We start from the raw sequence: 115,343 nt of genomic DNA on the forward strand, positions 1-115,343 counted from the left end.
GATTCTGTGTAAGGAGTGTACTTCTTTTTTAATTCTTTCATGGGAATTTCGCATTGAAGAAGTGTCAACTTATTTAGTACACTACAAACTGGAGTTTAATGCATTTAATAAACTTTCGTACTCATAGGAAATAGGTTTATGTATAGATTATACAGTGTGGCAGATACTCTATCTGCAACGCATCTGCAACAGGTATCTGCAACGCTACAACTAGTTGTAAACTAATATATTATACGCGTTTCGTTGCAGGTGGCAGATACTTCTATGTTTTTTCAACTTTATGGAGGAAAGAATATATCACGATTATGCTCATAACTGTAAAACAGTTGGATGAAGCACTCTCCCATCCGTTATTGAGCTAAATAAATGCTCTCATTAAAGAGTAGTATTAATGAATATAAAGAATATTAGGCACCTTACGCTCCCCAGCATGGTCAAACCGCCCATTATCACAAGGATAATTAACAACTCCATCATCCGATGCACCGGACAGCCAAAGGGTAGTAGACCCGCCTCCATCCAAATTTAACGCATCCTCACCCCCTAAAATACGAATCAAATGTGCCAGTTCCGGAATATTCACTCCTTCGGCTTGCTCCGGGAAACGTCCGTCTACGGTTATCAACAATATTTTCCCCTCCTTAGTGGTGGCAACAGCACTACGAGGATGCTTGGTTCGGATAAAATTCGTGCCACATGAATTCCAATCGCAAATCTGCCCGTCTTTCAGCATCAGCGGACCGGAAGCAAGTACTATACCTGTTTCCCCTTCATATTCCTTTTCTATCTGTTTGCTCCAAGGGATTAACTTTATCTTCCCTTTGCGCACATTAATAGCTCCTGTAACACGCAGTTTAAACTCACTCTGCATCGTTGTATCAATAACCTGGCGATCCGCCTTCAGGAAGCAGACCGAGTTTCCCCGTTTCATGTCAAAATAGGAGCCATTAATGGCTGCAATGGCGTTACATTCAGAAGCAATCTTACTTGTTTCTTTCATTTTATCCGAAACGGCAACACCGACTTTCAAACCTGCAACAGGATCAATTTCTATCAGGCTGATAGATTGGGGACCTTGATATAATTGAGGGATAGAAGCATACTTATATACAATTCCTTTTTGAGGATTTTCTATCTTCCAACAAGCAGATACAATTGCCAATGAATCCGCTACTGTCTGCCCTTTTACCATTTCAATGGAGCATACAGCCAGGATAACGACGATTAACAAGTTTTTCTTCATAAACTAACGAATAAATGTGTTAAGTATAATATATATTAGTCTTAATGACCAGTAATGTCCGTATTATAATCTTCCCGATTATATTGCCATAACAGAATAGGATATCCTTTCGCATTTACCTTGTAATACCATGAGTTTCCCCATCCTGCATCAAGGTAGTTCTGCATATTCGATAAGAACTCCTTCGACTTAGTTTCCCCATCGTGGGGTTGCTTCACACCGACTAATTCACCGGAAAATTCGGTTTTAAGTACTCCGGCATTCAAAATCTTCATATCGTCTGTTGCCCAACAATCAACAACCGTCATATTAGCTGCTCCCATGAAGGCGGCAGTTCTGATATTCCTTATGGATGATGAAAGCAAGCATGGCAACGACCGCGGCTATCTTCATCGACATCCAGAGATACCGCATTACAGGCTTCTTCTTTTCTATATTCTTCGTATTCTGTCCGTCAACGTTTCCGTTCCAAAGGGTTGCGTTATAAATGCGATGTAACTGCATCAGTTGTTCACGATGTTCTTCGCTCTCTTTCATCCAACGTATCACTTCCTTTTTTTCTTCAGGAAGTACGTCACCGGCAATATATTTATTAAGTAGTCTTATGTCCATATAGCTATCTATTATACAAAGCATTTATCCGCCTTGTGCATAATAGACACACCAGGAAAGAAGCTCACTAGTCGAAAAGATGAAAAAGTGAATTTTTCTTCAGTCAACAGGTCATTAAAGGTAAAATTCATTATACCGAAAAAGGGAAATAGTACATGAACTATCTCCCTTTTAAACCACAAATTACTGTATATACCTATAAAGTATCATTCGTTACTTACATAAAACGACCTCTATATTTTTACATATTATTAAAGCAAATACCAATCTACATTTCTACTTTAATACTGGAATAAAATGCATTGCCGCTCCCCCGCTAGCTTTCAGACTCAATACAAGTTTATCACCTGCCTTTATTCTTTTATGAGTAGTACGTACTTTTGTACGTGTATTTAGACTATCATCATCTTCATACAAATTAAGCACATATTTCGTTCCTGATTTTAAGAAATCTGTCGTAACCGTTATGGTACGAGCTTCAGTATTTGTCATTGCCCCCACAAACCATTCATTTCCAGAACGACGAGCTTGAACAATATATTCACCAATTTCTCCATCCAACGCACGACTGTCGTCCCAAACTGTCGGAATAGCTTTCCAAAATTCCAACTCTTCTTCTCCCCTATAAAGCGTGGGATTATCATACCAGAACAAAAACTGCAAAGGACTATAATATACAGCTGCCATCGCTAATTGATGAGCTTTGGTGTTCTTTACCCGTCCATTAAAATAACAAGGTGTATAATCAGCAGCACCTGCCAAGAAACGAGTAAACGGCAAGATAGTATTATGAACGGCATCCGGCATTTCTTCATTTCCGCGAATACCCTCTTGTGTCAATAAATTGGGATAGGTACGGCTAAATCCTGTCGGACGATATTCATCATGAATATCCACCATCATTCCATACTCGGCACATTTACGTACTGCATCGTGCAACCAAATAGTCCAATGTTGACTGCCAACATTAACAAAACCAAATTTAATCCCCTTTATCCCCCATTTCTTATATAATGGCAATAATACATCCAACTGACGCAGTAAAGCACGTTGATTCACATAAACAAATATTCCAACTTTCTTCGTCTCCGCATATTTGCATAAAGCAGGAATATCTAAATCTTTATCTTCAGCAATTGTCGTAGCATCCGAATTATTATTCATTTCCGGTCCATACCATCCTGCATCCATATGCACATACTGAATACCTCGTTCTGCCGCAAAATCAATGGCAGCCATCACTTCAGCCTGTTTCAATCCGCAGCGGAAAGCTTTTCCCGGTTTAATCCAAGAAGTATTTCCCAATTGGCAAGGAGCGTTCAAGTTCAACAATATATCATTATGGTTAATCAAATCAACAGGCTTTTCTACAACCATAACAACCCGCCAGGGAGTACTGTAAGGAGAAGCAATTTTTACACTACTATGAATAGTCATCTCTAATGTAGAAGGTCTTGCTGTCGACAAACGAAATTTACCACGAGCATAATCTACCATCTCCGCTTCCAACAATGATACAAATAACCCACCCGGCAATTTCATAGTCAAAGGGCGTTCACTCTCCTCTTTTCCCCATCCTTCCAAAGGTCTAAGTTCATAAGCTGTTTGAGCACGCTTGGTATAATAAGCCATTGTACCATCAGGCATTGTAAAATCAGTCCGCTCCCCCACGATATGCAAAGTATCTCCCTTTTTTGTTTTTGGAAAATGATAGCGAAAAGCAACTCCTTCATTATATGCCCGAACAACAATATTCAAAAAGCGTTTTTTATGCTTATTATAAACATTGGTGTTTTTCCCTTCCTCTTCTTGATGAAATTTCAAAATCATTTCATTGTAGTAATCACGAACCTCATTACGTTCACCATATACAGGCTTCCATGCCTCATCAACTTTCCGGCGTTCCGTATCCAACAATTTCATATTATCACACCAAGAATAACAAGTATCACTCACTCCTCCCTGTGACGATTCGGATAATGGATTTTCTATCAAGAGTCCTAATTTACTATCTTCTACTACCGGACGGTCTTTATAAGTCAAAGAATAACACATTTGAGTATTTCCTTCAGTTAATGGACGCTGATAGAAAGTAAATCTATAAGCTCCGTCAGGAGATGTTAATACCTGACAAGTTCCTGTCACTACATTTTGTGCTCCAATCAATGCCGGCATCGCTAGCATTAACAACAAGATATTCTTTTTCATTTTACTTAAATTCATGTTTATTTGATTCTCATCCTTAATCATTATTTAATTCGCCACTTTCTACAACAGTCCTCTTATTTACTTATAGCCTATTCTTTTATCAGCACTTTCCTTTTCAAAGAAAGAATACAACTGTCATCAGTTACACCCTATACTAAAATGATACAAGGCAAATATTAATCAAGTCTTCTTTAGAAAGAAGTTCCCTCCTCTTTAAAGAAGACTTGATATAAATTACTCAATCAAATAAGCCCGTACTTCAGCCGCATGTACTGATTCCCCACGATTACTCTTCGTAAATACAAGTTTAAGATAACGTCCGGAAGTCAGTCCGAAGAATGAACGTCCCGTTATATCCGTATTATTCGCATCACCGAAAACGATTGTACCTACAAGCGGAGAGGCATTTGGGTCATTTCCGACATAAATATCCACAGTATTCACATCCGTTACATATTTATCTGTACGTCTGTCTATTTCAACCTGCGACAGTCTGGTCTCTTCTCCCATATCAATTAATAAAGTTTGAGGCAGACTTGTAACACTACCACTACCATTGCTCCACTTATTATGCCACCAGCTACCTCCGTTACCATCAAAAGCCTTTCTCGGTTCATTTCCATTTTGGTAGGAAGTCGCTTCAGCAGTCCATGCTGAACGGTCTAAAAGTTCATAAGTTCCAAACACCTTCACTTCACATGTCCCGGTAACTCCCGTACCATCTTTAGCAGTAGCTGTAATAATAACTGTTCCGGAAGAAACTGCCGAAACAGCTCCGTTTTCATCAACAGTAGCTATATTATTATCAGAAGACGTAAATATCACTTCTTTATTCACTGCCGTTTCTGGTAATACAGTCCATTTGAGTTGTAATGGTCCTTCACCTTTAATTATAAACAAATCGTTGGCATCAACAAATGTAATATCACTAACTGTTTCCGGACTTGTCACCTGCACTACAAATGTTTTAACAATATCAGTTCCATCCAATGAAGACACTTTTACTTTTCCGACACCCGGTTTGATACCTGTCACCGTACCGTCACTCGTGATTGTAAAGATGTCCGTATTCAATGATTCATAATCCAAAGCTGTATTATCAGCATAATAAGGCATTACCAAAACCGGAAGTTTAGCAGACTCGCCCATTGCTACACGGAATTGCGTTGCATCATCCTGCAATTTGATTGTCTCTATTTTATATGAATCACTACCATTATATCCATTACTTATCAACTGTCCCATCACGATTCCATCCGCATGGTTAGTTGTCGTAATCGCCAGATAAAATTCATTTTGCAATAAAGCCTGTTCTTCTTCAAGGGTAAGTCCTTGATAAGAAGAAAGCAAAAAGTTCATTCCGTTCTCATTCGTCGGATTATTATTGGACGATTTCAATGTACGGACAGGATTACTTCTTTGATTTCCCCGATATATCTTTATCCCCGTCACGGCATCTTCACCACTAACAAACAAATTCTTCCACGAAACAGATAAAGTAAGCATTTGAGTTCCTCTATCATAAAGCCCGTCCACAGTTCCCTTTGACTCCAAATCGGCTTTAATACGATAAGACTCACCCGCTCCGGAAAGCATCCCGTCGCCCTGAACACACCCATGCAATAGCAGTAGTGTTACAACACTTAGTATATAATTTATATATCTCATAATCTTAGTTTTTACCAATCAATTAATATCCGGGATTCTGCTCCAGAGCACCTGATTTTGAAATTTCAGATAGTGGTACAGGCCACCAATACAAGCGATCGTCCCATATATGATTCACGACTTCAATCCGACGATAAGTGAATGTTTCACTTCCATCCGTTTGTACTTTGCGGGTTATTTCCATCCCGTGACTCGGTCCATCCAATACTTGAGGAGCTATTTTCCAACGGCGTACATCCCAATAACGATGCTCTTCAAAAGCAAACTCAATTTGCCGTTCCGTATAAATCAACTCACGCATTTCCTCTTTTGTTATATTATCCGGCACGCCATATCTATTAGTCATACCTTCTTCAATATCAGCACGCTGACGAATAGCACGGATATATGCTTTAGATTCCTCCGGAGCAGGAGCACCGTCTGCCACCAATTCATTAGCCGCTTCTGCCGCAATCATCAATATTTCAGCATACCTCATCAACACAGTCGGACGATAAACAGATGTTTCTAATCCACCATTGTCATACAGTAATTTCATCCGATAATATCCGGTAGTCGTAGCATTTGGTTGGTAGATACCATCCTTAGAAGCACTCGTTTCATCAAAAGTTCCATTCGTAATAAAATCACCAGTATATGTTCTCATTGTAGCATCTCTATAGCCATCCATAAAACGATAAGCACCATTATATGAAACTGTCGCCTTCAAACGCGGATCTCGGTTGGCATACATGCCTTCTCCATCCTGATAGGTATATTTACTACGACTATCACCACGTGGAAAACCGTCCGCCATCGGAAATGCATCCACCAATTCTTGTGTAGGAAATCCTGTCAACTTATTCAAATCTGAAAAACGAGTGACACGTGAGTTAGGCATATAATATCCATCCAACGTAACACGATTCTTTCCATCACTTTGTTCATTCTTCAAGAAATCACAGAAAATCGATTCTTTGCTATTGACAGCATCATCTATCATAGCATGATAGAATTTGGGCCACCAGCTTTTTGCCGGAGAAGTATTATCAATAACCCCTTGTCTCAACTCATACCATATACCTGTTTCGGCTCCTGCCTGAGCATTATTCATATCCATAAACTTCTTCGCTGCATCATAGGCTAATTTCCAACGATTCTGGTCATAAGAGCCATAAGAAACCAATAAACCAGGATCGTCAGTACGCTGGCAGTTCACTAACGGACTTGCAGCATATAAATAAATACGTGCCTTTAACGCTAAAGCAGCCATACCACATGCGCGACCATCTGTACGTTCCAAGATTCCTCCGCCCATCGGGTCAACTCCTCCCAAATTATGGATATGCCCTGAACGTTCTAAATAAAGATACGCACTGTCGCACTGATCTACCGCATATTTAACACTTTCTTCATAAGTGCTACGTGGTACATCTATCTTCTCATCTTCCTCATATACCTTATCGCCAATCAGAGGAATACCACCATAATGCTTTATCATAGTAGCCACAAACCATGCACGTAGAAAAAAAGCTTGTCCTTTCCAATATTCTATGGTCGACTTTTGAAGAACAGCTGCCGGTTGGTCAGGATCCGGTAACACCGCATCTACTTGGTTGGAATTCGGACTCAGAATTTTGCCTATGGTTCCATCATTATAATTATTCATGAAAATATTAATGGCACGCCATTTTCGATAAGTATTCTTCCAAGCATCAGTCTCGGCATTACTTGCATTTACCGTATTCTGTGCCAGATACATCCCCATCTTCCCTTCAGCAGCCCTTGCCTCCGACTCTTTAGCAGGAAGATCCAGCCCACATTGCCCGAAACGGCTGTATTTATGCGAATAACCGATATTACTATAAAAGTCATTTACGACATTCGCAACCTTTGTACTATCGGAATAAATCTTTGCCTGCGTTTCGGACACATCCACTTTCTTATCCAGATATTCATCACTACAAGACGCTAATGCCCAAATACCGACAACGCCTGTAAAAATAGATTTTGTTAAATATTTCAGTTTCATAATTTAATACCTTAGAATGCGCATTGTAAACCAAACATATAGCTAGCTTGAGTAGGATAAGTAGAACTACTAGTTTGTTCCGGGTCCATACTCAGCTTATTAAGATTTGAGAAATTCAGTAGATTGTATCCTGTCACATAAAGACGGACAGCTTTTACTGTATTTTTAGTGACCCTCTGTAACCACGCTTGTGGTACTTGATATGCCAGTTCGGCACTCCTCAAACGAATATAAGAAGCATCGAGATACCAGAAATCTGATGTATGCGTACTATAATTATTATTTTCCCAAGTAGTAATTCCTAAACGTGGAAAACTTGCATTAGGATTCTGCGGAGTCCAACGGTCCAACATCAATTCCTGCATATTATTAACGAACGGCACCAAGTTCCCGCCCATATTGGCAATAGCATAATCAAATGCTCCCTGCCACAACATGTTAAATGAGAACCCTTTCCAGTTACCTCCTAAAGTAATACCATAAGTACATGTCGGAATATCCGGTTTGGAAATATAGGTACGGTCAGCTTCACTGATTACACCGTCTCCGCTTAAATCGGCATAACGTAAATCTCCCGGCTGAAGATTACTTGCCCAAGTTGGAGCAGGAATACCTTCTTTCAATTTACCATTCTCATCAAAGTCTGCCTGCTGATAAAACCCGATGCAATGTAATCCTAATCGAGTGCCGATACGCTGTCCTGTTTGAGCTTGATATGCATAATCAGGTGCTTCACTCTTATAAACAATCTTGTTCTTTGCATAAGAGAATGTACCTCCAACATTAAATCCGAAGCTGCCGATATTACCACGATAGTTGATTTCACCATCAAAACCCTTGTTGTCAGTCTTACCAATGTTACGTTTGGGTAAGTCCTGACCTATAATCACAGGTATATCCCCACTTGCTATCAACTGGTCATAACGCATATTATAAAAATAGTCGATAGTGAAACGTAGACGCCCATTCAACATATTCATATCAAGACCTATGTCTGTCTTTTTCTCTTTCTCCCAAGTTGCTCCGGAATTGACCAATGCACCTTCATAAGTAGTATTTCCCCAGGCATTACCCAACTCTTTGGTCGTCCAGATAACTTCAGTTGTATTCTTGTCTTTATTAAAGGAGTTATCACTACCTACCAAACCGTAAGAAGCACGCAATTTAAACAGGTCGAAGAATGGGAACAGTTTTTGGAAAAATTTCTCTTCCGAAACATTCCATCCAACCGAAATGGCAGGAAACCAACCGAATTTTTTATTTCCAACAAAACGGTCATTTCCATTATAGGCCGCGTTAAATTCTACCATATAACGATGTTTATAGTCGTAACCAACACGCCATGTCATACTCTGGTCATTATCCGAAAGCTCATGTTTATTCACATATGACTGCCGGCTGATTAAATACAAAGCATACAAGTGATGAGTAGCATTGAATGTACGGTCATAATTGACGCGTCCCTGATAAGTAACCGTATAATTAAAGCCTTTATCATCACCACCCAAAGTGTAAACTGGGAATTTTTGTGAACCTCCTCCACGAGCCACATAAGCATTCGTATTCGGATCATACGTGTAAGCGGGCAAGTCTCTGCTACGAGTCAATTCACGCGTTTCATTAAAATTACCGGCATAAGATACCAATCCCATCACAGAAAGTCCTTCAGTAATAAAATCCAGCTTTTGGTCACCGCTAAGCAATACATTGAAGTTATTTTTATAGTATCGCCTGTATCCGCAGTTAGCATAACGCGCTATAGGATTCACCGGATTTCCCGTATCCACTCCCGGATGAGTTGCATAAGAAGGTTTACCATTAGGCAAAGTAAGAGGCATTGCATAAGCCGTGAGCAAGCGATAATCTTTTATTTCATCAAATAATGTTTTATTAGTAGCTATTGCACCGGCAGGAGTATTCTGTGTTTCAAACCGTCCATTCAAATCTAAACGGATATGTGTTGTCTTTGTCGGAGTAAAATCCAGATTCGAGCGGAAATTATAACGACGATAATAATAATTATTATCTACGTCTTCACCCCGTTGAATCGGTTCATAATGTTTCATCATACCCCCCTGGCTATAATAAGCCAACGAAGTAAAATACTTAACTAATTTGTTACCTCCACGAATATCAATCGCAAAACGCATGGAAGGAGAGCGTTTTGCCAATATGGTATTTACCCAGTCTACATTAGGATGCCCGTACGGGTCTTTTCCATTACGATAAAGTGCCAGGTCTTCCGGCGAGAACTGTAAGACAGGCTGCTCACTCAATCCATAAGCATCATTCAATTGCGCCTCATTATACAAAGAAGCGGTAGTATATGCGTCCAACACAGTCGGCATCTTAATTGTCTGGTTAAAACCGCCTTCCGCTGTAAAGTTAATAGTCGGTTTCCCTTCCTGACCACGAGTTGTTTTCACCACCAAAACGCCATTAGCTCCTTTCAAACCATAAACAGCAGTAGTAGAAGCATCTTTCAAAATAGTAATACTCTCTATTTCATTCGCACTTAATTGAGCCAACTGATCATAGGAATATTCAATATCATCCACAATAATAAGCGGTTTATTATCATCATTTAAAGAATTGACTCCACGAATAAAGAAATCAGCAGCATCCGATCCCGGCTTTCCGCTACGCTGTACGGAGAAGAAACCTGGCAAACGGCCGGCCAGCACATTATTTACACTACCCACAGGCACACGCTTAATTTCATCCGCTTTGATACTGCTGGCTGCACCGGTCATTGTAATACGGCGCTGCTGCCCATAACCAACAATTACCACTTCATCCAGTCCTTTGGAATCAGGTTCCAGTGTAACCTTAATAACACTCCGCCCTTTCAAATCTATAATTTGTGTTCGATAGCCAACGTATGAAAAAGTCAACTGTCCGTTTATATTGCTAACTTTCAGTTGAAAGTTTCCATCCAAATCGGCAATAGAACCATTTTTATGATTATTTGTTTCCTGAACGGTAGCACCAATCAAAGGTTCACCCTTTTCATCCAGAATCTGCCCCTTTACTAGTTTTTCATTCTGAGCGTTTATTGTTGTTCCCAAAAAGAGAAACAACAAGAATAATATGATATTCTTTGCATTCATAAGTATTCTGTTTACTGATTAGTAACCCGGATTCTGTTTAAGATTCGGATTAAATAAAACTTCATTGTTATCAATCGGAAGCAGATACATCCGATTATCCCAATATGGATTGGCTACTACCATATCATAATCGTAATGGAAGCTTTCATCGGCATTTTTTGTAATCTTCACCCCATGCAACGGTTTAGAGAGAACCTCTTCCGCAATTTTCCATCTACGAATATCCCAAAAGCGACTTTCCTCAAAAGCAAACTCACAACGACGTTCATTACGAATGATCTTGATTAATTCTTCGTAACTCATATTTCTCTTCAAGGTATACGGATTTAATCCTGCACGTTCACGTACCTGTTCTATCGCTGTATACACCAATTCGTCAGTAATCGTCCCCTGTCCCTTCGCTTTATTCAAGTATTCAGTCTGCGCTTCTGCATACATCAACAGAATGTCAGCATAACGAACAATCATCCATGCTCCCGGCATCGTTGCGTGATAGTTTGTTTTACTAAATGTCGAAGACTCTTCATCCTGTGCCAGATGACGTTTCAGATAATATCCGGTTTTGGTCCGTCTGACTTCATTATTCGGATTATCCCTATTATTGTCAGTTCCACCTTCCGACATATCCAACGTGCGCTTCAACCATCTTCCACCATTATAAAATACAGTCTGACTCAGACGAGGATCGCGGTTTTCATAAGGGTTTTGAGGATCGTATTCTCCACTGGCTTTCGCTTCCTCAATTGTTTTTCCATTTTTCATAGGAAAAGCATCCACCAGTTCTTGTGTAGGACTAGTTTGTCCGTTACAGGCACCCAATTTCTTTGAGCCGGGATCTATTGTTCCCATAGGTGAATTCCGATATCCCCAGCTTTGAGCATAAGTACCATTTCCGGTCTGACCGTTTCTCAACCATAAAACCTCACCATTAATCGTAGTACGGCTTATGCGTGTACGATCTTTCTCCAGTTTAAATTGTCCGGAGTTTATAATTGTCCGGCAAAGGTCAGCGGCTTCTTTCCATCTTTCCATATCATTTTCCGGATATCCCAACCAGGGTTCTCCCGCATTTCCTGTACCATTAAACAAAGGGCTTGCCGCATATAGCATCATACGGGCTTCTACTCCCATCAATCCCCATTTACGAACATTGGAAAAATATTTATCGTATCCTTCAGCCTCACTATTCTTATCTTCATTCGGCGACTGGCGTTCTCCCAAGTCCGAATACGGACGAAGATTCTCTTTCACCGCAGAAAACTCATCCCTAATATATTGAACACACTCTGCGAAACTGCTTCTTTTCAGTTGTTTCAACTCCGGACTGTTCGCTTCAAACACCTGGTCACCAATTAAAGGTACTCCACCATACGTTCTGACCAACAACCAATAAAAATAAGCCCTCAAAGCACGAGCCTCATTACCATAATAATTTGCCTCCTCCAAGTCTGACCAGGGAACTTTCTTGTAATTATGCAGGAATATGTTGCAATAGCGTATCGCCTTATAAACAAGCTCCCAACTTTCACCATACCGGTCGGCAGCATCATTCATTTTGTTATTCAGTGAAAACATATTCGTTACAGAATAACCGGAATTAATCTGCGACCAAAGCTTGTTAGAAGCATCAGTTGGTATGGCATCATCAGTCAAAGCATCCAGCACTTGTCCGTTGACACGGTCATACCCGGTAGGAACGAATGAATAAATATAATTCAACCACTGTACGGCATACTCTCCGGTGTAGTCGTCTTCATCCCAAACATAAATATCTGTCTGCAACTCAAGCGGTTCGTTCTCCATATCCTCACAAGCTGAGAAAAATCCACCGCAAACAGCCAAAACGCACCAAACTAAATTCTTTATATATCGTTTCATCTCTTAAAGTTTTATACTTACACCAAAATTAATCGTACGTGTCAATGGATAATTAGAGCCCCATTCTTCCGGATCAATATCATCCCGCACATCAAAAATCTCAGAAGTTGTCAGCAGATTCATCCCATTGGCAAAGAAACGAATAGAAGGAATGCCAATCTTACGGGTCAGTGACGTAGGCAATGTATAGCCTATTTCCACATTCTTCAACCGGAAATAATCTGCATTATATAACCAGAAAGAAGATTTTACAGTATTATTATTATTTGCTCCGTACCAAACACGGGGTTGAGTATTCGTATGATTCGTAGGAGTCCATCTACCCAATACATAAGACGTAATAGCAGTATCACCACTCTTACCGGAACCATGCATAAAATCACCACTCAAATAAATCTGACGATTTAGCGTTCCCTGGAAAAACATGGAAAAATCAAATCCTTTATAATTAAATCCGGCTGTGATGCCATAATATCCTTTGGGTTTGGTATTCTCCAGATTAGTCTGGTCATTAATGTCGATAACCCCGTCATTATTCAAGTCTTTATAACGGATATCTCCTGGTTGGATAGTACTCTTTACTGCAGAAGTAAGAAATGCATTGCATTCATCAATTTCCTGTTGGCTTTGAAAAATTCCATCGGCAATATATCCATAATTCGAACTGAGGGGAGCCCCCACCGCAGTCATCCATGGATATGCTTTAGGCAGTTCCGGTATATAGTCAACTTTGGATTGTTCAAAACTTAGATTACCAGTAATATAGTAATTAAAGTTGCGGATGCGATCCTGCCAGCCAAGTGACAGTTCATAACCCTTATAAGAATACTCTGCACAATTTGTACGAGGATATGTATTTCCTACAATAGCAGTTTTAATTTCTGATGTTGCAACCACATCTGTAAATTTATTACGGTAATAATCAAAAGTCAGAGTCAAACGATCATCTAAAACTCCTAAATCAACTCCAACATTCAATTTCCGGGCCTTCTCCGGATCCAGTCTGGATGCCATTGCCTGCTCATACGAATACTTTAATCCGTAAGGTTCTCCACGTACATTTCCTGCATTGACACCGTATGCCTGAATGTATTCCGCATAATTACAAGTAGCTTGTCCTGTCAGCGCATAAGTGATACGAGGTTTCAATGTACTAAAAACATTCATCTCTTTTATAAAGTCTTCATTATGTCCATTCCAGGCAGCCCCAACTCCCCAATAATTAGCCCAACGGTTACCGGGGGCAAACCAGTTATATCCACCACGTGTAACAACAGCCTCAGCAAGATAACGATTGTCATAGTTGTAATTGACACGTGCCGAATAATTCGTGTAATTTTTCAGATACCCTTTGTTGAGAGTCTGATCCTGTATTTGGTTCAGGTCTCCAATAAGTACGGCAGAGACTTGATGCTTCCCAAAAGAACGATCATATCCAATCTGTCCTTTCAAATAAGTAATGCGATATCTTTGATCTTTATCACCCTCGTTTCCCTGGTCACCATCTAACCCCTTCTGTTCATAAACTCCATTTCCTTTATACCAATACGCTTTAAAGTTCTTTTTGCGCATAGTATAATAAGAAGTCGCACTATAATAGGAGCCTGTAGCTTCTACATATAGTCCTTTCAAAAGAAAATCCAAACGTTGATTAATAGTAAGGTCGAATGACATATGACGAGTATCCTTAAACTGATAACCCCGCCCTACCATTTGTCCATACAGGTTTTCATATGCATCATCTTTTGCGTCCTGATAAGAGCCATAACTTCCGTCCGGATTCAATATCGGGTATTTGTTTGGACGTGTAGATAACAACAAGCTGTAAATATTCCCCGTTCCACTTTGGTTTTTATTATATGCCGGCTCGTTGTAACGTTCTTGACGTCCTGCCAGATTTACTTGCATAAATGTAGATGGAGTGACCTGAACTCCTAAATTGGAACGCACAGAAAAGCGATTAGTCTGGGCATTTGTATTATAGTTATTAGCATCATCTGTTTTAAAGAACCCGTTCTCACGATACCAGTCCAAGTCGACAAAATAACGGAATGCTTTACTAGCCCCCTGTACATTAAAATTATAGCGGTGTACAGGAGCCGTTTCTTTCAGCACTTCTTTATACCAGTCTACATCGGGATAAAGATATGGATTTACATTATCACGATACTTTTGGATGAGCTCGGAGCTATAAATATAGCCATTCGGATCTTTTGTATCATTGATATTAGCTTCATTTACTAATGTCATAAAATCTACAGCACCCAGTTTGTCCGGCAATCTCAATGCTTTTTCAAATCCGGTTTCCACTGTAAATGAGAAACGGGGACGACCTTCATTCCCTTTCTTAGTAATCACGTTGATTACACCAGCAGCAGAACGTTGTCCCAACATTACAGTAGACAAACCATCTTTCAACACCTGAATACTCTCAATCTGTTCCGGATCCATCGTATAGAAATCACGTTCAACTCCATCTACCATAAACAGATTGGTACGAGAGTTACGAACCTTCCAGTTATAAGCCGCCTGCATACTGCCGCCCTGTTTAAAAGAAATATTTAACCCGGCCATACGCCCTTGAGCAGCTCCCAGAAAATTGTAGGTCGGCGAAGAAGCCAATGATGAATTGTCCACAAATCCAATCGTTTCTATCAGATTGTCTTTTTTCACAGTCCCCCGTAACAATTCAACATCCTTATTTTTACTTTCTAATCCCGGTAACACACGCGAGGCCAGTTGCACGATAAATCTGTTTTGACCTTTGTACGTAACTTCCTGAGTATAAAAATCAGGATGTACAAAATTGAGCGATGTACCTTTTTCCACAAGTAAGTCAAACTTTCCATCATCATCTGTCAGTACCTGGAGTTCACTTCCAGGAACCTGTACCAAAACCCCTGATAAGGGTTTCCCGTTTGCATCAGCCACTGTTCCTGTTATCTTTTGCCCGAATGCGGCATGAGTAACAGATACGAAGAACAGTGCGCAAACATAGCACTTAAAAAACCTTTTTTTGTTCATTGTACAAGATTAAAGTTTTACAATATGTTTTATTTTACCTTCTCTAAATAAAGCACTCTACTAGAGTAATCATTTTTCTTGTTCCTATCTACGAGATGATTGGCTGGTAACTCCAAGCCATTTGCCATAAGATATGCTCCACTAAAGATTTTTCCTTCAAAATCCAATGGTTGTTTGTCAATCCGGTTTAATTCGCAAATACGATATTCTGCATTGGGAGCTAAACCTGCCATTTTTACACGTGGTAAATGCTGATTGTAAAAGTGCTCTAATTTCCACCAATAGAATACGGCTTTATCTTTTTCCGGTGAAGTATACATTAAGGAAGCAACCCCTAGCTTATCATAAGGTGAAACCAATCGATAAATATCACCCAACTGAACAACCGGACGGATTTCCTTATATTCAGCAATAGCCTTACGACAAAGTTCTTTTTCTTCATCTGTCATGTCTTTAGGTTGGATTTCCATGCCCAAACGTCCGCTCATTGCCACATCAATACGATATTTTAAAGGAATAGTACGGAAAGTTTGATGATTGGGTGCAGCACTTATATGAGAAGCCATCGCAATCGCCGGAAAAAAGTAGGACGTTCCCCATTGCATATATATACGCTGCAAAGCATCTGTATTATCACTCACCCAAAACTCATCAAAATAGGGTAATACCCCATAATTGGCACGGCCACCACCTTGGGCACATGCTTGTATCGTCAAATCGGGATATTTCAGACGGATACGCTGACAAATACTTTCAAAACCACGATGATAAGCTATATACAGATCACTCTGATCCTCTTTATTCAAATAATTGGATCCATGATTCATAATAGACATATTAGCATCCCATTTGATATAATTGATGTCAGGGTGTTTAGCCATCAAATTATCTACTATATGAAAGATAAAATCTTGCACTTCCGGATTAGTCAAGTCGAGTACAACTTGTGTGCCTCCACGTCCCAAAACCAATTCGCGTTCCGGAGCCTTCAATACCCAATCCGGATGCTTTTCATATAATTCACTTCTTGTATTTGCCATTTCCGGTTCAATCCAAATTCCGAATTTTATTCCCCGTTGATGAGCAGCATCAATCAGTCCCTCAATGCCGGAAGGAAGTTTTCTTTTATCTACAACCCAATCTCCCAAGGACGTTTTATCAGTCCGACGGGGATATTTATCACCAAACCAACCGTCATCCATTACAAACAATTCGCCTCCCATAGACGCTATATCCGTCATCATTTGGTTCATCCGCTCCTCATTTATTCCAAAGTATACTCCTTCCCAACTATTCAGCAAAATCTTACGCAACTTTGTTCCATTAGCCAGCTTATGCAATCGGGCCCAACGATGAAAATTACGACTGGTTCCGCTTAATCCTTCATCACTATAAGTCAAAGCTAATTCAGGTGTGCGGAATAATTCGTTTTTTTTCAAACTATAAATTGAATTGTCTTCATTAATCCCTGCATAAAAATGGTGATAATCACTTTCATCTGTGTCAATACGTAATTTATAATTTCCACTATAGCACAAAGCAGCACCTATAACCCGTCCTGCGTTTTCCTGTGGTTGCCCGTCAAGTGAAAACATAACTTCAGCGTGGGCTGTGTGAGAATTACGTACTCCATCTTTATTCTTAATCACCTTCATACCCGGCTCCAATGGTTCCTGCACTAAACGTCCTTCATTTGCCCATGTCCCATATAAGTGTGACAGCCAGACATTTCCTCTACGAACCGGCAAATAGGCAGACGCAAACTGATTGAGTACTACCGCATTTTTTTCCTGATGGCTGATTTCGCTCCAGATCTCAATCATGTCGACATCCTGATAAGCTTTATAGCACATCTTTACATAAAATGGGTAGACTTTATCCTTCAATAAAATTGTAGTCAGCTCTGCTTTGTTCTGCTGTAAAACATCAACTTTTACAACTTTCAATTGAAGAGTCATATTACCATCACTATGCTTCACAGCTAAAGCAGCCTCCGACGGACAATTTAGTCCATAAACAGGATAAGCAAGAAGTTTACTCTTTTCTGTCTCTCCCATAGTATGGACGTCCACCTCCGACAGCTTAGCGCCATAATATACAAACTTCAATTCACCATCTACGGGTGCTGAAAGTAATAGTGAAGTCTTTGGCGTGGATATTAATATGCTCCGGGCAGATAAATAACAGGAAAAACAACACAAACAAATCAATAAAAATAAATTTCTCATTCTATATCAAATAATGAATTACAATTACTTCAGATAATTTTTCAGTTCATCCAGAGAAGAGAACGTTTTTATCCAGTCGACCGTATAAGCAGGAACAGATAATCCCGGCATTTTAAAACGGATTCGGGTAGACCACGGCTTATCAGTAGGCACCATAAAGTCTTTGCCAAACGGCTTCTCTCTTAAGTCATAATACTGTACATCGCCGATCTTCCCGGAACACACATAATAATTATTGCCAAAGTTTCCTTTCTCCGTTTCAAATGTGCAAGTATAAGGTACTCCTTTATCATTCAGCCCTAAATCACTACTGATTTTAATAGCTAATATAGGATATTTCCCCGCATGAAGAGTTGCGATATAACGAGCAAAATCACCTCTGTAAGCTCCGCTGCTCAATGACATGCTTATAACCATCTTGCCATCTTCCACAACAGCGGATGCACCGGCAGTTTCTGATGCCCATCCTTTCAAAGATTTGTCAAAAACATCATCAATCAACCCATTCTTATTTTCCGAAGGAGTAAGTACACCACCTTCATAAAAGAGTAACGAACCGTATCCCAAATGCTCACCACCATTATTTTTGTCACTTTCAGGACGCAATTCTTTCAAAACCTCTTCTGTATAAGGCATTTTTAACCCCTTGCGGATAACATAATGATTATAGACATTCTCAAATATGGGTTTTATTTGAGCACGATTAGCCGTTGATATTACATTCCAACTACAATATTTTCCGGTCACATCCGTCCATGTTTTAAAAGGTACTTCATAGCCCCAATTATATTGAGCCATATACTCAAACCCCTTCAAAAGCGCATTGTCAAATAGTTCATACAGGTCAATACCTTGTTTGTATGCCATTTCACAAGTAGCTGCCATACATCCTAATCCAAATGCCGGATGCGCCTGGTCTCTGCCGCTCTCTTGACATTGCCCTGTGGTGTGGTCTATGTAATTGGTTATTGTTCCATTGTCATGTCCGTTCAAGTAATAATCCAGAGCACGGTTGAATCGTTTTACATCATCAAGAAAAATAGCACATGCCATATATCCTTTATTCACACTCGCTCCCCAGTTTCCATTCGAATACGGCGCCACCGAATAAAAGGTCTTTTCCATTGTAGCAACAAAAACTTCAGACAGCATTTTTCCTATTTTCTGAATGTCCTCACCCGTAATACCGTTTGAATAAGAATACTTCAATATTTCAGCAGCATAGGCAGGGGAAAAGGCAAGGCTGGTATTCAGCGCACAGTCTTGTATATCAGGAATACTTTTAAGCGTTCCGGCATATGCAAGCAGTATTTCTTTGGCTTTTTCAGCATGTGCAACTTCACCTGTAAGTTTCCACATAATAGCATTTTGAACTGCAGCATTAAAATCATTCGTAACTTTAGATCTATTATCTGTCCAAACTCCTTCGTTTCGAGCAGATATATATTCGAACGGCCCATTCATCGTATAATTGGACGAAGCGAGAGCACTCTCCTTTAAACTCTCATAAGAACCATATCCAGGATATTCCCGAGCCTCTATCACTCTTTTCATCCGGGCAAAATCGTCATCAGTATGTACTATACCGGGATGCTTAAACGAAAAATTATTCGGATCGACAGCAATCTGAACCTTGTCATTCTTTTCCGGCACTAATTGAATTCCATTATCACTACATGATGATAAGGAAAACGACAAGCTGGTTAACGTAAATAATAAAAATCTTTTCATGGGTATAAATATTTTAGGGTTAATCATATTACATACTTTCTCATATATTCACGCACTTCCTTACGACTGGTAAGCAAATGGTTTTCAACCGTACGAGGTGAAATATTAAGTTTCTGAGAAATCTCGCGGGAAGACATTCCTTCAAAACGATTCATTACATAAACCGCTCTACGTTGAGGTGGCAACAAACTCAATTTATATTTTTCACGAGACAACAGGTCATCAGCTATCATACGGTTTTCCGCCTCTTCCGTATATCTCTCCATATACTCATACATATAAGAAGAAGCAGCTCTTTCTTTATATAAACGACGCAGATAATCAATAATCAGGTTATGGGAAATTGTGAATATAAATGACTTTATAGTATCTTCGCGGAGCATTTGATCATAATCCATCAAACGCAGAAACACATCTTGTGACAAATCCTCCGCATCTTCTTTATTACCTATCTTATAATAAATATAAAGATTAACTAACCGATGATACTTTACATAAAAATCAGCAATCAACTGGGTAGATGTAATTATTGTGTCTTTCATTCCTCTAATGTTTTTTTGGTGAACTTTATTCTGGAAATCAAATTATCAATATTCCGAACTAAAAAAGTTCAAATCCCATTGATCCATCCATTTTATTTTAAACTTGTTTTCCTCAAACTGAATAGGCAGCCAAATATATCTTCCATCTATCGGATTATTAGGTTTCCACCTATCACCCATATAGATAAATGCATTCTTTTTCCCTTGAACCGGGAGAATGTAGGTACTTTGAGAATAGAACGTTTTTTCCGAGTTCTCACCCACACATGGATTCCCTAATTCAGTCCATGGGCCCCAAATAGAAGGAGCCACTGCACTACGTGCTGCATTAGGGGCCCAGCCGGTACACCCGGAACCCATAAAATAATAAAGACCATCTTTTTTAAACAAAGCCGGTGCCTCCATATACCGTTCTTCAAACACTCTTACGTATTTTCCTGTATAATCCAAATAGTCATCAGTTAGCTCTGCGATATGCAAAGTACGGTTATCTTCTGAAGCAAATATATGATAAGCAACTCCATCATCGTCTACAAATAATTGCTGGTCACGCACCATCTGACCATTATTTAAATCACGCACATATATATGCTTTCCTCCTATTTCATTATTATCTACATTAACAGGAAAACATCCGGGAGTAGCCCGAGTACTACGAATAAAACGATAAGGACCGGTCACTTTATTTGCGATAGCAATACCTGCCCGTGCACTCCTATATCCATTCCCCTTCAGTTCCAGATGAAACCACATGACGAATTTCTTTGTTTTAGAATTATAAATAACTTTAGGGCGTTCAAGAATACATCCTTTTTGAATATCACTATTTATATCATCATCTACTTGCAATGCAATCCCTTCGTCAGTCCAGTTGTACAAGTCTTTAGAAGAATAACAATGTACACCAACCTGTGCCGTATTACCTGTTTTTCCTTCTATTTTATGTTCACCAAACCAATAATAAGTCTTTTTATAAATCAACATTCCACCACCATGTGCATTTATATGCACACCATTATTATCTTTCCACAATTGCCCGGGAGAAAAACATTGATAATTTTGTGCTTTCATTGAAAAGACACTGCATAGTAATATACAAAATACTAAAACCTTCATCTATTCTAAGTATTAAATGATTTTTCAATTCTGTTCCGTTTCTTTCTCCAGTACTCTGAATTCATTATCATTTCCAGAAAAAGAATTTGTTTTTATCTAAACTCCATGATGCAAATATAGAATCGAAAAAATTAAAAATACAGCCTTCCTATCTCACAAATATTTCACTCTATAAAGCAGAACACAAACCAGAGGCAATACACTGATAAACAATAAATTAGACATAGTAAACCCAGAGTCTCAAATTATTATATGAGACTCTATAAGAAGAGAAAAGTAAAAAAAAAGGAGAAAAAGGAGCTAAATCTTAGCATCTTCCTGCAGCTTAATATACTCTGCAGGAGTTATACCATTTGCTTTTTTAAAATAACGGAAAAAAGAAGTTCTCGAACTGAATCCACACGATTCCATTAAAGCATTCAGTGTATATTTGGCATGTTCGCCTTTGCTCACTAAACGTTTAAATTCTGCAATGCGATAATCATTAATATAGTTATAGTAATTTTGTTTCAAATACTGATTAAACAGATACGACAAAGTATTAGAAGAGACTCCCATAATAGAAGCCAAATCTGCAATTTTCAAATCCGGATTTGTATATGGCTTGTTTTCCCGCATTACCTTCTCCAATTTTTCAAACAAGTCCTTACACTCTTCAACAGAGAAATTACTAGTCTTATATTTTTCTTCTATCAGCAAGTCTGCATCTTCTTGCCTATTCAGCATTTCTACTCCTCCCGATATAGCAGTTTTCATTTTCTCTTTTTTCTTCATCCAAGCATAATAAGCAAATGAAAGTAACAGCATAATAGAGAGTAGGATAATCCCCACAGTTTTTAAAGAAACTGGTGAAGACAAATGAATATGCAAACATGTTTCAGAACCAGCATCTCCGGCACGACGCACTTTGAATGTATAGTTGCCCGAGGACAAATCATAAAAAGTCATTTCGGACTTTCCTGTAAGAACTTTCCAACTTTTATCTACACCTTCCATCCGGCATTCATAGGACATATAATCAGGATTCGTAAACACAAGTCCGGAAAAACAAATTGTCACATTATTCTGAGACGCATCTAATGAGACTTCATATATTCCATCTTTGTTTTTAATAATCGGAGCATCTATCTGTTCCCCATTCGCGCGAATAGCAGAGATGACTGTTGAATAATCCAACTTATATTTTTTATTTTCCCAATCAGCGGGCAAACTAATCAGCCCTCGTGCATTTCCAAACCATATACTGCCATCCTCATCTATCACCGGAGCACAAGCTAAAAAAACAGGACTAGGAATCCCGTCTGCAAAATTATAGGGAATGAAAGTATCTTCTTTGTCATATCGATACAACCCGTTATTTGTTCCTATCCACAGCCACCCTTGCTTATCTTCTATCACAAACATGGCATCTTTTCCTTCCAAAAGGGTATTAGGTTGTACCCTTCGAAAACGCTCCATAGATAAATCTGATATGAATATGTTCCCTTTGTATGGCAAAAAATAAAGTTCATGCTTCGAATCTTCATACATTCCGCAAATTTTCTCTTCATGTACAAATTCGTCAGGAAAAACACCTGTCCTTTTTATAGAATCAGAAAGAGGATCCCATATGCAAATTCCTTTTTCCGTGCATATCCATCCTTTATGAGTAGAATCAAAATAGATTACATAAATATTTCCTTCCGGCAAATGAGAGTTACTGCTGGAAAAATGCTTCATTTGCTTTCCATCTTTATAACGATAAATCCCTGCCGACGTTCCAATCCATAGGTTATCATCCTTATCAGCATTCATACAGAATATATGCCCGTTCACAAAAGGTATCGGCTGTTCCGGTGCAAAATCTCTTATTTCTTTCGTATGCAAATCAAACACGTACATTCCACCACCATACGTCCCAATATACACTTTACCTTGCAATACATAACTACAAGCTATTATACTGGAACGCAATTGCGGAGAGGTAAATCTTGTCACACAGTTTTCATTTTCATTTATATAAAACAGCCCGTTACGGGAACCTATTAATTTCTCGTCCTTACCTATATATATAGTACGGATCGGTATATCTTTTGAGGTAAAGTACGGAGTACTATAAACCGAGAATAATCCACTTTGGTAAACCGTATAGTCTAATCCTAATTGGCACAATCCGACCCATATTATCCCTTCACGGTCTACCAATAGTGAATAAACAGAGTTGGAACGTAATCCTTTTCCATTCTCCGGGTCATAACAGAAGGAACGGACAACCTTATTTTTTTTTGTAGAAACAAAATGCACGCCATTCCCATCAGTCCCCACATAAAGGATATCCTTCCCATCACAAGATAAAGCTCTAATCACATTACATCCCAAACTAAGGTAGTGCTGAAACTTACGTGTATGCATATCAAAACTCAAGAGCCCATGTTCCATTGTTCCCAAATACAATGTAGAATCTATACATGTAATATTCCGATATGAAAAGTCAGCTTCGCTTTCTACTAAATTATTTGCATAATGAGTAATTTGCCTGTTATCCAATCCCATAGAATACAGACCATTCTTGGTTATTAGCCACAATATTTCCCCTTTCAGATATAGTCCTATTATAAAGTTAGCGGAAGAGAAAATATTTGTATCTAACAAAATAGTTTCTATTTTTCCATCTTTCAGTATATGAAGACCGGTTTCACTACCAATATATAAAGTGTTCTGATTATCTTTTATAACAGAACGAACTCCATTTTTTATTATCTCCGGAGCCACTCGTTCTACCCTATCCTGCCCTATTTGCCAAAACCCGCCATCAGTTCCTACCCATAACTGATTTCCTGTTGTCTCAACAATAGCATTCACCCATTTCATTCTTTCACTGGAAGCATATATTGGATAATGTTTAAGATGTACTCCATCAAAACGCTCCACCGAAGTAGCCGTCCCTATCCACAGATACCCACAAGAATCTTTATAAAGGGCACCGATCACCAAATCCGAAAGTCCTTCTGCTCCTGATAGTCCACGAAACACATTGGACTGAGCATAAATCGAAATACTAAATATTGATACTAAAAGGTAACCTATCAATCTATTTTTCATAGTCTTTACTTTATAATCATTGCATCGGGAAAACAAAGATAGCAAAAAACAGATATTCAGTTATCTTATAATACTTGTTTTTGTTTTTCCAAGAGTATTATTATTGGGATTACCACACCTAATACTCAATTCTAGTACAGTTATAAATCAAAAGTACTGCTTCTTCTCCCCTTATCTATTAATAGAAAAGTTGCTGTCTATTAGATGCAAATTTCCTTTAGTCTAACAGCAAAGTTGTATTTGCCTAATTACAAACTATAAACGCAAGCTTTGATTATATAAATGCAAGTTCCGTTTTTATAATCAAAGCTTTCGTTTATAAAAACGGAACTTGCATTTATAGTTTAATATTAACCAAAAACAAGTTTGCCGCTAATGAAGAAGAAGTTTATTCTTAATGCAAAAGAAGTTATCTATTAACTAATTGGAAGTAAAGTGGTATTGGACAAGGAAGGAGTCAGGCAGGACAGGGATTCCGGAACAGCGATACCTTTCTAAAAGAGGAAGAAATAAAGATAGTCCTTCAAATTAGCGCGTAAAGCCTTCAATGCCTTACCGATATGATAATCGACACCTTTGACGCTGATATTCAACGTATCGGCTATTTCTTTTATAGATTTGTTCTCATAGCGGCTCATTCTGAAAACATTCCGGGTTTGTAGCGGCAATGTATCCAATGTTCTGTTGACAATCCTGTTAATCTCTTCCGAGAAAATATCCGTCGGATTGCAGGCGTCCAAAGAAGAGATGCGGAAGTCAAGCTCATAGAGTTCGTCATTCAGGATATTCTCACGAGCTTCCATCCGCAGATGTTCGTTTCGCAGATGATTCAACGATTGGTTCTTTACTACGGTCATCAAGAAAGCACGGATATTATCCACTTCTTCCGTTTTCATCGTAGTCCATAAGGTAATCATCGCTTCGGAAGCTATATCTTTCGACAGCATTTCATCATGGAGATAGGATTTGGCGAATAGAAAGCAACGTTGATAATACTCTGAATAGATATTATCAAATGTCATATTGGAGTCTGTGACGTTACCCGGCTTTCTCATTTATCAGATTCTTATTGGTGAAGCAAAGATAAACCAAAAAAGTTATCTTCCAAAAATCAACTATAAAAACTAAAAGACACCCCATATCAAACTTCCGGTTTTCCACTGCCCTTGAAATATTTTCGTCTTATCTACTATACACTTCCGCTTTTTTTCGTACTTTTACCCCTTGTTGGGAAGAAGTGCCTTTCCAACCCTTGAGAACAGAAAAAGAAAAAACAATATATAAAATGAATCACAAATGGAATTATCGACCCATTACACCCGAACAGGCAGAGATAAGCCAGACATTGGCCCAGGAATTAGGGATTAGCCCGATTCTTGGACAACTTTTGGTACAGCGGGGAATTACGAAGGCAGCAGATGCCAAGAAGTTTTTCCGCCCGCAGTTGCCCGACCTGCACGATCCGTTCCTGATGAAGGATATGGATATTGCAGTAGAACGTCTGAACAGGGCGATGGGAAAGAAAGAACGTATTCTAATTTATGGAGATTATGACGTAGACGGTACTACTGCCGTGGCATTGGTCTACAAGTTTATTCAACAGTTCTATTCGAACCTTGATTACTACATACCCGACCGATACAACGAAGGGTATGGCATTTCTAAAAAAGGAGTGGACTACGCCGCTGAAACCGGTGTAGGACTGATTATTGTACTCGATTGCGGAATAAAAGCAGTAGAGGAAATCACGTATGCCAAAGAAAAAGGGATTGACTTTATCATCTGCGACCATCACGTGCCGGATGATATTCTCCCGCCTGCCGTAGCTATATTGAACGCCAAACGCCTGGACAATACGTACCCGTACACCCACCTTTCCGGTTGTGGAGTCGGTTTCAAGTTTATGCAGGCGTTCGCCATTAGTAACGGTATCGAATTCCATCATCTGATTCCGTTGCTCGACATCGTAGCCGTGAGTATCGCATCGGACATCGTTCCGATTATGGGTGAAAACCGTATTCTCGCCTACCACGGTCTGAAACAACTGAACAGTAACCCGAGTATCGGTATGAAGGCCATTATCAATGTATGCGGACTTTCTGAAAAAGAAATCACTGTCAGCGATATTGTGTTTAAAATCGGACCGCGCATCAATGCGTCGGGACGTATCCAGAACGGAAAAGAAGCAGTAGACCTGCTGACGGAAAAAGACTTCTCGGTGGCACTTGAGAAAGCCGGACAAATCAACCAGTACAACGAAACCCGGAAAGACCTCGACAAGAGTATGACGGAGGAAGCAAACAACATCGTTGCCAATCTGGAAGGATTAGCCGACCGCCGCTCTATTGTGCTCTACAACGAAGAATGGCACAAAGGAGTAATCGGTATCGTAGCTTCCCGCCTGACGGAAGTGTACTACCGCCCTGCCGTGGTACTGACACGGACAGATGACATGGCGACAGGCTCCGCACGTTCTGTTTCCGGCTTCGATGTATATAAAGCAATCGAGCATTGCCGCGACCTGCTGGAAAACTTCGGAGGACATACATACGCCGCCGGACTATCAATGAAAGTGGAGAATGTGGATGCTTTTACCAAACGGTTCGAAGACTACGTTTCACAGCATATCCTGCCGGAACAAACCAGTGCCGTCATCGAGATTGATGCTGAAATCGACTTCAGGGATATTTCGTCCAAATTCTTCAACGACCTGAAGAAGTTTAATCCTTTCGGCCCCGACAACACGAAACCCATTTTCTGTACTCATCACGTCTATGATTATGGAACGAGTAAAGTAGTGGGACGCGACCAGGAACATATCAAGCTCGAACTGGTTGATAATAAATCGAATAATGTAATGAACGGTATTGCGTTCGGACAGAGTTCGCACGTGCGCTATATCAAAACGAAACGTTCGTTCGACATCTGTTACACCATTGAAGAAAACACGCATAAGCGTGGCGAAGTTCAACTTCAAATCGAGGATATAAAGCCGATTGAATAAGTATCAGGAGATATTAAAACAATATTGGGGATATGACTCCTTCCGCGACTTGCAGGAGGAGATCATCACCAGTATCGGCGAAGGCAAAGATACACTGGGGCTCATGCCTACCGGAGGCGGTAAGTCCATCACCTTTCAAGTGCCTGCTCTCGCCCAGGAAGGAATTTGCATTGTCATTACTCCGCTCATCGCCCTGATGAAAGACCAGGTGCAGAATCTCCGCAAACGTGGCATCAAAGCCCTTGCCGTATACTCCGGCATGACGCGGCAGGAAATTCTCACTGCACTTGAAAACTGCATCTTCGGTGATTACAAATTCCTTTATATTTCTCCGGAACGTCTGGACACGGACATATTCCGCACCAAACTGCGGTCGATGAAAGTCTCTATGATTACGGTTGACGAAAGTCACTGTATCTCACAATGGGGATATGACTTCCGCCCCGCTTACCTGAAAATTGCCGAAATACGGGCGCTGTTACCGGGAATTCCGGTATTGGCACTGACCGCCACCGCCACTCCGGAAGTGGTGAAAGATATTCAAGCTCGCTTGGATTTCCGTGAAGAGAATGTTTTCCGCATGAGTTTCGAGCGGAAAAACCTGGCGTATATGGTACGGCAAACGGATAACAAGACTCAAGAACTGTTGCATATCTTACGAAAGGTACCGGGCAGCGCCATTATCTATGTCCGCAACAGACGACGGACCAAAGAAATCACCGAATTACTGGTAAATGAAGATATCACCGCCGACTTTTATCACGCCGGACTGGATAATGCCGTAAAGGACCTCCGTCAAAAACGCTGGCAAAGCGGAGAAGTTCGCGTGATGGTAGCTACCAATGCCTTTGGCATGGGGATCGATAAGCCTGATGTGCGTATCGTATTACATCTTGACCTCCCTGATTCTCTCGAAGCCTACTTTCAGGAAGCCGGACGTGCAGGAAGAGACGGTGAGAAAGCGTATGCCGTAATCTTATATACTAAAACGGACAGAACGACGTTACACAGGCGTGTAGTGGATACTTTTCCCGATAAAGAATATATCCTCAATGTGTACGAGCATCTGCAATATTACTATCAGATGGCAATGGGCGACGGTTTCCAATGTGTACGTGAATTTAACCTGGAAGAGTTTTGCCGGAAGTTCAAATACTTCCCGGTTCCGGTAGACAGTGCGCTGAAGATACTGACTCAAGCAGGTTATCTGGAATATACGGACGAACAGGACAACGCTTCCCGTATTCTTTTTACGATTCGCCGGGACGAACTGTACAAACTGCGGGAAATGGGAACGGAAGCGGAAGCTCTGATACAGATGATTCTCCGTTCGTACACCGGAGTGTTTACCGATTATGCCTATATCAGCGAAGCCACCCTGTCCGTACGTACCGGACTGACCCGTGAACAGATTTATAACATATTGGTCACGCTTACCAAACGTCGCATCGTGGATTATATTCCGCACAAAAAGACTCCTTATATTATATATACGCGCGAACGGCAGGAACTTCGTTTTGTGCACATCCCCCCTGCTGTCTACGAAGAGCGTAAAGCTCGGTATGAAGCTCGCATCAAGGCGATGGAAGAATATGTCATTTCGGAGAATGTGTGCCGAAGCCGGATGCTGCTCCGCTACTTCGGAGAGAAAAACGAGCATAACTGCGGACAATGTGATGTTTGCCTTAGTCACCGTGCAACAGATACGCTGACCGGGGAGTCTCTTGAAGAACTGAAAAAGAAAATAGCAGAATTACTTGCCCAAAAACCGCATACGCCGGCAGAAATAGCCGAGAAAATAGAAGCGGAGAAAGAGAGAGTCAGTGAAGTCATCCAATATTTATTGGAGGAAGGTGAATGGAAGATGCAGGATGGAATGATACATATTTCAAAATAAGTTACTACCTTTGCAAGGTAACTCAAAAATAACACAGTCATGCCGAACTTTTTTAAATCTTTCTTCTCCGGTAAGTCGGAAACTCCGGAAAGTGAAAAACAGAAAAACGATCAGAAAAATTTCGAGATTTTCAAATATGACGGTTTACGTGCGCAACGCATGGGACGTCCGGATTATGCAGTAAAATGTTTTACAGAAGCTCTTGCCATCCAGAAAGAGTTTGAAACAATGGGTTATCTTAGCCAACTCTACATTCAAATGGGAGAAACGGCAAAAGCCCGCGAACTGTTGGAAAAAATGGCTGCCATGGAACCTCATCTCACGAGTACTTTCCTGACACTGGCAAATGTATGCTTTATCCAGGAAGATTATCAGGCCATGGAAGAGGCTGCCAATAAAGCAATTGCCATTGAGGAAGGAAATGCCGTAGCTCATTATCTGCTAGGAAAAGCCCGTAAGGGACAAAACGACGACCTAATGACCATTGCCCATCTCACCAAAGCGATCACTTTGAAAGACGATTTCATCGAAGCCCGCCTGCTACGTGCAGAAGCTTTGCTGAACCTGAAACAGTATAAAGAAATGATGGAGGATATAGACGCTGTACTTGCTCAAAATCCGGAGGAAGAAACTGCCATGCTCCTGCGTGGAAAAGTGAAAGAATCCAACGGTCAGGGCGAAGAAGCGGAAGAGGATTACAAACTGGTGACGGAAATAAACCCGTTCAACGAACAGGCTTACCTTTACTTAGGACAACTTTATATCAATCAGAAGAAGCTGACGGAAGCCATCGGACTGTTTGATGAAGCCATCGAACTGAATCCGAACTTTGCAGAGGCCTACAAAGAACGCGGACGTGCTAAATTGCTGAATGGTGATAAGGATGGTTCTGTAGAGGACATGAAGAAGTCTTTGGAACTGAATCCGAAGGAGGAAGCTGGTCTGAATGGAGAATTCAAAAACTTGGGACCGAAACCGGAGGCACTGCCGGGAATCTTTTAAAATAAGACCGAAAGCCTATCATTATATAGTGTAGGAACTATCAGAAACGACGGATTGATATCAGCTTGATAAGCTGAAAGTCTTCCATTATATAGTGTAGAAACTATCAGGACGGATTGACATCAACATTGATAAGGCTGAAAGCCTTCCATTATATAGCGTAGAAACTATCAGGACGGATTGATATCAGCATTGATAAGGCTGAAAGCCTTCCATTATATAGCGTAGAAACTATCAGGACGGATTGATATCAACATTGATAAGGCTGAAAGCCTTCCATTATATAGCGTAGAAACTATCAGGACAGATTGACATCAACATTGATAAGGCTGAAAGCCTTCCATTATATAGCGTAGGGCATCGCCCTACGTATTTATAAAACCCAAATACAAGCCCTGAAAGGGCGGAACATGAACTAACTATATGCCACAATCCCTATCAAAGAACTATATTCATCTGACTTTCAGCACTAAATACAGGAAGGACAGTATAAACGAGGATAAATTATCAGAAATATCCAAATACATCTCCGGCATTCTGAAAAACATAGACTGCCCACCTATCATAGTAGGCGGATTTACCAATCATATACATATCCTATGTATTCTCAACAAAAACATCGCATTATCCAAAATGGTAGAAGAAGTAAAACGTAGTTCGTCAAAATGGATAAAAAGTTTAGGACCCTCATATCATGATTTCTCCTGGCAAGAAGGATATGGAGCTTTCTCAGTCAGTCAATCAAAAGTTGAGACTGTAACTCGATATATTCTGGGACAAAAAGAGCATCACAAAAAAATGACCTTCCAAGATGAACTGAAAATGTTTCTAAAAGAATATCAGGTTGAATATAATGAAGAGTTTATATAGAATCATACTATGAAAGACGTAAACGTCCAAGTAGTCCCGCCCTTTCAGGGCTTATGTTAGGTGTATGCTTTTACGTAGGGCGATGCCCTACGCTATATAATAGAAGGCTTTCAGCCTTAATGAAAGAAAAGGCTACACGCAAACCAGAGAAAGACGACATGTAAAGCTCAAAACAGAATAACCTTTTCATTTGTTTTTGATGAAAAAACAAAAAAAATATCGTTTTTTGTTTGCATCTAACAGAAAATTATTACTTTTGCCCCAGAATTAGAAACCAAAGCAAAAAACAAAGATTCGAATGAAATCATTTACTTATGCATATTACTTCTTTTTTTACTTTTACTTTAGCAACAAAGTAGAGCGGGAGTTTGTATGTATCAAGTGACAGTGATGCTTAAGGACTGAATAGAGAAATCAATCATATGAATCCCGCTCCAATATGGACGCGGGATTTTTTTTATATAATACATTAGAACAATGAAAAAGATAGCAATTCAAGGAACACTCGGCTCATATCATGATATCGCCGCACACAAGTACTTCGAGGGAGAAGAAATAGAGTTAATCTGTTGTGCCAACTTCGAAGACGTGTTTACTTCGATACGAAAAGACAGCCAGGTTATCGGAATGCTAGCCATCGAGAATACGATTGCGGGAAGCTTGCTGCACAACAATGAGTTGCTGCGACAAAGCGGCACACAAATCATTGGTGAATACAAACTGCGTATCTCGCACAGCTTTGTCTGTCTCCCTGATGAGAGTTGGGAAGACCTGACTGAAGTCAACTCCCACCCTATCGCCCTGATGCAATGTCGCGAATTTCTGAATCAGCACCCACAGTTGAAAGTAGTGGAAGGTGAAGATACTGCCCGCAGCGCGGAAATCATCAAGAATGAAAGTCTGAAAGGCCATGCCGCTATCTGCTCCAAAGCAGCAGCCGAACGTTACGGCATGAAAATTCTTCAGGAAGGCATTGAAACGAACAAACACAACTTCACCCGTTTTCTGGTAGTTGCCGATCCCTGGCAAGTGGACGAACTCCGCCAACATCATGTCAACGCAACCAACAAAGCGAGTATGGTATTCACTCTTCCGCACACAGAAGGTAGTCTGTCACAGGTTTTGTCTATTCTATCGTTCTATAATATCAATCTGACAAAAATCCAATCGTTGCCAATCATCGGACGGGAATGGGAATACCAATTTTACGTAGATGTAGCTTTCAACGATTATCTAAGATACAAGCAATCTATTGCCGCAATCACTCCATTAACCAAAGAACTTAAATTATTAGGCGAATATGCAGAAGGAAAGTCAAACGTATAAAATCGCTCCTGCCGACAGATTGGCAAGTGTTAGCGAATACTACTTCTCAAAGAAACTTAAAGAGGTAGCACAGATGAATGCTGAAGGAAAAGATGTCATCAGCCTCGGTATCGGAAGCCCCGATATGCCTCCTTCAAGGGAAACCATCGAAACATTGTGCAACAATGCTCATGATCCCAACGGACACGGTTATCAACCGTATGTAGGTATCCCCGAACTGCGCAAAGGTTTCGCCAATTGGTATCAACGCTGGTACGGAGTGGAACTGAATCCGAATACGGAAATACAACCATTGATCGGTTCGAAAGAAGGAATCCTCCATGTTACGCTGGCATTTGTCAATCCGGGTGAGCAGGTGTTAGTCCCGAATCCGGGATACCCCACCTATACTTCTTTAAGTAAAATACTTGGCGCGGAAGTTATCAACTATGACCTGAAAGAAGAAGACGGTTGGATGCCCGACTTTGAGGCACTGGAAAAGATGGATCTTAGTCGTGTAAAACTGATGTGGACCAACTACCCGAATATGCCGACAGGAGCCAATGCTACTCCGGAAATCTATGAGCGTCTTGTTGATTTTGCCCGCCGAAAGAATATCGTGATTGTGAACGACAATCCGTACAGCTTTATCCTAAACGATAAGCCTATCAGTATTCTAAGTGTGCCGGGAGCCAAAGACTGTTGCATCGAGTTCAACTCTATGAGCAAGAGTCACAATATGCCCGGCTGGCGTATCGGTATGTTGGCATCGAACGCAGAATTCGTGCAATGGATATTGAAAGTGAAAAGTAATATCGACAGCGGTATGTTCCGTGCCATGCAACTGGCTGCAGCAACTGCTCTTGAAGCAGAAGCAGACTGGTATGAAGGCAATAACGAAAACTATCGCAACCGTCGTCACCTCGCCGGTGAGATTATGAAAACATTGGGATGCACCTACGACGAAAAGCAAGTAGGAATGTTCCTTTGGGGAAAGATTCCCGCTTCCTGCAAGGATGTAGAGGAACTGACGGAAAAGGTGCTGCATGAAGCAAGAGTGTTTATCACTCCGGGATTTATTTTCGGCAGTAACGGAGCAAGATATATTCGTATCTCTCTTTGTTGCAAAGACAATAAACTGGCGGAAGCACTGGAAAGAATAAAAAGAATATAGGTTTCTGTTGTTCTCTCTTCAAAGAAAAAGAGAAGAAAACAGCAGCATAATAAGACAGAATAATTTCAACGAAAACAAGTTATTAAAAGAATAAAAACAAATAAGAATATGGAACTCGAATCAATTTTATTACCGGGCATTGAAGCTAAAAGACCGATTGTCATTGCCGGCCCTTGTAGCGCAGAAACTGAAGAACAAGTAATGGATACAGCCAAACAACTGGCTGCAAAAGGACAGAAAATATATCGTGCCGGCATCTGGAAACCGCGTACCAAACCGGGAGGTTTCGAAGGTATCGGCGTAGAAGGTCTTGCCTGGTTGAAAGAGGTAAAGAAAGAAACAGGAATGTATGTTTCTACGGAAGTAGCAACAGCCAAACATGTTTACGAATGTCTGAAAGCGGGAATCGATATTCTTTGGGTAGGCGCACGTACCACTGCCAATCCTTTCGCCGTACAGGAAATCGCTGATGCGCTGAAAGGTGTTGATATCCCTGTATTGGTTAAGAACCCGGTGAACCCGGATCTCGAATTATGGATCGGAGCACTGGAACGTATCAACAACGCTGGTTTGAAACGTCTGGGTGCTATCCATCGTGGTTTCAGCAGCTATGACAAGAAAATCTACCGTAATCTTCCCCAATGGCATATTCCTATCGAACTGCGCCGCCGTATCCCTAATCTTCCGATTTTCTGTGATCCGAGCCATATCGGTGGAAAACGTGAATTAGTAGCTCCGCTTTGCCAACAGGCGATGGACTTGAACTTCGACGGTCTGATCGTAGAAAGCCACTGTAACCCTGACTGCGCTTGGAGCGATGCTTCCCAACAAGTTACTCCGGACGTACTCGACTATATCCTCAATCTGCTGGTGATCCGTACTGAAACGCAATCTACCGAAAGTCTGGCACAACTCCGTAAACAAATTGACGAATGTGACGACAATATCATTCAGGAACTATCAAAAAGAATGCGCGTAGCCCGCGAAATCGGTACTTACAAAAAAGAGCATGGAATCACCGTTCTTCAAGCCGGACGTTACAATGAAATCTTGGAAAAACGTGGCGCGCAGGGCGAACAGTGTGGTATGGACAGCGAGTTTATGAAGAAAATTTTCGAAGCCATCCACGAAGAATCGGTTCGTCAACAGATGGAAATTATTAATAAATAAAAAGCAGTCTCTCCACTAACCCTCTTCCAAAGAGAGGAAAGAAAGTAACCTCCTGTTCATATTGATAAGAGTAACTTTCAGTCTGTTCTCCTTGGGAGAGGGTTAGGGAAAGGATTTTTAAATAAACATTATGAGAATATTAATCCTTGGAGCCGGCAAAATGGGCTCTTTCTTTACTGATATATTAAGCTTTCAACATGAAACGGCCGTGTTCGACGTCAACCCGCACCAGTTGCGTTTTGTCTATAACACGTATCGTTTCACCACATTGGAGGAGATTAAGGACTTTGAACCGGAACTGGTTATTAACGCCGTTACAGTGAAGTACACGCTGGATGCCTTTCATAAAGTATTGCCTGTGTTACCGAAAGACTGTATCATTAGTGACATTGCCTCTGTAAAAACAGGACTGAAGAAGTTTTATGAAGAAAGCGGTTTCCGTTATGTCTCCAGCCACCCGATGTTTGGCCCTACTTTTGCTAGTCTTAGTAATCTAAGCAGCGAAAATGCCATCATCATCAGTGAAGGAGACCACCTGGGAAAAATATTCTTCAAAGATCTCTATCAGACATTGCGTTTGAACATCTTCGAATATACGTTCGACGAACACGACGAAACAGTAGCTTACTCGCTTTCTATTCCGTTCGTATCGACTTTTGTATTTGCTGCCGTAATGAAACATCAGGAAGCTCCGGGAACTACGTTCAAGAAGCACATGGCAATTGCCAAAGGCCTATTAAGCGAAGACGACTACCTGCTTCAGGAAATCCTGTTCAACCCACGCACTCCGGGACAGGTAGCCAATATCCGCACGGAGTTGAAAAATCTTCTCGAAATTATTGAGAACAAAGATGCAGAAGGAATGAAAAAGTATCTGACTAAGATTCGGGAGAAGATTAAATAATCCATTATATAGAGAGGGATCAGGGGAAATAATAATCTTCCGTGTGCCTCTCCGGTTACAGAACCATCCCTTATATAGGCAAGATTTTACGATCCTCTGCATACTTTTTTGTTTGCAGGGGATTTTTTTATGTGTACCTTTGTATCCGCAAAAACGGATTCACAGGAGAAAGAATGATAGATCAAGTTACCATAGACCGAATATTGGACGCGGCACAAATTATGGATGTCGTTTCAGATTTTGTCACCCTGCGCAAACGTGGTGTCAATTACGTCGGTTTGTGTCCGTTCCATAGTGATAAAACCCCTTCTTTTTATGTCTCTCCCGCCAAGGGATTATGCAAATGTTTTGCTTGTGGAAAAGGTGGAAACGCAGTGCATTTCATTATGGAGCACGAGCAGATGTCATATCCGGAAGCGCTGAAGTACCTTGCCAAGAAATACAATATTGAAATCAAGGAGCGGGAATTAAGCGATGAAGAGAAGTTTGTGCAAAGCGAACGTGAAAGTCTGTTTATCGTCAATAACTTTGCGCGCGATTATTTCCAAAACATACTAAAAAATCATATAGACGGGCGTAGCATCGGTATGGCTTATTTCCGCAACCGTGGATTTCGCGATGACATTATTGAGAAATTCCAACTAGGTTACTGTACTGAAAGTCACGATGCATTCGCCAAAGAGGCAATCCAAAAAGGATATAAGAAGGAGTATCTGGTAAAAACCGGACTTTGCTATGAAACGGATGACCACCGATTGCGGGATCGTTTTTGGGGACGTGTGATTTTCCCTGTCCATACGCTTTCCGGTAAAGTGGTGGCTTTTGGCGGACGTGTACTTGCCAGTGCAACGAAAGGGGTTAAAGTTAAATATGTCAATTCGCCCGAATCGGAAATCTATCATAAAAGTAACGAGTTATACGGTATATATTTTGCCAAACAGGCTATTGTAAAACAAGACCGTTGTTTTTTGGTTGAAGGTTACACGGATGTAATCTCCATGCATCAATCCGGTATAGAGAATGTGGTTGCTTCTTCGGGAACCGCCCTTACACCGGGACAAATCCGTATGATTCACCGGTTCACCAACAATATGACTGTGCTTTACGACGGTGACGCAGCGGGTATCAAGGCCTCTATCCGGGGAATTGACATGTTATTGGAGGAAGGTATGAATATCAAAGTCTGTCTTCTTCCCGATGGGGACGACCCGGACTCTTTTGCCCGCAAACATAACTCAACGGAATTCCAGGCTTTCATCTCTGAACATGAAACGGACTTTATCCGCTTCAAAACAAACTTGCTGCTGGAGGATGCAGGAAAAGATCCCATCAAGCGTGCGGAACTGATTGGTAACTTGGTGCAAAGTATTTCTGTTATCCCGGAAGCGATTGTCAGAGATGTCTATATCAAAGAATGTGCACAGCTACTTCATGTAGAAGATAAGCTGTTGGTATCGGAAGTTGCCAAAAGACGGGAAACTCAAGCAGAGAAACGAGCTGAACAAACGGAACGGGAACGCCGGATGGCTGAAAGAACAGCTACAATGTCTCAAGGGATACCGCCTGAAAATGCTCCGATGCCCAACGGAGATATTCCGTTGCCCCCTGAAATAGATAACGGATATACAGAGGTTCCTCCCGCTCTGCAGGAAGACAACTATGCATCTTTTATCCCCCAGGAAGGAAAGGAAGGACAAGAATTCTACAAATTCGAACGGCTGATATTACAAGCGGTAGTTCGTTATGGAGAAAAAATCATGTGTAACCTGACTGATGAAGAAGGAAACGAGATTCCGGTAACCGTTATAGAATATGTGATTAATGATTTGAAAGAAGATGAGTTAGCTTTTCATAATCCGTTGCACCGCCAAATGTTATCGGAAGCTGCTGCACACATGCATGATTCCAATTTCATTGCTGAACGTTATTTTCTGGCACATCCTGATCCGGTAATCAGTAAATTGAGTGTGGATTTGATTAATGTGCGGTATCAGCTTAGTAAATACCACTCCAAATCCCAAAAGATTGTAACAGATGAAGAGCGTCTCTATGAAATGGTTCCGATGTTAATGATTAACTTCAAATATGCAATTGTAACAGAGGAATTGAAGCACATGCTTTATGCCCTGCAAGATCCTGCTCTCGCCCATGATAATGAAAAATGTGACTCGCTTATGAAACGCTTTAATGAGTTGAAGACCGTACAAAGCATCATGGCAAAACGATTGGGTGACAGGGTTGTTCTGCGATGATTCCCCATCAGTGCCGAGAGATGTCTTCATCGGTGCCCCCCCCCTCTTCATCGGTACCGAAGTCTGCCTTCCCCGATACCGAAACCAAATAACGTCTCTTACCAGGTTTTCTCTACAAAGTCCCGTGTTGAATCAGATTCATAAACTCTTCACGAGTTTTTGCCTGATTGAAAGCCCCGGTAAAATCCGAAGTAGTAGTAATAGAGTTTTGTTTTTCTACACCACGCATCTGCATACACATGTGTTTGGCTTCCACTACCACCATTACACCCAATGGATTCAGTGTTTCCTGAATACACTCTTTGATTTGCAGTGTCATGCGTTCCTGCACTTGCAGGCGATGAGAGAATATATCGACTACACGGGCTATCTTGCTCAACCCGGTGATATAGCCGTTAGGAATATAAGCCACGTGTGCCTTCCCGTAGAACGGCAACATGTGATGTTCGCAAAGGGAGAAGAAATCGATATCTTTCACAATCACCATCTGACTGTATTCTTCCTGGAATTTAGCAGAGCGAAGCACTTCATGAGGATCCATGTGATACCCTTTCGTCAAGCTTAACATTGCTTTAGCCACCCGTTCCGGAGTTTTCAGCAACCCTTCCCGTTCGGCATCTTCACCCAACAAAGTTATAATACTACGATAATGACTCTTCAACTCCTCCAGATTCGGAGAAACAATTTCTTCTTTTTCTAACATGATACGATTATAAAGGAATATTGATCTGGTCTCTTACAATAGAAACCTCTTTGAACACACCGGTAGACTTCAACCGACGCATCATTGCGTCCGCCTCTTCAATGCTCCGGAAATCACCTACACGACAAAGCCAACGAGGTGGATTGAACGAAGTATATACTGTCAATTCAGGGAAATACTCTTTAACGCGTGATGCTACATGATAAGCATCATTCTTAGCCTGACGAGTATTATTACCGGCATACGCCTGTATTCTGAATCCGGAAGTCTTTATTACTTTCTGTTCACCTGTTGCAGGACGTTCCATCCCTATCAGAGCCTCAATACGGGGATCTTGATGAATAGTCACCTTTCCTTGTCCCGGAACGTTACGTTCCAGACTTTTGACAATGCCCTGTGCCTGTACACCGACAACTGCCAATACCAACAACAAAGTAAGTAAAGCTAGTTTTCTCATTCTATAAATAATATTTAGGCACGGATTACGCGGGTTACACAGTTTTCGAAATCTCTTGGACTAAACTATACCGTGTAATCCGTGAAATCCGTGCCTGAAAGAAGTTTTAATTATGCGTTAAAAGCATCAATGATACCTTTGAAATCAGATACTTTCAGAGCAGCACCACCAATCAAACCACCATCAACGTCCGGGTTAGCGAACAATTCTTTAGCGTTAGAAGGTTTGCAGCTACCACCGTAAAGGATAGAAGTATTGTCTGCGATTTCTTTGCCATACTTGTCAGCTACGATAGAACGGATGAAAGCATGGATTTCCTGTGCTTGTTCAGGAGAAGCAGTTTTACCTGTACCGATAGCCCAAACCGGTTCGTAAGCCAATACAATCTTAGAGAAGTCTTCAGCCGACAGAGAGAATACAGATTCCATTTGTGCAGCTACTACTTCGTTTTGCTTGTTAGCTTCGCGTTCTTCCAACACTTCACCGATACAGAAAATCGGAGTCAGACCGTTAGCCAAAGCCAATTTTACTTTTTCTTCAAGGATAGCAACTGTTTCACCGTAGTATGCACGACGTTCAGAGTGTCCCAGAATTACATATTTTGCACCAGTAGAAGCAACCATTTCAGCAGAAACTTCACCTGTATAAGCACCTGATGCTTTGTCTGCACAGTTTTCAGCACCTACACCAATCTTAGCAGCGTCTACCAACGGAGTAACAGAAGCCAGGTGGATGAACGGAGTACAGATGATTACATCACAGTTAGGCTTTTCGTTAGCCAATGCTTCGTTCAGTTCTTTAGCCAAAGCGATACCCTCTTGAAGGGTTTTGTTCATTTTCCAGTTTCCTGCAACAATGTTCTTTCTCATTTTGTTTTTTATTTTAAAGGGTTAATAAATTTACGATTGGACGATTGACGATTGAACGATTCAGGTTAGTGTTCGTTACAGAGGGTCGCTCGTTATCATTTTTTCTTATTCTTGTTCTTCTATTCCTTGATTCTTTGTTTCCGGTTCTTTGCTTTTTATCTCTTCTTCTTGTTGCTTCCGCTTCGCGGTTTTCCGTTCCCGGCGGCGAACGACCAACACATCCACCCCAAGCACTAACAACAACGGAATAACAAACCACAGAAAAACATATCCTACCGTATGAGCGTCACTGCTCACTTTCTGCTTTCCTAGCGGCAGATTCTCCAGTTTGTCCGTCAGTACGTATTCATCCGGTATATCCTCATCGCTCCATTTATTCAGAATGGTTCCGTTCTTAATCAACATCAATCCCGGGTTAGAGCGAACCATCGTCTTCAATGTTATATCATCCATTTGGCAGAAAGGATATTCGGCTCCTGTCTTGTCCTTCCACAATTCTATCTGTTCCTCCGGTGAAGAAGTGAGGCAATAGAATTTGTAGCCATGCTCCACCGAATAGTCATATATCTCATTAATCAAATCAATGTTACTATCATCCGCCTCTTCAATGCGATGGGCAACCAATAGGAAAGTATATCCTATATCCGTCAATACATCGTCTGTTATATCTTCCCCCGTATTCAGATCTATCATAGAGAAATCGTGAATAGCCGGTTCATATCCTTTTTCCTTAAGGATGGTACGCGTATCGACAAATGTCCAGGTACTATCCGGATAGTTATCCAACGTAAATTCTTTCTGCTCTCCGTTCTTCTCCAGGATAAAAATGCTTTCATATACGCTTGGTTTGGCTCCTTCGGGCATTGTCATTCCTTCCAGGATATTCTTTCCGATCTTGTAAGGACGAAAGTCTAAAACAGGCAAACGGTCCAGACAATAGAACGATAAAGTAAACACAAAAAACAGCGTATAAAGAGAAACCAGCCACTCCATCTTCACACTGATAAAACGAATCAGCATCCTCCTGTGACGGAAAGCCATTATTGCCGCAAATAGCAGAATGATATTCTTTCCAAATGTTTCCCAATTTGTCAACACCCAGGCATCACCAAAACAACCGCAGTCCGAAACCGGATCAAAGATGGCAAGATACAAGGTCAGTGGCGTCATGAAAATCATCAGCATCAAAGCCAATGAGGTAGCCAATGTTCTTCTTGTTGCAAAGAACAAAGAGATACCTATAAAAAACTCAACGGCAGATAAAACGATACCTCCCAATAAAGGGAAGAATGAAGGGAACCAGGAAGCCATTCCGAATGCAGTCAGATAATCCTGTATCTTATACTGGAAACCCAGCGGATCAACTGCCTTTACAAATCCGGAAAAGATGAACGATGCCGCCAAAAGAAAGCGACACATATTCGCCACTACCTCCTGAATGATATGTAAGTTCTTATCCTTCAAATTCTATCTTAATCAGTCCGAAAACAGAGTAATTAATCATATCCATATAATTGGCATCAATTCCTTCTGACACCAATGTATTACCGGCCAAGCTCTCAATCTGCTTGGTACGGTAGATTTTCATCAGAATCAAGTCTGTGTAAGAGCTGACACGCATGCTCCGCCAGGCTTCATCATAATCATGATTCTTGGCAAGCATCAGTTCTAATGCCTCTTTTGCATACTTATCGTACAAAGCCATCGCTTCTTCATTGCTGATGTCGGCAGACTCGGCATACCCCAGTTCCAACTGGATAAGTCCGATGATGCCATAATTGACAATCGCAATAAACTCGGCACGGATTCCCTCGTCAATCAGGGTTACTCCTTTGGTTTCAATACTACGAATCCGATTGGCTTTAATAAAAATCTGGTCAGTCACCGAAGCCGGACGCAGGATACGCCATGCAGGCCCGTAATCGTGCAGCTTCTTGGAAAATAAGTCACGGCACAAAGCGATGACATGTTCAAATTGTTGCTTGGTATCTTTCATCTTCTTCCAAATAGTGCGCAAAGGTAACAATAATTAAGTAAAAACAGAAAGAGGGCACTCTAAATTATATTAAAGTGCCCTCTTCTAAAGATATTGTATTACTGTTTTATAAGCTATATTTTTTATGAACAACGCAAAACCTGTCCGATACGCAAAGTAGTGGTCGGTTTGATACGGTTCAGTTTGCAAAGTGTACTGACTGATACGCCACGCAATTTAGCAATGCGGGACAATGTATCGCCACTCTTCACCTTGTGATAACGGATGGTACCGTCAGCCACTTGAGTATCATGAGAACCAGCACGCTTCACGCCTTTTGCTTTGCGGAACGTATAAGTATCGGCAACGATATCTTGTTTCGGGAAGTCGAACATATAAATCGGATTAATTGCAATCCCCAGGAAGCGGGTTTCGAAATGAAGATGCGAACCAGTAGAGCGTCCGGTGTTACCACCCAAACCGATTACTTCTCCGGCTTTCACTAATTGGTTTTCTTCAACCAATTGTTTTGATAAATGACCATACACTGTTTCCAATCCATTATCATGACGGATAACGACATATTTTCCATATCCTCTACGCTCATATTTTACGATACGTACTTTACCGTCAAAAGCAGCTACGATAGTATCACCTATATTCACTTTCAAGTCCAACCCATTATGCATTCTTCTCCAACGAGGACCGAAAGGCGAAGTAATTTTTGTACTTGGAGTTGGCATATGGAAACCTGTCAGGTCGATTGTATACGTATCAGGGATAATAGCATTTCCGTAAGCATGTACATACTGGTTGTTCCAGTTTGGATAAAGACTTAGGGCGGGATATTCGGACTGTTCGGCACGGATTTGCTTCTGCAAGGCCAAAGAGTCTACTGATTTTAATTTCTTGTCTATCGGTGCTTGGCGGGCAATCAGGTCTTGTGAGAAAGAGCTCAGACTGACCATAGCCGCAACAGCGACCAATCCTGTTTTAATAATGCTAAAATTCATTCCTTCTTTGTCAATTCAATTAATATTCGTCGTTTGCATACAGGTAATCAAATGTAGCCTGCTTGTAATCGAATATTTCTTCCGGTTTAAAAAATCTCGTTAATTCAATAGCTGCAGTCTCCGGAGAATCGGATGTATGAACGATATTCTCTTGAAAGCTCATACTATAATCCCCGCGAATGGTGCCTGGGGCAGCTAAACGTCCATTAGTCGGTCCCGCCAACGTACGGACTGTTTGAATAGCATCCACACCTTCGAAACAACAAACAATGACAGGAGTTGTCATCATCGAATCTTTCACACGCTGAAAGAAAGGTTTGCCGCTAAGGTGGGCATAATGTTCGCTTAACAATTCATCAGTCAGTTGCATCATCTTCATGCCGGCCAACCGTAATCCTTTACGTTCAAAGAGATGAGTAATCTCACCAACCAATCCCCGTTGAAGGGTACATGGTTTTAAAATGACCAGCGTTTTTTCAAGCATAATACTCGACTTTGCAAATGGTTAAACAATACATTTACTAAAAAAATTCCCCCAAAGGTAGTATTTTCCTATGAAAAGGCAAGAGAGTTATTAACTATTTTTCAGATGCTTAGTACAAAAAGAGGGAACAATTGAGCCGTTAAACTCCTATAAATAGGGAGGATAGGGACAAAATATGTTTTGCAACACATTTACGCAAATAAACTGCATGTTTAACCGTTTTTCAACTTATGGCAGCCCAGTTAACATTCGTTTTCCGCAAGGCTTTAAGTTGCCGCCACAAGATTTCATTCTCGGGATTCTGTGCCGCAGGGTCTTGTTCCACAATACTTTCAGCTATGGCACGAACGTATTGCAACAGTTGCCCGTCGCGTACAATATCCGCAATCTTCAAATCGAAAGCGATGCCGCTTTGCTGCGTACCTTCAAGATCACCGGGGCCACGCAATTTCAAATCGGCCTCGGCTATTTCGAAACCATCATTAGTGCGTACCATGATTTCCAATCGTTTCCGGGTGTCCTCCGTCAACTTATAATTCGTCACCAGAATACAATAAGACTGTTCCGCCCCACGTCCTACCCGACCACGCAACTGATGTAACTGCGAAAGCCCGAAACGTTCTGCATTTTCAATAATCATCACCGAAGCATTCGGAACGTTCACTCCGACTTCAATAACGGTAGTAGCCACCATGATCTGCGCTTTGCCCGAAACAAAAAGCTGCATTTGCTCATCCTTCTCGGCTGGTTTCATTTTGCCATGCACTTTACAAACCGTACATTTCGGAAACTCTTCCAGAATATGTTGATATCCTTCTTCAAGATTCTTCAAATCAATCTTTTCGCTTTCTTTAATCAGCGGATAAACAATATAGACCTGGCGTCCTTCTTCAATTTGTTTGCGCACCGAACGGTACATACTTTCCCGGCGGTTATCAAATTGGTGGATGGTAGTAATCGGTTTTCTTCCGGGTGGAAGCTCGTCGATAATAGATACGTCCAAATCACCATACAATGTCATTGCCAAAGTGCGTGGGATCGGGGTAGCAGTCATCACGAGCACATGCGGAGGTTGAACATTCTTACTCCAAAGACGGGCGCGTTGTGCCACGCCAAAGCGATGCTGTTCGTCGATAACAACGAAGCCTAAAGAAGAGAAATTGACAGTATCTTCAATAACGGCATGCGTTCCTATTAATATATTCACATCTCCGGTCAGCAATCCGGTCAGAATCGCTTCCCGCCTTTTGCCTTTAATAGAGCCTGTCAGCAGTTCGACACGGATATCCATGCCAAAGAGCAGTTCTTTGATCGTTTCATAATGCTGGTTCGCCAAGATTTCGGTGGGCGCCATCATGCAAGCCTGATAACCGTTATCCAACGCCAACAACATACTCATCAAGGCAACCAGTGTTTTCCCGCTTCCTACATCTCCCTGCAAGAGGCGATTCATCTGCCTGCCACTGCCGACATCGTTCCGTATTTCCTTCAATACCCGCTTCTGTGCACCTGTCAGTTGAAAAGGAAGATTCTTTGTATAAAATGTATTGAACACCTCTCCCACTTTCTCAAAGATATATCCACGATATCTTTTTTGTCTGTCTTTGGCATAGCGGAGGATATTCAGTTGAACATAAAACAGCTCTTCGAACTTAAGGCGATATTGCGCCCTGCGAAGCACATCGGGATTGGTCGGAAAGTGGATATTCCGGAGAGCTTCCGTCAAAGGCATCAGATGATATTCCGCCAGCAATTTGGAAGAAAGTGTTTCAGGCAGAGGCTCCTGTATTTGTTGAATCACCGTTGCCATCATCTTCTCAATCGCGTGAGAGTTGAGGAAACTGCGCTTCATCTTCTCCGTCGTATTATAATAAGGTTGCAATCCCACCGAAGAAAGTTTCAAATCTTCCGGCTTGTCTACATCGGGATGCGCCACATTGATACGTCCGTTGAAAACAGTCGGTTTACCGAAGATGATATATTCTTCGTGCAACTTATACTTGCCTAAGATATACTTAATGCCTTGAAACCACACCAAATCCACGACTCCCGTACCATCCGAAAAGTGCGCCGTCAAACGACGTTGACGTCCTTCGCCAATGGTTTCGAAACCGAGAATTTCTCCTTTCAACTGGATATACGGCATATTGCCATCTATTTCGTGAATGTAATAGATGCGGCTCCGGTCAATATATTTATAAGGGAAATAATAAATTAAATCGTGCAAGGAGTAGATTTCCAACTCCTTATTTAATACAGCGGCTTTTTGAGGGCCTACACCGGAGATGAATTTTATGTCGCGTGTGGCTAAATCGAACATTTATAAAAGAGCACTCCCTACTTTTAAATCGAAAGGAGTCGTTATTTTTATATTTTCACGGTTACCTTCCGCCAGATACACAGGTATTCCCATTGCTTCAACAACGGAAGCGTCATCTGTAAAGAAGGAAGTAAATTCTTGTGCATAGGCTTGTTTCAACAACTCTACATCGAAAACCTGCGGTGTTTGCACCAGCTTGTAATCATTCCGGCTGACCGTTTCACTTCCGGCATCTGTCAGATGGCGAAGTGTCTCTACCACATCCACCACAGGAATCACTGCTTTCTGCACTTTTGCCAAGTCATAACAACGGCGAATCACCTCTACCGACACAAACGGACGTACTCCATCATGCACCCCTACCAGTCCCGGCTCCTGCACCAGTGCCAGACCGTTCTTTACAGAGTGAAAACGTGTTTCGCCTCCATCGGCAAGGGTATGTTCCACCGCAAAGCTGTGTTTTTGGCAAAGTTGCTTCCAAAAGTCCTGCTGTTCCCGTGGAAGCACTACTATGATTTGAAGTGTTTCGTCATATCTCCTGAATACTTCCAGGGTATGCATCAACACAGGTTTATCACCCATGGGAAGGAATTGTTTCGGGAGGTCACTTCCCATTCGCAAGCCCTTTCCACCGGCGACAATGATTACATATTTCTTCATGGACGGTTTAGCGTTTAACACACATCGCTTCTACCAGTTCGTCTACTTTTTCTTTACCTACCAACAGGTCAACGATTGTCAAAGCAAATTCCATGGCAGCACCCGGTCCCATACCGGTAATGATGTTTCCATCACGTACGACAGGTTCATTTACACATTCTGCACCATCCAGATATTGTTCAAAACTCGGATAACAGGTAGCCTTCTTTCCTTTCAGCAGCCCCAGCTTACCCAACACCATCGGAGCAGCACAAATGGCCGCAATAGGTTTACCTTTTGCGGCAAAATCAAGAATCAATTTACGCAACCCTTCGTGCTTGTCAAGTGTGGCAGCTCCCGGCATTCCTCCCGGTAACAACAACAGTTCAGCATCGAAGAAATCGCAATTCTCGAAGTTGATATCGCAAAGGACGGATACGTCATGTGCTCCCACTACAATTTCATCCGGTGTAACGGATACGATTTCTACATTAAGTCCGGCACGTCTCAACGTGTCAATAGCAGTAAAGGCTTCAATTTCTTCAAAACCATCTGCAAAAAAAGCGTATACAGTTCCCATAATCCTTTATATATTTGGTTAATGATACTATCTCAAGTTAAAATAATAGGTGATTGTCCCTGTCTGGTTATTCACCCCATCTATCGTATTAAAACGGGCTTTCTTCGCTGCGTCCTCCGCTGCCTTACGCAAAGCGGAATTTACCGTATTCGTTTGAGGGCTAATACTGGTCGATATCACTTGCCCTGCAGGATTCACGGTGATATTCACCACTACACGTCCTTCTTCCTGCACATTATATACAGGCTTCGGCAAACTGCCCGTACCTAAAGAACGTCCGCCAAGGTCAAATGTTCCATAACCTCCGGTTCCGGTCTTCGCTCCGGTAGAAGAATTTCCCTCCTTGCTACCTTCGGTTCCCGTGCCACTAGCCGCTGTTCCTTTATTTCCTGTCATTTGCGCTCCCTTTCCAAACGCACCGGACACCCTCTTTCTGGCAGCTTCTTCGGCAGCCTTACGTTCACGTTCCGCTTTTTCTTCTGCCAGCCGTTTCGCTTCCGCAGCTTTTTCGGCTTCCGTTTTTTCGGGCTTCTTCACCGGTTCTTTCGGCTTGACCACCTCTTTAGGTTTCACCGTTTCTTTTTTCGGTTCTTCCGTCTTAGGTTTCAGGGTTACTGTTTCCTCTTCAGTCTGCGTCAATAAATCCTGTTCCGAAGGAAGTTCCGGTGCTGTTTCCGCGGGTGCTGCCGCATCTTCATCCATGATATCCACGTCTACCAGAGAGGGATCATCGAAGCCACTCGCTGCGTCTACATTTCCCATCATTACAGGCACTCCGCCTGCATCTTCATCCGGTTGAGGGACAGTAAAGCTCACCAGAATCAAAAGAGCAATCACTGCCACATGCACCAACAGTGCACCCAGCGCTCCTATGTATTCACCCTTTTTTCTTCTGTCCATTGTTTCTTATTTGTTTTCAGGCGGGCGTGTAGCCAGCACCATCTTAAAATGATTCTCGTTTGCAATGTTCAATACCCTTACGATCTCACGGTAAGGTACCGATTCATCCGCATACAATGCCACGTACATTTCCGGCTCCTTCTCTGCGCAACTCTGCAAGAATGAAGTCAGGTCGTTCAGCGCCACCGGCTGCTCTTTTTCATTGCCGAAAGCGGCATAGAAATTCAAGTCTTTATCGATAACCACTCTTGTCAGCGGTTTGGCCGAGGTCTGCTGCTTGCCTTGCGGCAACAAGACTTTGATAGCATTGGGCGACACCACCGTAGAGGTTATCATAAAGAATATCAGCAACAGGAAGATGACGTCCGTCATGGAAGCCATGCTGAAATTGGGCGATACTCTATTTCTTCTTTTTAATCCCACTTTGTTAGTGATTAAGGGTTAGTGATTAATAGGTTGGCATATCGATTCACTTTCCAGCCGGCTCGTTCAGCAAGTCCATGAACTCCATTGTACGAGATTCCATTTTATTTACCACACGGTCTACCAGCATCACCAGATAATTGTAGGCAAACATAGCAATGATACCGACAATCAGACCACCGACCGTTGTAATCATAGCTTCATAGATACCACCAGAAAGCAAAGTGATATCAATGTTTCCGCTTCCGGCATTCGCCATTTCGTAGAATGCACGTACCATACCGGTCACCGTACCGAGGAATCCGAGCATCGGAGCACCTCCGGAAATAGTTGCCATTACAGTCAATCCTTTTTCCAGCTTTGCCACTTCAATATTACCTACATTCTCAATAGCTACCTGTACATCGTTAATAGGACGTCCTAAACGGCTGATCCCTTTTTCTATCATACGTGCCGAAGGGGTGTTTATCGTACGGCAATAGTTAATAGCCGCTTTGATCTCACCGCTATGAATATAGTCTTTAATCCGCTCCATAAACATCGGGTCTTCTTTTCCTGCCTTGCGAATCATGTAGTTACGTTCAAACAGGATATAGAAACAGACAACCGACAATACACCCAGTACAATCATAATCCATCCACCCTTGATAGCCATATCAAGCATGTTCATTTCAGGAGCGTTCACCTCCGTCAATACGGGGTTGGCAGTAGCCAGCGAATCGGCCATATTCATAGCCCCTTGGGCTAACAAGATCATTGCATTCATGAGCGTAGACAGTTTTTATATTCCTGAATGGTACGTTCGAGTCCCAGATACAATGCATCGCTAATCAACGCATGTCCGATGGAGACTTCATCCACCCAAGGAATGTTTTTATAGAAATAATTTAAATTAACCAGACTCAAGTCGTGTCCGGCGTTCAATCCGATACCCAGTTTACGGGCAGTCTTCGCGGCTTCGATAAAAGGAGCGATGGCAGCTTCCGGATTCTTCGGATAGTTCGTTGCGTATGGTTCGGTATACAGTTCGACACGATCCGCTCCCGCTTTTGCCGCATATTCCACCATTTCGGGATCGGCTGCCACAAAAACGGAAGTACGAATACCGGCGCTGTTAAACTGATCGAGCACTTCAGTCAGGAATTCCAGATTTGCTTTGGTGTCCCAACCGGAATTAGAAGTAATCTGTGAAGGATCGTCGGGAACCAAAGTTACTTGATGAGGTTTGACTTTCAACACCAGATCAATAAATTCCGGAGCGGGATAACCTTCGATATTAAATTCCGTGCGCAACAAAGGGCGCAAATCATATACATCTGAACGACGAATGTGGCGTTCATCGGGACGAGGATGAACAGTGATACCGTCTGCACCAAAAGATTCACAATCAAGCGCTACCTTTACTACATCGGGAACATTTCCTCCGCGAGCATTCCTTAGCGTAGCAATCTTGTTTATGTTTACACTTAATTTAGTCATAGTTCTACGTTATATTTGCCGCAAAAATACAAATATTATTATTAGTTGCCTAATAATACGAAACGCATTATGGGTTCTTTTTTGGTTATTTAAAGTAGAAATCCAAGAAAAAATGCCAAATTTGCATCCTGAACTAATGATATTGCTTATGAAATTCGCCATTTTCGGAAATACTTATCAGGCTAAAAAGTCTTCTCATGCTGTCACCTTGTTTAAACTTTTAAAGAAACAGGGAGCAGAGATTGGTATGTGCAGGGAATTTTATCAATTCCTAGTTTCTGAAAATATGGATATTAAAGCAGATCAATTATTTGATGGTGATGATTTTACTGCCGATATGGTAATCAGCATCGGAGGCGACGGAACATTTCTGAAAGCTGCCCGCCGCGTAGGAAGAAAAGGGATTCCTATTTTGGGAATTAACACAGGACGTTTAGGATTTCTGGCAGATATTTCGCCGGAGGAAATGGAGGAAACATTTGATGAAATCCAAAACGGCAGATATAGTGTGGAGGAACGGAGTGTACTTCAGTTGATCTGCAACGACAAACATCTCCAAGATTCTCCTTATGCCCTCAATGAAATAGCTATTCTCAAACGAGACAGCTCCTCAATGATTAGTATCCGGACAGCTATTAATGGCGCGTATCTGAATACTTATCAAGCTGACGGGTTAGTAATTGCCACTCCAACAGGTTCCACAGCCTACTCTTTGAGTGTAGGAGGCCCGATCATCGTCCCTCATTCCAACACTATTGCCATCACTCCGGTGGCTCCACATAGTCTCAACGTCCGCCCTATCGTTATTCGGGATGACTGGGAGATTACATTAGATGTAGAAAGCAGAAGTCACAACTTCCTCGTCGCCATCGACGGGAGGAGCGAGACTTGCAAAGAAACGACTCAACTAACCATCCGTCGGGCAGATTACAGCATAAAGGTAGTGAAACGTTTTAATCACATTTTTTTCGATACACTCCGCAGCAAAATGATGTGGGGAGCTGACGGAAGACGGTAAGCAGTTCACATTATGCAACCGTTATTCCTCATCACCCGATTCAACTATACGGTACTTAAAAATAGAACTTCTAAAAAAAGGGACATTCAAGTTGTTGGGAATGCAACAAATTGGGCATAGATTCCAACTAAAGAGAAAAAGGGCCGGGATTTACTATCTTCAGAAATTAGATTAACATGATTTCCCCTTATATTTACTCAATAAGATTAAAATTATACTGATTGCATTTACAAATCATTCTTTTATAGACAACAGTCCTTCATTTTATCAATTTCTCCTTATCTTTATTCGCATACAAACTAGAGAGAAAAACTGCTTCCAATCATTCCCATATGAGTTCCTCACCGAGAAAAGAGTTGTCCCTCACCGAAGAACTTATCCTTCCTCGGTGAGGGACATCTCGTTGATTTTAATCCAACGAAGGCTTCTACGATTAAAAAGCCGCATATTGTATGCAAATTCATGCTACATTCACCCTATTTTCTGTATATTATTGCAATTATTTATGCAGTTCTTTCCCCAGTTCATCCATAAAAGAACAGCTGTTACCCGAAGAAATATTAAAAACAGACCATCGGGTTAGTTAATATAGAAGAAAATTAAAATATCGGTAGAGAAAAATAATACCCCGATATTAATTTAATGTAAACGACTGCGAACCAATCAGGTTCCCGCCTTCAAAAATATCTACCCGGTAATTTCCGGCATATAGAAACTCTTCTACATCCCAAAACACATTGATATTCTGTTCTTCTCCGTTATACTCAATATACTTCTTAATTGAATAAACCAATGTACGGTTTTCATAAGGGAAAGTATTGGATGCACTCTTGGTCAGTACATCATTATCGGGTTTGGTAATACGTATATAGATGGTACGTTCACCGTTTTCAGCAGTTATATTCTTCACGATTGTGAAACTGATAGCCAATTTCACCACATCTTTCACCTTCTTCGCCACTTTACCGCGTTTATTGCGTGGTTCGATACGAATATTAGTTGCATCGAGTTGTGCGGCTAACGTCACCTTCTTATCCAGATTTTTCTTTTCTTCGGAAAGGTTACTGATTTGTTGTGAAGCCTGATTATATTTTTGTGTTACTTCTGCAATGACCTGTTTCTGCTGTGCAGCCAGTTTATTTAGTGAATCAATCTGATTAATATAACCAACCATTACTTTACGTAAGGTAGCCAATTCTTTCTTTAAACGACGAATCTCTGTTGCATTCGAACTCTTCACAGTACGAAGTTCTTCTAATAGACGTTGGGTCTTTAACTGTTCCTGTTCTAACAATACTCCTAATGAGTCATTAGTAACCTTAAACTTCAATTCATCATATTCTTGCACAAAACGACTATATTCGTTTTCCAGATCTTCCTTATCCAATTGGAATTCCTGCACTAACTCCCGATTAGCTTTTTTTTCGGTAAACAATAAATAAGTAATACCAATAATAGCTATCACCAAGATAGCCACGGCCGCAATAAGAAGGCTTTTTTTACTCATAGTTTCAGTTGTGAATTGATAACGTGCGCAAAAGTAATCATTTCGCAACAGAAGTCAAGTATAAAAAGTGAGAGTTTTTGAAAAACTCCCGACTAATCTATGCAATTTTAATTTATTAACCAGTCAACCAGGCCGAACCGACAGACGCAAAGTACCCCGACTGATTCTCCTTTATGATCCTAAGCGGCCACTGACATTACCTGATCGAAGCATCCTTATTTGCGACTTTTACCTTGTTTACGTACTAGTTTTGAAGCAAATGGTACTTTAGCAAACAAGTATTGAAATTATTTTTTAATGAAGCGGTAGCCCGAGAAATAATATAGAATTCACCTAACGTACAAACGTATGTTATCTACCGTGTGAATGTCCGTTACCCACCGGGCGAGCATCAATAACCTACCAGACAAAAGGCGGTCATCTGCCGGACGAACAGTCCATGAGGGACACGAGAACAGAAACGACACCGACGAAGTGATCCAAACCGACAACGGCAGCAGCCAAAGCCATCTTCTCTGCCCAGTATTATTGCTATTGTTTATAACAGAAATAATACTTTTACTTACTCTTCTTTACTTTACTCTTCTCTACTCTACTGGTTTTCATTGGGTTTTTCCCCTTTACTGGCGGGTGTTTCAGCGCTTTGTAACACCCTCTCCGAACACCCTCGTTTTTGTATCGTTTTCGTTGTTTATTCTCCGCTTCTCTTCCACGCTTGCCAACGGCTTGTTCGACCACTTTTTTTTTATGATAGCTATCCATTCCGGAGAACTTAGACCTTTAACTAAAATTATTACGGAAAAATTTCTTTAATCAGGATTATCGTTGTAATTTTGTCGCGCTAAAAGATAAAACAAATTATCAACTTTTTAAATATATAGTATTATGTCAAAAGTAACCGTAGTAGGCGCAGGTAACGTAGGTGCTACATGTGCAAATGTACTTGCTTTTAATGAAGTAGCAGACGAAGTAGTAATGCTGGACGTTAAAGAAGGCGTTTCAGAAGGTAAAGCAATGGATATGATGCAGACAGCTCAATTGCTGGGTTTCGACACTACATTGGTAGGCTGCACTAACGACTATGCTCAGACTGCTAACTCTGACGTTGTTGTGATTACTTCAGGTATTCCTCGTAAACCGGGTATGACTCGTGAAGAACTGATCGGTGTAAACGCTGGTATCGTTAAATCGGTAGCAGAAAACCTGTTGAAATATTCTCCTAACGCTATCATCGTTGTTATCTCTAACCCGATGGATACAATGACTTATTTGGCATTGAAAGCTTTGGGCTTGCCGAAAAACCGTGTGATCGGTATGGGTGGCGCTTTGGATAGCTCTCGTTTCAAATATTTCTTGTCTCAAGCTATCGGTTGCAACGCTAACGAAGTAGAAGGTATGGTTATCGGTGGTCACGGTGATACTACTATGATTCCTTTGACTCGTTTCGCTACTTACAAAGGTATGCCTGTAGCAAATTTCATCTCTGCCGAAAAACTGGAAGAAGTAGCCGCTGCTACAATGGTAGGTGGTGCTACACTGACTAAATTGCTGGGTACTTCTGCATGGTATGCACCGGGTGCAGCAGGAGCATTCGTAGTTGAATCTATCCTTCATGACCAAAAGAAAATGGTTCCTTGTTCTGTATTATTGGAAGGTGAATATGGTGAATCAGATCTTTGCATCGGCGTTCCTGTAATCCTTGGCAAGAACGGTATCGAAAAGATCGTTGAACTGAACCTGAACGAAGACGAAAAAGCTAAGTTCGCAGCTAGCGCAAAAGCTGTTCACGGAACGAACGCTGCTTTGAAAGAAGTAGGTGCTCTGTAATTAATCCCCTTACTTTATATATCAAGAAAGGCTGTTCTTCACTACGAGGAACAGCCTTCTTTCTTTTCTACAGAATCCTACCCCACTATATTTTAAAAAAAGCTAATTCATTTTGCACTTTCAAGTAAAGCTCATACATTTGCATCGTTGTTTATGCAATTATTGTTTAAGTAAACAAGTTCAAAAAAACAGACTACTTCAATAAACAAATTACATAAGAACCGGGTTATTAAATATAGAAGTATCACCTTATTAATATGCAAGATGCGATGAAAAAAGTATTTCTTCTGACAATTCTGCTAAGTCTCACTTTCATAGGAAAAGCGCAGAACTTTCTAAGTCTGGATAGTTGCCGCGCATTAGCTCTTGCCAACAACAAAGATTTGTTGATAAGCAATGAGAAGATAAATGCTGCTCATTATCAACGGAAAGCTGCATTTACGAATTATCTTCCCAATTTCTCGGCAACCGGAGCTTACATGAGAAACCAGAAAGAGTTTTCATTATTAAACAACGACCAGAAAGCTGCGCTTTCAGGACTAGGAACTAATCTGGCAGGCCCTATCCAACAGGCTGCAACCGAGATTGCAACAGCACATCCTGAATTAAAACCACTTATTGCTTCCTTAAGCGGAAAACTAGGAGCGGCTCTGCCTGCTCTCGACCAAGCGGGAAACTCTTTAGTGGATGCGCTCCGCACAGACACCAGGAATGTCTATGCAGGTGCTCTTACATTGACACAGCCTTTATATATGGGTGGAAAAATCCGGGCGTACAACAAAATAACAAAGTATGCCGAAGAGTTGGCTCAAGAACAACACCACGGTGGCATGCAGGAAGTAATCATGAGTACAGACCAGGCTTATTGGCAAGTTATTTCGCTGGTTAATAAGAAGAAGTTGGCGGAAGGTTATTTAAAGCTCTTGCAACAGCTGGACGGTGATGTGGAAAAAATGATTAATGAAGGAGTAGCCACCAAAGCGGATGGCTTGTCTGTACGCGTCAAGGTGAATGAAGCAGAAATGACACTCACCAAAGTGGAAGATGGATTGAGCCTTGCCCGAATGTTGCTGTGCCAACTATGCGGTATTGATCTTAGCTCCCCCATCACGCTAGCAGATGAAAATATGGAAGATATTCCATTACTGACAACAGACCCTCATTTCGATTTATCTACCGCTTATGAGAATCGTCCGGAAATACGTAGTCTCGAATTAGCGACACAGATTTATAAACAGAAAGTAAACGTAACCCGTGCCGAACATCTTCCTTCTATCGCATTGATGGGGAATTATATGGTAACCAACCCTTCTGTCTTCAACAGCTTTGAAAACAAATTCAAAGGCATGTGGAATGTGGGAGTGATGGTACAGATACCTATATGGCACTGGGGAGAAGGTATTTATAAAACGAGAGCGGCAAAAGCCGAAGCCCGCATTGCACAATACCAGCTTCAGGACGCACGCGAAAAAATAGAGTTGCAAGTCAATCAAGCCGCTTTCAAGGTAAAAGAAGCAGGTAAGAAACTGGTTATGTCTTCCAAAAACATGGAAAAAGCGGAAGAGAATCTGCGCTATGCAACGCTTGGTTTTAAAGAGGGAGTGATTGCCACCAGTAATGTTCTTGAAGCACAAACGGCATGGCTGTCCGCTCATTCAGAAAAGATTGACGCACAAATAGATGTGAAGTTAACAGAAATCTATCTGAAGAAATCTCTGGGAACACTGAAATAAATAAAAAGCAGAAAAATAAAGTAAAGAACCCAATCAGAAACAACCCAATCCCTAACCAACTCACAATCCATAAAACATAAATCATAAATCATAATTCATAAATCATATGGCACCTATAAAATCACAAAACAGCAATATGCTGCTTGCATTCCTTACTCTACTGGGAGTTATTGCAATCGTTGCAGTCGTTGGCTTCTTCATGCTTCGCAAAGGTCCTGAAATCATACAGGGACAGGCTGAAGTTACCGAGTATCGCGTTTCGAGCAAAGTTCCGGGACGTATATTGGAATTTCGCGTGAAAGAAGGACAAAGTGTCAATGCCGGAGATACGCTGGCTATTTTGGAAGCTCCTGACGTAGTGGCAAAAATGGAACAGGCACGTGCTGCCGAAGCTGCCGCACAAGCACAAAACGCAAAAGCAATCAAAGGCGCACGTGAGGAACAAATCCAGGCGGCATACGAAATGTGGCAAAAAGCCCAAGCAGGCGTCACCATTGCCGAAAAATCATATCAACGTATAAAGAATCTCTATGAGCAGGGAGTAATGCCTGCACAGAAATTGGATGAAGTTACTGCGCAACGGGATGCAAGCATTGCTACAGAGAAAGCAGCCAAAGCGCAATATACTATGGCAAAGAACGGAGCAGAACGTGAAGATAAGATGGCCGCGGAAGCTTTGGTAAACCGAGCAAAAGGTGCTGTTGCCGAAGTAGAATCGTACATAAAGGAGACTTATCTCATAGCTCCGGCTGCCGGAGAAGTTTCAGAGATTTTCCCGAAGGTAGGCGAATTGGTAGGTACTGGTGCTCCCATCATGAATATCGCCGAGCTCAACGATATGTGGGTAACATTCAACGTACGCGAGGATCTGCTCAAAAATCTGACAATGGGTTCGGAATTCGAAGCAGTCATTCCTGCTCTGGATAACAAAAAGATCAAACTCAAAGTATATTATCTGAAAGACTTAGGGACTTATGCCGCTTGGAAAGCAACCAAAACAACCGGACAGTTCGACCTGAAAACATTCGAAGTGAAAGCTTCTCCGATAGAGAAAGTGGAAAACCTCCGTCCGGGTATGTCTGTCATCATTGACAAGTAATCATGAGAGAGAGAGAAAAGAAATATATAGCCCTGTGGCAGGTCATGCAAAGAGAGTGCCGGCGGTTGGTTTCACGCCCGCTCTACCTCTTCTGTATGGTCATTGCCCCACTGTTTTGCTATATATTCTTCACCACCTTAATGGATTCGGGACTTCCCAAGGATCTTCCTGCGGGAGTAGTAGATATGGATGATTCGTCTACTTCCCGTAATATTGTCCGCAACCTGGATGCTTTTTCACAGACAGGGGTTGTAGCTCATTACAGTAATGTGACAGATGCACGCATTGCCATGCAAGAAGGAAAAATCTACGGATTCTTCTACCTTCCCAAAGGTTTATCGGCAGAGGCACAGAGCCAACGACAACCGACAATCTCCTTCTACACCAATTACTCCTATCTGATCGCAGGTTCCCTATTGTTCAGAGATATGAAAATGATGGGAGAACTCACTTCGGGAGCTGCTGCAAGGACCATGTTGTACGCCAAAGGTGCAACAGAGGATCAAGCTATGGCATATCTGCAACCGATTGTTATCGATACACACCCACTGAATAATCCGTGGCTGAACTATTCGGTATACTTATGCAATACACTGATACCAGGAGTACTCATGCTATTAATATTTATGGTAACTGTCTATTCAATCGGTGTAGAAATCAAAGATCGTACGGCTCGCGAATGGTTACGAATGAGTAACAACTCCATTTATATTGCATTGGCCGGGAAGTTGCTTCCCCACACTGTAATCTTTTTCATCATGGGTATATTCTATAATGTATACCTGTATGGATTCCTGCATTTTCCTTGCAACAGCGGTATATTTCCGATGATATTTGCCACGCTCTGTCTTGTACTGGCATCCCAATGTTGTGGTATTGTTATGATAGGAACCCTGCCGACTCTACGACTCGGATTAAGTTTTGCTTCCCTGTGGGGAGTCATATCGTTCTCCATTTCCGGTTTTTCATTCCCGGTCATGGCTATGCATCCTGTTTTACAGGCTTTGAGCAATCTATTTCCTTTGCGTCACTATTTCCTTATTTACGTGGATCAGGCGCTCAACGGATATAGTATGGCTTACTCATGGACCAACTATATGGCACTATTAATATTTATGATGCTCCCCTTCTTCGTGGTTCACCGCCTGAAGGAAGCATTGGTTTACTATAAATATATACCCTAAATGAAAGATATAAAATTAAAAGATAAGATAGCTCAAGGCATCAATGACCTGTTTTATATCTGGAAACGGGAGTTTCAGACAACTTTCCGCGACCAGGGGGTACTGATATTCTTTATACTCGTCCCGTTAGGTTATCCGTTGCTATATAGTTTCATCTATGATAACGAAGTAGTGCGTGAAGTTCCTGCTGTTGTTGTAGATGATTCACATTCATCTCTTAGCCGCGAATATCTCCGCAAGGTAGATGCTACACCCGATATTCAAATCGTCTCCTACTGTGCCGATATGGAAGAAGCTAAACAAATGCTGAAAAACCGGCGTGCATACGGTATCATTTATATCCCTTCGGATTTTAGTGACAATATTGCCAAAGGAAAACAGACACAAGTGAGCATCTATTGCGACATGAGCGGATTGTTATACTATAAATCAATGCTTCTTGCCAACACTGCCGTTTCTCTGGATATGAACAGGGATATCAAAATTGCACGTAGCGGAAACACGACCGACCGTCAAGATGAAATCACCGCTTATCCGATCGAATATGAAGAGATTTCCATTTTCAACCCGACTGCCGGATTCGCCGCTTTCCTAATTCCTGCAGTATTGGTATTGATTATCCAACAAACATTATTACTCGGCATCGGTCTCGCTGCAGGTACAGCTCGTGAAAATAACAGGTTTAAGGATCTCGTGCCTATTAACCGCCATTACAACGGAACGCTGCGAATTGTATTAGGAAAAGGCTTGAGTTATTTCCTGGTTTATATATTGGTAGCTTTCTACGTACTTTATGTGGTACCAAGATTATTTAGCCTCAACCAAATTGGGCAACCCAGTTCATTAATATTATTCGTTGTCCCCTATCTTGCGGCTTGTATTTTCTTTGCGATGACAGCTTCTATTGCCATTCGCAACCGGGAAACGTGTATGCTGATTTTTGTATTCACGTCAGTCCCCTTGTTATTTATTTCCGGAATCTCTTGGCCGGGAGCAGCTATTCCCCCGTTTTGGAAGTATGTATCTTACATCTTCCCCTCTACCTTTGGAATTAACGGCTTTGTAAAAATCAATAATATGGGAGCTACTCTTAGTGAAGTAGCTTTTGAATATAAGGCTTTATGGTTGCAAGCCGGCATTTATTTCCTTACCACCTGTTGGGTATACCGCTGGCAAATACTAATGAGCCGCAAACATGCAATAGAGCGATACAAAGAATTAAAAGAGAAAGAAAACTTATCCAAGCAGCCTAGTAATTAATGAGCAAGAATTACAAGAGAGAGAGTTAACGGTGTATCCTTTCCATAAAGGGTATGCCGTTTTTCTTTTTTTCGAATAAAAACATAAAAAAAATCCCCCGTTCCAAGAGAGTATAGAACGAGGGATTTTAGAGATATTATAAAGAGAGTATAATAAGTTTAGAACTTGTAACCTACACCGATAGAGAAGTTCATGTTCTTCGGGTTACTTACATTATCTGATTTGAAATCAACCACATTAGTAAAGCCAAATTCGCCATCCAAACCTACAAAGAATTTACCAATTTCGTAAGCAACACCTACACCAATACCGCAATCAAATCTTTTGCCACCCAATTGATCATCACCGTCACCAAAGAAATCACCTTTTTCAGTCTCACCATCATATTCATATTTAGCCTTACCTGCAATCCCAAATGCAAAATAAGGACCAGCTTTCACTACTACATTTTGGTTATCAGCAACAGCGAATCTTGCAGCTGCTAGTACCGGAATTTCAAGATACATTGGATTATACTTTATTGATTCTCCATCTTTATCATACTTACCACCTTTTTGAGAAATCATCAAAGAAGGTTGAATTGACCACATATCAGAGAACTGATATTCCATGCCAACACCTACATTGAATCCAATCTTCATGTCAGTATCCATATCCCCAGTAAAATTACTCATATTCATACCTACTTTGGCATTCCAAGAAATCTGAGAATAAGAAACGATAGAAACAAGTGCAAATAGCACAAAAATCAAACCTTTTTTCATATCATTCATTTTTTAGTTGCCTTCCTCTTCCCTTTGGTCAGCATTGTTAGTTAATAGTTTTGTTTTAAGTGCGGGGAATTATTCGCAACCGGTTAAAGCATTGAAACGCACCTTCCATATTTAACGTATATTTTGTAACCGCAAATATATTTCATTTATTTTATATAAAAAAATCCTAGATACTATATTTATTACATAAATGTTATTAAAGTGTGACTATATAGATGAAAATTATGCTCATCCGGTCTTTTTTTATGCCTAAATATTTTCAGGATCATATCACAATTAAAATATTCTTGCAAGATTTATACATTTACAATTATTAACCGACTAACTATTGCGCATTTACGAAATATTCGTAGATTTGCGAAGTATTCGTAATTAAACAACATCTCCATGGAAAAGTTAACTATACAAGAAGAAGAAGTAATGATCTACATTTGGGAGTTACAATGCTGTTTCGTAAAAGACATTGTTGCAAAGTATACGCAACCGGCACCTCCTTATACCACAGTAGCATCTATTGTAAAGAACCTTGAGCGGAAAGGATATGTCACACCGAAACGTGTGGGTAATACCTACCAATATACTCCCGCCATTCGTGAAAATGAATATAAACGTCATTTCATGAGTAGCGTAGTTCGTAACTACTTTGAGAACTCTTACAAAGAAATGGTTTCTTTCTTTGCCAAAGACCAGAAGATTTCGACCGATGATCTCAAAGATATTATCGATCTTATTGAAAAAGGAAAAGAAGATTAATAGAAAACATTCATCATCATGACTCCGGAACTAGCTTATTTTCTAAAGATAAATGTAGCGATAGCTCTGTTCTATGCATTCTATCGGTTGTTTTTCCATAAAGACACCTTCTTCCATTGGCGTAGGATGGCTTTGCTATGTTTCTTTGCCATCTCCATGCTTTATCCCCTATTGAATATTCAGGGATGGATAAAAGCTCACGAACCGATGGTGGCAATGGCAGATCTTTATGCAACCATCCTGCTTCCGGAGCAAGTTGTGACTCCTACACAAGCGACTGTCATAAATTGGCAAGAGGTTATCACGCAGTTCGCTAAAATTATTTATTGGAGCGGAATGTTATTACTTACCGCACGTTTCTTCGTACAACTGGGTAGCATCATCCGATTGCATTTCCAATGCTCAAAAAGCAATATACAAGGAGTACGCGTACATCTATTAAAAAAAGAAACAGGTCCTTTTTCTTTCTTCCACTGGATATTCATACACCCGCAATCACATACGGAATCTGAAATCAGTGAAATCATTACGCATGAAGAGACCCATGCCCGACAATACCACTCGGTGGATGTGCTTTTCAGCGAAATAATGTGTATATTCTGCTGGTTCAACCCATTTATCTGGTTAATGAAACGGGAGGTCAGAGGAAACCTCGAATACATGGCAGACCATCGTGTATTAGAAACGGGACATGATAGTAAATCATACCAGTACCACTTATTGGGACTGGCACATCACAAGGCTGCAGCAAATTTATCAAATAGTTTCAATGTTTTACCACTCAAAAATCGTATTAAAATGATGAATAAACGAAGAACGAAAGAAATAGGAAGAACCAAATATCTGATGTTTCTTCCCTTAGCTGGCATCTTGATGATTGTCAGTAACATCGAAATGGTAGCACGTACTACTGAAAAATTTGCAAAAGAAATGATGGGACAAGTAACGGAAGAAGTTGCCATGCAAGCTGAAACCACAAATATTCCCGAACTTTCTACAAGAGAAATTCAAGAAATCAGCCTTCCGCAAGGTACAAAAGGAAAGGAAGTAACGGAAACACAAATCAAGAGTGTACCGGATTCAGTTGTCTTTCAGGTTGTAGAAGAAATGCCGGATTTTCCGGGAGGGATGAAGGCATTGATGGATTACTTGTCTAAAAATGTCAAATATCCGGCTGAAGCACATGCAATCGGTGCACAAGGACGTGTAATTGTAAGCTTTACTGTTAAAAAGGACGGAAGTATAGCTGACACAAAAGTAGAACGAAGTGTCAATCCGTATCTCGACAAAGAAGCCATGCGTGTCATTGCTGCCATGCCTAAATGGCAACCTGGCAAACAAAGAGGGGAAGCAGTAAATGTAAGATTTACAGTTCCCGTTGCTTTCAGACTATCCGATCCAGAACTACCCAAGGCGGAAGAGATCAAACAGTCTGATCTGGACGAAGTAGTTGTAGTGGGATACGGTCCACAGGAAGATTCAACTCCCGGTGCAGTAGGTGTGAAAGGAGAAAACGCAGATCAGGCTTTCACTGTAGTAGAAACAATGCCCAAATTCCCGGAGGGACAAGCCGGGTTGATGCGTTATCTTGCTAGAAGTATCAAATATCCTGTCATTGCTCAAAAAAACAAAGAACAAGGCAGGGTAATCATACAAATGATTATCGGAACAGACGGTAGTTTGTCAAACGTAAAAGTATTACGCAGCGTATCTCCGTCACTGGATGCAGAAGCCATCCGTGTAGTGGGAAACATGCCTAAATGGGAACCGGGAATGCAAAAAGGACAGGCTGTCCCTGTTAAGTATACCCTCCCTATCACGTTCCGGTTACAATAAATAACTTCCCCGATACCGCTCCCTTTCCTCATCGGTGAGGAACGGGGCGTTCATCGGTGGGGAACTCTCTCCTCCCGGTGCCGGACGTATCTTTCCCCGGTGCTGAAAAAAGTCATTTCTTTTTCAGCTTTTCGCAAGGATAGTTATAAAAAGATCCTTATATTTGTTCGTGTAATAAAACATTATTCACATGAAAAGATTCGCATGGATTATCGGTTTAATATTCTGCACAATCTGCACCATACAAGCCAAAGACAGAGTTATCGAGCGGCCTCCTTTTCTAGCATGGAGCTCCAATAGTATTGAGATTGATAAAATTGTCATGAGTGATACCGTGACAACAGTGTATATAAAAGCTTTTTATCGCCCGAAATACTGGATTAAAATAGCAACGGGCAGTTTTCTGAAAGATAATAACGGAATGCTTTATCCTATCCGAAAGGGAGTTGGAATCACATTGGATAAGGAATTCTGGATGCCGGAATCGGGAGAAGCGGAGTTTCAACTCTTATTTCCCCCAATACCTGAAAATGTAACCAGTCTGGATTTCTCGGAAGGGGACTTCGATGGGGCCTATAAGATATGGGGAATACAATTAGACAAAGAGACATCCTATAAACAAAAACTTCCCAAAGAAGCAGTCATACACAAAATAAATAAGAAAGCGATATTGCCTACTCCTCAGTTGGCTTTTGGAACCGCTACACTCAAAGGAAAAATACTGGACTATCAAAAAGAGATGATGCAACAAATGAAGATGCATATAGAAAGTCCTGCATTGAATATCCACAATGAACAGAATATCATAAAGATCAAAGAAGACGGCACTTTTCAGGCGGAGGTCAAAGTAGCGTCCGTTACAAGTGTAGCATTAGAACTTCCTTTTGGCTGGATCGAGTGTCTGATAGCTCCCAACGAAGAGACATCGCTCATCATCAATACAAAGGAACTATGCCGCAGACAGGCGCATCTGCAAAAAAAGGATAAAACGTATGGAGAACCTGTATACTTTAATGGTTATCTGGCTAGTCTGCAACAAGAACTAGCTTCCGTAGATATAGATATTGTGTTGAAAAGCGTTTATTACATGGATATGTATAACGACATTGCCGGAAAAAGCGCAGATGAATACAAGGCCTATGTATTGGAGCGTCTTCCATCCATTCGAAAAGAAATTGCACAATCCACATACAGCAATGCGTGTAAAGAGCTATTAAATATTCAGGTAGATCTGGCAGCGACTGGTAAAATCGCCATGACGGAGAGAGAACTAAAATCAGCATATATCGCTGTTAATAAACTGAATAAAGAACAGACTGACGACTATTTCTACAATACCCGCATTGACATTCCTACAGGATACTATGACATATTGAAAGAGTTCACTTCTATCAACACTCTGAAAGCGCTATACGGTAAATATTACGCATCAACAATATACTTGATAAGTTTTCTGCCAAATTCTTTAGATGTACTTAAAGAGACACTGGGAACGGGACAGGGCCCCTTATTCGATAACATTAAATTTAATAAACTGTATCAATCCATAAAGGATTTTACCCCGTTAACAGCAGAGCAGAATGCCAAACTAAAAACTTTTTCTTCCCCGGCATACGCAGAGATGCTTACTCAAACGAACAAAGAAATAATAAAGAAAATAGAATTAAACAAAAGAAAGACAGGCTTCACTGTAAACGAGACGGGACAAGTCTCCAATGAGGACTTATTCCCATCCATTATCTCTAAATTCCGCGGACACACGTTGTTAGTCGATTTTTGGGCAACTTGGTGTGGCCCTTGTCGCACAGCCAATAAAGCCATTACTCCAATGAAAGAGGAATTAAAAGACAAGGATATTATCTACCTCTACATCACAGGCGAAACTTCACCCAAAGGCACTTGGGAAAATATGATTACCGACATTCATGGTGAGCATTTCCGTGTGACAAATGAACAATGGAGTTTTCTGATGTCCAGCTTCAATATCCGGGGAGTTCCTACTTATTTTGTTGTTGATCCGGAGGGTAATATTACTTTCAAGCAAACTGGATTTCCCGGAGTAGACACCATGAAAAAAGAGCTTATGAAAGCTTTGAATAAGTAATTCGAACGTTAAAAAGATAGTGACGGTATATGTTTAGGATAGTGACGGTATCATTATCATATACCGTCACTATCCTAAACATATACCGTCACTATCTTGTAGAGGAAAATCCGCCAACAACAATTGCTATATAAGTATGTCATCATAATTAGTTTATATAATATATTTAGGCATGGATTACGCGGATTATAATATAAGATTATTTTGCAAGAATACGTAATCCTAAAAATCAATAAATAAACGAGCCTCCGTAGTCTTTTCAAAGACTACGGAGGCTCGTTTTATATCCTATGGATAACTTACTGCAAAGCTATCCAACTCTAGATTCCACTTATTTATGCATTTCCACGATTTGAGTCGGCGCCATCTCTACATTCCGTCGATCTACTTGACGAACGACACTGGCAGCCAGGGATAAGAAAGCACGTCCGGTTACGGAATCTTCATCCAACGCAACAGGTGTACCATTATCTCCCCCTTCGCAAATGCTTTGTACGATAGGTATCTGTCCCAACAAAGGAACATTCATCTCTTCAGCCAATTTCTTTGCGCCTTCTTTTCCGAAGATATAGTATTTATTTTCGGGAAGTTCGGCAGGAGTAAACCAAGTCATATTTTCAACCAAACCAAGGATAGGTACATTTACCTTATCATTGGTAAACATATTGATTCCCTTACGGGCATCTGCCAAAGCCACTGCCTGCGGAGTGCTGACAACAATCGCCCCTGTCATGGCCAGCGTTTGAACAACTGTCAAATGAATATCACTGGTTCCGGGAGGAAGGTCTATCAGAAAATAATCCAACTCTCCCCAAGCTGCATCAGCAATCAACTGTTTCAACGCATTACTAGCCATTCCACCACGCCACAAAGTTGCCTGATCCGGATCGACAAAGAAACCGATAGATAATAATTTCACTCCATATTTTTCTACCGGAATAATCATGTCACGACCGTCGATACGTTCAGCATAAGGGCGTGCATCTTCCACCTGAAACATCTTCGGCATAGAAGGACCAAAAATATCAGCATCAAGCAAACCTACTTTATAACCTAATTTAGCCAAAGCAACAGCCAGATTCGCAGACACCGTAGACTTGCCTACTCCACCTTTACCGGAAGATATGCCGACTATATTCTTCACTTGCGGAAGGAGCTTGCCAACTTCCGGACGGGCAGCTTGTTTACTTTCCGCTGTGATCGTTACCTGCACATCAGGAGAGACATACGTATGGATAGCTGTTTCCGCAGCCTTCAACATTGATTTCATAAACGGATCAGTCGGTTTCTCAAAGATCAATGAGAAGCTGACAGTCATGCCATCAATACGGAGATTATCGGCAACCATCTCCGCTTCCACCAGATTCTTTCCCGTACCGGGATAACGCACCGTTGCCAATGCATCTAATATCAATTTAGGATAGAGAGTCATTTTATTTACTATTTGACGATTTACTATTTACAATTTAAAATCACCATTCGATTAAGTGTCAGTTCACTTTAAGGGCGATTGTTACTGCACAAAACTATTTACTTGTACTTAATCCGCTACGTTTGCTACGATTGTAGCTACGATAAGGATCGAGCTCTATTTCTACATCCGGTTCTTGCAATTGACCTTCCTGCGGAAGCCGGAATTTGATATACTTAATAGCTAAACCACGATCGAGCCATTGTTGTTCATAATAAGTCTTGATACCGAGAATATCATCTACCAAATCGGAATGATATAAATCTTCGGTCATAAACTCAACGGGAAGACGGTTTGCTTCAATCATGTATTTTGTATAGGTAAACATGAAGTTGCTGTCCGTTTTCAGGTGGATAATACCATTCGGCTGCAAGAATTTACGGTACCGTTCCATAAAATAGGTGGAAGTCAATCGCTTGGTTGCTTTCTTCATTTGCGGGTCAGAGAAGGTAAGCCATATTTCACTTACTTCGCCTTCGGCAAAAAAACGTTCAATGATTTCAATATTGGTACGCAGAAAAGCGACATTCTTCATTCCGGCCTGTAATGATTCCGTTGCTCCCGTCCACATACGGGCACCTTTTATATCAACTGCTATAAAGTTCTTTTCGGGAAACATTTTACCCAAGCCGACGGTGTACTCACCACGTCCGCAGCCTAGTTCGAGCACAATCGGATGATCGTTTTTAAAAAACTCCTTATGCCATTTTCCCTTCATGTCAAAAGGCACGTTATCTACCGCCGAATAAGGATATTCGAACACGTGTGGATAACTCGCCATATCGGCAAACTTTTCTAATTTATTCTTTCCCATATCAATCCTGATTAGACCGCAAAGGTACTGATTTTGACGCAACCGACAAAAAGAAATGGAGCACAGATTTCTCTATGCTCCATTCTTCTATAATATTGAATGCTTCGTGTTATTAAATCTCAACATTCACCTCAACGTTTACTTCTACATTTCCACCTTGTTGTGCTTTCAAATCTTCATAGAAAGCTGCACGGGAAATAGCAACATACGGTTGCAGGAAAAGAAATCCGATACCAAAAGTAAAAATACAAAGGATAGCCCAACCAATGAAGCTTAAATCAAGCATGAACAACTTCATCTTGTTCCCTTCCATCATAGCCATACTTTTCTCAATAGCTGCATTGTTTTTCATTTCCGGTTCATCTTTCAAGATAAAAGATGTCATTGCATAAGAATAAGACTTAATGATACCCGGTATAACCAGCAATAATGACCACAAAACTGTATAGACAGTCTGAAGCAACATAGTTACAAAAATACGTCCATAATCCTGGAAACCTTCGAACAAAACACCAAAGTCAATGTCTTTGCCTCTACATACACCAAGCATTACAATAGTAAAGCCGTATGCAACCGGTAGTCCGACAAACAATGAACATAATCCGCCAATCACAGGAATAGCAGATAATCCACCGGCAATAACTGAATAAATAAGTGCAGCAACGGCTGCCATAGGCCACTTTCCTCGAAGTGCCTCACGCGCCTGAGCACGCAGTTCTGAGTTTAGTTTTAACATAGTGAATAATATTAATTGATAAATGTGTTATTTCATTATATACAGTTATTCCACAATTGTCACCCAGCCATGTGTATCCGGCTCGTCGCCATACTGAATTCCACGCAGCTTATTGTACAATTTTGTACAGATAGGTCCCGGCTTACCGTCTTTAGAGATAACGTATGATTTTCCGTTTTCCAAATCATCGATACGCTGAATCGGGCTGATTACTGCGGCAGTACCACAAGCACCTGCTTCTTCAAACGTTTCCAGTTCTTCTTCCGGTATCGGACGGCGTTCCACCTTGATACCCATATCTTCTGCCAACTGCATCAAACTCTTATTGGTAATAGAAGGCAGGATAGAAGATGATTTCGGAGTGATATAAGTATTATCTTTAATACCGAAGAAATTGGCAGCACCACATTCATCGATATATTTTTTTTCTTTCGCATCAAGATAGAACTCGCAGGAATAACCCAGATCGTGTGCTTTCTTGTTAGCACGAAGGCTGGCTGCATAGTTGCCACCTACTTTATAAATACCTGTTCCATGAGGAGCGGCACGATCGAACTCACGAATGATAACGTACGGATTGGTAGAGAAACCACCTTTGAAATATGGACCTACCGGAGTTACGAACACTACAAACATATACTCTTCAGCAGGATGTACACCTACTTGGGCACTTGTTCCGATCAACAGCGGACGAATGTAAAGAGAAGCACCGGTTTCATAAGGAGGGATAAAACGTTCATTCAGTTTTACGACTTTCAAAATTGCTTCTTTAAACCGTTCTGTCGGAAGTTCTGCCATCAGAATTCCCTGGCAAGTAGATTGCAGACGGGCAGCGTTTTCTTCCAAACGGAAAATACGTACTTTACCATCCTTTCCACGGAATGCTTTCAGCCCTTCAAAGGCTTCCTGACCATAGTGCAAACAGGTTGCCGCCATGTGCAAATTGAGGTGTTCGTCACTACTAACCTCTAATTCTCCCCATGCACCATTACGGAAGTTGATTCTCACATTGTAATCTGTCTTCATGTATCCGAATGACAGATTCGCCCAGTCTATTTCTTTCATATTGTTATGTATTAGTTTATTTTCTATTGCATTGAAACGCAAAAATAACTTTTATTCTTCAGATAGCCTCTTTTCTTGCAATAATTTTTCGACTTCCCGGTCGGCTTTTGTCAGTTTATCCTTGCAAAAAGCAATAATCTCATTGGCTTCTTTTATTTTCTCACTCAAAATGTCGATATCCAGTTCGTTATTATCTATCTGGCGAACGATCTTTTCGAGACGTTCCATTGCTTGGGAATATGTTTCTTTTTTTGCTGCCACGATGATTGATATTTAATGGTTAATGATGAATGTTCTTACAAATACACAGTCGACGGATAGTTACTTTTCCACCACAGATTGCACTTCTCCTTTCAGCAACCGGGTTGTCAAGCGATCTCCCGGTTTCAGCGAAGATGCATCCGTCACCGCTTTCCCGTCTTTGATTGTAATACTGTATCCCCGGCTCAAGAGTTTATCCGGAGAGGCGTCTGCTATTCGCTGTTGTAAAAGTTCCAACCGGTGAGACTGACGGGCCAACAATGCTTTCGCCACTTGTGACAAATCCTTCTTTGCTGCCAGCAAAGAAAAACGAGCATCCGCAAGTTTGCGGTGAACAAGATTGGGAATACGGATTTGGAGCGCCTCCAACCTTCGTTGTTCCTGCTCAAGAAGCATATAAGCTCCCTGTTGAAGACGTACAGATAATTCTTCCAGATGCTCTGCTACTTCCGTTACCTGATGAATCAGAAGTTCGGCAGCAGCCGTAGGAGTCTTTACCCGGGTATGAGCTACAGAGTCAAGCACTGTATCATCGCGTTCATGACCAATACCGGTAATGATAGGTAATGGAAATTGCGCACATGCAGCTGCTAGTAAATAAGTATCAAAACCGGATAAATCGGAAGTAGCCCCACCGCCACGAATAATGACCACTACGTCAAATTCATTGATGCGGGCATTGATACGGTCTAAAGCCACCAATACAGACTCTTCAACCTGATTGCCTTGCATTAAAGCCGGAAAAAGTTCTGTATAAAAATAGAATCCGCCCGGATTGTGCTGTAACTGATGGCAGAAATCTCCATATCCGGCTGCGGTAGCCGAAGAAATGACAGCAACACGTTGGGGAAGAACCGGCATTTCAAGTTCTTTATTCAACGTCAAGACTCCCTCCTCTTCCAACTGCAGTAATATTTCCCGACGACGGCGAGCCATATCTCCCAACGTGTAAGCAGGATCAATACCAAGCACCGTCAAACTGTAACCATATAACTCATGAAACTGAACAGTTACTTTCACCAGCACTTTAATACCGGAGGTAAATAGTTGTCCGGTGCTTTCCTCAAAATAGGGTTTCAGCAAGCGGTAGATATTATTCCAAATCATCCCCCGTGCTTTGGCTACGAGATTATTACTACGAGGATCTTTCTGCACAAATTCCAGATAACAATGCCCCGTCGTATTGGAACGGACATCGCTCAACTCTGCCTGTATCCAATATTCATCGGGCAGGCATTGCTCCAGACTACGGCGGACAAGTGAATTCAGTTCTAAAAGGGAAAGAGAATCCATAAAAAAGAACAGTTAACGTTGAGTTGATTGATATGCCTTCCACAAATCGGGAATACCATATCCATATATATTATCCGGGAAATCAGCTCTATCACCTGACTGACGCACCAAATCAATAATCTGCTTTGCCGTCAGCTTCGGACAAGCTTGCCACAAGCAAGCTACCATACCGCACATAATCGGAGAAGCAAAAGAGGTTCCATTGGCGCGACGAAGATTTCCATCCGTTCCCATCACATCCGAATTTAAACCGACAGCCACTACGTCCGGTTTCACACGTCCGTCAGCTGTATTTCCTACAGAAGAAAACGGCGCCAGTTCTCCTCTTTTTGTTACAGCTCCTACAGTTATGATATTCTCCGCATCTCCCGGAGGAGTAATCTTCTTCCACGAACCTGCACCCGAATTTCCGGCACTGCACACAACTACCATTCCTTTATCGGCAGCCTTCGCAGCTTCACGGGACATCAATGCATAATGACCATTCAAGTCACGGTATCTATAATTCTTCGCAGGATCGTCAAATGAGTAGTAACCAAGCGATGTATTCACTAAATCCACTCCTACACTATCGGCAAACTCGATAGCTGCCGCCCAATAATCCTGCTCTACCAAATTTTCCGAATATTCGTCTTCACTACGCAGCAACCAATAAGAAGCTTCAGGAGCAGTGCCAATCATCACATGCGGCTGGTTCATAGCCATACAGGACAATACAGACATTCCATGACTGCTTTCTGCATAAATATCTGCCTCCGGATTCACAAAGTCACGCACACCGAGGATACGGATATTTTTCATGGCATCAATCTTATCCACATTATGGAAGCCGGCATCAATCACGGCAATAGTCATTCCCTGTCCCTTAAAGCCGGCATCATGCAGGAGATCGACGCGGCTCATAGCCGCTTGCGTGATTGCAGGACCGTAAAGGCTATCGGTGCGCAACGGTTTATTTATCAATGAGTCTCTTTGAAATGCTCTTTGCGTGATACCTTTCCACACCCTTTCTGTAGAACGTACAAAAGGCAGTTGAGCTATTTCGCTGATTAAAGTACTGTCATTACAAGAAACAGTAACGAAATTATCCCATTTCCCGGTCACAAGTACATGAACACCAGTTTTTCGTATGGCATCTACATACGTCCTGCAAACCGGTAAATCGGTAGAATCAATGGGCAATCCCTGTTTTTTTCTCCGCTCAATAGATTTCTTAGACAAATACTTTTCCGGTTTCTGCAAAGAATAGTCCGTAGCCGCTTTGTCTTTCAGACTAATCCGGTATTTTAAGGTATCTCCCGGAGTAAATTGGGCAGATACCCCCAGATACATATTTAGAGCGAGAATCAATACTATAAACTTCTTCATAAGTTATCTTTCTATTTTAATCAATCATAATTCTTCATTTTCTATAATCACCAGCCCGATTCCTCTTTGGGAAGCGATAAAAGCTCCTCCCAGCACCCGTCTTCCATCATAAAACACAGCAGATTGTCCGGGAGCAATGGCTGAAGCCGTTTCGAGGAAACGGACCAACAAACGTCCGTCTTCCAGTCTTTTCACCCGACAGGGAATCGGACGACTGCGATAACGAATCCGCACTGTCAGATCCTCACACCCGAACAGTTCCCGTTCATCCACAATCTTATCCTGCTCCGCCAACATGTATTCAGTTTCCAATTGGTCGGCATCTCCAAGCATCACCGTATTTTTCTGCGGATTGATTTTCAACACATAAGCAGGCTTTCCTAAAGCGATCTCCAGTCCTTTTCGTTGGCCAATCGTATAATAAGGTGCTCCTTTATGTTTCCCCAGTTTTACTCCTTCAGAGTTAACAAACCATCCCGGTCCGATTTCACTATCCAGTTCGGGACACTGCTCACGAAGAAAATCACGATAATCTCCTTTAATAAAGCAGACTTCCATACTTTCTCCTTCTTTCGACTTTGCTTCATATCCTTTCTCCGCAAGATACTCACGGACCTTTACTTTCGTATAATCTCCCAACGGGAAAATGCAACGTTTCAGCACATCCTGCCCCAATCTCCAGAGAAAATACGACTGATCTTTCTTATCATCGTCTCCGGCTACTATATAAATGTTTCCGTTTTTCTCTTCCAATCGCGAATAATGTCCGGTAGCTACCCATGCACAATTCAACTTATCCGCCCACTCCGTCAGAACACGGAACTTAAACAACGGATTGCACATCACACACGGATTCGGTGTACGCCCCTGCTTATATTCATCTATGAAGTTTTTTACGATGGTCTCTTTAAAAGGAATACGCTCATCTGCCACATAATGTTCAATCCCCATTCGTTCAGCTAACTCCCTGGCGTCCTGCGGTTCATCTCCCCACACACGCATGGTAACTCCTACGATCTCATATCCTTGTTCTTGCAGCATCAAGCAAGTAGCGGTGCTGTCTATGCCACCGCTCATACCTACCAATACTCTCTTGTTTCGTTCTTCCATTCGAATTTTGAAAATTTACATGGTTACAAATGTACGAGATTTCAAAGAGAAAAGTTGCTTTTCTGAAAGAAAATCCTTATATTTGAAATATACCAAAAGCGAGAACAATTATGGCTAACCCTAGATTACCGGGCATTTCCGAAAACGAAGAAGCCTTATTGTATGCCAAATTGAATGAGTACAACCGAGGCAGAGCCTCTTTTAAAGAGGCAGGAGTCTACTTGGTGGTGTTGCCCCGACCGGGGAAACCAAACTATTCCCTTTGGCTGTACTCTCCCCTGCCCGAAAAGCAATCTATTCTTTATATACATGACCTGTCACCGGACATTAACGAATCCCTCCGAATGGCCAGTACAATGTTTTACTATTCAAGGCGTTGCCTTATTCTCATGGATTACAATGAGAAAAGAATGCAGAGTAACGGTGACGACCTTATCTTTTTCGGAAAATACCGGGGACATTTTCTTCATGAAATTTTGAAGATAGATCCTGCCTATTTAAGTTGGGTAGCTTACAAGTTCACCCCAAAAATACCTAAACAGGAACGCTTCGTCCAAATAGCACAGGCTTATCATTCCATACATTTGGATATCATGATCAGAAAGTCGAGAGAGAAACGTTCATCAAGCCGCTATTTGGGAGAATTAGGGGAAAAACTGACTGACTTAAAATTAAAAGTCACACGCGTACGACTGGAAGACGATCCATACAAAACAAGAGTGAACGGCACTACCCCACAGTTTTTTGTCAAGCAGATACTGACTTTAACCGATGCCAGTGGAAACCTGGTTATTATAAGTATTCCATCAAAAAATCCCAGTGCGGTTTCATGCACTCTATCAGGGATAGAACATGAATACCGACTGGGAGATATTATCTACATTGCATCGGCGAAAGTATCACGCCAATATGAAAGCTATGGTTCAAAGTACACGCGCCTTAGCCATGTGAAGTTCGCAAGCCTCAACGTTTAGTCCAATCGTCCTTGACAAAACTTGCCGGATAGGAAATTTTATCCACCACTCCGTCTTTCTGACGAATCCAGGACGTAAATGTACGAGCCCCCTCATCTAATACGATGATACGGGCCCCGTTAGGCAAATGATTATATTCCGTATTTCCACCGGTGAAGCGTCCATAAGCCAGAAGAATACCTTTCCACATCACTGCATAATCATTATCATGATCGTGTCCTACAAACATACCCATCACATCACCCGCTTCTTTCATTGCCGCAAACATTCCCGTATTCAATTTAGGTGCACAAGCTTCCTCCATACGAGTTCCGCGAAGAATCGCATTTTCGGTACGGGCAGCTTCATTGTATTCAGGAAGAGGAATATGGAAAAAGGCAAGAGCCGGCAAAGGCTGTCCACCATTTTGCGCTTTATAAGCTGCACTCTGCTGGCGATACCAATTTATCTGATCGAATGTAAGCCATGCATATCCCTTCACATCTTTCAAAGGAGAATAGGAATGAGAATCCATGCAATAAAGCAAAGCTGCATCCTTCTTTACATTAGAAGACGATTTCACAGTTAATACATAGTCCGGCGATAAGACTGTTCCCCGGTCAGGCAATAAATTGCCGGGAACTTTACGGATAATATCATATAACTGTTCCCGTGTCATTCCCTGTTCATTGTCATGATTACCAAAAGTGACCACGAAAGGCAGTTTGCGTTTAACTACCGGTTCCAATACCTGCAACATTCCGGAATCTGCCGGAGCAGAATAAACAACATCGCCGGTAAAAATCACCAAATCCGGGCGTTCATCATCAAGCACCTGATTTATGCGTTCCAAAGCGATATCAGAAGCCCGGTTGCCGTATTTAAAATGCACATCGGTAAATTGCACAATTTTGAATTTACCATCTTTACTAAATTTCAGTTCACTCTTTTGAGCCATACAAAAAGTTGTTACCAACAAAAAGGTAAGTGTTAAGTAAATTTTTAAGAGCCGAATCATATTTATTTGTTTTAGGGGTTAAGAAATCTTCTCTATCAATACGGTAGCATAGGCTGATATACCTTCTTCACGACCCGTAAAACCGAGTTTCTCGGTAGTAGTCGCCTTAATGGAAATATCATCCGCATCAATTCCCATGACAGTTGCCATCGTCTCTTGCATCAAAGGAATATGTGCCTTTAACTTCGGGCGTTCGGCACAAATGGTTGCATCGATATTACCCACTTTATATCCTTTGGTAGCAATCAATTCCACTGTTTTCTTCAGCAGAATTTTGCTATCTATGTTTTTAAATTCTCCAGCCGTATCGGGAAAGTGATAGCCGATATCACGCATATTCGCCGCCCCTAACAAAGCATCGCAAACCGCATGCAACAATACATCAGCATCCGAATGCCCCAACAATCCTTTTGTATGTTCCAAAAGAATACCACCCAGCCACAATTCACGCCCTTCGACCAGCTGATGTACGTCAAAGCCAAAGCCTACTCTTATCTTCATATTTTGTATAACAAATGAGTACTAATGAATAAAAAAGATCAACGGATATAGAAATCCAGCAGTTTTTCCTCTTCCAGATAACCTTGCAAACGCTGTCCGATACTAACAGGACCTACACCGACAGGAGTCCCCGTAAAGAGTAGATCTCCGATTTTCAACGTTACAAACCGACTGACATAAGCGATAATATCATCTATCTTGAAAAGCATATCTGCTGTACAGCCACGCTGTACTTCTTTACTGTCGATCAACAGATTGAAGTTCAAATTTTGAATATCTTTATAATGCTCTACCGGAACAAAAGTCCCAATAGCAGCCGATGAGTCAAAACCTTTACAAAGCTCCCAGGGATTCCCCTGTTCACGGAACTTTCGTTGAAGGTCACGGGCTGTAAAGTCGATACCGACTGTCACAGCATCATAATAGCGGTTAGCAAAACGGGGAGCGATATTTTTCCCCAATCGGTTGATACGGACTACCAATTCCGTTTCATAATGTATCTCGTTGGAAAAGTCGGGGATGAAAAACGGTTTGCCATCTTTCAGAATAGCAGAATCAGGCTTCATAAAAATCACCGGCTCCGTATTTACTTGTGTATGTCCCAGTTCTTTGTTATGCTGGGCGTAGTTCATGCCTACTGCAATAATCTTCATTATTTCTCGTTAAAATTCAATCGGTTAAACATAACAGCCAAATGAGCATATAAAGACGTATTCTGCACCACAATATTCTCGGGTACACGGATTCGGAAAGGAGTAAAGTTCCATACGGCTTTTATACCTCCGTCTACCATCTTATCTGTAATTTCCTGAGCAATATTAATAGGCACGGTCAACACACCGATATTTACATCGTATTCTTTCATCTTTGCCTCAAAATCATCGGAGTGAAAAATAGGAATACCATTCAGGTCTTTTCCCACCAATTCCGGATTCACATCAAAAGCTGCCACAATCTCCAGCCCGAAATGATGCAAACCTGAATCCCGAAGCAAAGCAGCCCCCAGGCTACCTACACCAAACAAGAAGGCTTTGTGCATATTGGTAAATCCAAGAAAACTCTCCAACACTTCAATCAGCGCATCAATGTTATACCCTACTCTCGTGCGCCCGGAGATATTGACGTAGGATAAATCCTTGGCGATTTGAGAAGCGTCAATATTTATTTCTTTAGAGATTTGTGTAGAAGAGACATACTGCTCTCCTTTTTCTTTCATTAGTTTTATGTTGGACAGATACCAGGGAAGTCTGCGCAAGGTAGGCTCCGGCACTTTATCCGCCTCTTTTCGTATAGATGTGCTCATACTTCTTACTTAATTTGGTATTTTGCAAAAGTACAATCTTTTTTGAGACTGACAACCCTATAACTGAAAACCTTAATAGAGATTAAACAAAACAATGAAAAGAGGTTCAAATTTTGCTCTTTTCCATAAGTTTAATACTTTTGAAAAGGATTAAAAATGACGAGTATGAAAAATAATGATTGGAAAGATAGATTAAACGTAGTGTATTCCACGAATCCGGACTTCGGCTATGAAATGGATAACGATGAAGAGCAAGTTACTCTCGACAAAAACAAACAAAACCTGCGAGTTTCCATTGACAAAAAGAACCGGGGCGGTAAAGTGGTCACATTAATTACCGGATTTATAGGTACGGAAAACGACTTGAAAGAGCTGGGTAAGCTACTGAAAAGCAAATGCGGAGTAGGCGGATCGGCTAAAGACGGAGAGATTATGGTACAAGGAGATTTCAAAACCAAAATCATAGAGCTGCTTATCAAAGAAGGATATGCCAAAACCAAAGGCATAGGAGGTTAAACTAAATAGTATTTATAACTAAATATTTTAAAGATATGAGAAAAGTAACATTATTCTTTGCAGCAGCACTATTCTCACTGTTGTCATTCGCACAAGACAACAATGCTGATATCGTCAAGGTAGGCGATAATATGCCTGTTTTCACCCTTCATTCAACAGTGAACGGTACCATAAACTCTGAAGACCTGAAAGGGAAAGTTGTATTAATCAATATTTTCGCCACTTGGTGTGGTCCTTGCCAAAACGAACTGGCTGAAATTCAGCAAACACTTTGGCCTAAGTATAAAGACAACAAGGATTTCCGTATATTAGTAATCGGGCGCGAACATACAGACAAGCAATTAACGAAATACAACAATCGTAAAGGGTTTACATTTCCTCTCTACCCGGACCCCAAACGGGAAGTCACAAAGAAATTCTCCAGCCAATACATTCCTAGAAGTTACTTAATCGACAAAGAAGGAAAAGTGATATCTGCCACTGTCGGTTACGAAAAAGGGGATACAGAAAAACTGATGAAGGAAATAGACAAAGCATTAAAATAATCCTCCTAAAGAATATGCTTCATGTTATACATGGCAAGCTCTTGAGAAAAGGAATGGATAAAATCAGATTAAGAGAAAAGATGGTGTATCAAAAGTAAAATCATCTATTAGATTGATATCTAGTAATGAAAGTTATATTAAAAAGGAACGGCAATTAACTCGTAACGAATTAATTGCCGTTCTTATATCTTCAAATAGGGAGTTTTAATGAATATCCCTTAATGTGTTCATTTTTAAGGACCACATCATAGAATTTGAATCTGATTGATTATTCAGCTTTCAAAGTGAAACGCTTGAAATCAACAATCTTCAGTTCAGGGTCAGCAGCAGCCAACACTTCTCTTACAGTTTTCTTACCGTCCATGATATCTTCCTGGTTCAATAAGCAAACTTCTTTCAAGAACTTGCCCAGACGACCTTTCGCGATGTTCTGAATCATTTGTTCAGGCAGATGTGCAGCCTTCTCTGCAGAAACAGTAGCAATGATTTCTTTTGCTTTAGCTACATCTTCAGCTGTAATCCATCCTTTAGCCATGTTGCTATCCATGTGTTCTTCGCTGTCCACATGAGCCGGGTTGATGTTAGCTTTCTTCAGAGCAGCTTCTACAGCTTTCTGTACCTGTTCTGCTTTTGTCTTCTCAATAGCAACTTCAATTTCTTTCTGTTTTACTTCTTCAGAAACGCCATCTTCATCAATAGCAATCGGGTTCATGGCAGCAATCTGCATAGCTATTTGCTTAGCCAACTGCTCGTTCACTTCCTTGTTGAAAGCAACAATCGTGCAAAGACCATTTCTGTTCATGTGATTATAAACAGCAGTGCATACACCTTCTACAGTCATGTAACCATCCAGTTCCATCTTCTCACCTGTGATACCGCTACGGTCAGTCACTGCATCCTGTACAGTACCGTTACCCATCGGCAATGCTTTTACTTCGTCCAAAGTAGCGCATTTATTAGCCACAGCAAGATCAAGAATATCCTGAGTCAGTTTCACGAAATCAGCATTCTGAGCCACAAAGTCAGTTTCACACTTCAAAGCAACGATAACAGCACGGTCACCGGTAGTTTTAGCCAAAACGCAACCTTCAGAAGCTTCACGTTCCGAACGCTTAGCAGCAACAGCTTGTCCTTTCTTACGGATAATTTCCATTGCCTTGTCGAAATCGCCTTCAGCTTCAGTCAACGCGTTTTTGCAATCCATCATACCAGCTCCGGTCATTTTGCGCAGCTTGGTAATATCAGCCATACTTACAGCCATAATAATTTCCTTTATTTAAATGAATAATAATTTTCGAAACAAAAAAATGTGCCAATCTGCCAATCAAGATACAAGCGTATAAATATACTCTTGCACATTAGCAAATTGGCACATTTTATATATTAAGCCTCTTCGTCTTCCTTGATGAAAGCAGCAGCTTTAGCTGCGTTAATAGCTTCTTCGTCAGACTTGTCGAGTCTAGCTTTCACTGATTTCTTCTTGCCTTTGTTAGCAGGAGCTTCACCAGCAGCTTCCATATCGATCTTTTCAGCTTTTCTTTCTTCCAAACCTTCGATCATTGCAGCGCAGCAAGCATCCAAGATAACTTCTACTGATTTAGTAGCGTCATCGTTAGCAGGAATTACGAAATCTACGTTTGAAGGATCAGAGTTAGTATCAACGATACCAAATACAGGGATACCCAAACGGTTAGCTTCGCGAACTGCGATGTTTTCTTTCATTACGTCGATAACGAACAATGCAGACGGCAGACGAGTCAGGTCAGCGATAGATCCCAAAGTCTTGTCTAATTTTGCACGTTGACGAGAAATCTGAAGAACTTCTCTCTTAGAAAGGTTAGAGTAAGTACCATCGTTAGTCAATTTATCGATAGTAGCCATTTTCTTCACAGCCTTACGGATAGTCGGGAAGTTAGTCAACATACCACCCGGCCAGCGTTCGATTACATAAGGCATATTAACAGATTGAGCTTTCTCAGCTACAACTTGTTTAGCTTGTTTTTTAGTAGCAACAAAAAGAACTTTTTTGCCAGATTTGGCAATCTGTTTCAAAGCTTCAGCAGCTTCGTCTACTTTTGCAACTGTTTTGTGGAGGTCAATGATATGAATACCATTGCGTTCCATGAAAATATAAGGAGCCATTGCAGGGTTCCACTTTCTCTTAAGGTGTCCGAAGTGGCAACCAGCCTCCAATAATGTATCAAAATTTGTTCTTGACATCTTGTTTTTTCTTTAAATCGTTTACTTTCTTTTTTGTTTTTTCTAAACCAACCGCTGGGTAGTCTATGAGCAGAGTCCCAGTAGTTTAGATACTAAACATATTCCTCTATCAGGCAGCACATTAACGCTTGCTGAACTGGAATCTTCTACGAGCTTTCGGCTGTCCCGGTTTCTTACGTTCAACAGAACGAGGGTCACGAGTCATGAAGCCTTCTGCACGAAGAGCGGCTTTATCTTCAGCGTTCATCTTAACCAGTGCACGAGCGATTGCCAAACGCAATGCCTGAGACTGACCAGTGAAACCACCACCACACAAGTTCACCTTGATGTCATACTTCTCAGCAGCACCCAGCTTGTTCAATGGTTGTTTTACAACATACTGAAGAATAGTTGATGGAAAGTACTCTGCAAGGTCTCTCTTGTTAATAGTAATCTTTCCTGTACCTTCGCTTACGAATATGCGTGCAATAGCACGTTTACGTCTGCCTAATGCATTTACTACTTCCATTATATCTTATTTATATGAATTAATATCAATCATTTTCGGGTTCTGAGCAGCCTGTTTGTGTTCGCTACCAGCGTAAACATACAAGTTATTCAGCAATTTAGCTCCCAGGATATTCTTAGGAAGCATGCCCTTCACTACTTTTTTCAGTAATCTCTCTTCACCGTTCGGTTTTGTGATCAAACGGGCAGGAGTCATTTCTCTCTGACCACCAGGATAACCTGTATATGACAAATAAACTCTGTCATTCCATTTGTTACCAGTCAGTTTTACTTTGTCTGCATTGATGATGATAACGTTATCACCGCAGTCTACGTGAGGAGTAAAGTTTGGTTTGTACTTTCCTCTCAGCAATTTTGCAACTTTTGCTCCCAGACGGCCTAATGTTTGGTCTGTAGCGTCAACGATAACCCATTCTTTGGTTACAGTCGCTTTGTTTGCAGAAATGGTCTTGTAACTTAAAGTATCCACTCTAATTTTGTTTTTTAAATGTTACTACTAAAAATTTCTTCACCACTCATTAGTCTTCCCCGGACAAAGGAATACTAACTTGCTATGAATTAATCTCTTATCATTTTGTGATAATAATCGGCTTGCAAAAGTACGGCTTTTCTTTGAATTGGCAAACTATTTTTGTATATTTTTCCAGTCGCCTATTCTATTGAGAGTCTTCTCAATACCCGTTATTATTCATTCCATTGAGTTTCGGATTACTTTGTATCTCTTTCAGAGGGATAGGGAAAAGTTCATGTTTACCCTCCGTAAAATTCCGGTAAGCCGGATATGGTTTGTTCTCTTTCTGATTGACGGAACTGATCTCACCAAACAGTTTCAGAGCCTTTCCCAACACTCCCCAACGTATCAGATCATATTTGCGCTGTCCTTCAAAAGCCAGTTCAAAGCCGCGTTCCCAGTAGAGAGCCGTCCGGAACTTTCCTTCCGGTGTAGAGTCGTCAATGAAAGTCAGGTTATGTGTCTTTTTCCGTATGCTCATCATTTCATCATAATTCGCTTCTGTAATAGAAGTCGCTTCAGCACGTGTACGTACGCTATTCAACAAATCCCATGCTTTCTGTCTGTCCGTTCCTGTTTCATTATACGCTTCGGCAGCCATCAATACCACATCAGCATAACGCAAAGGACAATAGTTTACATCCGCATAATTGATATTCTTGTTCCATGACTCTTTCGGCATCCATTCCCGGCGCCATTTTCCCACATACCAGCTACCTGCACTTCTTTCTTCTTTTACATGCTCTTTTTTAGTACCATTCCAGGTATAACGATAGGTGCAAATAGCGACATCACGACGTTTATCGCTCGCTTCGAAGAAGTTACGCCATTCGGGGACTACTATAAAGAAACCGTTGGCACGTCCCATATACTGATTTGATTCAGATGCAGAAACTCCGGTAGGTTCCGCCACCTGCGGACCATTATAAATTCCCCATGCTCCACCGTTACGACGTCCTTGCGAATGATAGAAAGCAATCTCCCAAAGGCTCTCCTTATTATTCAGTACCCCCTGCGAGTAGCTTTTAAAGAGTGCCTCATAACCACCGTCATAAAAATCATGGTATCCTTTCTTTTCAAAAGCCTCCCACTCTTTTATCACTGCATCGAAATATTCCATCCGCTTACTTTCCTCCGGACGTTTCAACTGTCCATTCGACTGAAGGCTGTATCCTGCACGCTGCAAATATACACGCATCAGCAATGCACGGGCAGCTCCCTGTGTCACCCGTTCGGGACTGGAAGAAGCTGTGGCCCAATCCAGATTGTTCTTAGCGAAAGTAAGGTCGGATATAATCACGTCATAAATCACATCCCTGTCCACACGTTCACCAAAAGCAGATTCGTAGGATGATGAATAAGATGTTTTGAAAGGCACATCTCCCCAATATCTCACCAAATCAAATGCGAGGAAAGCACGCAGAAAGCGAGCTTCCGCTTCCAATGCTTTCAGACGGGTATTTTCTGCGTATCCTATCATGCCACAAATTCCGTCAATGGTGAGGTTAGCCCGGTCGATTCCCTCATATTTCAGTTTCCAGATACTTTCAATCCACGTATTCGTGGAGTTTAGCTGATAATGTGCAATATCGTGAACCTGATTGTCAGACTGCGTACGAGCCGTATAATAGGTATCGTCTGATGCAGGAGAAGCCATTTCGTACCAACCATAATGATTAAAGTCCGACAATGAACTATATATTCCCATCACTGCCATTTCCGCTTTATCTTCCGAATCGAAATAGCGGTCCCGGTCATATTTTGAGTTAGGTTCTTCCGTTAGCAAATCCTCGCAAGAGGTAAGCCCTGTAAATAACAAGGCGAATACGGCATATAATAGATGTATCTTTTTCATGATTACTATGTATTTAAAGAATTAAAATGCTACGTTGAGACCAAAAATAAAAGAACGGCTAAGCGGATACGCTCCAAAGTCAACACCCGGTGTCAAACCGCTTTTCATCGTAGAGACTTCCGGATCGAAACCTGAATACTTGGTCCAAGTCAACAGATTATTACCGGTGGCATACAAACGCAAGTTCTTCAATCCCACCCTTGCAATCAGATTTTTAGGGAATGTATATCCCAAAGTCACATTACTTAGTTTCAAATAGGAAGCATCCTCCACTGCCCATGAATGAATATAATTGTCTCCTTGTTGAGCATCATGATAAGCGGCTACGGTTTTACCAGCATTCAAAGCAGCCAGTTCTCCGGGATCTGTCACTTTCTGTCCATCCGAATTGATAGTCATCCAGCGATTAGAGCTATTCATCACGTCCAATGCGTTGTAGTTCAGGCTACCCACCTTACTGGTAACCAGTTTGGTCGCATTCAGCACTTCGTTGCCATAGCTGAAAGTCAGGAATATACTTAAATCAAATCCTTTGTAAGTAAAAGAGTTGTTCAATCCTCCGTAGAATTTCGGTTGAGCGTTACCAATGACCGTTTTATCATTTTCATCAATCACATTATCATCTCCGGTCAAGTTCTTAAACTTCCACATACCCGGACGAATCCGGCTTTTATCACCATGATAAGGTATCCCATCTTTCAGGGTATAGGTCTGCGTAGAAGCATCATAATTGAAATCATCTACCTGATACAGCCCTTCGGTGATGTAACCATAGAACTGTCCTAATGGTTCTCCGACAGCAATACGATGAGTGTTTTGGTTAAAGCCGAACTTGGCCTCATAGAGTTGTACCGCCTCACCGGTCAATGCTTTCACGGAATTTTTATTGTGCGACAGCGTTAGTGTAGTATTCCAACTAAACTTCTTTGTAGAGAAATTCACTGTATTCACAGTCAGTTCCACACCTACATTCTTCGTTTCTCCGGCATTAATCAACATGGTCTGATAACCGGAAGAATAAGGCAGCTGGGCGTTAAGCAGCAAATTACTACTCCTATTTATATAGAATTCGGGCGAAACAGTGATGCGTTGATTCAGAAAACCTAAATCGACCCCCATATTAAAAGTCTTGTTCGCTTCCCACTTCAGGTCGGGATTCGGTATCTGCTTGGAAGCATAACCGGGAGTAAGCTGATCTCCCATAGCTGTGATGATGGAAGACATCAAAGCAAGGCTGTTATAGCTACCGATTCTGTTGTTACCCGCCAAACCGTATCCGATACGGAATTTCAAGTCGGAGAAAACATTCAGTTTCTTTATAAAATCCTCTTCACTCACACGCCAGGCTGCCGATACGGCAGGAAAATATCCCCATTTATTATTCTTTCCGAATTTAGAAGAGCCATCCGCACGGAACGTTGCGGAAAACAAATACTTATCGGTAAAGTCATAGTTGAGACGAGCGAAAAAAGAGAGCAGATTATCATCATAGTTTTCATCGGACGAAGCAACGGATGGAGTACCCAGACTCATATCTCCCAAAATGAACTCATCGGTAGGCAACCCACTGACACCGGATTCGAGCACACGAGTCCAGCGTTTTACAAATTCCTGTCCCAATTGTACTACCACTTTATGCTTCTTCTGAAAACGTTTATCATAAGTCAAGACGTTAGAGGTCTGAAAACTTCCGGTCTCCGTATTCCTGATAGAGCCGTAAATACCGCTGCGTCTTCCCATAATAGATTGGTCGCCATAGAAAAGCTCCCGGCGGTAAAGCTGATAACGCATACCCGTATTGTTGCGGAAAGTCAATCCTTTGATGATTTTGAAAGTCAGTCCGCCATTGGCTTGCAAAGTACGTGTTTCCTTATTATCTTTTTCTTCAGCGGCGGCAATCAACGGATTCTGCATCACGTTTCCGTCTGCATCGCTTAATACAGGGTCTTCTCCTGCCAACAAATCCGAGTCATTACCACGTATACCAATGGTAGGACGGTATTGCAAAATCTGAACCATTTTATTAAACTTTGCATCTACATTACTTCCGCCTTCATTCGTACCGTTTCCGGCAACACCTGCTCCATACACTTTCAGATAATCGAAGTTGATACGTCCTGTAACGGAAAGCCGCTTATTCACTTCGCTTTTCACGCTAAGCGCAATGTTATGTTTGTCGCCGCCGCTATATACCATCGCACCTTCATCCTTGAAGTAACCATAAGACATATTGTAGTTCAACTTATCATTGCCACCGTTGACACCTACCCGGTAATTTTGCGTAACGGTAGTGCGTCCCATCGTACGGTCCAGCCAGTCGATACCTTTACGATTACCATAGTTTTCATGAAGATCGACAAAACCACCATAACGGTTTTGCCATGACCGCATACTTTCCTCGGGATCAGTAGCATCTCCTAATGTTCTTTCATAATCCGCCAACACAAATTCCTCTACACTTAATACATCCAACCGCTTGGCAAGCGTACGCACACCTACATAAGAATCGAAAGTAAGAGTCGCTTTCCCTTCACTTTTCGCACCGCTTTTGGTGGTGATTACCACTACGCCATTCGCTCCCCGGGCGCCGTAGATGGCTGTTGCCGAAGCATCTTTCAACACGTCGATACTTTCAATATCGGCAGGATCAAGGCTGGCCATGCCATCTTCCGTCGGAAATCCGTCGATAATATAAAGCGGTTCGTTGCTTTGCGTAATTGATATACCGCCACGAACACGCACTGACATCGTAGCACCGGGCTGACCGTCTGTTTGTATAATCTGCACACCCGCCATACGTCCCGCTAAAGCCTGGGTTACATCAGACGAAGGAACTTTGAGCAAATCGTCGCTTCTCACAGAAGCCACGGAACCGGTCAGGTCTTTACGCTTTACTGTTGCATAACCGATAGCTACCACCTCATCCAACAATACCGACGCAGCCTTCATGGTCACATCAATCTGTTTTCTTCCTTTCACGGGTACTTCCATATTTTCCAATCCGATAAAAGAGAAAACCAAGACATCTTTCTGCGGATCACTAACGGTAATGGTGTATTTACCATTGATATCGGTAATGGTACCCGTGTTTTGTTTTCCTTTCACGGTTACATTTCCTCCAATCACTTCCAAGCCTTCGTTGTCCACCACCTTACCGGTAACGGTCAAACTCTGGGCATAAATGCCGGATGCACCGACAAGAAGCAACAAAATGCAAATAATTCTACTTTTCATCATATTCTGTTTGTTATTTATATTCACTATGTTTCATTGTTTATCATTGATTTACTACCCGGGTAGATATAGGACTCCGGTCGGTCATTTCAACCACCCGATAAGCCCCGTCTATCTCATCGTAAAGCAACGAGGAACCCGTATATTGTCGAGAGTAAAAATTGCCATTCAACGCAGGATTGTCTGTTCCATAACTAAATACCGCCTGTTCGGTGCGATGACTCACTGCAAGTTCGGGTGCTTTGGAAGCATCCAAAACCGCTTTGATCGTCCAGTCGCCTACGTTAAAGGTATCACCGTCACGGTTAATAATAGAAACAGCCTCATCTCCTACCTGAATAATAGCCAGGAAACGGGTGGCAGAACAACCGTCAACCCGTGCAGTCAAATGCCACTGGTTAGGATACTCCGCTCCGGTGATGGCGGGCGGCACTACGAAACGGTCCGTTTGAGACAGCGTAAAAACATGTCCTCCAAACAGTTGCGTCACTGCCACCCATCCTTGGGTTTTATTATTTGTAGACAACGTTTTCTTTGTTACATCCATCTTAAATTCCGTAGGACTATGCAACAGCCACTCCCAGCGGACAGCCTCCGATGCCTCCAATTCATCATACACTATTACTGTATGAGGATGAAGCATCAACACGTGCCGACGATATTTAGTCAACGGAGTGGCACCGAATCCATTTTCAGGCGTCTGCTCAATACCTGCCTGCTTAAAGTAGCCAACCCACATCGGGTCATTGCTGATCCCTCTGTAAGCATGTGAAGCATCTCCCAAACAGTAACTAATATGCTGTCCACCCATAGCACGCGTCACACTGCCATAACCTTCGGTAGAATAAGGTTGCCCGATGCCGTTTACCAACAGTGAATTATGCGCCCTCGTATGGCGATAGGACATCAGATTATGAGCATCGCTGAAATTCTGATAATAACCCGTACTGCGATACACATCGACACCTTTATACAACAGGTTAAAAGCATTCTGACTGGCAGTAGTGTGACTGCCGGACCCGAATGTACTGGAACGGAACGAGAGTGCAAGATCCTTTCCCGTATCTTCCGGGGCACTGTGCATGGCTACTTCACCAGCGTCTTTATACCACACCATTTTATCAGCCCCGGCAGGAAAAACAGTGTTGTAATCCTGCTCGGTGCACATCCGGTAAAGACGCAATTCATAATCCCGGCGCAACAGCTCCCGACATTCTCCGGCATACCATCCGGCATAGGAATCACCCGTTTCACACGCCAGATAATCAGCAAAGGCAGCAACCAAACGGTTGGGTTCGCTACCCTTTTCACTATTGTCACCAAAGCCATTGCTTTTCGATCCCGGCGGGCAAGTATAAACCAACGAACGTCCGGCATTCTGATACCACGGATGTGATAGAAAATCGTACCGACTGATGAATGAAAGAAGAGACGGCATATACGCCAAAGTCAAGATATTGGCACTGAAATAACCGGTACCATTGTGCCATATACCGTCGCGATTGAAACCGGAAGCAGGAGCACGGGCTGTCCACAATTCATAATAATACTCCATCATGGGCAGCACTTCGGAAGAATAGGCCGGTTTGTCGTAAAGCGACAAAGCCACTTGAAAGAGGATGCGCATATTCTGCTGCCAAAAATGATTATCAAAGAGATGGTTTTCCTGAAAACCGCAATTTACCTTGTAATAGTAACGTGCCACACGCATCATCAGTTCTTCGGCAGCAGTACGATCGGAAGCAGACAAGTTATTATAAAGCAGATCGTAGGCTGCAACAAGACACCATGCGATGTTGCTGGCAGTAAAGTTGGATGCAAAAAGCTGTCCATCAGCAGGGGGAGCGACAATCAACGCTTCGAGAAGCTGGCGTAACTTTTCGGCATAAATTTCTTTTTGGGTTAAATGATAGGCCTGATAAAGATAAGTGGCATGTTGCCGGAGCTCTTCTGCACGGCTATATAAATCAGTCATTCCGGTGTATTCGGCTTTCAATGCCTGTGAAGCACGACTTTGTAGTTCTGCATATTCAGGGTGTGAAGTGACACGGTTACGAGCCTCTCCGATACGGTCGTCTAAAAAACAGTAAATACGAGGATGCAGACGGGGAGCATTTGCTAAGAATGTCTGAAAAGGAGGTGTTACAAATTCCGGTGTATCATTCTTTACTTCGAAACGATAGATAGCACTCCATTCACCGGGCGTAGTTCCATTAAGATTGGTGGAACGAAAGCGCCAATACCATGTGCCGACCTCCAAACGACGATGAAGATTATACATACACCATTCCTGCGGTTCGGAAAGTAGCGTTTCGGAACTGCTGAAATCTTCAGTACGTGAAAGGGAAAATTGCAGTCTTTCGCCCGTCTTCATGGCTTGAGGAACAATAAGAGGAGCAGGATTCAGATACAATTCATTATCTGCTTTGGGATAAGGTTGCGTTCGTATTTTATCCTGATAGGCATCGGGAATTCCGGCAGGCGTCTCTGGCTGCGTACTGTCCGGTTCGGGCAGCGAGTCAGATGTACAGCTACAGAACAGCTGTACCATGAACAAAAGAAAAACCGATAGGCGAAATGTGGTGTGCATATTATCTTCTTTTCTAGGTATAAGATTAGAGGGCTATTTTCAAAAGTTTCAATGTAAGAAGAAGGTAAAGCGGGATGGGGGGATCCCACTTTCCTTGAATTTCTATTGAGTAAGGTCGAATATTCAGTGACTATTTAAAGATTGTAATCATTGGGCGGCAAAGAGCTTGTTGATTAAGAGCTGTCTTAACACTGATACCCGCCTCTTGTGCATTAGTAACAACACCATCAGCTACATTAATACGTACACCAGAAACATTACCTTGGTTATTGATAGTACTAGAAGCATAATTCACTGTAGCAATCGTTTCTCTATCAAACATTTTGCCATTGACAAATTCAAACTCCGGAATATTTTTGAAGTCCTCACTACCAGTAGCAGGCACATCTTTCATTGTAAACAATGTACCCATAAATGCGCTCAATTGCGACAATGTAGGAATATACCATGCACTCAAATTTTCACTAGCAGGAGCATGTTCTCCCACCCATTTCTCATAAGTTGTTTTAAACGCAACATCTCCAAGACCTGTTAATAAGACGCCCGTAGTCTGTGTGCCATTTGTCATACCTGCAACAGTTTCGGTCAAAGCAGTCAATAATTCAGTATTAAGAGTTTGACGACCAGTCGCCACATTTTCAATCGCTACTGCATATCCGGCTATTGTCTTGCCCTGAAGTGCTACAGGATAATTAGCCGGCACATCATCACCAATAGCTTCCATCTTGAAAACAATACCGACAGCATCCGCTGCATCACGTACCACTTTACCTTCTGCATTGATATAACTACCAACCTTCATTTCCAACGCTTCATAATCCGGATCCACTCCTACTTCAATGTCAAAGTTTCCATCTCCGATTTCAAATTTAGCCATAATCTGCATATTAGCGTCCAAAGGTAATGTATTTGCCGGTATTTTAATCTCTTTACTATATCCACCACTCAATGCCATGGTTATTTCTTCTGTAAATTTACTTACATTTGAAGGAGCAAAAAAGAAATTAGCGAACCAATTGCCATCCGCAGAAGCAAAACTTGCATTTGTATAAGTCACAGGAGTCGTAGCAGTACATTTACCCTCTAAAATATCATATCCACTCAAAGCGTTGTATGTTATTTCCAGTTTATTAGCTGCCGCAGCTACTTCCGGATTCTTCGGTTTTACGCTCACATTAGCAAACGGGCGCTTTAATGTCACACTGGCATTACCAATCGTTTCCAATTTTCCGCAGAAAGCGTCGCTGGCTGCCATCAACGCATCATTTGTCAGATCGAATGATGCAGTATTATATCCTACAGCTCTCAAATCAGCAGTGTTATATACTTTATTAGCGGCACCACTTTCCGGCACGTATTCAGCCCAAAACAATGCTTTCGACACTTCTTTTTGTTCATCTACAGAAATAGTGAAAGATACCTTACCGTCTGTAACCGGTTTAGTTACCTGATCGCCTATCTTATTGCCATCAGCATTCAGTAATTGCATGATACATTGCATCGTATAACCGTCAGGAATGGTAACCGCACGGCTAAAGACGTTATTTACAGGAGCCTGTACAGAGATAGTAACAGGAGCATTGATTTCTGTTCCGTTGTCCGAAACGATTTCTTCTTGTCCACAGGATGCAAAAAGCACTACGAACAAAGCCATTAGCGAATAAAATAAGTTCTTTTTCATGATCTTAATTGTTTTATGGTTAAGCAATTCTTAATTGATTTGTCTATTTTATAATTCTCCAAGGTCTACCTCCAGATCACCGTCATAATCGGGGTCGATCCCTATTCCTCCATTAGCATCGGAAGTTAGGAAATTGCCACGTACCGCTGTGTTTTTGCCCCGTTCACAAGGAATACGGAAAGCAGTACGTGCTAGCACTTCATTCTTCTCATTCAAGATTTCGAGCTCTACAGGGATGGAAACGGTTTCTCCGGCATCGGTCAACACATAGTCGAATCCCAGTATCAGTTCTTTCGTACCATCGGCAGGGCGTTCAAAGGCCACTTTATATTCCATGTACATGAGCGAGTTCTTGGGTACATCGTCCCACAAATTGTAGCCGGTAGGCAAATAATCACTGTACTTCACACGAGCGGTAAAACTTTCACCTTTCAGTCCGCCTGTGGACAGTTTATTGAGAAACGTCGCTACATCTTTAGCCACCAATTCATAGCATGCTACAGGACGATACAGTTCAACGTCAAGGCTTGTTTCAGCTCCCCAATGATTGCGGAAAGAAGTCAGGTCCGCTGTAGTAGAAGCTGCAAAAACATCTTTATAGCGGCTATTCCCTATATACTTTCCGGCAGGAAGGATAAAAGCCAGATTCTTGGCATCGTAAACAAGTCCCTGTTCCGGTGTCTCCGCATTCACATAATCGACCCACACCAGGATGCGGTAATTACGGGCGTGCAGCTTCATACTAACAGACAGACTGGCACGGTTAAAATCCTCTTCATATACCGTTTGCCGTGCCGCCACCTGTCTATCCAAATAGGCTTCTACGATGAAACGACGCAGATAGTTGGTTTCCGACGCACGGGTGATGGTCACCGGTGCTCTTTCTGCCAAACTTAGATTCATTGCCAGATTAAGGTTGAGTGTTACAGCTGTCGGATCCACTCCCAGTTCTCCTTCGGGAGTCATTTCCGGTTCTTCGTGCAGGCTGCATCCATTCACCAGCAGGGTGATGAACAACAAGAAAGTGCACTGTGCCAGTATATATAAATTTCTTCTCATATTGTTATCTTATTTATATGTATGTTCCTATCTAAGGTTAGAAGCGGTAGACTAACGATGCTCCCACACGGGTTATCCCCCAGTAATGACGGACACGCGTATCCAGCAGTGCGCCGTTGTCTACATTATAATAGGTGTTATACTTCATGTTGGCATATCCCACTCCCAGATTAAATTCCGCTCCCCAGTGTCTGGAAAGAGGGAGTTTGTAACCGTAGCTTATTCCGGCTCCCAACAGCGGACGATCCGTATCTTGATAACGGTCATCGTTCCACTTCACGTTAAACCATGCCACGTGGGCGTGCAGTCCGACAAAGTGTCCCCGTCCTGTTTCATTTCCTATCCACCAGCGGGCTTCAGGTTGCAATGCTACCGTACGCACGCCGTGCTTATCCCCCAAGTCCCACAAACTGCAAGTCAACGGCAACTCTACCGTGATCTTTTTATGCACCTGCATTTCCACGGCAAGGTTCAGCAAAGCACAAGCATCATATATTACATTCGTTTTCAATGCCAGATAGCGTTGACCATCAAAGGCAGTCGCTTTCTTTCCTGCATTCTCTTTGCCGGATTGGCGTTTATCCTCCTCCTTTTTTGAAGAAGTCGCAACTGCTATTTCCTGCTTTTTCCCGCCGGGCTTGTAGACCGTAGTTTCCTCCGGAGCTGCCGAAGTCTGTACACGGGGTTTACCGGGAGTCTGTGCCGACAAGACGGTTATGCCCGATAATGCAGCCAACAGACATATAGTTCTTATATTAAAAGTAGAGTGTCTCATATATTCGTATCTTTCATGTTCATTGATCAGATTTCCAGTTCGGGCACTGTATCCCTCATTACCGTTTCGTACCCATCCTCATTGATGACAGTAGCTTCACCTTTATAAGTGATATTCACCTTCTCTTGAGTGCTGCGGATAAAGAATGAAGGAGCACCGTCGGATTTCAGGTTAACACTGATTAGCCATCCGCCCACTTTGATACGTCCGTCGGACAAGATTTCGGGATCTTTGGCAGGATATTTCAGTGCATGTGTATTGATGACAGTGGCAAAACGATATACTTGTGCCTTTTCCGATGTAGCGGTGAAATGCCAGTGATTAGGATACTTCTTGAACACCCCTTTGTCATCAGCACGTAGCCAGTTGACTGCCGGATAGAAAAAACGGCTCGTCGTATCTGTCTGCAATGTTCCGGTGGAGAAAAGATAAGCGTCTGATGCTCCTCCGCGGTTCGTGGCTTGAATATGCACGAAGCGATGATTCGATTGATCCACTGTCATGGGATTTTCTGTGGTATGCAGCAAAAAACTCCAGTTTACAGGTTCGTCTGCCACGAGTTCGTCATAGATAAAGATGAGTCCTGTCTTTCCCAAATTGACAATATGACGGCGGAAAGTTTTCACATGGTTCTCATCCCAGCCATTTTCGGGCGTATAATGCACCTCCGACTGTTCGCCGCGTGTCAGCCAAAGCGGTGAAATCACTTTTCCGTAAGCATTGGAAGCATCACCCAGCACATACCCGATCTTCTCGCTGGCATAATAACGGGGAATCCATCCATATCCTTCCGTACCGATACGTTGTCCCATACCGTTCACCAGAATCGTATTGTGAGCACGCGTGGCACGATGGCACAACATACTATGTACGTCGGTAAACTCAATGTGGTGTCCGCTACTGTAAAATAATGGTTTTCCACCATAGAACGAATTGAAAGCATTCTGATTGGCAAGTGCATGAGAGGTAGAACCATAAGGGCTTGACCGGAAACTCCACATCGCATTTCCACCTACTCTGTCCCAGTTCGTCTGGAAAGAGGCAAGTCCTGTTGCGGGGAAGACGTATCCTGCAGGGAGTGCTGTCAATCCTTCACCTTCCGGCAGAAGTTTATCACATTGCAGGCGGAACCAGGCAAGATCACCGGGCTTACTCAATAAGGCTTTCTTCATATAATCCGGTTCCACTTTCAATGTGCGGCGTACGAAATCAGCGGCATACGTGTTTCCGGTAAGGCGTGCCAGCGCATCCAAATAGCCTATACGGATGCTGTTGGGACGTCCCACATTCTGATGCGAACTTCCGTTTCCTCCGGATTTGGAAAAAGGAGGTTGCTGGAAGATGGTATACATGATATTTCCCTGATACCAAGGATCGGAAAAGAAGTCGTAACCGGTCAGTTTGCTATAATAGTAAGGCACTTCTACTAATGTACGGGTGTTGACCGTAAAGTAAGAATCGCCATTGTGCCAGCCACCGTCTTTGTTCAATCCGGGGAAACGTGCCAACCATACGTTATAACAGTAATCCACCCATGTATCGGCTTCGGGCAGATCGCCATATACACTGAATGCCGCCATTGTAAGGATGCGAAGTGTCATCTGCCACACATGATTGTCGGCGATGTGGTTCTCCATCCGGTTATTAAAGTTCTCATACATTTCACCACCTTTATTTTTGATGGCTTCCAGTAATGCTTTCTTTTGTGATGTATTCAACCGGTCGTAGAAAGAATCATAAGCCATAGAGCAGAGAGACAATAAGCTAGAAGCATTAAAATCTCCTTTCACATTCTTATCTTTATCCCAGTCGGCCATGATAAATACCCGTTTGATGGCTTCGTCAGCATATTTAGTATCCTGCGTCAGCAACCAGGCCCGTATCAATGCTTCGGTATTGCCTTCTTCCGCATCGATGATGCGACGGCTTTCACGAGTGAGGTATGAATTTATCTGCATCTCGTTCTTCAGATTCTTCACCTGCGAGACATTAATATCTTTCACTGATTTCATTGGAGTCTGAAGTACCTGATCTGCACGCTCAAGATACCATTGTCTTTCTGCCTTTTGTTTGCTGTGATTTATAAAGTCCTTCCATTCGTTCTTCATGATCCACACACGCGGATGGTCGGCAGGTAGTTTTGCCAACACAGTTTTCAATGAAGGCGGACAGAATTTGCCCGGACGATCTTCTACGGTGACTTGCTGTGTGCTTCCCCAAGTCACTTGTCCGTTTTCTACGTAACCGAACTGCCAGTACCATACCCCCGGCGCAAGCGGTTGTTCCGGATTATAGAACGGCCAACGAGTTTCCACCTGAACAACTCCGGACTTCAATCTGGCATCCTGCGAATAACGTAACCGATAGGTAATCTTCGTTTTATCTACCTTCTTTACTTTGTGTTCGAATCCATCCAACGGACTGTCCTGCGAGTTCATGTCTGAACGGAGCGGCCACTGAAAAGAAACCGCGCGGTCATTAACCACCGCTTTATCAAGAGGATAAGGAGTGGCACGCATTTCGTGCATCAACGTTGTTTCCGTCAACTTGATGACTGCTTGTTTTTGCGCATGTGTCATCTGTGCAGCCACAGACAAGATTACGAATGAAATCAATAATACTTTTTTCATGATATCAAATGATTGGTTTTTCTGTAGGCAAATGTAGATAAACCGTCCGAAACGGAACTTTCAATTCATTTCTTCCTTCTCTGATACTGTCTAACAGGACTTTGTTTTCGTTCATTTCAACTTAAAATTCGTCCAAAACAAGCGTTACAGGAGGCTACAAAGAGGGTAAAAGGGTAAAATAGCCCCCAAAACGGAATGACTGGAATTGATAGAAAAATGAAGGTTATTAGTTCTTGTTTAGGTTTTCACCACAGAGGACGCGGAAGACACAGAGGTGAATTTGGTTTATGACTTACAGTGGTGACCCTAATTTTGATGCGTAATCCTCTACTATAAAGTTGAAAAAATATAAAAACATCTGCCACCTGCAACCAAACGCGTGTAATACACTAGTTGACAAACAGTTGTAGCGTTGCAGATACTGTTGCAGATAGGTTGCAGATAAAGTATCTGCAACACAGTATAAGCCTTGCATAAGCCAATTCTCCAGGAGGGCAAAAGTTTATTGTATACATTAACTTCCCGTTTCCAGGCGGGGAACTGTCGTTTCCGGCATTAGAAATTACAGTTTCCACGGCAGGAAACGAGAGTTTCTAAGGCAGGAAAACGACAGTTTCTAAGGCGGGACACTACAGTTTCTACGTAAGGATACTATCGTTTCCCCGTAGAGACACCACAAATTATCCATAGAGTCACCCCAATTATCCCATAGCTTTGCATAAAGGAATCAAGGCTTTTTCTTTGATTATATAACGCGTTGCAGATACTTTATCTGCAACCTATCTGCCACAGTATCTGCCACGTTCCAACTATTTGTCAATTAGTGCATTACACGCGTTTGGTTGCAGGTGGCAGATGTTTTTATGTTTTTCAACTTTATAGTAGACAAAAAACTCTCATTCATTTCTGTACCGGCATGAACAAGATTCACCTCTGTGTCCTCCGCGTCCTCTGTGGTGAACAAATGCATAACCGCAAAACAATTACTTAGTATGCTGCTTCACATACTCCGATGGCAGACAACCGACATACTTCTTGAAACTGGTAGAGAAATAAGAAGAAGATCCGAACCCTACCATTCCGCTAATCTCCGAAATGGAGTAACGCCCTTCAAGCAACAATTTACACGCTTTATTAAAACGGATGCGCCGGATAAAGTTGGCAGGCGGTTCACCGGATATGGAATTCATCTTGAGATACAGTGATGAACGGCTCATACAAAGCTGGCTTGCCAACTCATCAGAGGTGAAGTCTTCATTACTGATATTTTCTTCTACTACCTGAATAGCTTTGCTCATGAATTCCTCATCCAGATTATTCGAAGTCATTTTAGCAGTATCTATATCAATCGTATTCGAATAATAGTGTTTCAGCCGTTGGCGTGCTTTCAGTTGATTAGCTATTTTTCCTTTCAATAAATGAATCGAGAACGGTTTGGCAATGTAATCATCCGCCCCAGCCTGAATGCCTTCCGTCTGTGCATCGACACTTCCTTTGGCAGACAACAGCAGGACGGGAATATGGCAGGTTTGCAGATTTCGTTTAATAAGCTGGCAAAGTTTGATACCGTCAATACCCGGCATCATCACGTCGGAAAGGACAATGTCCACACGATGCTCTTTCATAATAGCCAATGCTTCTTCGCCGTTTCCGGCGGTCAGCGTCACATAGTTCTGCCGGAAATTATCTTTCAGGTAATCCACCATCTCTTTATTGTCATCTACCAACAAGATAGTAGGACGCTCTTCCTCACTGCCGGCTTCTATCTGATCACCGTCCGATAGTTCTTCTGCAACTATAACCGACGCATCACCAGAGAAATATTCATCAGCCACCGGAAGCTCCCGGAGAGAAGCAGATGTTTCGACTTCATGTGTCGGCAATTCACGTTCTTTCTCCGTGAAGGCAGCCATATCAGCAGGTAGCGTGACTTTAAATTCGGTATATTGAGCAGGTTCGCTTGCTACCATAATAGTGCCGTGATGCTTTTCTACAAGCATCTTCACCAATGACAGCCCGATACCCGTCCCCTTTCGCTGACCGTCTACCTGATAGAAACGTTCGAAAATGCGGGTTAGCTGTTCCGGAGACATACCGATTCCGCTATCTCTTACCGTGAAACCATAGGTATCTCCCTCTGTCCATAAGGAAAGCGAAATACTTCCGCCGTCCGGTGTAAACTTAAAGGCGTTAGACAACAGGTTCATCAAGATAGTCTCTACATACGTCCGGTCCGCCGGAAACAATCGTCCTTCCAGATCGGATTTTATATGAAAGCTGATAGCACGCTTCTGCGCATTTTCTTTAAACAGAGCAAAAGCATCTTGCAACAGTCCTTCTACATTCACCTGCGCAACATGAATGGGCATTGCACCTGCTTCGGCTTTACGGAAATCCAGCAACTGGTTGACAATGTGCAACAACTTACGACCGTTCTTATAAACGTAATCCAGTTTCTGCTGTACCGGAGTACCTTTCAGATTGCTCTGCCCCAAGAGTTCCTCCAACGGAGCCAGTATCAGACTCAACGGAGTACGCAACTCATGAGACATATTCATGTAAAAACGTACTTTCTCCTGACTGATTTCTTCTATCTTGTTTCGTTCTATCTGTTCGATCCGGACTTGCATCTTCATTTTGGCACGGGCAATAAAGAAATAGATCACAAAGACGAGAAGCCCTACAGAAAAGAAGATGAAAAGTGTCTTTGCCCACCAGGTCTGATACCACATCGGAATGATATGCACAAAAAATTCAGTGGTCGCCTCGCTCCACTTTCCATTGTTGTTACATGCCTTCACCTTAAACACATACTCACCGGGCGGGAGATTGGAATAACTTGCCCGTGCAAAGGAAACATGACGGGAGTAGTTCCACTCGGTTTCAAAGCCTTCCAATTTGTAAACGAACTGGTTCCGTTTGCCAGCCAAATAGTTGATAACGGCAAACCGGATATTAAAAAGTTTCTGATCGGAAGGGAACGACATACCCAGCATCCGCCCTTGCTCGTCCTGATAATAACGTACCCGTTCACTTTTCATATCCGTAATCACCTGATTTAAGACAACGGCTCCTGTTACCACCGCATCCGGGGAATATGGATTATCACCCAATTCGTATGGTTTGAAATAGGCAACACCCCCAAGAGATCCCAGGAAGAATGTACCATCGTGCGCTTTGCAAGCTCCGAAATAGTTAAACTGATCGTGAGGCAATCCGTCCTGCTTCGTATAGTTGAGGAAAGTACCCTCCTCCGTATTGAAGCAAGCCAGTCCCTTGTTAGTTGTCAACCATAAACGCCCCCGTTCATCTTCCAGTATATTATAAATAAAGTCGTTCGGCAAACCGTCTTTCATCGTATAGTGTTTCCAGGCAGTCGGTGCTCCTTCCTTATAGCAATATAATCCAGTAGAAGAACCGATCCAGATTTCATGACGGCTATCCTCTTGTACACAGAAAGCCTGTATCAACCCATGCAGATAAGCCGAAGAGGAAAGATGCAGTTCTTCCAGTTTCCCGCCGGCATACAAAAACAGGCTCTCTTCCGTTCCAATCCAGATTCTTCCTTTTGAATCGCGAAACAAGGTATATATCAATACATTCTCCAACTTTTTATGCTTTTTAGCCAACGGATGCTGTGAAAGTTCGCCGGTCTGTTTGTCGAAAAGGTAAAGTCCGCTCATGCCGCCTACCCAAAGCGTTCCATCCGTTCCGTCTAATAAGGAGTAACAACTGTTAGTCAGGGAAGTAGAATGGGGAAAGGAATATGTTTCTATCCTGCCACTCCGGTGATGCAGACGACTCATTCCCCCTCCATGAGTGCCGATATAGACACTTCCATCCTTGTCCGTCCATATACATTTTATATTGTCCGACTTTAAAGCATTGGCGGAAGTACCCGTCCGGTAATATGAAAAGACTCCGGTTTTCCGGTTATAATAATTTAATCCGCCGTCGTTCGTGCCGATCCAGAGATTGCCATTATCCGGGTCTTCGGCAATACAGCTCACCGTGTTATCACTTAACGAATTCCGCCAGGCGGAATGTTGCAAGCGTCCGAATGCCGGAGCAAGGGGATGATAATAATTAAGCCCGCCATAAAATGTACCGATCCACATTCCCCCTTGATTATCTTTCAAGATAGAGCGGATGGAATTATGCCCCAAGGTAGTCGGATCTTCAGGAGAAAAACGGCAGATACGGAAAGTTCCCGTCTCCGGTTCAAGGATAAGCAAACCTTCCATGGTTCCTATCCAAACCCTTCCTTTATCATCTCCGGACAATGTCCTGACCGAGTTCGTAAGGAAATAAGCAGGAGTATTTTGCTTGTTATAATGATGTTTTATTTGAAAGTTGTTATCCACACAATACACCCCGTTTGTCAATGAAGCCAACCAACAGTTGCCGGTTTTGTCGTCATAGAGCATATCGGAGATGGTTTCTCCTTTCAACTGGAGAAGAAGCCGGGTCACGTTTTCGTTGCGTACATAATAGAAATAGACACCTTCCGAAGTTCCCAACAGGAAACCGTCATTCATCCGGCAAACAGAATAGATCGTTTTTCCGGCAAGTTCCGGCTGCACTTTCATCCGCCCGGTCTTTTTATCAAAAATCACCAGACCGATATTGGTAGCAAGCAAAAGCCGGTCGCCTTCCTCCGGTTCTCCGATAGCCAATACTTGCATCGGCTGATTGTCCGGTGAAGAATAATTGGTGAAATTATTCCCTACTATATTATAACGGGATAAACCGACCTGTGTGCCTACCCATACCGTACCTTTCGAATCAGTATGAAGTGAATAGACATGATTGTTTGCCAGACTGGTCGTATCATCCGGCGCTTTATAATATGAAACGAAACGGGAACCTTCATACCAGTTCAACCCGTCTATGGTTCCTACCCAAATCTTATTATTATGATCTTGTGTCAGAGCGAGCACAGTATTTTGCGACAACCCGTCATCCACGGATAATCGCTTAAAATGAATGAAGCTGTCGGCGGCCGATACAGCCAAAGGAAAAAATAAGATGCAGACGGTTAATCCGAATAGGTACTTAAATAGCAAATGCCGGTCTTTCATGAGCTAATATTGAAGAATTTATCGTAAAGATAAGTATTTTCAATTCAATCTGATAAATGAATCCCGTTTTTTAACTCATATAAAGGACCGGTATCGACTCAAAACAGGACAACCGCGCCAAAGTCCGACAGTTATGAATTCATATTTTAGACGCGGTTGCCCTGAACTTTAATTTTTTTTACGGTTTCTCTTCAAGTTAGTAAGACGGATTTTCTGATTTTTCTTTCAGATCTTTATAACGTTTCAAGGCTTCCAGATAATAATAATCGGCATAATTGAGCGGAGTATCAATTTCACTGTCGTGCGGGAAACTGCCAACCGAATGTAACAGGATGAAGCCATGATTTTCTCCTTCCTTGGCCAAATAATCATCAGAGGATAACTGTTTCAGGATATGCTCCGCATAACGGAAATATTCTTCCCCTTGTTTCTTGTCGCCATAACCACTCAACTCCAGCAATGCAGAAGCTGTTACGGCAGCTGCAGAAGCATCCCGCGGTTCATTCGGAATATTGGGAGCATCATAATCCCAATAAGGTACATAGTCATTTTCGGACGGACGGTGATCGATAATGAACCGCGCTATTTTATGAGCGGCATCCAGATAGTTCTGCTGCTTAGTGAAGCGATAACACATGGTATAACCATACACTCCCCAAGCCTGTCCACGCGCCCAAGCGGAAGAATCGGCATATCCCTGAAAGGTTCCTTTCGACTCTACCTCACCGCTATCTGCCAGATAGCTCACCACATGGTAGGAGGTCATGTCCTCCCGGAAGTGATTCTTCAACGTTTTGTCGGCATGAGAGATGGCTATTTCACGATATTTCGGATTATTGGTTTGCTCCGAAGCCCAGAACAGCATTTCAAGGTTCATCATATTATCAATAATCACCGGATAACTCCAATCGCCGAAATCCCACGAACGAATCAGTCCGACTTCCGGACGAAAACGGGAGCACAAGCTTTCTGAAGAATGAATCAGAATCAAACTGTCCGTTGGCTCCGGTTTCAAACGGATGCCCTGCCCATAACTGCAAAACATCATAAAACCCAAATCGTGATTACCTGTATAATATTGCATATCCTGCAGACGGTCCGTATATTTACGCGCCTCTTTTGCGAGAGCCTCATCACCGGTCAACTCGTATGCCAGCCACATGGAACCGGGATAGAAACCACTCGTCCAATCTGTGGGGTGCTCCAGTCTGTACTTTCCTTCTTTGATAGAACGGGGAAAACAGGCGGTATCCGGTTCATTCTTCAATTGTTCTGCCATATAGAGCAACTGATGTCCCGATGTTTTCACTGCATGATCGAACCATGCCATCTCATTTCCTTTTGAAGCATCGCAAGCAGTCAGGAGCGCCATACTCCCTACCGCTAGTAAAAGTTTGTTTTTCATTGTTCCACTTTATTTTGTTACTGTATTCTATTACTGGCAACAAAGTTAAAGCAAGTCGCGGACAGCCCCCTTTGCAAATCTATTTTTTCATTTTCGTTTCTATTTCTACGGACTTTGATTTTGTCCAAAAGTGCTTTGTTTTTATCTTTTATAGAAAAACAGGCACGGATTTTACCAAATAAGCTGTTGTCAGGCATAACCAAACAACTATGCAGCCTTTTGCAAAATCCGTGCCTCCACCAAAAAGTACGTGCTCTTTTATCTCACAATATCTTCCGGGAATTTAGCCGGCATCTCCACCCTCTTCCAGGTTTCATAATACCAGGTGTTCAACTCATTTCCATTCAAATCATTCTTGATAAAATATTTTAGATGGAGATAATCATTGTCTTTAATCTCAAATTCCAAAATATTGTCCTGATTGTCCAGCATCGGGAGATGAATGTTCTTCTCGATACTTTCCTTATAAGAATCGTCCGTGAGTTGTTTATAAGTACCGTATCCAGTAATAATCGCATCCGCACCGGGAATAATGGTAAAGTTAACAATTTGTCCGTCATCACCCAATACTTTAAATGTATTACTGGGTTTCAACGCTCCCGGAACATCGGGAGACTCGGATACATAATGGCAGAGCTGCCAAATACCTTTCAAATCGGCCGCTTTGAATTTGGTTTTCTTCTGGGCCGTCGCACCTGTTACCGCTAACAACATTATTGAAAGCATGGTAAAGAAATAGAGCTTTTTCATTGTTGTATTATTTTAGTTAACACTCTCGAATGCGTATTTCCAAATATAAAGATTTATTTTGAGAATACAGCAATTCAGAGCATAAAAAAACTCGCATAACCTGAAGATTATGCGAGTTTTACATAAATATACCGAAATATTAGAAATCAGCATTTCTTGGTGTACGCGGGAATGGTATCACGTCACGGATATTCGCCATACCTGTTACAAACAATAACAGACGTTCGAACCCTAATCCGAAACCGGAGTGAGGACAAGTACCGAACTTACGGGTATCCAGATACCACCACATATCCTTCATCGGGATATGCATTTCTTCAATACGGGTCATCAGCTTGTTATAGTCGGCTTCACGTTCGGAACCACCGATAATTTCACCAATTTTCGGGAAAAGAACGTCCATGGCACGTACAGTCTTACCGTCTTCGTTCTGCTTCATATAGAAGGCCTTGATTTCCTTCGGATAGTCAATCAGAATCACCGGACGTTTGAAGTGTTCTTCCACTAAGAAACGTTCGTGTTCGGAAGCCAGGTCCACGCCCCAGTAAACCGGGAATTCGAACTTATGTCCTTTTGCAACAGCTTCTTCAAGAATCTTGATACCGTCTGTATAAGGCAAACGTACGAAATCATCTTTCAATACACCTTGCAGACGTTCAATCAAGCCTTTGTCGAACATATCGTTCAGGAACTTCACATCATCCGCACAGTTATCCAACGCCCATTTCACACAATATTTGATGAACTCTTCTGCCAAATCCATGTTGTCTGTAATGTCGTTGAAAGCCACTTCCGGCTCAATCATCCAGAACTCTGCCAAGTGGCGGGGAGTGTTGGAGTTTTCGGCACGGAACGTAGGACCGAATGTGTAGATAGCTCCCAAAGCAGTAGCTGCCAATTCACCTTCCAGCTGACCGGAAACAGTCAGACTTGCCTGCTTACCGAAGAAATCATCTTCATAAGAGATAGAACCTCTCTCGTCTTTCTTCAAGTCATACAGGTTCATGGTAGTCACCTGGAACATCTGTCCGGCACCTTCACAATCGGAAGCCGTAATGATCGGCGTATGGAAATAGAAGAAGCCCTTTTCATGGAAGAACTTGTGAATAGCAATCGCCATGTTGTGACGGATGCGGAACACTGCACCGAATGTATTGGTACGCGGACGCAAGTGAGCAATCTCGCGCAAGAATTCCATAGAGTGGCCTTTCTTCTGTAATGGATATGTATTATCGCAAGTACCCAGCACTTCGATTTCACGAGCCTGTACTTCCACTTTCTGTCCGGAACCTACTGATTCTACCATTTCTCCGTTCACGCTGATACAAGCGCCGGTAGTAATCAGTTTCAGCATCTCTTCATCGAAATTAGCCAAATCTACTACGATCTGCAAATTATTTATTGTAGAACCATCATTCAGTGCGATAAAGTTTACTTGTTTGCTACCTCTACGGGTGCGAACCCATCCTTTCACATTGACCATAGCGCCAATATCTGTGCGCTTCAACAGATCAACAATTTTTGTTCTACCAATCTTTTCCATTTAACTTTTTCTTTTTAGATACAAGAAGACGAGGTTTCAAATGCAGGATGAATTCTTTCCTGCTTTCTTTCCCCGTCCTCTGTCAAGTTGTTATTTATTGACTTATTACTCAAACGAACCCATGCGGAGGTAGTTTACTTCTGCTTCCGACAGGTAACGCCAGTCTCCGCGACGCAGACCTTTTTTGGTCAGTCCGGCGAAGAATACACGGTCGAGTTTTACTACTTTATAACCCAGTGATTCGAAAATACGGCGAACGATACGGTTCTTACCGGAGTGAATTTCGATACCTACCTGGTCTTTCTTGAAATCATCTGTATAGCTGATTGCATCTGCATGGATTTCACCATCTTCCAACTGGATACCAGCTGCAATCTGCTCCATATCCGCTTTAGTCAGGTTCTTGTCCAGATGAACATGATAAATTTTCTTCTTCAGGAATTTCGGGTGTGTCAGCTTGGAAGCCAGATCACCGTCATTCGTCAGTAACAGTACACCAGTCGTGTTACGGTCCAGACGTCCTACCGGATAAATACGTTCGTTGCAAGCGCCTTTCACCAAATCCATTACTGTACGGCGTTCCTGCGGATCATCCGATGTAGTAACGGTATCTTTCGGTTTATTCAGCAATACGTATACCTTGCGTTCGATGCTTACCGGTTCGTCGTGGAACTTAACCACATCCGAACGTTTGATCTTCGTACCCAATTCCGTTACCACTTCACCGTTTACAGAAACCACACCTGCTGTGATAAATTCATCAGCCTCACGACGGGAGCAAACACCTGCGTTAGCCAGAAACTTATTCAGACGAATCGGTTCATTCGGATCAACGAACTGTTCCTTGTACTCGATCTGTTTCTTTACGCTATACTTAGCGTTCGGATCATAATCGCCGGTACGCGGACGAGGACGATATCCTCCTTGACGGTCGTTATTATATCTCGGACGATAACCTCCACCGCCGTTGTTGCTGCGATAGCCGCCACCTTCGCCGTTATTGAAACGGGGACGATACGGACGGTCACCACCTTCACGGTTGTAAGAAGGACGTTGAGGACGGTCGCCACCTTCGCCGTTATTAAAGCGGGGACGGTAAGGGCGGTCGCCACCTTCACGGTTGTAGGAAGGACGTTGAGGACGGTCGCCATAAGACGGACGCTCACCACCTTCGCCGCTATTGAAGCGGGGACGGTAAGGACGGTCACCACCTTCACGGTTGTAAGAAGGACGTTGAGGACGGTCATAAGAACCACCTTCGCGGTTGTAAGGACGTTGCGGGCGTTCACCTCCTTCATTATTGTTATTGAAGCGAGGACGATACGGACGATCTCCACCTTCACGATTGTAAGAAGGACGTTGGGGACGGTCGCCATAAGAGCGGTCACCGTACGAACGCTGCGGGCGTTCGCCTCCTTCATTGTTGGCATTAAATCGCGGGCGATACGGACGATCCCCGCCTTCACGGTTGTAAGAAGGGCGATACGGACGTTCTCCACCTTCTCTGTTGTAAGACCTGTTACCATCACGGCCGGCACCTGTATTCTCTTCATTGAAAGAATTTTCGCGCCATTCTTCGTTTTCTGTGCTCATTTTTTTATTCGAATAAAATTAGACTTTGGCCTCACGGCCTATTTAAAAAACACGTTTATTATATAAGTAAACAATTAAAGCCCCGTATATGTATGGGGAGTGATTGCTCTTAACTCTTTTTTAATATCTTCGCTTACATTCAATTCTTCGATAAACTCTTTAATAGAACTTTCTGTAATAGCTTGGTTGGTGCGGGTTAACGCTTTCAAAGCTTCATACGGATGCGGATAAGCCTCACGGCGCAGGATGGTCTGAATAGCTTCTGCCACTACACTCCAACAATTATCCAAATCACGATAAATAGCCGGTTCGTTCAATAACAGTTTGCGCAATCCTTTCAAAGAACTCTGGATGGCAATCACGATGTGCCCGAAAGGTACACCGACATTACGCAACACCGTTGAGTCTGTCAAGTCACGCTGCAAACGGGAAACAGGAAGCTTCACAGCCAAATGTTCCAGAATAGACGTTGCTATGCCCAAGTTACCTTCCGCATTTTCAAAGTCAATCGGATTCACTTTATGCGGCATAGCGCTCGAGCCCACTTCTCCGGCTTTGATCTTCTGCTTGAAGTACTCCATAGAGATGTACTGCCAGAAGTCACGATTCATATCCACCATGATGGTATTGATACGCTTCATAGCATCAAAAACAGCAGAGAGGTTATCATAGTTCGAAATCTGCGTTGTATATTCTTCGCGTTCCAGTCCCAGTTTTTCTGCAACAAACCGATTGCCGAATTGTTTCCAGTCATATTGAGGATAAGCCACGTGATGCGCATTGTAGTTTCCGGTAGCACCGCCAAACTTAGCGGTAAGCGGACATGCTTTCAACATAGCCAACTGACGTTCGAGACGGTAAACAAATACCATCACTTCTTTACCCAGACGGGTAGGAGAAGCCGGCTGACCGTGAGTTTTGGCAAGCATCGGAATGTTAGCCCATTCTGTCGCATAGGTTTTCAACTGTGCAATCAGCTCTTCAATCAACGGGTAATAAACCTGATCCAATGCCTCTTTGATAGAAAGAGGAACAGACGTATTGTTAATATCCTGAGAAGTCAGTCCGAAGTGGATAAACTCTTTATAGTCATCCATTCCACCCATCTTGTCAAACTCTTCTTTCAGGAAATATTCTACGGCTTTCACATCGTGGTTAGTTACACTTTCGATATCTTTAATGCGTTGTGCGTCTGCTTCGGAGAAGTTACGGTAGATATTCCGTAAAGTTTCAAACACGCTACTATCGATTCCTTTCAATTGCGGCAAAGGAAGTTCGCACAAGGTGATAAAATACTCCACCTCTACCTGTACACGGTATTTAATCAGTGCAAATTCAGAGAAATAAGCTGCCAAAGCTTTAGTTTTGCCTCTATATCGACCATCAATCGGAGATATGGCCGTTAATACATCAAGTTCCATACGTTTTCTTAGATAATTATCAGACTGCAAAATTAACTCTTTTTCCTGAGTTATAAGATAAAAGGAGAAAGAAAGTTTGTATAAAAGAGGTAAGAAATAAAAAAAGTCTCACGAATTTCTTCGTAAGACTTCCTTTTTGGTGTGGGCGTTGACGGATTCGAACCGCCGACCCTCTGCTTGTAAGGCAGATGCTCTGAACCAGCTGAGCTAAACGCCCTTGTTAATGAGCCGGAAGTGTTTCGTTTTTAGTGTGGGCGTTGACGGATTCGAACCGCCGACCCTCTGCTTGTAAGGCAGATGCTCTGAACCAGCTGAGCTAAACGCCCGTACACTTCCGTTTCAAAAGCGATGCAAAGGTACGGCATTTTTTGAATTCTGCAAACATTTCATGTATTATTTTTCAAGAAAGTTTTCATCAAATAAAGAAACACTCTGATTATCAGCAAATAATAATAAAAACTTTTTTCTTGCCACTTTCACTTCTTCCGGTTCATCTAATAAACAGAACAAAATAAAGATAGTCGCGCCTCTTTTTCTATCATTAATAATTAAAATAGAATCTGCAGGAAAACGAATTCCCAATAAAGATAGTAACGCAGGAACGCTTAAATCCGGGAAATAACTTTTCCGGTCAAACGTTAAACAACCTGTTTGCGAACAACACGTGCCGGATTCCCGACTGCCACACTGTCGTCGGGAATATCTTTCGTCACAACGCTCCCCACCCCTATCACACAGCGATTGCCAATCGTCACGCCGGGACAGATAATAGCACCGCCACCAATCCAGCAGTCTTCGCCAATCGTCACCGGATAAGCATATTCCTTAGAGCCTCTTCTTTCCAGATAATCCATCGGATGATGCGGCGTATAAATCTGCACACAAGGTCCAACCAGCGTATGGGCGCCTATCGTGATATATCCTCCATCCAGGAAAGTGCAATTGGCATTCACAAATACATGTTCACCCAATTTGATTCCGTCTCCATGATCGCAATGGAAAGGCGGGCAGATTATTGAAGTTTCAGGAATCTCCGGTACCAGTTCTTCCAATAATTCCCGATACCCCTCATCATAAGTACTCATTCCCCGCATACGCGCCAGCAGCTTCTTGGCATGTTCAAAACGCACCTGCAATTCCGGCGCAGCCATATCAGCCAACTGGCTACTACGCATCTTTTCTACTTCCGTCATACTTTATATTTCTTTACCGTTAGTAAATACAAACTTCTTTTCATCCGAAAGAGATTCGTTAAATTCGAATCCTTCCCAGGAGAAGCTTTTCAAATCCTCCGGATTTTCGATTCTGTTCTTCAGAATGAACCGCGTCATTTCACCACGGGACATCTTGATATAGATCACTATCGAAGCTAATTTCCCGTTCTTCCACACCTGAAATTCGGGAGTAACGACACGCACTTCTCTCTCCACACGTTTCCAATCGAACAAACTTTTCATCTCGTCGCTAGCCAGATTGCAGAGTATGCCTCCCACTTTCTTTATATCTTCGATGAAGACATCCGTCAGACGGGATTTCCAATAAGAGAACATGGTCTGATTACCCGGTTCCGGCAACACTACATCTCCTTCCAAGCGGTAGGAACGAATGACATCTAAAGGCCTCAACAACCCATAACAGAAAGAAGTCAACCGCAGATGTTCCTGCGCATATTCGAATTCTTCTTTCGAGAAATCCTTTGCATTCAGTCGCTTGAATACAATTCCGGTATAAGCCAGCAAAGCGGGCAGTTCCGATGTGCCTTCTGCATGAAAAGCCTGATAACGCTTATAATTCTCCACCGCCATCCTAGCATTTATACGCAACAGGCGTTCCAGTTCATCCACCGAAAACTGTGACATCTGCAAAGCAATCCCGGAAGCTTCTTTTTGAAATCGTGGAACTGTCTTCAAAGGTACTTTCACCTTTGAAGTCTCACTCATAGTCTTGGCACAAGATAGAAGTACTAACATTGTTTTATCTGATTTTATCTTTTCAAGAAACAAAAATAAAAAATAAATCGCTTCTCTTGCTGATGGATAGACAGATTCTACTTAGTTTCAACCAATAATTAACTTTAATCATTTATTAATAACAAAAACACTCCCTATATAGAACACACTCTGATGTGCTATATTTACTAATAAAAAGAAACTCCCTCTTTGGACAAGCCAAAGAGAGAGTTCTCCTTATCTAATAGACAGCTAAAGCTGTTTTTATTTATATTCCTGCCAGCTCTTAATCTGAATATCATTCAGTTTCAATTCGCAGAATGCTTCAATAAAGGCGCTTGCCAAACGAGCATTGGTAATCAACGGAATGTTATGATCGATTGCACCGCGACGGATACGATAACCGTTCGTCAACTCACGCTTGCTGTGATTCTTCGGAATATTAACGATCAAATCAAACTTATGGTCAGCAATCATCTTCATGACGTTGTTCTCTGCACCCGGCTTTTCATCCGGCCAGTAAACCGGAGTAGTTTCTACACCGTGAGCGTTCAAGAAAGCTGCTGTTCCGGCAGTTGCGTAAATCTGATAGCCCTTAGCGAACAGCATACGGCTGGCATCCAGCAAATCTACTTTCGACTTCATTGCACCGGAAGAGAACATCACTGCTTTTTCAGGAATTTTGAATCCGGTAGCAATCATTGAATTCAGCAATGCTTCAGAGAAATCGTCACCGATACATCCCACTTCACCTGTAGAAGACATGTCTACGCCCAATACCGGGTCAGCCTTGTGCAGACGAGAGAAAGAGAATTGAGAAGCTTTTACACCAATCCAGTCGATATCGAATGCCGACTTATCCGGGCGTGAGTATGGAGCATCCAGCATGATGCGGGTAGCAGTTTCGATAAAGTTACGTTTCAGAACTTTAGAAACAAACGGGAAGCTACGAGAAGCACGCAAGTTACATTCGATTACTTTCACTTCGTTGTTACGAGCCAGGAACTGGATATTGAACGGACCGGAGATATTGAGTTCTTTAGCAATCTGACGGCTGATCTTCTTGATGCGACGAGCTGTTGCAAAGTAAATCTTCTGTGCCGGGAATACCAACGTAGCATCACCGGAGTGAACGCCCGCAAACTCTACGTGTTCGGAGATTGCGTATTCTACCACTTCACCATTCTGTGCAACGGCATCAAATTCAATCTCTTTCGTATTTTCAAGGAACTGGGAAACAACAACCGGATATTCTTTAGAAACTTCGGCAGCCATCTTCAGGAAGTTCTCCAATTCTTCATCGTCATAGCAAACATTCATTGCTGCTCCTGAAAGGACGTAAGAAGGACGAACCAATACCGGGTAGCCTACTTTTTCTACAAATCCCTTCACTTCTTCAAGACTGGTCAGTTCCATCCAAGCCGGTTGGTCGATACCCAGTTGGTCGAGCATAGCAGAGAACTTGTTACGGTTTTCAGCACGGTCGATAGAAATCGGAGAAGTACCCAATACAGGAACCGACTGACGGTAAAGTTTCATAGCCAGGTTGTTCGGGATTTGTCCGCCTACCGAGACGATCACACCACGAGGTTGTTCGAGGTCGATTACATCAAGTACACGTTCGAACGAAAGTTCGTCGAAGTAGAGACGGTCGCACATATCATAGTCAGTAGAAACCGTTTCAGGGTTGTAGTTAATCATGATAGACTTGTAACCCAGTTTGCGGGCAGTCTGAACTGCATTCACCGAGCACCAGTCAAATTCTACAGAGCTACCGATACGGTAAGCACCCGACCCCAGTACAACTACTGATTTTTCATTCTTATAATAGTTTACATCGTAGCCTTCCACTGCATAAGTCATATACAGATAGTTAGTCAGTTCCGGATGTTCGGAAGCAACTGTATTAATACGTTTTACAGCCGGGAGGATACCCATAGATTTACGATGAGCACGCACTGCCAGATTTTCTTTCTCCATGTTTCCGGTTGGATTCAGTACGAAACGGGCAATCTGGAAGTCAGAGAAACCTAACACTTTAGCTTCACGCATTACATCGGCAGGTATATCTTCCACCTTATTATAGGTAGACAGTTTCGCTTTGTAGTCTACGATATTTTTCAGTTTGCCAAGGAACCATGGGTCGATCTTTGTCAGGTCGTGGATACGTTCGATGGTATACCCTTCTTCCATTGCTTGCGCGATAGCGAAAACACGCAAGTCAGTCGGGCGAGAAAGTTCTTTATCAAGATCATCAAAGTGCAGTTCGTCATTACCTACGAAACCGTGCATTCCCTGACCGATCATACGAAGGCCTTTCTGGATGATTTCTTCGAAAGAGCGACCGATAGACATGATTTCACCTACTGATTTCATGCTTGAACCGATTTCACGGGATACACCGGCAAACTTCGTCAAGTCCCAACGAGGGATTTTACAGATATAGTAGTCAAGTTGCGGAGCTACGTATGCAGAGTTCGGAGTTCCCATCTCACCAATCTGGTCAAGTGTGTAACCAAGTGCCACTTTAGCAGCTACGAATGCCAACGGATAACCGGTAGCCTTAGAAGCCAATGCAGAAGAACGGCTCAAACGGGCATTTACTTCAATCACACGGTAGTCATCCGTTTCAGAGTTGAAAGCATACTGAATGTTACATTCACCCACAATACCGAGGTGACGGATACATTTGGTAGAAAGTTCTTTCAACAAAGCCAGTTCTTTATCATCCAGCGAGCAGGTGGGAGCTACTACAATTGATTCGCCGGTATGAATACCCAGCGGATCGAAGTTTTCCATGCTGGCTACTGTGAAGCAATGGTCGTTAGCGTCACGGATCACTTCAAATTCGATTTCTTTCCAGCCTTTCAAAGACTCTTCTACCAGAATTTGTTTGGAGAAAGCAAATGAGCTCTCTGCCAATTTCAGGAATTCTTCTTCATTGGCACAGATACCGCTACCAAGACCACCCAGTGCATAAGCAGAACGCACCATGACAGGATAACCAATTCTGCGTGCAGCAGCAATGGCATCTTCCATGTTTTCTACTGCCTGGCTGACCGGAGTTTTCATTTCTATCTCGTCCAGCTTCTTCACAAACAGGTCACGGTCTTCTGTATACATGATAGCTTCTACCGAAGTTCCAAGTACCTTTACTCCATACTTATCAAGAACACCTTGTGTGTAAAGTTCAGCACCACAGTTCAATGCAGTCTGTCCGCCGAATGCCAAAAGGATACCATCGGGACGTTCTTTTTTGATAATTTCTTCTACGAAATAAGTATTCACGGGAAGGAAATACACTTTATCGGCAATACCTTCAGAAGTCTGAATGGTTGCGATGTTCGGGTTTACCAATACTGAGCTGATACCTTCTTCTTTCAACGCTTTCAGTGCTTGTGAGCCTGAGTAGTCGAACTCTCCGGCTTGTCCGATTTTGAGTGCTCCAGAACCCAAAACGAGAACTTTCTTGATTTCCTTTTCCATTTCTTTTGTTGTTATAATAAGTTGTTATTTCTAAGTTCGTTCATAAAAAAAATGCGTTACCCTCAAAAAAGGATTAACGCATTACCAAAGAACTAAAATATCGTTTTTGGAAATAAAAGAAGAAGCCTGCCGTTTCCGGGTGCAAAACATCCGAATGTAAATAATACTTGCTTCTAATTTCCTGTTGATTCATTGTTGACTTCAAAATTTGTGCAAAGTAACGACATATTTTGCACATGACAAAAAGATATGTTCACTTTTTTACTGAAATAATTTACCGCGTTAATGAAACAGTCGTTTTTCCATTGGCTTTTAATGATTACATTCTTATCTTAAGCAGGCACAAATCATGAAGTAACTGCATTTTGATGTTTCTTTCAGTTTTTATCCTTATCTTTGTCGCCATTATATAATAAGGTAATAAATATGGGAAAAGAAAAAATCATATTGACGGGCGACCGTCCTACCGGAAGACTTCATATCGGTCACTATGTAGGTTCGTTGAAACGCAGAGTTGACCTGCAAAACGCAGGTGATTATAGTAAGATGTTTATCTTCATTGCCGATTCACAGGCATTGACAGACAATATAGACAATCCGGAAAAGGTGCGTCAGAATGTAATCGAAGTTGCTCTTGATTATCTGGCTTGTGGTATTGATCCGACTAAAGCTACGATTTTCATCCAGTCGCAAATACCGGAACTATGCGAACTTAGTTTCTATTATATGGATCTTGTCAGCGTATCCCGCCTGCAACGTAACCCGACCGTGAAATCGGAAATCCAGATGCGTAACTTTGAAGCAAGTATTCCCGTAGGTTTCTTCACTTATCCCATCAGCCAGGCAGCAGACATTACAGCATTCCGCGCAACGACTGTCCCTGTGGGTGAAGACCAGGAACCGATGCTCGAACAGGCTCGCGAAATCGTTCGCCGTTTCAACTATATATATGGTGAGACATTGGTAGAACCGGAAATCCTGTTGCCGGACAATGCAGCTTGTCTGCGTCTTCCGGGAACTGACGGTAAAGCTAAAATGAGTAAATCGCTCGGAAACTGCATCTACCTTTCGGAAGAACCGGAAGAAATCCAAAAGAAAATCATGAGTATGTATACCGACCCGGGGCATCTCCGCGTACAAGATCCGGGAAAAATTGAAGGTAATACGGTATTTACTTACCTAGATGCTTTCTGCCTCCCCGAACATTTCGAACGTTATTTACCGGATTATCCGAATCTGGCAGAACTGAAAGCGCATTATCAACGCGGCGGATTGGGTGACGTGAAAGTAAAACGTTTCCTAAATTCCATCATGCAGGAGACTTTGGAACCGATTCGCAATCGTCGCAAGGAGTTCAGCAAGGATATCCCTGCTATCTACGAGATGCTTCAGCAAGGCTGCGAAGTGGCAAGGGCTGCGGCTGCCGAGACTTTGGCTGACGTGAAGAAGGCGATGAAGATTAATTATTTTGATGATAAGGAATTAATCGAAGAGCAGGTGAAACGTTTCTCGCAAGAGTAAAAGATTTCGTCTGGGAATAAACATAATTATAAGGTAAAGGCTGCCCTTCTTTTGTAGAACAGGCAGCCTTTCTTATCGGATATTTTTCAAAGATTCAGTTTGTTTCTTCCTCGTCATTCTTGAACAACACATCCTTTAATTTCTGATAAAGGAATGAAAGTATCAGCAATATCAATCCCAGAATGATAAATACAATAATCTTGCCAATGGTCGGCATAGCCCATAAATCATCAAAGACGAGTTTGAGCAGGACTAATCCGAAAGTCGCAAGGCTCACCATACGGAGTAGTTTCTGATGCAGGCGCATGCCCAACCCCATTTGGACGAACCCGGCAATGCTTAATGAGAGTGACAGCCCGGCACTGAAATCGTCCACTCCTACTTGCCAAAGGAAAGAGCGTACCATTGTCAGCCAAAGGAGCGTGGCAAGAATATTCAGATATACGGTGAAACGGGATTTTATGCCGATTGATGTATAGTACATACGTGCTACATAATACAAATTCGCTATTACGAACACAGCTGTCAGCCATGGTAGTACAACAGGAGGGGAAGTCCATATTCTCTGGTCGCCCCATATATTTATAATATATACAAGTACGTTTGCCCCGATAGTCAAGATATAAGAAGTGAGATGTTTCGTTATCGGGAATCGTTTTCTGAAAGCATAGCAAACACTCGAAATGGATATGGCTGTAAACAAGAACATAGCTCCGCTTCTCGTCGCCCCTTCAAAATACAAATTGAATTCCATCATAAATGTATAATAAAGTATGATTACGGAGACGATAAGCATAAAAGGATTCCAGAAGCTGTATTTCAACCGGCGTGCCGTAGAGAAGAAGGAATGATAATATTCCATTAATAAAGCAAATGCTCCTGTCGCTAATCCCACAAACAAAGAGGTGGCAAATGAACTATTCAGAAAAATTGTATCTAAGGAATGATGTTCAAACATCACACTATACACATCCATCAAGTAAGAAACGAAAGTGAGTCCTACCAGAACTTTAGCCGCATACTCATATACTCTAATTTTCGACTTAACATAGAGCCACAACAGCAATACCATTTCCGATGCCCAAAGCAAGGTTATATAGTTTCCGTCCAGTTGAATCGGAACTGTAATGGAGACAAATGTCAGCACAAGCCCCAACGTGGTATGCACGAGGAATTTATATTCCTTCCTATTCTTCCACAACCAAAGAACCAGTCCTAAATTAACAAGAGCGATAAACAGGCTCAACAAGCCGCTTGCTTTGAAAGACAATCCCATATTCTGCAAGAATAAGGCTCCTGAAAGCAAATAGATAAAATTATTCGTTATAATGACGAATACTAATCCCCGGCTCATCGTCCGCATATTCTCTCCACGAAGGATAGAGAACACCGGAAGTAGAAAGATAAAATAGAACAGAGTAGCAAACCAAAACAGATGGTTCGAAATAACCATAGAACTAGAGGTATAGTTAAACAAAAGAAAGATTCCCATTATCAGGCAAGTAAAAACAAATGAAATCATTGGAAGTTCACTCCACTTTTTATAAATGGAAAGTCCGAACATACCCAGGTTTAATATGCTCACGTAAGTGAACAGTACCAAATAACTTCC

Annotated in this window: 86 protein-coding genes and 2 tRNA genes (1 of these 88 running past the window's edge); 22 read left to right on the top strand and 66 right to left on the bottom strand. The window is 42.1% G+C overall.

The window, feature by feature from the left end:
• Positions 1–388: 388 nt before the first annotated feature.
• The 15 genes from KTR06_RS10320 to KTR06_RS10390 all read right to left on the bottom strand — a co-directional run bounded on the left by KTR06_RS10320 (position 389) and on the right by KTR06_RS10390 (position 25,474).
• Positions 389–1,243: a phosphodiester glycosidase family protein gene (locus KTR06_RS10320; RefSeq protein WP_217290318.1), complete on the bottom strand. Its 855-nt coding sequence runs from the start codon at positions 1,241–1,243 to the stop codon at positions 389–391.
• Between the two features lie 41 nt (positions 1,244–1,284).
• Positions 1,285–1,566, bottom strand: a complete 282-nt coding sequence (locus KTR06_RS10325; protein ID WP_254306415.1) for a hypothetical protein — start codon at positions 1,564–1,566, stop codon at positions 1,285–1,287.
• Positions 1,553–1,855 carry a hypothetical protein gene (locus KTR06_RS10330; protein ID WP_254306416.1) on the bottom strand — a complete coding sequence of 101 codons (303 nt, stop codon included), beginning with the start codon at positions 1,853–1,855 and terminating at the stop codon, positions 1,553–1,555. The genes KTR06_RS10325 and KTR06_RS10330 overlap by 14 nt, the downstream gene beginning before the upstream one ends.
• Positions 1,856–2,131: 276 nt before the next feature.
• On the bottom strand, positions 2,132–4,078 hold the full coding sequence (locus KTR06_RS10335; protein ID WP_217290319.1) for a glycoside hydrolase family 97 protein: 1,947 nt from the start codon (positions 4,076–4,078) through the stop codon (positions 2,132–2,134).
• Positions 4,079–4,297: 219 nt separating this feature from the next.
• Positions 4,298–5,731 carry an Ig-like domain-containing protein gene (locus tag KTR06_RS10340; RefSeq protein WP_217290320.1) on the bottom strand — a complete coding sequence of 478 codons (1,434 nt, stop codon included), beginning with the start codon at positions 5,729–5,731 and terminating at the stop codon, positions 4,298–4,300.
• Positions 5,732–5,753: 22 nt separating this feature from the next.
• Positions 5,754–7,742 (bottom strand): RagB/SusD family nutrient uptake outer membrane protein, encoded by a 1,989-nt coding sequence (locus KTR06_RS10345; RefSeq protein WP_217290321.1) that lies wholly within the window; start codon positions 7,740–7,742, stop codon positions 5,754–5,756.
• Between the two features lie 11 nt (positions 7,743–7,753).
• Positions 7,754–10,852 carry a TonB-dependent receptor gene (locus KTR06_RS10350; RefSeq protein WP_217290322.1) on the bottom strand — a complete coding sequence of 1,033 codons (3,099 nt, stop codon included), beginning with the start codon at positions 10,850–10,852 and terminating at the stop codon, positions 7,754–7,756.
• A gap of 18 nt (positions 10,853–10,870) precedes the next feature.
• Complete coding sequence (locus KTR06_RS10355; protein ID WP_217290323.1) at positions 10,871–12,730, bottom strand: RagB/SusD family nutrient uptake outer membrane protein; 1,860 nt, start codon at positions 12,728–12,730, stop codon at positions 10,871–10,873.
• A gap of 3 nt (positions 12,731–12,733) precedes the next feature.
• Positions 12,734–15,754 carry a SusC/RagA family TonB-linked outer membrane protein gene (locus tag KTR06_RS10360; protein ID WP_217290324.1) on the bottom strand — a complete coding sequence of 1,007 codons (3,021 nt, stop codon included), beginning with the start codon at positions 15,752–15,754 and terminating at the stop codon, positions 12,734–12,736.
• A 29-nt stretch (positions 15,755–15,783) separates the two neighbouring features.
• Positions 15,784–17,982, bottom strand: coding sequence for an alpha-galactosidase (locus KTR06_RS10365; RefSeq protein ID WP_217290325.1), 2,199 nt, complete (start codon positions 17,980–17,982; stop codon positions 15,784–15,786).
• 24 nt (positions 17,983–18,006) lie between these two features.
• The gene (locus KTR06_RS10370; RefSeq protein WP_217290326.1) at positions 18,007–19,713 is read right to left on the bottom strand and encodes a DUF4979 domain-containing protein; all 1,707 of its coding nucleotides are present in this window, start codon (positions 19,711–19,713) and stop codon (positions 18,007–18,009) included.
• Between the two features lie 23 nt (positions 19,714–19,736).
• A complete protein-coding gene (locus KTR06_RS10375) occupies positions 19,737–20,255 on the bottom strand; it encodes a sigma-70 family RNA polymerase sigma factor (RefSeq protein WP_217290327.1) in 519 nt (172 codons plus the stop codon).
• A gap of 45 nt (positions 20,256–20,300) precedes the next feature.
• Positions 20,301–21,326, bottom strand: coding sequence for a glycoside hydrolase family 43 protein (locus KTR06_RS10380; RefSeq protein WP_371745215.1), 1,026 nt, complete (start codon positions 21,324–21,326; stop codon positions 20,301–20,303).
• Positions 21,327–21,671: 345 nt separating this feature from the next.
• Positions 21,672–24,452 (bottom strand): two-component regulator propeller domain-containing protein, encoded by a 2,781-nt coding sequence (locus KTR06_RS10385; protein WP_217290329.1) that lies wholly within the window; start codon positions 24,450–24,452, stop codon positions 21,672–21,674.
• 494 nt (positions 24,453–24,946) lie between these two features.
• The gene (locus tag KTR06_RS10390) at positions 24,947–25,474 is read right to left on the bottom strand and encodes an RNA polymerase sigma-70 factor (RefSeq protein WP_217290342.1); all 528 of its coding nucleotides are present in this window, start codon (positions 25,472–25,474) and stop codon (positions 24,947–24,949) included.
• Positions 25,475–25,737: 263 nt separating this feature from the next.
• Here KTR06_RS10390 and recJ point away from each other — a divergent pair, with 263 nt between their 5' ends.
• The 9 genes from recJ (at position 25,738) to dnaG (ending at position 38,030) form a co-directional block, all read left to right on the top strand.
• A complete protein-coding gene (gene recJ / locus KTR06_RS10395; protein WP_217290330.1) occupies positions 25,738–27,456 on the top strand; it encodes a single-stranded-DNA-specific exonuclease RecJ in 1,719 nt (572 codons plus the stop codon).
• Positions 27,449–29,353 carry an ATP-dependent DNA helicase RecQ gene (locus KTR06_RS10400; protein ID WP_004311061.1) on the top strand — a complete coding sequence of 635 codons (1,905 nt, stop codon included), beginning with the start codon at positions 27,449–27,451 and terminating at the stop codon, positions 29,351–29,353. Before recJ ends, KTR06_RS10400 begins: the two co-directional genes overlap by 8 nt.
• A gap of 39 nt (positions 29,354–29,392) precedes the next feature.
• On the top strand, positions 29,393–30,355 hold the full coding sequence (locus KTR06_RS10405; protein ID WP_004314619.1) for a tetratricopeptide repeat protein: 963 nt from the start codon (positions 29,393–29,395) through the stop codon (positions 30,353–30,355).
• 423 nt (positions 30,356–30,778) lie between these two features.
• Entirely contained in the window at positions 30,779–31,225 is a 447-nt protein-coding gene (locus tag KTR06_RS10410; RefSeq protein ID WP_004307855.1) for a transposase, read from the top strand.
• 477 nt (positions 31,226–31,702) lie between these two features.
• Complete coding sequence (locus KTR06_RS10415) at positions 31,703–32,551, top strand: prephenate dehydratase (protein WP_004307854.1); 849 nt, start codon at positions 31,703–31,705, stop codon at positions 32,549–32,551.
• Positions 32,526–33,704, top strand: a complete 1,179-nt coding sequence (locus tag KTR06_RS10420; protein WP_004307853.1) for a pyridoxal phosphate-dependent aminotransferase — start codon at positions 32,526–32,528, stop codon at positions 33,702–33,704. The genes KTR06_RS10415 and KTR06_RS10420 overlap by 26 nt, the downstream gene beginning before the upstream one ends.
• A 108-nt stretch (positions 33,705–33,812) precedes the next feature.
• A complete protein-coding gene (locus KTR06_RS10425; protein WP_004307852.1) occupies positions 33,813–34,874 on the top strand; it encodes a bifunctional 3-deoxy-7-phosphoheptulonate synthase/chorismate mutase type II in 1,062 nt (353 codons plus the stop codon).
• Positions 34,875–35,004: 130 nt separating this feature from the next.
• Positions 35,005–35,778, top strand: coding sequence for a prephenate dehydrogenase/arogenate dehydrogenase family protein (locus KTR06_RS10430; protein ID WP_004307851.1), 774 nt, complete (start codon positions 35,005–35,007; stop codon positions 35,776–35,778).
• A gap of 173 nt (positions 35,779–35,951) precedes the next feature.
• Positions 35,952–38,030, top strand: a complete 2,079-nt coding sequence (gene dnaG / locus KTR06_RS10435) for a DNA primase (RefSeq protein WP_217290331.1) — start codon at positions 35,952–35,954, stop codon at positions 38,028–38,030.
• A gap of 112 nt (positions 38,031–38,142) precedes the next feature.
• On the opposite strand, the gene folE is transcribed toward dnaG, so the two are convergent.
• The 14 genes from folE to KTR06_RS10505 all read right to left on the bottom strand — a co-directional run bounded on the left by folE (position 38,143) and on the right by KTR06_RS10505 (position 49,872).
• Positions 38,143–38,733: a GTP cyclohydrolase I FolE gene (gene folE, locus KTR06_RS10440; RefSeq protein WP_004324710.1), complete on the bottom strand. Its 591-nt coding sequence runs from the start codon at positions 38,731–38,733 to the stop codon at positions 38,143–38,145.
• A 7-nt stretch (positions 38,734–38,740) separates the two neighbouring features.
• Entirely contained in the window at positions 38,741–39,190 is a 450-nt protein-coding gene (locus tag KTR06_RS10445) for an SPOR domain-containing protein (protein ID WP_004307848.1), read from the bottom strand.
• A gap of 110 nt (positions 39,191–39,300) precedes the next feature.
• Positions 39,301–40,059, bottom strand: a complete 759-nt coding sequence (tpiA, locus tag KTR06_RS10450; RefSeq protein WP_004307847.1) for a triose-phosphate isomerase — start codon at positions 40,057–40,059, stop codon at positions 39,301–39,303.
• Between the two features lie 105 nt (positions 40,060–40,164).
• Entirely contained in the window at positions 40,165–41,523 is a 1,359-nt protein-coding gene (locus tag KTR06_RS10455; RefSeq protein ID WP_117810290.1) for a BT_3928 family protein, read from the bottom strand.
• Positions 41,513–42,055: a DUF1599 domain-containing protein gene (locus KTR06_RS10460; protein ID WP_004307845.1), complete on the bottom strand. Its 543-nt coding sequence runs from the start codon at positions 42,053–42,055 to the stop codon at positions 41,513–41,515. Before KTR06_RS10460 ends, KTR06_RS10455 begins: the two co-directional genes overlap by 11 nt.
• A gap of 122 nt (positions 42,056–42,177) precedes the next feature.
• On the bottom strand, positions 42,178–43,047 hold the full coding sequence (locus KTR06_RS10465) for a peptidoglycan DD-metalloendopeptidase family protein (protein WP_004307844.1): 870 nt from the start codon (positions 43,045–43,047) through the stop codon (positions 42,178–42,180).
• 19 nt (positions 43,048–43,066) lie between these two features.
• Positions 43,067–43,531 (bottom strand): nucleoside-diphosphate kinase, encoded by a 465-nt coding sequence (ndk, locus tag KTR06_RS10470; RefSeq protein ID WP_004307843.1) that lies wholly within the window; start codon positions 43,529–43,531, stop codon positions 43,067–43,069.
• A gap of 223 nt (positions 43,532–43,754) precedes the next feature.
• Positions 43,755–45,851: an ATP-dependent DNA helicase RecG gene (recG, locus tag KTR06_RS10475; RefSeq protein WP_151927897.1), complete on the bottom strand. Its 2,097-nt coding sequence runs from the start codon at positions 45,849–45,851 to the stop codon at positions 43,755–43,757.
• Complete coding sequence (locus KTR06_RS10480; RefSeq protein ID WP_151927896.1) at positions 45,852–46,511, bottom strand: 2-C-methyl-D-erythritol 4-phosphate cytidylyltransferase; 660 nt, start codon at positions 46,509–46,511, stop codon at positions 45,852–45,854.
• A 7-nt stretch (positions 46,512–46,518) separates the two neighbouring features.
• Positions 46,519–47,070 carry a DJ-1 family glyoxalase III gene (locus KTR06_RS10485; protein WP_008020485.1) on the bottom strand — a complete coding sequence of 184 codons (552 nt, stop codon included), beginning with the start codon at positions 47,068–47,070 and terminating at the stop codon, positions 46,519–46,521.
• Positions 47,071–47,097: 27 nt separating this feature from the next.
• Positions 47,098–47,970 carry a TonB family protein gene (locus KTR06_RS10490; RefSeq protein ID WP_015532306.1) on the bottom strand — a complete coding sequence of 291 codons (873 nt, stop codon included), beginning with the start codon at positions 47,968–47,970 and terminating at the stop codon, positions 47,098–47,100.
• Between the two features lie 6 nt (positions 47,971–47,976).
• On the bottom strand, positions 47,977–48,393 hold the full coding sequence (locus KTR06_RS10495) for a biopolymer transporter ExbD (RefSeq protein ID WP_004305499.1): 417 nt from the start codon (positions 48,391–48,393) through the stop codon (positions 47,977–47,979).
• 46 nt (positions 48,394–48,439) lie between these two features.
• Positions 48,440–49,159 carry a MotA/TolQ/ExbB proton channel family protein gene (locus tag KTR06_RS10500; protein ID WP_008020483.1) on the bottom strand — a complete coding sequence of 240 codons (720 nt, stop codon included), beginning with the start codon at positions 49,157–49,159 and terminating at the stop codon, positions 48,440–48,442.
• The gene (locus KTR06_RS10505) at positions 49,156–49,872 is read right to left on the bottom strand and encodes a pyridoxine 5'-phosphate synthase (protein ID WP_004307837.1); all 717 of its coding nucleotides are present in this window, start codon (positions 49,870–49,872) and stop codon (positions 49,156–49,158) included. The genes KTR06_RS10500 and KTR06_RS10505 overlap by 4 nt, the downstream gene beginning before the upstream one ends.
• A 148-nt stretch (positions 49,873–50,020) precedes the next feature.
• Here KTR06_RS10505 and KTR06_RS10510 point away from each other — a divergent pair, with 148 nt between their 5' ends.
• Positions 50,021–50,890: an NAD kinase gene (locus KTR06_RS10510; RefSeq protein WP_004307836.1), complete on the top strand. Its 870-nt coding sequence runs from the start codon at positions 50,021–50,023 to the stop codon at positions 50,888–50,890.
• A 634-nt stretch (positions 50,891–51,524) separates the two neighbouring features.
• Here KTR06_RS10510 and KTR06_RS10515 read toward each other — a convergent pair.
• Positions 51,525–52,397 carry a hypothetical protein gene (locus KTR06_RS10515; protein WP_004315464.1) on the bottom strand — a complete coding sequence of 291 codons (873 nt, stop codon included), beginning with the start codon at positions 52,395–52,397 and terminating at the stop codon, positions 51,525–51,527.
• 885 nt (positions 52,398–53,282) lie between these two features.
• Between KTR06_RS10515 and mdh the strand changes: the two genes are divergently transcribed.
• The 5 genes from mdh to KTR06_RS10540 all read left to right on the top strand — a co-directional run bounded on the left by mdh (position 53,283) and on the right by KTR06_RS10540 (position 59,500).
• Positions 53,283–54,224, top strand: a complete 942-nt coding sequence (mdh, locus tag KTR06_RS10520; RefSeq protein ID WP_004297234.1) for a malate dehydrogenase — start codon at positions 53,283–53,285, stop codon at positions 54,222–54,224.
• A 269-nt stretch (positions 54,225–54,493) separates the two neighbouring features.
• A complete protein-coding gene (locus KTR06_RS10525; RefSeq protein WP_008776704.1) occupies positions 54,494–55,957 on the top strand; it encodes a TolC family protein in 1,464 nt (487 codons plus the stop codon).
• Between the two features lie 106 nt (positions 55,958–56,063).
• A complete protein-coding gene (locus KTR06_RS10530; RefSeq protein ID WP_008020477.1) occupies positions 56,064–57,056 on the top strand; it encodes an HlyD family secretion protein in 993 nt (330 codons plus the stop codon).
• 2 nt (positions 57,057–57,058) lie between these two features.
• On the top strand, positions 57,059–58,240 hold the full coding sequence (locus tag KTR06_RS10535; protein WP_032811697.1) for an ABC transporter permease: 1,182 nt from the start codon (positions 57,059–57,061) through the stop codon (positions 58,238–58,240).
• Positions 58,241–59,500 (top strand): ABC transporter permease, encoded by a 1,260-nt coding sequence (locus KTR06_RS10540; protein ID WP_141408858.1) that lies wholly within the window; start codon positions 58,241–58,243, stop codon positions 59,498–59,500. It begins immediately after the preceding gene.
• 158 nt (positions 59,501–59,658) lie between these two features.
• Here the strand turns inward: KTR06_RS10540 and KTR06_RS10545 are convergent, their stop codons facing one another.
• Positions 59,659–60,264 carry a porin family protein gene (locus KTR06_RS10545; RefSeq protein ID WP_217290332.1) on the bottom strand — a complete coding sequence of 202 codons (606 nt, stop codon included), beginning with the start codon at positions 60,262–60,264 and terminating at the stop codon, positions 59,659–59,661.
• A gap of 396 nt (positions 60,265–60,660) precedes the next feature.
• Here KTR06_RS10545 and KTR06_RS10550 point away from each other — a divergent pair, with 396 nt between their 5' ends.
• From KTR06_RS10550 to KTR06_RS10560, 3 genes are all read left to right on the top strand, one after another.
• Positions 60,661–61,026: a BlaI/MecI/CopY family transcriptional regulator gene (locus KTR06_RS10550; protein WP_141408856.1), complete on the top strand. Its 366-nt coding sequence runs from the start codon at positions 60,661–60,663 to the stop codon at positions 61,024–61,026.
• A gap of 18 nt (positions 61,027–61,044) precedes the next feature.
• Positions 61,045–62,862 carry a M56 family metallopeptidase gene (locus KTR06_RS10555; RefSeq protein WP_008020471.1) on the top strand — a complete coding sequence of 606 codons (1,818 nt, stop codon included), beginning with the start codon at positions 61,045–61,047 and terminating at the stop codon, positions 62,860–62,862.
• A gap of 190 nt (positions 62,863–63,052) precedes the next feature.
• Positions 63,053–64,966, top strand: a complete 1,914-nt coding sequence (locus KTR06_RS10560; protein ID WP_217290333.1) for a redoxin family protein — start codon at positions 63,053–63,055, stop codon at positions 64,964–64,966.
• 331 nt (positions 64,967–65,297) lie between these two features.
• Here the strand turns inward: KTR06_RS10560 and KTR06_RS10565 are convergent, their stop codons facing one another.
• From KTR06_RS10565 to mnmA, 8 genes are all read right to left on the bottom strand, one after another.
• Positions 65,298–66,398 (bottom strand): Mrp/NBP35 family ATP-binding protein, encoded by a 1,101-nt coding sequence (locus KTR06_RS10565; protein ID WP_217290334.1) that lies wholly within the window; start codon positions 66,396–66,398, stop codon positions 65,298–65,300.
• A gap of 94 nt (positions 66,399–66,492) precedes the next feature.
• Positions 66,493–67,251: a tRNA (guanosine(46)-N7)-methyltransferase TrmB gene (trmB, locus tag KTR06_RS10570; RefSeq protein WP_004309382.1), complete on the bottom strand. Its 759-nt coding sequence runs from the start codon at positions 67,249–67,251 to the stop codon at positions 66,493–66,495.
• A 112-nt stretch (positions 67,252–67,363) separates the two neighbouring features.
• Complete coding sequence (locus tag KTR06_RS10575) at positions 67,364–67,987, bottom strand: DUF975 family protein (protein WP_004314729.1); 624 nt, start codon at positions 67,985–67,987, stop codon at positions 67,364–67,366.
• 45 nt (positions 67,988–68,032) lie between these two features.
• Positions 68,033–69,064, bottom strand: a complete 1,032-nt coding sequence (locus KTR06_RS10580) for a branched-chain amino acid aminotransferase (RefSeq protein WP_255344345.1) — start codon at positions 69,062–69,064, stop codon at positions 68,033–68,035.
• A 39-nt stretch (positions 69,065–69,103) separates the two neighbouring features.
• Positions 69,104–69,313, bottom strand: a complete 210-nt coding sequence (gene xseB, locus KTR06_RS10585; RefSeq protein WP_004314727.1) for an exodeoxyribonuclease VII small subunit — start codon at positions 69,311–69,313, stop codon at positions 69,104–69,106.
• 60 nt (positions 69,314–69,373) lie between these two features.
• Positions 69,374–70,606 (bottom strand): exodeoxyribonuclease VII large subunit, encoded by a 1,233-nt coding sequence (xseA, locus tag KTR06_RS10590; protein WP_211421267.1) that lies wholly within the window; start codon positions 70,604–70,606, stop codon positions 69,374–69,376.
• Positions 70,607–70,618: 12 nt separating this feature from the next.
• Positions 70,619–71,974 carry a S8 family serine peptidase gene (locus tag KTR06_RS10595; protein ID WP_141408851.1) on the bottom strand — a complete coding sequence of 452 codons (1,356 nt, stop codon included), beginning with the start codon at positions 71,972–71,974 and terminating at the stop codon, positions 70,619–70,621.
• 24 nt (positions 71,975–71,998) lie between these two features.
• Positions 71,999–73,084, bottom strand: coding sequence for a tRNA 2-thiouridine(34) synthase MnmA (mnmA, locus tag KTR06_RS10600; protein ID WP_195651286.1), 1,086 nt, complete (start codon positions 73,082–73,084; stop codon positions 71,999–72,001).
• A gap of 110 nt (positions 73,085–73,194) precedes the next feature.
• Between mnmA and KTR06_RS10605 the strand changes: the two genes are divergently transcribed.
• The gene (locus tag KTR06_RS10605) at positions 73,195–74,058 is read left to right on the top strand and encodes a hypothetical protein (protein WP_004314722.1); all 864 of its coding nucleotides are present in this window, start codon (positions 73,195–73,197) and stop codon (positions 74,056–74,058) included.
• On the opposite strand, the gene KTR06_RS10610 is transcribed toward KTR06_RS10605, so the two are convergent.
• From KTR06_RS10610 to KTR06_RS10625, 4 genes are read right to left on the bottom strand one after another with little or no spacing between them, the layout of a single operon-like run.
• Complete coding sequence (locus KTR06_RS10610) at positions 74,048–75,055, bottom strand: metallophosphoesterase family protein (protein WP_074706626.1); 1,008 nt, start codon at positions 75,053–75,055, stop codon at positions 74,048–74,050. The genes KTR06_RS10605 and KTR06_RS10610 overlap by 11 nt on opposite strands.
• 18 nt (positions 75,056–75,073) lie before the next feature.
• Positions 75,074–75,556: a 2-C-methyl-D-erythritol 2,4-cyclodiphosphate synthase gene (gene ispF / locus KTR06_RS10615; RefSeq protein WP_004308656.1), complete on the bottom strand. Its 483-nt coding sequence runs from the start codon at positions 75,554–75,556 to the stop codon at positions 75,074–75,076.
• A 38-nt stretch (positions 75,557–75,594) separates the two neighbouring features.
• Positions 75,595–76,209, bottom strand: coding sequence for a fumarylacetoacetate hydrolase family protein (locus tag KTR06_RS10620; protein ID WP_004314720.1), 615 nt, complete (start codon positions 76,207–76,209; stop codon positions 75,595–75,597).
• Positions 76,209–76,859, bottom strand: coding sequence for a redox-sensing transcriptional repressor Rex (locus KTR06_RS10625; RefSeq protein ID WP_004297208.1), 651 nt, complete (start codon positions 76,857–76,859; stop codon positions 76,209–76,211). The genes KTR06_RS10620 and KTR06_RS10625 overlap by 1 nt, the downstream gene beginning before the upstream one ends.
• 165 nt (positions 76,860–77,024) lie before the next feature.
• Between KTR06_RS10625 and KTR06_RS10630 the strand changes: the two genes are divergently transcribed.
• Together KTR06_RS10630 and KTR06_RS10635 are read left to right on the top strand one after the other, a co-directional pair.
• On the top strand, positions 77,025–77,375 hold the full coding sequence (locus KTR06_RS10630) for a translation initiation factor (protein ID WP_151934831.1): 351 nt from the start codon (positions 77,025–77,027) through the stop codon (positions 77,373–77,375).
• A gap of 35 nt (positions 77,376–77,410) precedes the next feature.
• Positions 77,411–77,920 carry a TlpA disulfide reductase family protein gene (locus tag KTR06_RS10635; RefSeq protein ID WP_217290335.1) on the top strand — a complete coding sequence of 170 codons (510 nt, stop codon included), beginning with the start codon at positions 77,411–77,413 and terminating at the stop codon, positions 77,918–77,920.
• Between the two features lie 268 nt (positions 77,921–78,188).
• Here the strand turns inward: KTR06_RS10635 and tsf are convergent, their stop codons facing one another.
• The 22 genes from tsf to carB form a co-directional block, all read right to left on the bottom strand.
• A complete protein-coding gene (gene tsf, locus KTR06_RS10640; RefSeq protein ID WP_004297205.1) occupies positions 78,189–79,181 on the bottom strand; it encodes a translation elongation factor Ts in 993 nt (330 codons plus the stop codon).
• A gap of 122 nt (positions 79,182–79,303) precedes the next feature.
• Positions 79,304–80,140, bottom strand: coding sequence for a 30S ribosomal protein S2 (rpsB, locus tag KTR06_RS10645; protein WP_004297204.1), 837 nt, complete (start codon positions 80,138–80,140; stop codon positions 79,304–79,306).
• Between the two features lie 121 nt (positions 80,141–80,261).
• Positions 80,262–80,648, bottom strand: coding sequence for a 30S ribosomal protein S9 (gene rpsI / locus KTR06_RS10650; protein WP_004297203.1), 387 nt, complete (start codon positions 80,646–80,648; stop codon positions 80,262–80,264).
• A gap of 6 nt (positions 80,649–80,654) precedes the next feature.
• Complete coding sequence (gene rplM / locus KTR06_RS10655) at positions 80,655–81,116, bottom strand: 50S ribosomal protein L13 (RefSeq protein ID WP_004297202.1); 462 nt, start codon at positions 81,114–81,116, stop codon at positions 80,655–80,657.
• Positions 81,117–81,318: 202 nt separating this feature from the next.
• The gene (locus tag KTR06_RS10660) at positions 81,319–83,013 is read right to left on the bottom strand and encodes a RagB/SusD family nutrient uptake outer membrane protein (RefSeq protein ID WP_195564626.1); all 1,695 of its coding nucleotides are present in this window, start codon (positions 83,011–83,013) and stop codon (positions 81,319–81,321) included.
• 21 nt (positions 83,014–83,034) lie between these two features.
• Positions 83,035–86,250, bottom strand: a complete 3,216-nt coding sequence (locus KTR06_RS10665; protein ID WP_217290336.1) for a TonB-dependent receptor — start codon at positions 86,248–86,250, stop codon at positions 83,035–83,037.
• Positions 86,251–86,290: 40 nt separating this feature from the next.
• On the bottom strand, positions 86,291–88,837 hold the full coding sequence (locus KTR06_RS10670; protein WP_120067233.1) for a DUF4962 domain-containing protein: 2,547 nt from the start codon (positions 88,835–88,837) through the stop codon (positions 86,291–86,293).
• Between the two features lie 130 nt (positions 88,838–88,967).
• On the bottom strand, positions 88,968–90,518 hold the full coding sequence (locus tag KTR06_RS10675; RefSeq protein WP_217290337.1) for a hypothetical protein: 1,551 nt from the start codon (positions 90,516–90,518) through the stop codon (positions 88,968–88,970).
• 48 nt (positions 90,519–90,566) lie between these two features.
• The gene (locus tag KTR06_RS10680) at positions 90,567–91,577 is read right to left on the bottom strand and encodes a DUF6562 domain-containing protein (RefSeq protein WP_120067235.1); all 1,011 of its coding nucleotides are present in this window, start codon (positions 91,575–91,577) and stop codon (positions 90,567–90,569) included.
• A gap of 37 nt (positions 91,578–91,614) precedes the next feature.
• Positions 91,615–92,352, bottom strand: a complete 738-nt coding sequence (locus KTR06_RS10685; protein WP_120067236.1) for a DUF3575 domain-containing protein — start codon at positions 92,350–92,352, stop codon at positions 91,615–91,617.
• A 26-nt stretch (positions 92,353–92,378) separates the two neighbouring features.
• The gene (locus KTR06_RS10690) at positions 92,379–94,982 is read right to left on the bottom strand and encodes a DUF4962 domain-containing protein (RefSeq protein WP_217290338.1); all 2,604 of its coding nucleotides are present in this window, start codon (positions 94,980–94,982) and stop codon (positions 92,379–92,381) included.
• Positions 94,983–95,965: 983 nt separating this feature from the next.
• Entirely contained in the window at positions 95,966–100,063 is a 4,098-nt protein-coding gene (locus KTR06_RS10695; RefSeq protein ID WP_217290339.1) for a hybrid sensor histidine kinase/response regulator transcription factor, read from the bottom strand.
• 196 nt (positions 100,064–100,259) lie between these two features.
• Entirely contained in the window at positions 100,260–101,468 is a 1,209-nt protein-coding gene (locus KTR06_RS10700) for a glycoside hydrolase family 88 protein (protein WP_120069194.1), read from the bottom strand.
• Positions 101,469–101,726: 258 nt separating this feature from the next.
• Complete coding sequence (locus tag KTR06_RS10705) at positions 101,727–102,218, bottom strand: DUF4488 domain-containing protein (RefSeq protein ID WP_049701811.1); 492 nt, start codon at positions 102,216–102,218, stop codon at positions 101,727–101,729.
• Between the two features lie 139 nt (positions 102,219–102,357).
• Positions 102,358–103,761 carry an asparagine--tRNA ligase gene (asnS, locus tag KTR06_RS10710; protein WP_009038972.1) on the bottom strand — a complete coding sequence of 468 codons (1,404 nt, stop codon included), beginning with the start codon at positions 103,759–103,761 and terminating at the stop codon, positions 102,358–102,360.
• Between the two features lie 105 nt (positions 103,762–103,866).
• Entirely contained in the window at positions 103,867–105,354 is a 1,488-nt protein-coding gene (locus KTR06_RS10715; protein WP_008641865.1) for a pseudouridine synthase, read from the bottom strand.
• Positions 105,355–105,428: 74 nt separating this feature from the next.
• Positions 105,429–106,775 carry an adenylosuccinate lyase gene (gene purB / locus KTR06_RS10720; protein ID WP_008020410.1) on the bottom strand — a complete coding sequence of 449 codons (1,347 nt, stop codon included), beginning with the start codon at positions 106,773–106,775 and terminating at the stop codon, positions 105,429–105,431.
• A 142-nt stretch (positions 106,776–106,917) separates the two neighbouring features.
• Positions 106,918–106,992 (bottom strand) — tRNA-Val (locus KTR06_RS10725).
• A 34-nt stretch (positions 106,993–107,026) separates the two neighbouring features.
• Positions 107,027–107,101 (bottom strand) — tRNA-Val (locus KTR06_RS10730).
• Between the two features lie 312 nt (positions 107,102–107,413).
• Complete coding sequence (locus tag KTR06_RS10735; RefSeq protein ID WP_217290340.1) at positions 107,414–107,968, bottom strand: sugar O-acetyltransferase; 555 nt, start codon at positions 107,966–107,968, stop codon at positions 107,414–107,416.
• A gap of 3 nt (positions 107,969–107,971) precedes the next feature.
• A complete protein-coding gene (yaaA, locus tag KTR06_RS10740) occupies positions 107,972–108,745 on the bottom strand; it encodes a peroxide stress protein YaaA (RefSeq protein WP_217290341.1) in 774 nt (257 codons plus the stop codon).
• A 243-nt stretch (positions 108,746–108,988) separates the two neighbouring features.
• A complete protein-coding gene (gene carB / locus KTR06_RS10745; RefSeq protein ID WP_004314378.1) occupies positions 108,989–112,210 on the bottom strand; it encodes a carbamoyl-phosphate synthase (glutamine-hydrolyzing) large subunit in 3,222 nt (1,073 codons plus the stop codon).
• A 426-nt stretch (positions 112,211–112,636) separates the two neighbouring features.
• Here carB and trpS point away from each other — a divergent pair, with 426 nt between their 5' ends.
• On the top strand, positions 112,637–113,731 hold the full coding sequence (gene trpS, locus KTR06_RS10750) for a tryptophan--tRNA ligase (protein ID WP_004314379.1): 1,095 nt from the start codon (positions 112,637–112,639) through the stop codon (positions 113,729–113,731).
• 94 nt (positions 113,732–113,825) lie between these two features.
• Here the strand turns inward: trpS and KTR06_RS10755 are convergent, their stop codons facing one another.
• Positions 113,826–115,343, bottom strand: the 3' portion of a protein-coding gene (locus KTR06_RS10755; RefSeq protein WP_120069178.1) for a DUF2339 domain-containing protein. The gene runs 897 nt beyond the window's last position; only the last 1,518 of its 2,415 coding nucleotides appear in the window; its start codon lies off the right edge, out of view — the gene reads right to left on this strand; its stop codon occupies positions 113,826–113,828.

This window comes from Bacteroides sp. MSK.20.12 (assembly GCF_019052435.1).
GTDB classification, from domain to species: domain Bacteria; phylum Bacteroidota; class Bacteroidia; order Bacteroidales; family Bacteroidaceae; genus Bacteroides; species Bacteroides xylanisolvens.

Bases quoted from the DNA above. Each gene is read 5' to 3' on its own strand.
- KTR06_RS10735 (WP_217290340.1), bottom strand. From the start codon at position 107,968: ATGACGGAAGTAGAAAAGATGCGTAGTAGCCAGTTGGCTGATATGGCT.
- KTR06_RS10350 (WP_217290322.1), bottom strand. From the start codon at position 10,852: ATGAATGCAAAGAATATCATATTATTCTTGTTGTTTCTCTTTTTGGGA.
- KTR06_RS10465 (WP_004307844.1), bottom strand. From the start codon at position 43,047: ATGAATTTTAGCATTATTAAAACAGGATTGGTCGCTGTTGCGGCTATG.
- KTR06_RS10385 (WP_217290329.1), bottom strand. From the start codon at position 24,452: ATGAAAAATAGATTGATAGGTTACCTTTTAGTATCAATATTTAGTATT.
- KTR06_RS10430 (WP_004307851.1), top strand. From the start codon at position 35,005: ATGAGAATATTAATCCTTGGAGCCGGCAAAATGGGCTCTTTCTTTACT.
- KTR06_RS10630 (WP_151934831.1), top strand. From the start codon at position 77,025: ATGAAAAATAATGATTGGAAAGATAGATTAAACGTAGTGTATTCCACG.
- KTR06_RS10325 (WP_254306415.1), bottom strand. From the start codon at position 1,566: ATGGGAGCAGCTAATATGACGGTTGTTGATTGTTGGGCAACAGACGAT.
- KTR06_RS10715 (WP_008641865.1), bottom strand. From the start codon at position 105,354: ATGAGCACAGAAAACGAAGAATGGCGCGAAAATTCTTTCAATGAAGAG.
- ndk (WP_004307843.1), bottom strand. From the start codon at position 43,531: ATGCTTGAAAAAACGCTGGTCATTTTAAAACCATGTACCCTTCAACGG.
- KTR06_RS10460 (WP_004307845.1), bottom strand. From the start codon at position 42,055: ATGAAAGATACCAAGCAACAATTTGAACATGTCATCGCTTTGTGCCGT.
- KTR06_RS10425 (WP_004307852.1), top strand. From the start codon at position 33,813: ATGGAACTCGAATCAATTTTATTACCGGGCATTGAAGCTAAAAGACCG.
- KTR06_RS10610 (WP_074706626.1), bottom strand. From the start codon at position 75,055: ATGATTCGGCTCTTAAAAATTTACTTAACACTTACCTTTTTGTTGGTA.
- KTR06_RS10535 (WP_032811697.1), top strand. From the start codon at position 57,059: ATGAGAGAGAGAGAAAAGAAATATATAGCCCTGTGGCAGGTCATGCAA.
- ispF (WP_004308656.1), bottom strand. From the start codon at position 75,556: ATGAAGATAAGAGTAGGCTTTGGCTTTGACGTACATCAGCTGGTCGAA.
- KTR06_RS10360 (WP_217290324.1), bottom strand. From the start codon at position 15,754: ATGAACAAAAAAAGGTTTTTTAAGTGCTATGTTTGCGCACTGTTCTTC.
- KTR06_RS10620 (WP_004314720.1), bottom strand. From the start codon at position 76,209: ATGAAGATTATTGCAGTAGGCATGAACTACGCCCAGCATAACAAAGAA.
- KTR06_RS10335 (WP_217290319.1), bottom strand. From the start codon at position 4,078: ATGAATTTAAGTAAAATGAAAAAGAATATCTTGTTGTTAATGCTAGCG.
- KTR06_RS10700 (WP_120069194.1), bottom strand. From the start codon at position 101,468: ATGAAAAACAAACTTTTACTAGCGGTAGGGAGTATGGCGCTCCTGACT.
- tpiA (WP_004307847.1), bottom strand. From the start codon at position 40,059: ATGAGAAAGAACATTGTTGCAGGAAACTGGAAAATGAACAAAACCCTT.
- rpsI (WP_004297203.1), bottom strand. From the start codon at position 80,648: ATGGAAGTAGTAAATGCATTAGGCAGACGTAAACGTGCTATTGCACGC.
- KTR06_RS10685 (WP_120067236.1), bottom strand. From the start codon at position 92,352: ATGAGACACTCTACTTTTAATATAAGAACTATATGTCTGTTGGCTGCA.
- KTR06_RS10485 (WP_008020485.1), bottom strand. From the start codon at position 47,070: ATGGGAACTGTATACGCTTTTTTTGCAGATGGTTTTGAAGAAATTGAA.
- KTR06_RS10340 (WP_217290320.1), bottom strand. From the start codon at position 5,731: ATGAGATATATAAATTATATACTAAGTGTTGTAACACTACTGCTATTG.
- KTR06_RS10355 (WP_217290323.1), bottom strand. From the start codon at position 12,730: ATGAAACGATATATAAAGAATTTAGTTTGGTGCGTTTTGGCTGTTTGC.
- recG (WP_151927897.1), bottom strand. From the start codon at position 45,851: ATGTTCGATTTAGCCACACGCGACATAAAATTCATCTCCGGTGTAGGC.
- trpS (WP_004314379.1), top strand. From the start codon at position 112,637: ATGGGAAAAGAAAAAATCATATTGACGGGCGACCGTCCTACCGGAAGA.
- KTR06_RS10545 (WP_217290332.1), bottom strand. From the start codon at position 60,264: ATGAAAAAAGGTTTGATTTTTGTGCTATTTGCACTTGTTTCTATCGTT.
- mnmA (WP_195651286.1), bottom strand. From the start codon at position 73,084: ATGGAAGAACGAAACAAGAGAGTATTGGTAGGTATGAGCGGTGGCATA.
- KTR06_RS10390 (WP_217290342.1), bottom strand. From the start codon at position 25,474: ATGACATTTGATAATATCTATTCAGAGTATTATCAACGTTGCTTTCTA.
- KTR06_RS10635 (WP_217290335.1), top strand. From the start codon at position 77,411: ATGAGAAAAGTAACATTATTCTTTGCAGCAGCACTATTCTCACTGTTG.
- KTR06_RS10410 (WP_004307855.1), top strand. From the start codon at position 30,779: ATGCCACAATCCCTATCAAAGAACTATATTCATCTGACTTTCAGCACT.
- KTR06_RS10420 (WP_004307853.1), top strand. From the start codon at position 32,526: ATGCAGAAGGAAAGTCAAACGTATAAAATCGCTCCTGCCGACAGATTG.
- KTR06_RS10665 (WP_217290336.1), bottom strand. From the start codon at position 86,250: ATGATGAAAAGTAGAATTATTTGCATTTTGTTGCTTCTTGTCGGTGCA.
- KTR06_RS10540 (WP_141408858.1), top strand. From the start codon at position 58,241: ATGAAAGATATAAAATTAAAAGATAAGATAGCTCAAGGCATCAATGAC.
- KTR06_RS10560 (WP_217290333.1), top strand. From the start codon at position 63,053: ATGAAAAGATTCGCATGGATTATCGGTTTAATATTCTGCACAATCTGC.
- yaaA (WP_217290341.1), bottom strand. From the start codon at position 108,745: ATGTTAGTACTTCTATCTTGTGCCAAGACTATGAGTGAGACTTCAAAG.
- KTR06_RS10530 (WP_008020477.1), top strand. From the start codon at position 56,064: ATGGCACCTATAAAATCACAAAACAGCAATATGCTGCTTGCATTCCTT.
- KTR06_RS10695 (WP_217290339.1), bottom strand. From the start codon at position 100,063: ATGAAAGACCGGCATTTGCTATTTAAGTACCTATTCGGATTAACCGTC.
- rpsB (WP_004297204.1), bottom strand. From the start codon at position 80,140: ATGTCAAGAACAAATTTTGATACATTATTGGAGGCTGGTTGCCACTTC.
- KTR06_RS10505 (WP_004307837.1), bottom strand. From the start codon at position 49,872: ATGACTAAATTAAGTGTAAACATAAACAAGATTGCTACGCTAAGGAAT.
- KTR06_RS10550 (WP_141408856.1), top strand. From the start codon at position 60,661: ATGGAAAAGTTAACTATACAAGAAGAAGAAGTAATGATCTACATTTGG.
- KTR06_RS10660 (WP_195564626.1), bottom strand. From the start codon at position 83,013: ATGAAAAAGATACATCTATTATATGCCGTATTCGCCTTGTTATTTACA.
- KTR06_RS10705 (WP_049701811.1), bottom strand. From the start codon at position 102,218: ATGAAAAAGCTCTATTTCTTTACCATGCTTTCAATAATGTTGTTAGCG.
- KTR06_RS10330 (WP_254306416.1), bottom strand. From the start codon at position 1,855: ATGGACATAAGACTACTTAATAAATATATTGCCGGTGACGTACTTCCT.
- trmB (WP_004309382.1), bottom strand. From the start codon at position 67,251: ATGGGAAAGAATAAATTAGAAAAGTTTGCCGATATGGCGAGTTATCCA.
- KTR06_RS10515 (WP_004315464.1), bottom strand. From the start codon at position 52,397: ATGAGTAAAAAAAGCCTTCTTATTGCGGCCGTGGCTATCTTGGTGATA.
- KTR06_RS10575 (WP_004314729.1), bottom strand. From the start codon at position 67,987: ATGTTAAAACTAAACTCAGAACTGCGTGCTCAGGCGCGTGAGGCACTT.
- xseA (WP_211421267.1), bottom strand. From the start codon at position 70,606: ATGGATTCTCTTTCCCTTTTAGAACTGAATTCACTTGTCCGCCGTAGT.
- KTR06_RS10345 (WP_217290321.1), bottom strand. From the start codon at position 7,742: ATGAAACTGAAATATTTAACAAAATCTATTTTTACAGGCGTTGTCGGT.
- KTR06_RS10405 (WP_004314619.1), top strand. From the start codon at position 29,393: ATGCCGAACTTTTTTAAATCTTTCTTCTCCGGTAAGTCGGAAACTCCG.
- folE (WP_004324710.1), bottom strand. From the start codon at position 38,733: ATGTTAGAAAAAGAAGAAATTGTTTCTCCGAATCTGGAGGAGTTGAAG.
- KTR06_RS10670 (WP_120067233.1), bottom strand. From the start codon at position 88,837: ATGCACACCACATTTCGCCTATCGGTTTTTCTTTTGTTCATGGTACAG.
- KTR06_RS10445 (WP_004307848.1), bottom strand. From the start codon at position 39,190: ATGAGAAAACTAGCTTTACTTACTTTGTTGTTGGTATTGGCAGTTGTC.
- KTR06_RS10415 (WP_004307854.1), top strand. From the start codon at position 31,703: ATGAAAAAGATAGCAATTCAAGGAACACTCGGCTCATATCATGATATC.
- KTR06_RS10605 (WP_004314722.1), top strand. From the start codon at position 73,195: ATGGCTAACCCTAGATTACCGGGCATTTCCGAAAACGAAGAAGCCTTA.
- KTR06_RS10380 (WP_371745215.1), bottom strand. From the start codon at position 21,326: ATGAAAGCACAAAATTATCAATGTTTTTCTCCCGGGCAATTGTGGAAA.
- asnS (WP_009038972.1), bottom strand. From the start codon at position 103,761: ATGGAAAAGATTGGTAGAACAAAAATTGTTGATCTGTTGAAGCGCACA.
- KTR06_RS10365 (WP_217290325.1), bottom strand. From the start codon at position 17,982: ATGAGAAATTTATTTTTATTGATTTGTTTGTGTTGTTTTTCCTGTTAT.
- KTR06_RS10480 (WP_151927896.1), bottom strand. From the start codon at position 46,511: ATGAAGAAATATGTAATCATTGTCGCCGGTGGAAAGGGCTTGCGAATG.
- mdh (WP_004297234.1), top strand. From the start codon at position 53,283: ATGTCAAAAGTAACCGTAGTAGGCGCAGGTAACGTAGGTGCTACATGT.
- purB (WP_008020410.1), bottom strand. From the start codon at position 106,775: ATGGAACTTGATGTATTAACGGCCATATCTCCGATTGATGGTCGATAT.
- KTR06_RS10625 (WP_004297208.1), bottom strand. From the start codon at position 76,859: ATGAGCACATCTATACGAAAAGAGGCGGATAAAGTGCCGGAGCCTACC.
- KTR06_RS10690 (WP_217290338.1), bottom strand. From the start codon at position 94,982: ATGAAAAAAGTATTATTGATTTCATTCGTAATCTTGTCTGTGGCTGCA.
- KTR06_RS10555 (WP_008020471.1), top strand. From the start codon at position 61,045: ATGACTCCGGAACTAGCTTATTTTCTAAAGATAAATGTAGCGATAGCT.
- KTR06_RS10525 (WP_008776704.1), top strand. From the start codon at position 54,494: ATGAAAAAAGTATTTCTTCTGACAATTCTGCTAAGTCTCACTTTCATA.
- KTR06_RS10565 (WP_217290334.1), bottom strand. From the start codon at position 66,398: ATGACTCTCTATCCTAAATTGATATTAGATGCATTGGCAACGGTGCGT.
- recJ (WP_217290330.1), top strand. From the start codon at position 25,738: ATGAATCACAAATGGAATTATCGACCCATTACACCCGAACAGGCAGAG.
- KTR06_RS10500 (WP_008020483.1), bottom strand. From the start codon at position 49,159: ATGAATGCAATGATCTTGTTAGCCCAAGGGGCTATGAATATGGCCGAT.
- KTR06_RS10595 (WP_141408851.1), bottom strand. From the start codon at position 71,974: ATGAAGAAGTTTATAGTATTGATTCTCGCTCTAAATATGTATCTGGGG.
- KTR06_RS10370 (WP_217290326.1), bottom strand. From the start codon at position 19,713: ATGAAAAGATTTTTATTATTTACGTTAACCAGCTTGTCGTTTTCCTTA.
- KTR06_RS10675 (WP_217290337.1), bottom strand. From the start codon at position 90,518: ATGAAAAAGAACTTATTTTATTCGCTAATGGCTTTGTTCGTAGTGCTT.
- KTR06_RS10510 (WP_004307836.1), top strand. From the start codon at position 50,021: ATGAAATTCGCCATTTTCGGAAATACTTATCAGGCTAAAAAGTCTTCT.
- KTR06_RS10490 (WP_015532306.1), bottom strand. From the start codon at position 47,970: ATGGACAGAAGAAAAAAGGGTGAATACATAGGAGCGCTGGGTGCACTG.
- carB (WP_004314378.1), bottom strand. From the start codon at position 112,210: ATGGAAAAGGAAATCAAGAAAGTTCTCGTTTTGGGTTCTGGAGCACTC.
- dnaG (WP_217290331.1), top strand. From the start codon at position 35,952: ATGATAGATCAAGTTACCATAGACCGAATATTGGACGCGGCACAAATT.
- tsf (WP_004297205.1), bottom strand. From the start codon at position 79,181: ATGGCTGTAAGTATGGCTGATATTACCAAGCTGCGCAAAATGACCGGA.
- KTR06_RS10680 (WP_120067235.1), bottom strand. From the start codon at position 91,577: ATGAGAAGAAATTTATATATACTGGCACAGTGCACTTTCTTGTTGTTC.
- KTR06_RS10320 (WP_217290318.1), bottom strand. From the start codon at position 1,243: ATGAAGAAAAACTTGTTAATCGTCGTTATCCTGGCTGTATGCTCCATT.
- KTR06_RS10375 (WP_217290327.1), bottom strand. From the start codon at position 20,255: ATGAAAGACACAATAATTACATCTACCCAGTTGATTGCTGATTTTTAT.